The organism is Pseudomonas sp. HD6515 (assembly GCF_024971855.1).
Lineage (GTDB): Bacteria > Pseudomonadota > Gammaproteobacteria > Pseudomonadales > Pseudomonadaceae > Aquipseudomonas > Aquipseudomonas alloputida.
On record NZ_CP079827.1, the window covers coordinates 4,652,050 to 4,767,392 of the forward strand.

Here is a 115,343-nt window from a genome sequence, read left to right on the forward strand (position 1 = left end):
GCCTGCACAGCCTGCGCCGTGACATCCTGCGCCTGCGCCGCTACGTGGCACCCCTGGTTGAAGTGAGCGAAGAACTGCAGCGCCTGAGCTTCCCGTTCATCGACAAGAACATGCGCCCGTACTTTCGTGATGTGCAAATTCACGTGACACGGCAGATGGAAGACTTGGCCGGCATCCGCGACATTGCCAGCCAGACGATCGAGATCGGCATGCTGCTGGAATCGTCACGGCAAAGCATCGTGCAGCGCAAATTCGCGGCCTGGGCGGCGATTCTGGCATTCCCTACGGCCATTGCCGGGGTTTACGGGATGAACTTCCAGAACATGCCGGAGCTGAGCTGGCACTACGGTTACTTCGCGGTATTGGGGGTGATTGTGACGGGGTGTGCCGGGTTGTATGCCAGCTTCAAGAAATCGGGTTGGCTTTGATGGCCTCTTCGCGGGCGCGCCCGCTCCCTCAGGTGGCTCACAATTTTCAGCATTGTGCGCAACCTGTGGGAGCGGGCGTGCCCGCGAAGGGTTGCCACCGATTAAGCGGCGCTGTCGCTGGCCTTTGATGGCTGCTGGATGAACCGCAACATCCACTCCCCTACCAAATCACCCTGGTGCTCGGTGGCCAGGCTGGCAACGGCCTTGTGGTACACCTCGTCACCCAGGTATTCCTGGCGCGCATCGAGCAGTGCGCGGGAGTAGTCATGCACGAATTCCGGGTGACCCTGGAAGCACAGCACCTGGTCGCGAATGTGGTACGCCGCATTCGGGCAGAAATCGCTGGAGGCAATCACCGTAGCGCCTTCCGGCAGTTCGGTCACCTGGTCCTGGTGACTGATCAGCAAGGTCAGCTCCGACACCTCCGGGTCCATCCAGGGCGCATGCGCCGCCAACGAGTAGCGATGAATACCCACGCCCCAGCCTTGCTCAGCCCGCTCGGCCTTGCCACCCAGGGTCAAGGCCAGCAACTGGTGGCCAAAACACACGCCCAGCAGCTTTTCACCGCGCTCGTACAGCTTGAGCAGGTAGGCCTTTAGCGTCTGGATCCACGGGTCGGTACCGAACGAATCGGCCTTGCTGCCCGTCACAAGGTAGGCATCGAACTTTTCACTGTCGGCGGGATAGTCGCCGTGCATCACGTTGTACACACAAAATTCGGCGGCAATCGGCTGACGCGAGAAGAGCTGCTCGAACATCCTGCCGTAGCCCTGATATTGCGCCGTCAACTCCGGTCGCAGGACATCGGTTTCAAGGATGCAGATGCGTAACGACATAGGGGTAGTCCTGAACGACATGGGTGGGAATCTGCTGTAGAGACTGCCGCGAAAGGCACGTACAAGCAAGTAGGCTGCACTGACGAACGGTCACATTTCGTCGGCGCCTGCCGGGTACTTGCGCCACTGTCTAGATAGAGCGTGTCAGCTAGATAGCACTTAGCCTCATAGCCAGAGGAATGGTTTTAGTGCACGGTTAGAACAAAGGGTTCTCAAATATGGATAACGCACACCCTACTGTTGAAGGTATATCCACTTTCAAGCGGCAAGCAGTCCGGCGCCATTCAACGCCGCTGTGATCGACCCGAAGCGCGACAAGGAAGCCAACGGGTATTCAGGAATAACAACAAGAAGGCGGTCCGCCATGTTCAGACAATCGAAAATTCGCCAAGCTGGGCTCATTTTATTTGCCACCACGTTGCTGTTGATCTTGCCGAACCTGACACGTTTGTTTGGCTGACTGCGGCGGTGGCGCCAACGGGCAACGCACAGGTAACCTGCTGGCCTTGATGGTCGGAGATCGCCTATGCGCCACTGCCTTGCCCTGCTAGCGTTGCTCCTGAGCCTGCAATTGTCGGCGGCGCAACTGCACCTTGAACTGGGCGCGACACCGCGCCAGTGGAGCAGCGCCGAACTGCTTGGCCACCCTGAGGCCCAGGACATCAGCATCGAACAGGACGTATCCTACAAACGCCCCATGCACTATCGGGCGGTGCCACTGGTCACGCTGCTGAAAGGCGTGACTGCCAGCGATCACCTGCAGGCCGTGGCGCTGGATGGTTTTGCCGCCGAAATGCCCGCTGCGCCCTTGCTGCAGCAAGGGCCGGCACGGGCCTGGCTGGCCGTGGAAGACCCCGACACGCCGTGGCCGTCACTGGGTCCAGGCAAGCCAAGTGCCGGGCCGTTCTACCTGGTGTGGACTGCGCCGCAGGCCAGCGGCATCCGCCCTGAGCAGTGGCCATTCCAGATCGCCACCCTTCGCAAGCTGGCCCCGGTGGACCAGCGGTTTCCTGCGCTGCTACCCGACCCGAAGCTGCCGGCCGACAGCCCGGTGCGCCAGGGCTTTGCCCTGTTCCAGCAGAATTGCCTGGTGTGCCACCGGTTGAACGGTGCGGGGGATGGGCAGGTGGGGCCGGACTTGAATGTACCGTATAACCCGACCGAGTATTTTCAGCCGGTTTATTTACGCAAGTTGATACGCGACCCGCAAAGCCTGCGGCGGTGGCCGCAGGCGAAGATGCCGGGGTTTGCCGAAAGTGTGTTGAGTGAACAGGAACTGGATGCGCTGCTGGCCTATTTGGGGCACATGGCAGCGCGTAAGCCTTGAGGGCCTCTTCGCGGGTAAACCCGCGCCTACACGGTGGTGGACACACACCGGGGGGTGAACACAGACCGTCGTAGGAGCGGGTTTACCCGCGAAAGGGCCGGTCCTGCTGGCCAATATCCCCGGCCGTTCTTCGTTGCCGCCGCCACCGTATTCGCGGGTGAACCCGCTCCTACAACGGCAGGGGGTGTCCACCCTCCATCACCGTGTAGGCGCGGGTTAACCCGCGAACGGGCCAACACAAAACTGTCAGGCCGTGAGCCGTTCGTGCTTGACGCCCCACCCTTCCACCTCACCCCCATACGGTGTCACCAACTGCTCGAAGGCCTCTTCAAAGTCGCCAATCCCGCCATGGGTGGCGTACATGACCTTGCTCAGTTCCAGGTGCCAGGCACCGTCGCCCAGCTCCTTCACCTGGGCATTGAGCGATTCCCCGCGAAACTGCCCGGCTGCACGACGGGCCCCTGCTTCGTCCGGGAATACGGCATAGAACTCGATGGGGTGGATCTGGGTGAAGTCGAAACCGCCTGCTTTCATCTGGCGCAGGACGTTGCTGCTGATATCGTCGTTCTGGCTGCTCATGAATCGTCCTCCTGAATAAAGCAATGGATAGACTTTCCGTGCACTACGCACCTGCCGGCAAAGGCCGTGCAGTTCGAGCTGATGCAAGACGCGAATTGTAGCGGCGCCAACCCGCAGAACAGGCAGGCCCTTCTCCAGCGTAGTGCCTGCCAAGGCACCACGCAAACGTGTGGTTCAGGGGACTTCGTGAATGCTGGTGATGGTCACACCACTATGCTCTTTGAGCCAGCGTGCGGTCGGGGAGATGATACGGTCCTGGAAGTCGTTGAGGTCCAGCTCGTCCATCACCGGAAACAGGTGTGAGCGGATGGCCCGCGCAACGTCTTCCTCGCTGGGGCAATGCTCGGCATGCAACAGCAATGTGGACGGTTCGCCCTTCTGGTCGGCAAAAATGACTTCCCACTCTTTCATTGAACGGACCCTCTCAGTCAACGAACACCAGGTGTGTGATGCCTGAATAACTGACCTTGGGGCGGGGATAATGTTCAGTCCGGGAAAAATGTGCGGGGCCCATTCGCGAGCTTGCCCGCTCGCACAGGGCCAGCACAAGGTTCTAACCCTTGTCGTGCCTGTGGGAGCGGGCAAGCCCGCGAATGGGCCGCAACGCGGCCCCGGTTTACTTCGGTGTGCCGTGCACCACGCCAGCGGTGTTATCCAGCAGGCTCTTGGTCGCCGTCTGGATATACGCTTCCAGCTTCTTGAGCATTTCCGGCTGGTCCGGGCTTTCGATCAGTTCGGCCTTGAACTCGCTGCCCAACTGGTAGCGGTACATCCGCGGGCTCATGTCTTTGGACTCGATCAGGATACGGTCACCCTGCACCAGCCCGACAATCTGCTCGCTGCCCGACGGCTTGATCATGCCCACGCCCTGGTCACCCTCGGGCAGGTTGAGCAGGTCACGCCCCCAGCACTGGTGGCGAGCCTTGCCACCCAGGCGGCCCATGATGGTCGGCACGATGTCGACCTGGGTACCCACAGTGTGGTTCACCGCACCGAACTTCTCCTGAATGCCCGGGGCAATCAGCAGCAGCGGCACGTTGAAGCGGCCCAGGTCCAGCTCGGTAACCTGCTGGTGGTTGCCAAAGCCATGGTCACCGACGATGACGAACAGGGTGTCCTTGAAGTAAGGCTCTTTACGCGCCTTCTCGAAGAACTGGCCCAGCGCCCAGTCCGAATAACGCATGGCGGTCAGGTGCTCGTCCAGACGGCCCTGGCCGGTCACTTTCTCTACCGGCAAATCCTTCGGCAGGGCATACGGCGTGTGGTTGGACAGCGTCTGCAGCAGCGCGTAGATCGGCTTCTTGCCATCATGCTTGGCCAGCTCTTCGTTGCCGCGGTCGAACATGTCCTGGTCGGACACACCCCAGGTCGGGTCGGAGAACACCGGGTTGACGAAGTCATTACGGCCGATGAAGGTGGTCATCCCCTGGTTGCCGAAGAACCCGGACTGGTTGTCCCAGGCAAAGTCGCCGTTGTAGACGTACACGTCGTCGTAGTCACGGGCGCTGAGCAGCGCCGGCAGGCCCGACAGCTTATGGCCGCCTTCCGGGGTCTGCATCAGGTATTCGAAACCTGGCAGGTTGGGGAAGCAGGCCATGGTGGCGAACATGCCCTGGTGGGTATGGGTGCCGTTGGAGAAGAAGCGGTCGAACAGCAGGCCTTCTTTGGCCAGCTTGTCGAAGTACGGGGTGATGTTGTTGGGGCTGCCAAGCGCGCCTACCGAGTGGCCGGCGAAGCTTTCCATCAGGATCACCACCACGTTCTTGATCGGCAGGGTACGGTCAGCCGGCGGCACAAAGTCGCGGCGGATAGCGGCTTCGTCGGCGTCGACCAGCGTGTCGTGGGCGGTCAGCAGTTGCTCACGCACACTTTGCGTGGCCACGTCCTGCTGCAGGACTGGCTTCCAGATGTTGGCACGGTCCTCGCCAAAACGGCTCTTGGCAGCGTCGATCAGGGTCAGGGTGCCGTTCAGGCCCAGCTGGTTGACGAAGTTGGAGTCCGTGGTGAAGGCATCACCCCAGCGCATCGGCGGGCCCTGGCGCAGGGTGCCACGGGCAGCGACCACGGCCACCAGCAAGATCACCATGAATACCGCCAGGCGCTTGTACCACGGGGCAACGCGGTACAGGCCTTCGGCACGGGTGGCGCGATCGATACCTTTGAACAGCAGGCTCAGCAGCCAGGTCCCGAAGGCCCAGGCCAGCAGGTAGCGGACCACCGGGAAACCGTACCAGAGCATGCTCATGACGGTTTTCGGGTCTTCCTTGATGTATTGGAAAACCAGGCCGTTGAGGCGCTGGTGGAACTCGCGGTAGAAGTCCATTTCCATCAGGCCGAGGAACATCACCACGCTCGAAGAGAGGGTCAGCCAGAAACGGAACACGCCACGCCGGGCCATGGCCCAGGGGCTGAGGATGGCCAGCAGCAGCGGAATACTGATGTAAACCACCACCCGCAGGTCGAAGCGCAAGCCGTTGAGGAAGCCTTCGGCGACCGTCGAATAAGGGGTATCGCCGACCATGTCGTTGTTGTAGGCCAGCAGCGCCAGGCGCACGAGGCTGAGCATCAGCATGATCACCAGGCCGCTGAGCAGCGTATAGGCCAGGTGGGATTTCAAGGTCGGCGAAAATGACGTTCGCGCGCCCTGTTGCTTCAAGGCGTCCGTGTTAGCCATGAATGGGAAGGTCCTAGGATTGCGGTTTGCGAAGAGGCGATGGCGCTAGGCCAACGCAGCATTATGCGGGTGCGGATTCTGTTTAAACCAATGTGAAAATTTTGTCACGGCCCTATTACTGGCTATGTCAGTAACGCGCCTAGAGCCGCACATTTCCCCGCGGCCCGGCAATCGCCCAGATCACCAGCCCCACCACCGGCAACAAGGCAATCAACAAGATCCACAACACCTTGATGCCCACCTCGCTGCCACTCTTGATCACGTTGAGAATGGCCCAGATATCCAGCGCCAGAATGATCAGCCCGACCAGGCTGTTGAAGGTAGATCCCATGTCTGAATTCCTGTCCAGAGGCTTTGCTGCACAGCATAGTCAGCTATCGCAGCAATAGAAGGGAATCCTTGGCGGATGTCGCAGGTCCCTCGGTAGACTGACTGCATTCACTGATTCGAGGTTCGCATGCCACCCACCCACAGCCAAAGCGCCGCCCCCTCTTCACTGCTGCAGGCCTGGCGCCAGCAGGTTACCGATACCCCCTGGCTCAGCGCCGGCCTGGGGCTGAGCCTGCTGGCGGTGTGCGTGCTGCTGGCCGCCAGCCTCTGGAACGCGGTGAACGGCGACCATGCCGACAACCTGCACCTGGCCATGCTGGGCGGGTTGTCCGGCTTTGGGGCCACCGCACTGGGCGCCGTGCTGGCAGTGGTGCTGCGCGATGTCAACGCGCGCACCCAGGACGTGATGCTGGGCTTTGCTGCCGGCATGATGCTGGCCGCCAGCTCGTTTTCGCTGATTTTGCCGGGCCTGGAGGCTGCCCGCGAGATCACGGGCAACGGCCCGGCCGCTGCGTTTACCGTGGTGCTGGGCATGGGCCTGGGTGTGCTGCTGATGCTGGGCCTGGACCGCTTCACCCCGCATGAACACGAAAGCACCGGCCCGTGCGGCCCCGAAGCCGAGCGCATCAGCCGGGTGTGGCTGTTTGTGCTGGCGATTACCCTGCACAACCTGCCTGAAGGCATGGCGATTGGCGTGAGCTTTGCCAATGGCGACATGAACATCGGCCTGCCGCTGACCAGTGCCATCGCCATCCAGGACATCCCCGAGGGGCTGGCCGTGGCACTGGCCTTGCGCGCCACGGGGCTTTCCAACCTGAAGGCCGCGTTGGTGGCGATAGGGTCGGGCCTGATGGAGCCGCTAGGGGCGGTGATCGGGCTGGGGATTTCTACCGGCTTTGCCCTCGCCTACCCGATCAGCATGGGGCTGGCGGCGGGGGCGATGATCTTTGTGGTCAGCCACGAGGTGATCCCCGAAACCCACCGCAACGGGCACCAGACAGCGGCGACCCTGGGGTTGATGGGTGGGTTTGCGGTGATGATGTTTCTCGACACTGCGCTGGGCTGAAGATTGATATTTCGTGAGCCGGCCTCTTCGCGGGCTCGCCCGCTCCCACAGGGATATCACAGCGCCTGATGCGGTGGAGTATCTGTGGGAGCGGCCTTGTGTCGCGAAAGGGCCGCGAAGCGGCCCCGGCATTATTTGCATCGACGCTGAAATCCCGGGGCTGCTGTGCAGCCCTTTCGCGACACAAGGCCACACACACGGATCGCGCCAGCTTTCAGAAATTGAGCAAGACAGTTGCTCTCGAAAGGACTGCGCCAGGCTTTAGATGTGTACGGCGACCTTCAGTGCTTCCAGCGCCGGCTCGACCTTGATGCCCAGCGCTGCCCCCAGCTCCATTACCCGCGCCAGGTCCTGCTGCCCCACCATGACCATCTGCAGTTCATCATCGAGCAACTGGCTGAAGTTGAGCAGCACATAACCCCCGGCCTCCTTGTTCAGCGCGCCCATCTGCACCTGGATACGGTTGAGCGCGGTCAGTGGCTCGGTACGGGCCAGTTGCTTGGGCTTGAGGGTAAACGGCACGCTGTTGTCGAACGAGTCGCTGATCTGCTGGAACAGCGCCTGGTAGCTGTCGGCCTGGAACACCACGGTATCCGGCAGGCTGCCCAGCACCACCCATTCGCCCAAAGGCATCGGGAAAGTGTCGTCGTAGTTGATGTCGGGGTTGGCGGCCAGGAAGGCGACAGGGTCGGCGTAGGCCTGGGCGGCCTCGTCGGCGATACGCTCGATATCTGCCTCACGCATGCAGCCGGCGCCAATGAGGCTGATGAATTCGAGCAACTGAGTTTTCATGAAAGGGGGCCTGCTACGGGTGAAAAGTCGCCAAGGATAGCCGCAAATGCCCCCAGGCGGTTAGCCGGCCAGCACTTGCAGGCGCGCGGCGGTGTCTGCTGCGCCCATGGTTTGCGCCGCCATCAGGGCGGTGATGCCGCGGGCGTCCTGGTGCGCCGGGTCGGCCCCCTGGGCCAGCAGATAGTCGAGGATTTCGCTGCGGTTGAACATCGCCGCCAACATCAGCGCGGTGCGACCGTCCTGCGCGGCGGCATCCACCGGCACGCCATGCTCCACCAGCAGGCGAATCATCGCCAGGTCCCCTTTGAATGCGGCACCGGCAATCGGCAGTTGGCCATTGTCGTTGGCAATCAGCGGATCGGCACCTTGCGCCAGCAGCACGCGCACCGCCTCGTGGTGGCCGTGGTAGCTGGCCAGCATCAGCAAGGTATCGCCCTTGTGATTACGCAGGTTGGCCGGCAGGCCGCTGGCAAGCAGGCGCCCGAGCATGTCGGCGTCGCCCTGGCGGGCACGTTCGAACACCTGCTCGGCGAACGCAGCGGTTTCGTCATCGGTCATGGTGGCGGGTGCGGCTTGGCTGGACATAGGGAACCTCCTGGCATAATTGATGGCCCAAGTGTTCGTCAGGCATGCCATTGCGGTCAAAGGTTCATATTCTATGAGGCCGATAGGCAAACCCTGACCCGTGCAAAATGCACTGTGCAAAATGCACGACCGTGCAGCCTGCACGATGCCGCTTCTGCAAATCACCCGTAACCGCCTGTATTTACTGGGTTTTTCGCCAAACAGGATTCTGGCACGGTCACTGCAACCATCAACTCATGTCTGCCACACAACAGCCAGGAGTTGATATGGACCTCATCCAGCAAAAGTTCGCCTCGGTATTTTCGGCCTATCAGGTAAATACCAAAGCCCGGCCCGATGGCGGTGTACTGCTTACCCTGCGCGCAGCGGATGGCAAGGTTACCCGCCGGGTGCTGACCTACGGGCAATTGCACAGTGCCGAACAGCTGTCCTGGGCGATCAGTGCCATCCGTCGTGACCTGGCTGAAGAGGCCAGTGAGTTGCCGGTCATCTCGATGCTGCAGAGCCAGCAGCGGTTTGCCCTGCCGACCTATCGTTGAGATTTGTGTCGCCTGAACTGGCCTCTTCGCGGGTGAACCCGCTCCTACATGGACTGCGCGATGCCTTAGGGCGGCGCAAACCGCTGTAGGAGCGGGTTAACCCGCGAAGGGGCCGGCAATGCCATTACAACTCGTCGATCCCCAGAAACGCCCGCGCCGTCACATCCCCGGTAAACCGCGCCTGCATGCCCTGCTCGCTGCCATACAAGCGCAACGCCAGGCAAAACGGTGTATCACCCAGCTCAACCCAGCGCCGCGTCCCGGCCGGCACCAGCAGCTGGTCACCCTTCTCGCACAGCACCGAATACACCCAGTCCCCCAGCCGCAGGCCAACCTGCGCCCGCCCGCTGACCACGGCGAACAGCTCGTCGGCATCATGTACATGCTCATCACGCACATCGACCTGTGCCGGGTCTTCACCGTCGCGGTTGAGCAGCGCGAAGGCCTTGCTACCATGCGCCGTCATCAACTCATCCAGATACACGCGGCAAACCTCCAGCACCTCGTCCTGGGCCGTGCCCGGGCGCACCCGCAGGCCAGGTTCGGCATGCACAAAGCGCACGCCCTGTTCGGCCAACGTAGCGGCGATGTCGTCGTGGTGAGTCAGCACCTTGTTCGGCAGTGCCGGGCTGGCGGGGTGGAAAACGCTGAGAATGCTCATCAGGGGCGGGTCCTGGTCGGTTGCGAACAAAGGGCAATGATAACGGCTGCGGCCAAGGCTGCGGCACTGGCCATACCAAAGGTGAAGGTGGGGCCCAGCAGCTTCCAGCTGTAGCCTGAGTACAGCGCCCCCAGCGCACCGCCGGTACCCGACAGCGCTGCGTAAAGCGCCTGGCCCTGGCCCTGCTGGCGGGCACCGAAGCTGGCCTGGACGAACGCGATGCTGGCGGCATGGAAGCAGCCGAAGGTGGCCGCGTGCAGCAACTGGGCGAAGATCAGTACTGCCGGCTCCTGGGCCAGGTTGCCCAGCAGCAGCCAGCGCAATGCCGCCAGCAGGAAGCTGACCAACAGCACGCGCTGCACGCTGAAACGGGCGAACAGGCGGCTCATGACCATGAACATCAGCACCTCGGCCACCACCCCAAGCGCCCATAACAGGCCGATGGCACCGCGCGTGTAGCCCAAGTGCTCCAGGTGCAGGGTAAGGAAGGTGTAGTACGGCCCGTGGCTGAGCTGCATCAGGGCCACGCACGCGTAGAACGCGATCACCCCCGGGGCACGCAACTGCTGCAGGAAGCCCTCCGTGCCGCTGCGCCCACCCTGTTCCACCGGCTGGGCATTGGGCACCCACAGGCTGGCGGCAACGATGCCGGCCATGATCGTGACCAGCGCCACCGGGTAGATGTCCAGGCTCAACCACTCGAACAAGCGGCCCAGGCCAACCACGGTGAGGATGAAACCGATCGAACCCCACAGACGTACCTGGCTGTAGCGCGACGTTTGCCCGTGCAGGTGGGCCAAGGTGATGACCTCGAACTGCGGCAGCACCGCATGCCAGAAGAACGCGTGCAGGGCCATGACCAGCGCCAGCCAGGCGTAGCTTTTGCCGAAGAAGATCAGGGCGAAGGTGGCCAGGGTGCACAGCGCGCCAAGGCGGACGATCAACAAGCGCTGGCCCGTGCGATCGCCCAGCCAGCCCCACAGGTTGGGGGCCACGCAGCGCATCAGCATGGGGATGGCCACCAGCTCGCCGATGCGCGCCGGGGAGAAGCCCAGGTGGTCGAAGTACAGCGCCAGGAACGGTGCGGTGGAACCCAGCAGGGCGAAATAGAACAGGTAGAAGCTGGACAGGCGCCAGTAGGGGATGGGTTGCATGGGGTGGCCTTGTGGGGACCTGGGCCGGCCTCTTCGCGGGTGAACCCGCGCCTACGCGGATTTCACCCTGTCACTGCACCTGAGGGCAGTGATATCCCAATGTAGGCGCGGGTTTACCCGCGAAGAGGCCGGTGCAGGTGGATCAGCGCTGGCCCAGCACCGGGGTATTCACTTGCACATCGGCATTCTGCGCACGGTGGCGCAGCAGGTGGTCCATCAGCGCAATGGCCATCATCGCCTCGGCAATCGGCGTGGCACGGATACCCACGCACGGGTCATGGCGGCCCTTGGTGATGACGTCCACCGGGTTGCCATCGACATCGATCGAGCGGCCCGGGGTGGTGATGCTGGAAGTGGGCTTCAGTGCCAGGTGGGCAACGATCGGCTGACCGGAGGAAATACCGCCCAGAATGCCGCCCGCGTTGTTGCTGAGGAAGCCTTCCGGGGTCAGTTCGTCCCGGTGCTCGGTGCCGCGCTGGGCCACACTGGCGAAGCCGGCGCCGATTTCCACGCCCTTGACCGCGTTGATGCTCATCAGCGCATGGGCCAGCTCTGCATCCAGGCGATCGAAGATCGGTTCGCCCAGCCCGGGCATCACGCCTTCTGCGACCACGGTGATCTTGGCGCCCACCGAATCCTGGTCTCGGCGCAGCTGGTCCATGTAGGCCTCCAGCTCAGGTACTTTGTCCGGATCAGGGCTGAAGAAGGCGTTCTGCTCCACCGACTCCCAGGTCTTGAACGGGATTTCGATCGGGCCCAGCTGGCTCATGTAGCCACGCACGGTGATGCCCTGGGTGGCCAGGAACTTCTTGGCGATAGCGCCGGCGGCCACGCGCATGGCGGTTTCGCGGGCCGAGCTGCGGCCGCCGCCGCGGTAGTCGCGGATACCGTACTTGTGGTGGTAGGTGTAGTCGGCGTGGGCCGGGCGGAACAGGTCCTTGATGGCCGAGTAGTCCTTGGACTTCTGGTCGGTGTTGCGGATCAGCAGGCCGATCGAGCAGCCGGTGGTGCGGCCTTCGAACACGCCGGAAAGGATTTCTACCTCGTCGGCTTCCTGGCGCTGGGTGGTGTGCCGGCTGGTGCCGGGCTTGCGCCGGTCAAGGTCGTGCTGCAGGTCGGCGAGGGAAATTTCCAGGCCCGGAGGGCATCCATCGACAATGGCGACCAACGCCGGGCCATGGCTCTCGCCAGCGGTGGTGACAGTGAACAGCTTGCCGTAGGTATTGCCGGACATGGACGCTCCGCGAGTTCTGCCTGAAATGGACGAAAGCAGCAGTATACAGATGGTTGGGTGGCCTGTGCTGGCCTCTTCGCGGGTAAACCCGCTCCTACACGGTCACCACCAGGTTCCAATGGTGTGCAGCCCCCCGTAGGAGCGGGTTCACCCGCGAAGAGGCCGAACCTGCCATGCACACCCGAGAACCTTCCCGCAAACATTGGGTCAAACCCACATCTCCCCATGTAGTACCGCATGATGTCGCGCCTCGTCGCCTTGCTCTTCCTGCTGTGCACCGGCCTGGCCCAGGCCGCCGCCCCCACTGTACTGCAACGCCCGATCGACCTGGACACCGGCCAGGGCGTGCTGCACGGCAGCCTGCTGCTGCCGCAACAGGACACCCCGCCGCCAGTGGTGCTGATCATCGCCGGCTCCGGCCCCACCGACCGCGACGGTAACAACCCGGCGTCGGGCCGGGTCGACAACCTGAAGCGCCTGGCCCTGCTGCTGGCCAACGAACACATTGCCAGCGTGCGTTACGACAAACGCGGGGTGGCCGCCAGCCAGCCGGCCACGCCTGACGAGCGTGACCTCAGCGTGGAGCGCTACGTGGCCGATGTGGTCGCCTGGAGCCGCAAGCTCAAAGCCGACCCGCGCTTCGGCCCGCTGATCCTGATTGGCCACAGCGAAGGCGCACTGATTGCCAGCCTGGCCGCCGAGCAGGCGGGCGCCAGCGCAGTCATCACCCTGGCCGGCAGCGGCCGGCCGCTGGCCGAGGTGCTGCACGAACAACTGGCCCAGCGCCTGCCGCCCGCGCAACTGGCCGGTGGCAGTGCCCTGCTCGACCGCCTGCAGGCCGGGCAGACCAGCCTGGATGTGCCTGCGCCGTTGCGCCAGGTGTTTCGCCCCAGCGTGCAGCCGTACCTGATTTCGCTGTTCCAGCAAAACCCGGCAGCCGCCTTTGCCCGCCTGCCCATGCCCGCGCTGATCGTGCAGGGGCGCAACGACGTGCAGGTGGACGTGGCCGACGCCCAACGGCTGAAAGCGGCCAAGCCAGATGCACAACTGGTCCTGATTGATGGCATGAACCACATGCTGCGCATCAGCCCCAAGGGCATGAGCCAGCAGCGCGACAGCTACCTCAACCCCGAGCTGCCGCTGGCGCGTGAGCTGGGCGAGCGAATTGTGACGTTCATCCAGCATTTGCCTTCGGCGTAAGTCAAACAGGCTCAGGTCTCAGCCATGCCTGCCGATACAGCAGGCATAGCTGAGGACAAGCCCTGATGACCACCTCCCCCACCGCCGTCGAGCCGGCCGAAGAACCCCAGGAAATCCCCGCCCTGCCCTGGGCCGAGCTGACCGCCGAACATTTCCAGCTGCTGCGCCTGGCAGCACTGCCTACCGACCGCAGCACCGGCGCGCGGCCGCTGCGTTTTGTGCAGTTCGGCTATGCAGAGCGCCATGACAAGGCACACAGCCTGCTGCGCATGGAAATCCAGCTGCCTGGGCAAAAAGTGCACAAAGAGCAGAACCGCCTGGACATCCGCGTCGACCATGCCGAGCGCCTGGTGCGTATTGGCAATGAACATGGCCTGCAACTGGAACCGGTGAACCGTGGCATCGGCCGTTTCATGCTGGCCCAGGCCGCGCAGTGGTTGCAGCGCAGGTGGTCGCACTACCGGGTTGAAGGCATGGCGCTGCCGAGCAAGGATGCCCTGAACGAGGACTCACGCCTGCGCCGTGACCACTGCTTGCGCGGGGTGGGTATCGAGGTGCAGTACGAGGACAGCCAGCACCTGAAGGGCCGTACCGCGGATATGACGGTGGGCCAGCTCAAGGCCGCCTGGAGCAACGAGCGCCTGCAGCGGGTGGAGATTCTGGATGCCGCCAACCTGCTGCAGCAGGCGGACCAGCAACTGCAGGAAAAGGAAGGGCAACTGCGCGAGCGGGATGAGCGCGTGGCCAAATACCAGCGCGAAGACGGCGGATTGCGTTTCACCATTACCTGCCTGGTGGCGTTTGCCGTGTTCCAGGCAGGGCTGTTGATCTGGATTGCAACCCGCTAAGACCGCATCAGCCGGTGGAGATTGGGGCCGCTTCGCGGCCCATCGCGACACAAGGCCGCTCCCACAGATTGATCGCGCACCTTGTGGAGCCTTCTGGCGCGATGGGCTGCAAAGCAGCCCCAAATAGCCTAAACGCGGGCCTTGAACAATTCCTGATGCTGGCGGCACTGCTCGGCGGTGAGCATGAACACCCCGTGCCCGCCACGCTCGAATTCCAGCCAGGCAAAGTCCACCTCGGGGTACAACGCCTCGACATGCACCTGGCTGTTGCCCACTTCAACAATCAGCAAACCCTTCTCGGTCAGGTGGTCAGCCGCTTCGGCCAGCATCCGCCGTACCAGGTCCAGGCCGTCGCTGCCGCAGGCCAGGCCCAGCTCGGGCTCATGGTGGTACTCGGCCGGCATGTCGTCGAAGTCTTCGGCATCGACATACGGCGGGTTGGACAGGATCAGGTCGAAACGCTGCCCCGGCAAACCGCCAAAGCCATCGCCCTGCACGGTGTACACGCGCCCGTCCAGGCCATGGCGCTCGATGTTCTGGTTGGCCACCTCAAGGGCCTGGAACGACAGGTCGGCCAACACCACCTCGGCCTCGGGGAACACGTCAGCGGCGACGATGCCGATGCAACCCGACCCCGTGCACAGGTCCAGAATGCGCGCCGGCTCGCTGGCCAGCCACGGCTCAAAACGTTTTTCGATCAGCTGGCCAATGGGCGAACGCGGCACCAGCACCCGTTCGTCGACGATGAACGACATGCCGCAGAACCAGGCCTCGCCCAGCAGGTAGGCGGCCGGTACACGCTCTTCGATACGGCGCTTGAGCAGGTGCTGAAGGCGTACTCGCTCGTCGTCCTCGAGCATGCAGTCCAGGTAGCTGTCGGCCACCTCCCATGGCAGGTGCACCGCACCCAGCACCAGCAGGCGGGCTTCGTCCCAGGCGTTGTCGGCACCGTGACCGAAGAACAGGTCATGCTCGTGGAAGCGGCTGACCGCCCAGCGGATGTAGTCGCGCAGCGTGCGCAGACGGGATGTGATCACGGGGTACTCCTATTTTCAGACCGGACAAAAGTCTAACAGCCCCACCCGCACATTTGTTCCTTTGCCTTGCCCAAAGGCTAGCCACAGGCCAGTAACCATGCCGCTTGCGTTGTCAACCATTCCCATTGGCGCCAAGGCAGGGGAGAATAGGTATACAAAAGCCCTATCCAAGGAGCCCTTGATGTCCGTTCCAACCACGATGTTTCGCCTCACTGGCCGCGACTATCCGCCGGCCAAGCTGAGCCACGCCAGCCTGATCATCATCGATGCACAAAAGGAGTACCTCAGTGGTCCCCTGAAGCTGTCAGGCATGGACGAGGCCGTGGCCAACATCGCCAGGTTGCTCGACGCCGCCCGTAAAAGCGGCCGTCCGATCATCCATGTTCGCCACCTGGGCACTGTTGGTGGCCGCTTCGACCCCCAGGGGCCGGCTGGCCAGTTCATTCCGGGGCTGGAGCCGCTGGAAGGTGAAATCGTCATCGAAAAACGCATGCCCAACGCGTTCAAGAACACCAAGCTGCACGAAACTTTGCAGGAGCTGGGCCACCTGGACCTGATCGTCTGTGGTTTCATGAGCCATTCCAGCGTCAGCACCACCGTTCGCCGCGCCAAGGACTATGGTTATCGGTGCACCCTGGTAGAAGACGCGTCGGCCACCCGCGACCTGGCATTCAAGGACGGCGTCATTCCGGCCGCGCAGATTCACCAGTGCGAAATGGCCGTGATGGCTGACAACTTCGCTTGCGTCGCACCCACCGCGAGCCTGATCTGAGCGGCTTGCAGGACCGCCCGGCAGCCGGGCGGAACCCGATGGGCAGCAGCAGGTCGAATTCCGGATATCCACCGAGGAGAGCGGAATGAAGCTTAAAGGCAGTTTCGACGCCAAGCGCCTGCGCCCGCGCGAGCCGCGTAACTGGGGCGCCCGCCTGGCGGCCGGTCTGTCGGCCCTGCTGGCGACGCTGGGCGTATTGCTGGCCATGGCCGGCGTCGCCGGCCTGCTGGGCAACTACCCTGCCCTGCAGGAACTCAACGCCAACAAACCGTTGTCCAGCATCCTCACCGTGGCTGGCTTGTTGCTGCTGTGGCTGGGCGTGCGTTTCTGGCGGCGCAGCCGTATCCGCTTGCGCCGCGGGCGGGAGCTTAACCTGTCGCCGCACCTGATGAAGAAGCACGATTGAGACGCTGCTAACGCGGTCCTTGTGGGAGCGGCCTTGTGTCGCGAAAGGGCCGCAAAGCGGCCCCGGCAATTCATGCAGTGAACTGAAACCCTCGGGGGCGCTGCGCACCCCTTTCGCGACGCAAGGCCGCTCCCACCCCGATCGCACCGGCCTCAAGCCATGCGCAATCCCTGCAGGAGCGGGTTTACCCGCGAAGAGGCCCGCACAGGCTGCCCCGGCAATTCATGCAGTGAACTGAAACCCTCGGGGGCGCTGCGCACCCCTTTCGCGACGCAAGGCAGTTGCCCCCCGATCGCACCGGCCACAAGCCATGTGCAATCCCTGTAGGAGATCACCCAGCCCTTCCGGGCTGCGCTGTCGCGCAGCAAACATGAGGTGTACGGCTTCAGTTCCGCAGCGACGCTGACATTTTGAAAAAGAAAAGGCGGTTGGCCCGGTAGGGCCAGCCGCCTTTTGCTTTGTTAGGGTTCGTGTGCGCGGGACAGAGATCGTAGCCAGCACTGGTGTGTGTCCGCACACCCGCGTAGGAGAGTGATCCGCACGGTATCGGCGTGAAGTCCCTGTAGGCATCAGCTGATTCAGCTGTGACCACGTATGAGAGAGTGAACCCTTTCGCCACCGTGTGCCCCGCGCGCCCTTTATCCTGCGAGGATTCATCATGGCGCGCAAGCCTTCCAAGCAACGCTTTACCGTCGTCCATCCCGATTGCGCGGCGATCGATGTCGGTGGTCGAGAACATTTCGTGGCGGTCGATCCCCGGCACGAAAATCCCGTCCAGTCGTTCACGTCCTTTACTGACGACCTACTCAAGATGGCTAACTGGCTTGAAAGCCTGGGGATCAAGGTCGTTGCCATGGAATCCACGGGGGTTTATTGGATTCCAATTTACGAGATTCTCAGCGAGCGCGGTTTTGAGGTTTATCTCGTCAATGCCAGAGCAACTCGGCAAATCACGGGCCGTAAATCAGATGTGTTGGATTGCCAGTGGATTTGGCAGCTGATGACTCATGGACTGCTCAGAGGCGCATTCCGCCCCGATGATCTGACCTGCTGCGTCCGGTCATTGGTCAGGCAGCGTGCTTCCAAAGTGAAAGACCAGGCGCAGACGCTGAACCGTATGCAAAAGGCCATGAGCCAAATGAACATCCAGCTGGCCAATGTCATCAGTGATATTTCCGGTGTAACTGGCATGAAGATTTTGCGAGCCATCTGCGCAGGTGAACGGGACCCAGTGCAACTGGCTGAACTGACCGACCGCCGCATCAAGGCAGGCAAGGAGGCTGTCGCTCGGAGTCTTCATGGCAATTGGCGGCGCGAGCATTTGCATGCGCTAACTCAGGAATTGGCTGCCTATGACTTCCTGGAGCAGCAAATTGCTGATTGTGACGACGCCATAAAAGCCGCGTTAGAGCAGTTGCCGGTGCTGCAAAACAAGCCAGAGCCATCCAATAAGCCTTTACGGAGCCCACACCGAAACGGTGTCCAACAGACTGAATTGCATCAGACATTGTGGAAAGTTCTTGGCGTGGACCTAACCGCAATTCCAACCATTGGGGTGGACACTGCATTAGTGCTGGCAGGGGAGATCGGTACAGATCTATCACGCTTCCCGTCCTCACAGCACTTCTGCTCTTGGTTGGGACTGGCTCCCCCTACCCGAATTTCCGGCGGTCATCGACTGGCAGGTGGCGGGCCCAAAATAGTCAATCGAGCAGCTCAAGCACTCAAGCAGGCCGCATCCAATGCCCGTAACGACAAGGGTTTCATTGGTGCATCACACCGAGCCAGACTGACTCGAATGGATACCAGCTGCGCCATCAAGGCCACTGCGCATCAGTTGGCACGTCTGGTGTACAACCTGTTAACCAAGAAGCAGGCTTATGTTGAACAAGGTCTTGAGGAGTTCGAAACCAGAAGCCAAGACCGGCAGGTCCGGGCTTTGCTTCGCAAAGCCCGGAAACTGGGGTATCAACTGGTGGCCGCTTGAGTGTTTAGAAAACAATGGGTTGCATTTTGTTTGATGAGAGCGGGTTTACCCGCGAAGAGGCCCGCACAGGCTGCACACGGCCCCACAGTCGCGTAAACTACGTCGCCTACGTGGAGGCATCATGCAAGACGACGATTTTTCCCTGTTCAACGCCGAAGTGCGCGGCGTAAAGCCGATCAGCCACGACCGTGCCGACGTCGGCAAGCCCAAGGCCGACCGCCAGAAGCTGGCCGGCCTGCGCCAGGCGGCGACCGTGCGCAGTGACAAGGCCTTGGTCATCGATGGCATGTCCGACCAGTTCGTCATCGACGTAGGCGCCGAAGACGAGCTGATGTGGCGCCGCGATGGCGTGCAGGAAGGCCAACTGCGCAAGCTGAAGCTGGGGCAGATTCCATTCGAGGGCAGCCTCGACCTGCACGGCATGACGGTGGAAAAGGCCCGCGAAACCTTGTGGGACTTCATCGCCGAAGCCACCAAACTGGAGGTGCGCTGCGTGCGAGTGACCCACGGCAAGGCCGCACGCCTGGACGGCAAGCGCCCGATGATCAAGAGCCACGTCAACACCTGGCTGCGCCAGCACCCGCAAGTGCTCGGTTTTGCCTCGTGCAGTGCCCGCCACGGCGGCACTGGCGCGGTGTATGTGATGCTGAAGCGAACCATGCTCGAAGGCCGCGACGAGTAACGCCGCGCTTGCAGCGCCGCCCTCACCGCCGTACCCTTCGTTTTTGCGATTTTTTCCCACAGGTAGATCCATGTCCCTGGAACAGAACTACACCGAGATCCTCAGCCAGATTGGCGAGGACGTCTCCCGTGAGGGCCTGCTCGACACGCCCAAGCGGGCCGCAAAGGCGATGAAGTACCTTTGCCGCGGTTATGAGCAAACACTGGAAGAAGTCACCAACAACGCTTTGTTCAGCTCTGACAACAGCGAAATGGTGCTGGTCCGGGACATCGAGCTGTATTCGATGTGCGAACACCACATGCTGCCGTTCATTGGCAAGGCACACGTTGCCTACCTGCCGAAGGGCAAGGTACTGGGCCTGTCCAAGGTGGCACGTATCGTCGACATGTACGCCCGCCGCCTGCAGATCCAGGAAAACCTCAGCCGCCAGATCGCCGAAGCCGTGCAGCAGGTAACCGGTGCCGCGGGCGTGGCCGTGGTGGTCGAAGCCAAGCACATGTGCATGATGATGCGCGGTGTCGAAAAGCAGAATTCGACCATGATCACCTCGGTGATGCTGGGTGAGTTCCGCGATAACGCCGCCACCCGTAGCGAGTTCCTCAGCCTGATCAAGTGATTGGTTGCTGACCCCAAGCCGACCCTTCAGGGTCGGCTTTTGCATTTCAGGAGTTGTCCATGATCGTCAAAGCCCTGCGGGTTGGCCTCGGCCAGCTCATTGTGTTCGGTGACTGGATCAGCCGCCCGGCCAAGCGCAAGCGCGACGCGGCCGCCCAGGCCCGCATCGAGCAAGCGGCCAAGGGGCTGGCGCTGTACCAGTTCCACGCCTGCCCGTTCTGCGTCAAAACCCGCCGCACCCTGCACCGCTTGAACGTGCCGGTGGCGCTGCGCGACGCCAAGAACGACCCGGTGCACCGCCAGGCCCTGCAAGAAGGTGGCGGCCGGGTGAAAGTGCCATGCCTGCGCATTGAAGAAGCCGGCAAGGTGACTTGGATGTATGAGTCCAAGGCGATCATCGCTTACCTGGATGAGCGGTTTGCTTCGGCCTAAAAGCGCTGCAAGTCGGAGCGGCCTTGTGTCGCGAAAGGGGCGCGAAGCGCCCCCAGGATTACAGCATCGCGGCACAAATTGCTGGGGCCGCGTTGCGACCCTTTCGCGACACAAGGCCTGTGCCAGGCTTTAGATATGGACGGCGACCTTCAGTGCTTCCAGCGCCGGCTCGACCTGGATGCCCAGCGCTGCCCCCAGCTCCATTACCCGGGGTTGATGGGCGGGTTTGCGGTGATGATGTTTCTCGATACCGCGCTAGGCTGAGGCTGAACACCGGCCTGTGGGAGCGGCCTTGTGTCGCGAAAGGGCCGCGAAGCGGCCCCGGCATTATTTGCATCGACGCTGAAACCCCGGGGCTGCTGTGCAGCCCTTTCGCGACACAAGGCCGCTCCCACAATCGGGCCAGCTTTCAGAAATTGAGCAAGACAGTTGCTCCCACAATGAACCGTATCGGCGTTTAGCCCACCATCGGCACATGCCGCGGGTGGCTGCTGACCCGCTCCAGCCAGGCCCTTACCGCCGGGTACTCCGCCAGGTCGAAGCCGCCCTGCTGCGCCACATGGGTGTAGGCATACAACGCCACATCGGCAATCGAGTAGTGCTCACCCACCAGGTAAGGCGTCATCTGCAACTGTCGCTCCATCACCTTCAGCGCCTTGTAGCCGCCCTTGTGCAATTTGCGGTACTCGTCCAGGCGCTCGTCCGGCAGCCCCAGGTAGAACTGGATGAACCGCGCCACGGCAATGTACGGCTCATGGCTGTACTGCTCGAAAAACTGCCACTGCAGCACCTGGGTACGCAGGCGCGGCTCGCTGGGCAGGAACTCGCTGCCATCGGCCAGGAAGTTGAGAATGGCGTTGGACTCCCACAGGTAGCTACCGTCTTCCAGTTCCAGCACCGGTACCTTGCCATTAGGGTTCATCGCCAGAAACTCGGGCGTTTCGGTCTCGCCCTTGAGGATGTCCACCGGGTGCCATTCATAGGGCCGGCCCAGCAGGCTCAACATGAGCTTGACCTTGTAACAGTTACCCGACTGGTAGTCGCCATAGACCTTGTACATCGACCCTCCCTGCAAAGCAGTTTCGCAATTGCGCCCAATATTTGGCGACTGTACGGCTAAAAGCAATGGCCGCTGTATGGCAAGGATCAACCTTGCTCGCTGTAGTCTGAAAAAACTGCTTACACCTTTACAAGGACTTTGTTCATGACCGATGCCACTTCCGCACGCCTGCGGCCCCTGGCAGACACCTCCCCCTCGGCGGTGGTCGCCGGCTTCATTGCCATGCTCACCGGCTATACCAGTTCGCTGGTGCTGATGTTCCAGGCCGGCCAGGCGGCCGGGCTGACCACCGCGCAGATCTCGTCATGGATCTGGGCGCTGTCGATCGGCATGGCGGTATGCAGCATCGGCCTGTCGCTACGCTACCGCACACCGGTCACCGTCGCCTGGTCCACCCCCGGCGCGGCGCTGCTGATCACCAGCCTGGGTGGGGTCAGCTATGGCGAGGCCATTGGCGCCTACATTACCTGTGCCTTGCTGGTGCTGGTGTGCGGCCTGACCGGCAGCTTCGAGCGCCTGGTCAAACGCATCCCGGCCTCGCTGGCCTCGGCGCTGCTGGCGGGCATCCTGTTCAAGATCGGCAGCGAAATCTTCGTGGCCGCCCAGCACCGCACGTTGCTGGTGCTGGGCATGTTCTTCAGCTATCTGCTGGTCAAGCGCCTGTCGCCGCGTTATTGCGTGCTGGCCGCGCTGTTGGTGGGCACGGCATTGTCCGGCGCGTTGGGCCTGCTGGACTTCAGCGGCTTCCACCTGGAAGTGGCCAAGCCGGTGTGGACCACCCCAAGCTTCTCGCTGGCGGCAACCATCAGCATCGGCATTCCGCTGTTCGTGGTGGCCATGACCTCACAGAACATGCCAGGCGTGGCCGTCCTGCGTGCCGACGGCTACCAGGTACCGGCCTCGCCGCTGATTTCGGCCACCGGCTTTGCCTCGCTGCTGCTGGCGCCGTTCGGCTCGCATGGGGTCAACCTGGCGGCGATCAGCGCGGCGATTTGCACCGGGCCGCATGCCCATGAAGACCCGGCCAAACGCTACACCGCGGCGGTGTGGTGCGGGATTTTCTACGGCATTGCCGGGGTGTTCGGCGCCACCTTGGCGGCACTGTTCGCGGCATTGCCGAAAGAACTGGTGCTGTCGATTGCGGCACTGGCCCTGTTTGGTTCGATCATGAACGGTTTGACCGTGGCCATGAGCGAGGCGCGTGAGCGGGAGGCCGCGGTGATCACCTTCATGGTGACCGCTTCGGGGCTGACCTTGTTCTCGATTGGTTCGGCGTTCTGGGGGATTGTGGCGGGGGTATTGGCTTTGGTGATTCTTAACCCGCGCAGGGGGTGAGGGTATTTGTTGCCTGTGGTGGCCTCTTCGCGGGTAAACCCGCTCCTACGACGGGAAATCACACAACCCGCGAATGGGCCGCCACAGGCAACGAGATTACAACCTGAAATGCCCCACCATGCCCTTCAAATCGGTGCCCAGCTGCGCCAGCTCGACACTGGACCGGGCATTGTCCTGCATCGCCAACGCCGCCTGGTCCGCACTGCCACGAATCTGCGTGACACTGCGGCTGATCTCTTCCGCCACCGAACTCTGCTGCTCGGCGGCTGCGGCAATCTGCTGGTTCATCTGCTGAATCAATGACACCGCTGCGGCAATGCTGCCCAGCGCACTTTCGGTCTGCAGTGCATCGGCCACGGCCAGCCGCACCAGCTCGGTACTGCCGCGGATCTGCGTCACTGACTGTTGGGCATTGCCGCGCAGGCTGGCCACCAAGGTCTCTATCTGCTCGGTGGATTGCCGGGTACGCCGCGCCAGGGCGCGCACTTCATCGGCCACCACGGCAAAGCCGCGCCCCTGCTCGCCGGCGCGGGCAGCCTCGATGGCAGCATTAAGCGCCAGCAGGTTGGTTTGCTCGGCCACGCTCTTGATCACTTCCAGCACATCACCAATGGTGTGGATTTCGGCACTGAGGCTGTCGATGCCGGCGCTGGCAGCTTCTGCCGCCGACGCCAGCTGCTCGATGCGCTGCATGCTCTGGCGCACCACCTGCTGGCCGGTGTCGACCTTCTCGTCCGCCGCCTGGGCCGCCTGCGCCGCCTCCTCGGCATTGCGCGCCACATCGTGCACCGTGGCAGTCATCTGCTGCATGGCGGTCGCCACCTGCTCGGTTTCCTCCTTCTGGCTGCCCACCTCGCGGTTGGTCTGCTCAGTCACCGTCGACAACGCCTGGGCACTGCCGGCCAATTGTTCGATGCCCTGCTGCAAGCCGCTGACAATGCCCGAGAGCCCCGCCGCCATCTGCTGCATGGCCTGCATCAGTTGCCCCACCTCATCCCGGCGCGGCGCCTGGGCGTCGAAGCCCAGCTCACCCGCCGCAATGCGCTGGGCACGGGCAATCACATGCTTCAACGGGCCGACCACAGCCCGGGTAATCAGCCAGGCCGCCAACACGCCTACAAGCAGCGCCAGCGCCGTGGCCAGGCCGATGGCCAAGGCATTACGCTGCAGCTCGCCTTGCAGGGCCTGCTCCTGCCCAAGATAGGCCTGGTCGACACGCCCGGTAACCCGCTCGGCGCTGGCTTGCAACTGCGCCTTTAGCCCCTGCTCGCGGGTCAGCTGGTCGGTGTATTCGTTGAGTTTTTCCGAGAAACTGCCAATGTGCCCCGCCACTTCGCCCAACACACTCTGGTAACCGGCATCGCCAACCGCGCCTTGCAACTGGCTGACCAGGCCAGCGGCCTCCACCGTCTGGGCAATACGCTCCTGGCTCACACCCTCCTCGCCCTTGCGGCTTTTTTCCAGGCGTACCCGTGCTTCGTCCATGGCCTGCAGCATCAGCCGGGACACCTGGGCCACCTGCGCGGCTTGCTCAAGAAACTCCCCACCCTGCTGGCCCTGGGACTGCTTGAGGGTGTACACGCCGTCATCGGCCAGGCCGGCCTGCAGCACATCAAGGTTGTTGGACACGTTGGACACCGACCAGCTGGCCATGTCCAGCGCCAGCTCCTTGGCTTGCACGGCCTCGACAAAGGCTTCGAAGGCCTGGCCATAGGCCGCAAGATCGGTTTGCGCCGCCGCCAGCGCCGGCAGGCCTCGGGCGCGTTCCACCAAGCCCTGCAGGCCGCCACGCAAGGCGTCGGCCTGCTGCATGTCGGAGCGCAGGGCAAACGCCTGCTCATGCTCGCGCAAGCGCAGCAAGTCGGTATTGAACTGGGCCAGCTGACGCAAGCTGTCGAAGCGCTGGCCAACGCTGTGCAACGCCGCGACGCCGATAGCCGCCACCGCCAGTGTCAGCAGCAGCACCAAGGCAAAGCCCAGGCCAAGTTTGCGGGCCATGCCCAGGTTGGCCAGCACACCGTGCTTGCTCGCGCCCATCGCCGATCCCCTTTCAGCCAGTGAGGTTATCCCGAAGGCTAAGGGTGGCAACGTTATCTGCCAATGAACAAGGGGCTGGCGTCAGAATAGTGTCAAATAGCTATGTCTTGTCGTTTTTGGCTGCAAAAGGGTCGCTTTCAGTGCCAGCGGTAAAAGATATCACTAGGCCATCAATGATAGCCCGTCCCTCAACCTGCGACGGCACCTGCCCATATTAAATCGACGCAAGTAAAACATTCATTTATTCCAATCCACACTTTATCGAACACTATTGACGCCATTAAATTTGCGCCAAAAGTGGGGTATTGAAATTTTTTTAAACACCCCTGCACACAATAAAAACGTCGCTATCGTGATCGGTAACTGGCCCGTTCTCCGGACCTGCAGTGCACCCTGGAGTTTGCAATGAAAACAGCCATGTTTACTGCTGTGGTCACCCCGTTGCTGCTGTTTACTGTGCCAACCGTTGGCTATGCCGAAACTTCCACCGCCCCGTTGTTCACCCTTGGCTTACAAGGGAGCTACACCCAACTGGAACTCAACGGCCGTAATAATGAAACCGAAGATATGCCCGAAGGTGGCTTATTCATCAACTTCGGCAACAAGATGACGGCCACGCAAGGCCTTGTCTACCAGGCCGAGGCCAGTGGCATGTACTCGAAACAGCATGACCAGAAGCTCAAGGACGGCCAGGCCGACCTGGACCTGGGCTGGCGCTTGGCACTGGCCGAACGGCATTCAGTCGACCTGCTGCTGGGCGCCGGCTACAAGTGGAACCGGTTGGAACCCAATACCAGTCGCCATGATGTCGACCTTACCAACCGCACGCCGTTCGCCAAGCTGGTAGCGGGTTACAATTACCGCTTCAATAATGCCACCTTGCGTTTCGAAGCGGGCATACGCCAGGTTATCAATGGCGATTCGCAATTGAAAATACATGGCATCAGCAACGAAGAGGTTGATTTGAAAGATACCACCAACCCCTTTGCCGAACTTAGTGTGCTGTTCAACCAACACGGTACTGTGCCGGTATACGCTTCGCTTTACTTCAGCCGCTACAACTATGAACTGGATGGGCAGTTCCGGATGACCGACTCGGACGAACAAACCCGTGACGAGTATGGCCTGAAGATAGGTGCCAGCTTTTAGCCGAGTGGCCAGCTGACTGCCCGGCTTGCTCAAGAGAGGCCTGGGTACGCGCAGCCTGCCCATGCGCGACATGGTGGGTTTGGCCTGGGGTTGGTGAGCGCACGCGCAGGTGCGGGCTTGCCCACGCAGCAGCCCGCACGGTAACGACTCAGATCGCCGTAGCCCCACCATCCACCGTCAGGCAATGCCCGGTGGTAAACGCTGCGCCGTCGCTGCATAGGTACAGCACAGCGCTGGCGATTTCCTCAACCTTGCCAATGCGCCCCACCGGGTGCATGGCTGCGGCGAACTCGGCCTTGCGCGGGTCGGCCTGGTAGGCGCGGCGGAACATGTCGGTGTCGATCACAGCCGGGCACACGGCGTTCACGCGTATGCCCTTCTTGGCGTACTCGATGGCCGCCGACTTGGTCAGGCCGATGACCGCATGCTTGCTGGCGCTGTAGATGCTCATCTTTGGCGCCGCCCCAAGCCCCGCCACCGACGCGGTATTGACGATGGCCCCACCGCCCTGGGCCAGCAACAAGGGCAACTGATACTTCATGCACAACCACACGCCCTTCACGTTCACGCCCATGATCGCATCGAACTCCGCTTCACTGCCTTCGGCCAGGCGGTGTTGCTCAATCTCGATCCCCGCGTTGTTGAAGGCGTAGTCCAGCCGGCCGTAGGCGGCCATCAGGCGCTCATGCAACTGGCGCACCTCGGCGTCGCGGGTCACGTCGCAAGCAATGAACAGCGCTTCGCCGCCTGCCGCGTGGATCTGCGCCACGGTGGCCTCGCCGCCGACCGGGTCGAGGTCGGCCACTACCACTTTCATGCCCTCGTGGGCGAACGCCAGGGCGGTTGCCCGGCCGATACCGGCACCCGCACCGGTCACCAGGGCTACCTGGCCAGAAAAGGTCATGCTCATCGCGTGCTCCTGTGAGGGGTTGGGTGGGGTTCAGAGCATAGTCAGCCGCCGCTCGGCCGGGCAGCATCATCACAGCAACGGTTGGGCTACCATGCTTGTCAGTGATTTTAAGGAACCGCCTTCATCAACAAGGTAGATTGAACGCCTTACGCCCTCCACAGCCCACAAGGACCCGCCATGACCCAGACCAACCGCCGCTTCCTGCTTGCCAAACGCCCGGTCGGCGCCGTGCGCCGTGACGACTTCAGCTTCGAGACCGTACCCGCCGAGCAACCCGGCGAAGGCCAGGTACTGGTGCGCAACCTGTACCTGTCGCTGGACCCGGCCATGCGCGGCTGGATGAATGAAGGCAAGTCCTACATCCCGCCCGTGGCCCTGGGCCAGGTAATGCGTGCGCTGGGTGTAGGTGAAGTGGTTGCCTCCAATCACCCCGGCTACCAGCCCGGCGACCACGTGAGCGGCGCCCTCGGTGTGCAGGACTACTTCACCGGCGAGCCCCAGGGCCTGCACAAGATCGACCCCAAGCTGGCCCCCCTGCCCCGTTACCTGTCAGCCTTGGGCATGACCGGCATGACCGCCTACTTCGCCCTGCTGGAGGTTGGCCAACCCAAAGCTGGCGACACCGTGGTCATTTCCGGCGCGGCCGGTGCGGTGGGCAGCATTGTCGGGCAGATTGCCAAGATCAAGGGCTGCCGCGTGGTCGGCATTGCCGGCGGTGCCGAAAAGTGCCAGTACCTGAAGGACGAACTGGGCTTTGACGGCGTGATCGACTACAAGGCCGAAGACGTGCTGGCCGGCATGAAGCGCGAATGCCCCAAAGGCGTGGACGTGTACTTCGACAACGTGGGCGGCGACATCCTCGATGCCGTGCTGACGCGCATCAACTTCAAGGCACGCATCGTGATTTGCGGCGCGATCAGCCAGTACAACAACAAAGAAGCGGTAAAAGGCCCGGCCAACTACCTGTCGCTGCTGGTCAACCGCGCGCGCATGGAAGGCTTTGTGGTGATGGATTACAGCAAAGACTACGGCAAAGCCGCGCTGGAGATTGCCGGCTGGCTGGCCAGCGGGCAGGTGAAGAGCAAAGAGGACGTGGTGGAAGGGCTGGAAACCTTCCCGGAGACCTTGTTGAAGCTGTTCAGCGGGGAGAATTTTGGCAAGTTGGTGTTGAAGGTTTAAACGCCCCTGCACGGCACCGATGGCCCGGCACACGCCCTTGTAATCGGGTTCACCCGCGAAAGGGCCGGGCCTGCCGGCCAATTTCCACCGGCCGTCCACCGTTGCCCCCGCCACCGTATTCGCGGGTAAACCCGCTCCTACACGGGGGGCGCAGCCGCATCAATGGTTCGACACAGGCCTCGGTGGCCCGAAAGGGCCAGGCCTGCCGGCCAATTTCCACCGGCCATCCACCGTTGCCGCCGCATTCGCGGACACACACACATCGCTGGCTCAGCATAGCCCGTCGTAGGAGCGGGTTCACCCGCGAAAGGGCCAGCCCTGCCGACCAATTTCCACCGGCCGTTCACCGTTGCCGCCGCTACCGTATTCGCGGGTAAACCCGCTCCTACGCACGGATCGGGGGTGCAGCCACATCAGGGGTTTGACACAGGCATCGGTGGTGGGCCCACATCGGTGGTTCGGCGCAGGCCCTTGCTGGACAACCGCAGGTTAATTACCCACGAATCTCCGCCACCACCGCTGCCAACGCTTGCGCAGGGTCTGCAGCCTGGCTGATCGGCCGGCCAATCACCAGGTAGTCCGAACCGGCATCCAGTGCCTGACGCGGGGTGAGGATGCGGCGCTGGTCATCCTGCGCGCTGCCCGCCGGGCGAATGCCCGGGGTCACCAATTGCAACGATGGGTGCGCCGCCTTCAGTGCCGGGGCCTCGAGCGCCGAGCACACCAAACCGTCCATACCCGCTTTTTCCGCCAGCGCCGCCAAACGCAGCACTTGCTCTTGGGGGTCGACATCCAGGCCAATGCCGGCCAGGTCTTCACGCTCCATGCTGGTCAGCACGGTCACGCCAATCAGCAACGGCTGCGGGCCGCTGCGCTTGGCCAGCTCTTCACGGCAGGCCACCATCATGCGCAGGCCACCGGAGCAATGCACGTTGACCATCCACACGCCCATCTCGGCGGCGGCCTTTACCGCCATGGCGGTGGTGTTGGGAATGTCGTGGAACTTGAGGTCCAGGAACACTTCGAAGCCCTTGTCACACAGGGTTTCGACAATGCCCGAAGCGCTGCTGGTGAACAGCTCCTTGCCAACCTTCACCCGGCACAGCGCAGGGTCAAGCTGGTCAGCCAGCTTCAGGGCGGCCTCACGGGTAGGGAAATCCAGGGCGACGATCAGGGGCGTCTGGCAGGCGGACATGGGCAGGGTCTCTTGGCAAGTCGAAAACGGCGCGCATTGTAAACGAAGTGACGCAGGCTTTGGGGCCCGCAGGTCACGGAATTGGCCCTGCACGGCCTGGCACCTATAATTGAACCAACGGAACGGGCAATTGCTCAAAACTTATGTAACCGTTGCCCATGGCCCGATCTAAGGAGAACGACAATGCCCTGGTATGCCTGGCTGATACTCATCATAGCCCTCGGCTCGATTGTCGGCGGGTTGATGATGCTACGCGACACGGCCAAAAAACTGCCGCTGACCGAAGAGCAACTGCGCAAGGTACATGAGCGCAATGCCGAGGCGGATGCCAAGGACGCACAAGACCGCTAAAACGCCCAGCCCTTCAGGCGCTGCGCCTGCGGGAGCGCGCCATTCCCGGCACGTAAAGGCCGGGCCAGGGCATCACCCCGGCCCCTGCCCGCTTACTCCACCATCACCTTGTCCCGGTTGCGCTCCAGCAACGCATTGCCTATGCCCTTTATTTCCAGCAACTCATCCACTGAAGCAAACGGCCCATTGGCCTCGCGGTAGGCCACGATAGCCTCCGCCTTGGCCTTGCCAATGCCGTTCAGCTCCTTTTGCAGGGTGAGTGCATCTGCCGTGTTCAAGTCCAGCCTCGGCGCCTGCTGTGCCTGGGCCTGGGCCACCACCGGCACCGGTTCGGCCACTGCCATGGTGCTGGCCGGGGCGGCGCTAAGGGAGAACGACAAACTGGTGAACAGCGGCAGCAGCAGGTACGACAGAACGTTATTGCGCATGGTCAACACTCCTTGGGTTGGTCATTTTCCAGCAACCGTTTTCCTTCGGCTGCGCAACCAACCCTAGCGGCTAACCCGGCCGCACAATACCCAACCACCCCGGCGAATGGTTACCGAATCGGTCAGCAAAACGCTCAACTTCGCTCACCCACCAACAGTGGCCGTTTCCTCCTCGCTCGGCCCCGGCCCTTGATGCACAAGAACCCGGCCCTGTGCCTGTAGCCAAATCCCGGTTGGTTCGACACCCACTGCCCACCAATGCCCGGCCATTCTCCTACAACGCACGCCGAACAAGGCTCACCCCGTAAAGCAGCCGGCGGTTGCGGCTTCAAGCGCATCTGGAACATGGCGACGCTAACGCCCCGTTCAACACCCCCGATCGATGTACAGGGCTTCCCCCGCGAATGCGGTGGCGGTTCGCGGGTAAACCCCGCCGACAACGGTCGGCAATAACGGCGAAGCTACTTGCCTTGGGGTGCACACCCAGCACGTCAGACTTTCCTGAAACCCTGCCCCACCTCTTCAGCTCGACAACCAAGCGAACTATCCTACGCGCCAGTCAGAAGCAGCTGAATTGTCGGGGAAATGCCCCAGGGATAACTTCACCCGGTCGCCATGTTGGTGACCGGGTGTGAGAACCTGATGCGAGTTACCTGGCTTGCCTGTCATGGCAGTCGTACGCGGGCAGACTTCGGTCTGGCCGAGCCTTGTAGCTCCCTCGGTTTCTCACCCCGTGTACGACTGCCGCCCTGGTCCGTGAGAAAGATCTGCGTGGCAGTTCCACTTACCAGGAGCAACTACCATGAAGAACAACAACCAATCCCCCCTCCTCACCGCAGGCATCGAAACCTTCCTCGAAGCCGGCAACCCCACCCTGGACCTGCTCCGCGTCCAACCCGGCATCCCCGTCGATGACGCCTATGAACACGTCTCCGTCCTGCTGGGCTACTGCAAGCACCTGGTACGCGAAGGTGACATGGAAGACGACCACAAGATGCTGGGCGCAGCGGACTACCTGCTGGCCACCGCAAAAGCCCTGATGAACGACATCGAGATTGCGAAAAACAGGCAGCACTGAAGGGAATGACGCGAGACCAGGCGAGGCTATGCCTCGCTTGCAGTCAGAAGAAATGGGCTTCATCAGCCCAGACATGGCGAGGGCAAACCACTGCAGTGGCCAAGCCCCCGCCCTGTGGGAGCGGGCGCGCCCGCGAACACCGGCACCGCCGGAGCCATCCCCCCCAATGCCTACAAGATCACAGCCCCCACCCGCCGCTCAAATCTCCCTGCGCGGATAAACACTGATAAATGCCGAAATGGCAATCGCGTCCCCATCATCCACCTTCACCCGCGGGCTCTGCCCCGAGCGCTTGATGTCAGACGCAAACTCAGCGGTCTTGAATGCCTGCTCAAGCTCGTCACCGCCCACCCCGGCATAAACGACCACCTGGGTACCGGTATTGTGCTTCTGCAGGGGCAACTGCTTGATCTGAACCTGCACACCCGCCCTGGTCAGCGCAACGGCAATTTCCTTGGCAAAGCGCACAGCTTCCTTGTCATCTTTGTGGATATTCAGCAACACCACCGGCGCCAGCGTCTTAGCCTTCAGCTCGCCCGCCAATGCCTTGAACGCATCATGCGCCTGCGGCGTCAGCGCTCTGGGCTTCAGGCTGGCTTCCAGCTTCAACCGCTCGGCCCGCTCGCGCTCAAGTTCGGCCCTGAGCGCATCGTTCTGCTCCATGAGCTGCTCGATCTCCAGCCTGGCCTGCACGTCCGACTCCTGGACGACAGTAACCACCTGCGCCCCCCGGGAAACGGGCACTTCGGCTTGCTGGTTTTTTACATCCGAGGTCATATGGGCAATGATCATCGCACTGGCGGCGATCAGCGCTGCGATTACCGCAGTGGCAGAGGCTATGGCATGGATAAGGCTGGCTGCGTCTGCTGAAATATCAGGCATAAACAACTTCTTGAAGTTAGGGATGTTCATCGTTTCACGGTCAGGCAGGCGTGCCGGGCAGATGCCACGGAACGGGTACAAGTCGAGCCAGAAGGCTAGCGAGGTCTGGCAGAGTGCCATAATTTTGCGGATTTTGCTGTAAACACATAGGTTTCGCGGCCAATGTCGCAGGTCTGTTTGCGGTTGGCATTACGCTTCATGAAGCTACCTCCGACTCCTGAAGGCGCCGCTCCCCCTCAAGCATTGCTGCAAAAATCTGCAGGTCGGATGCCCTTTTTGGTCGCAAACCTTACAGTCAGCGGCTGACCATCGAAACCGCATGCCTTGACTGCATAGTGTGAACCCATTCACTTCCAAAAAAATCCGTCCAGCGTAGGCTGTGAAGCAACATCAGTAACAAAAATCTGTCGGCACAAGCCTTCACAAAAAAATAGCAATGTGCCGCTATCGCTCTACTGCCATTCGTCTCGAATGTGGCTTAAGGATTAGAACTTTCGGTTGCATTTGCGGCGCCTCGCTTGACGCTTACGCCCTCCCGCGCTTACCCTTCCGCCCCTTAGAACAGGGAAGTGTCCGGAAGATCCGTCTGAAATCGCCTCAGGGCGAGCCTTTCCTAAAGATGAATTCCGGCGTGCCTAGGCGCGCTGCATTGCTTTGCGGTCGCCATCTTGAAAGCTCGTTCCTCTCTCCAGATCCAAAAATCTGTCATCTTCGCGCTGGTTTTGCGCGAAGCCAGAGCGCGCGTCGGCGCTAGCCGCTTTGGAGCTGTTTGGGTGCTACTCGAGCCTATCGCTCACTTGCTAGTGTTCTCATTGCTCTTCGCGATGTTACGTGGCCGCACTCTCTCCGGCGTTGAGTATCCGGTTTTCGTGCTTGTCGGTATGGCGCCATTTTTGCTCTATCGCAACACAGCACTGCGCCTCATGGACAGTCTCCGGGAAAACCGCTCACTGTTCGGCTACAAGCAAATCAAGCCTCTAGACACCTACGTGGCTCGCGTCATCGTTGAAACCTGCATAGCAGCCACGGTCTACGCCATTTTGGTATTCGGTTTCGCATGGTTCGGCTTTGATATGTCAATCCACAGTCCGCTGCAGTGGGTTACCACCCTCTTCTTGGGTCTGCTGTTTGCCTTTGGCTTGGGAATGCTCCTAGCTCTGATCACACACGCACTACCCAGCCTTAAGATTGTCGTGCGAATGGCATTCTTCCCGCTGTACTTCATCTCTGGTGTGCTGATACCTGCCTACTACTTGCCGCAAGCCATGATGCCGGTTCTATTGCTGAACCCATTCCTGCACATTCTTGAGCTGATTCGCGCTGAGGTACTGCCTCATTACGTACCAGTAGATGGTGTATCAGAGACGTATGTCATCACTTTCACCGTGGTATTGCTCTTCCTATCCTTGGGCACCTATCGCGCTCGCAGGATGCACCTGATTTCCACCAAGAACGGTTAAGTACAGGCCAAACGTGTTCGAGCTCAGAAACGTAACCAAGTCTTACCTTACGCCCAATGGTCGACGGTATGTATTCCGCAATCTCTCATTAGCCATCCCACCAGGTAAAAACATAGGGCTAATTGGGCGGAACGGCGCGGGCAAGTCCACTCTGATGCGCCTGCTCGGAGGAGCGGATGTACCCGACTCTGGAACCATCGCTACCGACCGAAGTATCTCTTGGCCAGTGGGCTTGACCGGAGGCTTCCAAGGAAGCATGACCGGCCGCGACAACATCAAATTTGTCTGCCGCGTCTATGGCGCTACTGGGGACTCCATGCGCCAGAAGATTCGCTACGTCCAAGAGTTCGCCGAAATCGGGGATTGGATTGACGAGCCAATCAAAACTTACTCCTCTGGTATGCGCTCGCGCGTAGCCTTCGGATTGAGCATGGCTTTTGATTTCGATTACTACCTGATTGACGAAGTCATGTCGGTGGGTGACGCCCAGTTCAAACGTAAATGCGCCGACGTTTTCCAAGAAAAGCTGAAAACCTCCAACATCGTACTGGTTTCACATTCCATGCCCGAAATCGAAAAACTGTGCGATGTGGTCCTTTTGGTGAGGAATGGCGGCATTCAGGTTTTTGACGACGTATCTGAAGGCATCAAGGCCTACAACAGCTGAACAACCACATCCCACATTAGGCAACACCGTTCGACTTCAAGGATGCATCCAACTATGAGCAGTACGGGTAATAAAAAGGGCTGGCGCCTGGCAATCGCCATGGTGGTTTTACCAATGATCTTGGCAGGGGTTTACTACGGCTTTTTTGCCGTTGATCGTTTTGTCAGTTCCGCCCAAGTCGTCGTCCGCCAAGACGGTGGTAACCAAGGTGCCCAGATGCCGGGCCTTGCCACGTTGCTAACCGGTACCAACCCGGCCTCTCGGGAAGAAACCCTTTACTTGCGCGAATACATCACATCGATGGACATGATGCTGCTGCTTGAAGACAAGGTGCAGTGGATTGAACAATTCGCAGCCCAGCGGAGCGACGCGTTCTTCTGGTTGAACAAGGACGCACCGCGCGAAGACCTGTTGAAGTACTACCAGCGCATGGTTTCGGCCCACTACGACGAAACCACCGGTTTGCTGCGTGTTGAGGTTCAGGCATTCACCCCTGAACTGTCCGAGAAAATGCTGCGTGTCATCCTTCAGGCCAGCGAACACTTCGTCAACGAGGTCAGCCACAACATTGCCCGCGAGCAGATGAAATTTGCTCAAGGCGAGCTGGAGAACGCGCGCGTTAACTACGCCAAGCGCAAGACACAGCTGCTGAACTTCCAAAATGAAAACAAGGTACTGGACGGCGGCAACTCTGCACAAAGCCGCGCCACCATCATTGCGGACCTGGAAGGCCAGTACACCAAGGAACAGGCCGTTCTGACCGAGATGTCGTTCAAGCTGCGCGCTGACGCTCCGCAAGTCCGCCAGCAGAAGCAGAAGGTTGAAGCCATTGTCCGTCAATTGGCCAAAGAGAAGCGCTTGCTGGTTTCGTCCCCCCAGGGCTCGCAGCTTAACGTGGTTGCTTCACGCTTCCAGCAACTGACCTTGGACGCCGGCATCGCCGAGGAAACCTACAAGACCGCTGTTGCCGCGCTCGATAATGCCCGCGTAGAAGCAAGCAAGAAGATTCGCACCTTGGTAACCGTAGTCAGCCCTAACACCCCACAGCTCGCACTTTACCCAGAGCGCTGGTACAACTTGGCAACCATTTTGCTTGGCCTACTGATGCTGTACGGCATCACCCGCTTCATTCTGGCTTCGATCGAGGATCATCGTGATTAAATCCCTGGCTGTCTCCAAGACATTCAATTTGAAACTGGCAGCTTTGGCGCTGGCTACGTTGGGGCTGGCTGGCTGCGGTGGCACCATGTCTGGTGCCGGGCCATACAAGGGCACGATTGAGAGCAAGAACGAGACTTACAACCTCGTGGATATTAATGCCAGTACGATCGGTCCTTATCTGGCGGATGCACCGCGCGCCTCCCTCGCGACTGTGACAAAGCCACAGTCACCAGAGGTACGCCTCGCGCCTGGCGATACCTTGAATGTGCTGATTGCAGATACCGCTCCAGCAGAATCTGCACTGTTTGCTCCCTTGGCAAGCGGCGGCACCCAACTGAAATCGCGTATTGACGCCCAAGGCATGCTGTCCTTGCCATATGTGGGTCGCCAATTTGTAGCAGGCATGACCCTTAACCAGGTCGAAACAATGATTCGCCGTCAGTTGAAAGGCATTACAACTGACGTTCAAACCCATGTTGAACTGGTTGGCGATTTGTCGGGCTCGGTTTTGGTTGCAGGCGCAGTGAAAACTCCAGGACGCTTCAGCACCCTGCAAGGTCCCCTGACACTACTGGATGCGGTTAACCAGGCCGGCGGCCCAGTTCTCGAGCCACACTTAGTTAATGTGACCGTACGCACTGGCACGCAGGTGCAGCAGTTCAACTATGAAGATGTCCTTGCCGGCAACAACATGGTGCTGAGACCTAACTCGGAAGTAGTGCTAGATCGTGCACGTCAGCGTTTTGTAGCAATGGGAGCCGTAGGCGAACCCGGCTTGAAGGATCTGCCTAGTCAGAATACAAGTTTGCTTGATGCGCTTGGTAGTGTAGGCGGCTTGCGTGAGTCAAACGCAAACCCAGAGGGTGTTTTTGTTTTCCGCATGGGTGCTGGAAACAGTAAGCCGACCGTGCTTCGTCTGAACATGCGCGATCCTGCAGCCCTTTTCTATGCGCGACAAATCGCGGTAAAACCTGATGATACAATCTATGTAACAAACGCTGCAGTCTATGAATGGCAAAAGGTCATCAGCCCTATTGTCCAAACAATGCTGCTCGGCCGTGCAGTTGGCGCAGCCAATTAACTCCATAACTCAAAATATTTGGGAGCCATTATGCGCATTGCATTCTCAAGAATTTCTGGCACTAGCACGCCGCCCAAGCAGGCGCTGCCATTCCAGACAGGTGTCCCACTGTCTGCTGGCAACACACTTAGAGAACACTTGAAGTTCTCAGAATTAGTTGGAAACAACGGGAATATGATTCATCGTTCCGCGATGATTCAAATGCTGGACTTTAACCGAAATGAATCGAGCCAAATTGATCTTTTCCGATTCATTAAAGCGTACGGCTCTCCAGAACAAGCCGCCAAAGCGTTGAATGAAAGCTTCGACGGCTTGATGTTGACAATGTCCAACATCTTAAGGGATGACGCTACTGAGCCTGGTATCGCACAGCTTATCGACAACTTGACCATCAAGGTATGGTGCGTCGGGATTGGCCTTCAAGACACCCTCCCACTCGGCGATGAATCGTCAGTTGATAGCAGTATCTTAAATCTTCTGAAATCGCTTGACAAAAAAGCAGAGTTGTTTGGCGTGCGCGGCGAGAACAGTCTCGAATGGGTACGTAGTGTTGGCATCAAAAATGCTGCAGCTATCGGCTGCCCAAGCATGTTCGCCTATCCCAAGAACGTGCTCTCGATTAAGCCGCCAAAGGATCTCAAAAAGATTCTTACAGCTGGCCATCTCGCACTCAGTAACTACAAAAAGAGCCGCGGCCATAAGCTCATGCAAGCCTTCGACAAGCATAGCGCTGACTATGTATTCCAAGGCGAGCTAAAGCAATTTGCTGATATCCTTGATACCCCAGATTCATTCAACGAAGCGCTTCAGCAACCTAACGCTCAAATGTTGAATGATTTAATTGAGCAAAAAACCGGTCGTAAATCTCCATTTGAGAAGTTTTTCTCCTTTGTTGATTGCGGTTCATGGCGCCAAGCTTGTAGCCAATATGACGTGTATGTTGGCGAGCGCATCCACGGCGGTGTTGCAGCAATCCAAGCAGGTGTTCCAGCTTTGATTTGCTTCGCCGACGCACGAATTGAAGAGCTTACAGGATTCCACGGCATTACCTCCTGCTCTTTGGACTATCTGGCAAGTGTAGGTGTTGAAGCCGCCGTTGAAGAAAAGCTGACGGAGCATTCCATCAGCGTCTTCCACGAGATCTACCAGCACCGCCTTAAGAACTTTGAGAAAGCCATCAAAGATAGCGATCTCAAACTCACTAATCGAATCTCCCAAAGCGTATAAACTGTCCAAATGAATATCGCAGCTGAGCAAAACAGTCCAACTCTGACAGTGATAATCCCGCTACGTCTGACTGAACAGCGCATGGATTTGCTGGACCGGATCAACTACTACAAACTCGACACCGAGCTACCTGCTGGCGTTGACTTTATAGTCATCGACGACGGATCTCCTGATAAGCTCTACCAGGAGATAGAAAAGCGGGCGAGTGAAATCACTACTGTCTACCGGACTGGTGCGAAGCCTTTCCAAGACTTTAGCCTAGCTAGAGCTCGGAACTACGCAGCTCAGCGAGCGAAAGGACAGTTCCTGATGTTCTTGGATGCCGACCTGATTCCGTATCCAGGCTTCTTTAAGGACATCCTGCGCGAGATTCAAGTTACTGACCTTCAAAGCCAAGTTGATCAATTCCTCATGCTCCCAGTCATTTACTTGACGGAGCTTGGATTTGACAAAATGCAAAATATGCATCCTGAACTTTGGCGTCCATATTTCATCAACTCTATGCTGAAAGATAACAGCAGCGAGATTGAGAAGTTCTCTTCAGGCACATCTGTAGTTGTACTCGACAGACACTACTACCTGTCGCGCGGCGGCCAAGATGAGCAATTCGAAGGCTGGGGCTTTGAAGACTACGAATTTGCAACACGACTAATCCGAAAAGTTCGTAAATTCCCACTTCCAAGTAACTGGCTTTCGATGGCCGGTAACTTCATGAAGATCTGTAAGTACGACGGATGGAAAGCCACCTATCGTCTTTACGGGGACTGGATGGCCTCCAAAGGCATCTATATGTTCCATTCGCCCCACCCGATTGAGGCGAAATACCATCGCCGCAAAGATATCAATCTGCGCTACCTGCAGCACCGCATGGCAGAATTCGTTAAAACCGGATTGGAGCATGATCCGCTGCCTGGTTTCGAACACGGGAAAACTCTTTTACTGCAAAAAAACCCCTTCACGTGCCAACGTGAGTTTGCACCCTACCTAGGCAAAATCGTCCAAGTTTCGAAAGACGACTTCGAAACTGCCGACGACTTTGGCGACTACGTTCTAGAAAACGATATTGACCGTATTGTATTCGGTAATCCTTATGGTCATGAGAAACTCACCTCGTTCTACAACTGGTGCCGAGAAAACGATTTCCCGATCATTGTTGCTGAGCGTGGCGCTTTGCCAGGAGCCGTATACCATGACCGCAATGGCTTCCTTAATGATAGTTGCAGCTATGACGAGGTGCTCTGGAACGTACCTCTGAGCCAAGCTGACCACGATAAGACTATCGCGTATATCGAAGAAGTCAAAGAAGGCAAAGACAATCTCGAAAAACAGTCTGACCGGATTGATACATTCGTTCTACGCCAGAAACTTGGCATCACCGCAAAAACCAAAGTTCTTTTCGTACCGTTCCAGCAACCCAACGACACGGTAATACGTAACTTCTCGGGTCCAATCGAAAGTTATGAAAACTTCCATGCGAAAATTTGCTCGCTTGTTGAAGAACTTGGGCCAGAGTGGAAAATCCTTTACAAGAAACACCCTGTAGAAGATGCCCTACCTGAGATCCCTGGCGCAATTGCCGTGCATGACATAAACATGCATGACCTTATGGATATTTGCCACGCAGTCGCGCTAATCAACTCGGGCACCGGCATATATGCCATGATGTATGGTAAGCCACTATATGTATTCGGGGACTCTTGGTATGCCAACGAAGGTCTTTGCGTAGCCGTTAAAGATCCTGAGCAAGCCGCAACACTTATAAAAAGCGGCTTTGAGATTGATTACGAAAAGGTATTGCGTTTCATCAAGTACCTACGCTTCGACTTCTACTCATTTGGCCAAATGGTAACGCGTCGCGTGCGCTACGAGGACGGAACCCCAATCACCGCGACAACCGAGATCAATTACTATGAACTCCGTGGCTTCGGTGATAATACCCGCAAGCTGCAGAAAACTTTCTCGGTCATACCTACCACCAGCCCAATATTTGATAGATATAAGGGCGGATCAGGACAAGTTATTCACGGAACTTCAGCGCCGGCAGCAATTAAGTCAGCACCAGCGGCCATCAGCAAACCTGAACAACCTAAAACTGCTGTGGCAGCGGTGCAGGCTTCGGTAGCTAAACCAGCTCCAGCTCCAGCTCCAGCTCCAGCTCCAGCTCCAGCTCCAGCTCCAGCTCCAGCTCCAGCTCCAGCTCCAGTGGCAGCGCCTGTTAATATGCCAGCCGCTGCAAATGGAGATAACGGCCTGGACAATGACAGTGACTCACTTGGCTACAACGATCACGTTCGACTTGGTGTAGAGCATTATCTACGTGGCGATTTTGTTGAAGCAGCAGTGCAGTTCGATAGAGCAGTTGAACTAAACCCTGCTCATATCAAAACGCTGCGGACTGCCGCTGAAGCTCATATCTCTGCTGGCTCGAAAGACTCTGCGATAATTTACCTGACTGCTGCATGTAAATTAGCACCGGACAACAAAAATCTGGCTAAACGCCTTCGCTCGCTGACCGCTCCGGCTTGGCGGAGAGCGCTGACCTCCAGTGCACCATTCCCTGTAACCATGTAAGTCCTACCAGGCCCCCTCTGATAAAGAGGGGGTCTGGTGTCACATCACGCTCTTTAAAATTTCAGCCCAGATGTTCCCTATCCCAGGTCACACCTGAACGAACAATTCTGGCTGGATTTCCAGCAATTTCCTCATTGCCCTGCTGGAAGTTACTCGAAACTACTGATCGCGTCCCTACGATTGAGTTGGGCACTACTCAAGCACCTTTCAATATCGAAACTTGCGCCGCGAACCAGATATTATCACCAATTACCACATTGGCAGGCGGGTTAACCCCCTCCTTTTAAGTCAAATATAGAGTAACTAACGACACTTCTAATCTTAATACCATATCCACCCCACAAGTTTGACCCCCTTAACACACTCAATCAGATATAACCATATCGAGCAAGCCACTCTAAGGCCACTCCAAAGCACGAAAAACCATATTAAAGGTGTTTATATGAGAAAAATCTTAGTCACCGGCGGCGCTGGCTACATTGGCTCCCACACGTGTGTAGAACTCTTGAACTCCGGCCATGAAGTCGTAATTTTTGACAACTTCTGCAACAGCTCCCCCGTCGCAATTGAACGAATCACTGAAATAACGAAAAAACCAGTAACACATGTATATGGTAATATCCTTGACCAACAAGCAATCGAGGAAACCTTAACTAAATATCAGTGCGACACTGTCATACATTTTGCTGGCCTGAAGTCTGTTGGTGAATCGACTCAAAACCCACTCTCCTACTACGAGAACAACGTCGCCGGCACTGTAAAACTACTTCAAGCAATGGCCAAATGCAATGTAAAAAATCTTGTATTTAGCTCTTCAGCCACTGTATACGGGGAGCCTCAATTCCTTCCACTCACAGAGGACCACCCTCTTTCTACTACAAACCCGTATGGCAGCTCAAAGCTCATTATTGAAAACATCTTAAGAGATTTGTATGCTTCCGATGAAAGCTGGAGCATAACGATACTTCGATACTTCAACCCAGTTGGCGCACATTCAAGCGGCCGTATTGGTGAAGACCCAAGGGGCACGCCGAACAACCTGATGCCTTATGTCGCTCAAGTTGCCGTAGGAAAACTTGAAAAGCTTACGGTTTTCGGTAACGACTATGAAACCAAAGACGGCACCGGCGTAAGGGATTACATTCATGTAACCGATCTGGCACTTGGACACCTGAGGTCCATAGAACAAATTGGTGCCTCCCAATGCCTGGAAATTAATCTCGGAACGGGCGTGGGCTATAGCGTTCTAGAAATTGTGGAGGCCTTCAAAGCTGCGTCTAACAAAGACATTCCTTATCAGTTTGCCTCTCGGCGAGCAGGCGATGTAGCAAGCTGCTTTGCGGCCCCTAAGCTAGCGAAAGATATCCTCGGCTGGGAAGCCAAATTAGGAATAGAGCAGATGTGTCAAGACCACTGGAATTGGCAGTATAGCAATCCGAAGGGCTACAGCTTAAACTAGCGGTAAAGCACACTGTTCTACTCTCACATTATTAGGGAAAGAAATTTCAAATGATCAAAATTAGCGATAAAATCAGCTGCTCTAACGATGCACCTTTTGTATTGTTTGGAGGCATAAACGTTCTCGAGTCCGAGGACTTGGCCCTGACCGCTTGCGCAGAGTACGTAAGAGTCACTGAAAAACTTGGTATTCCATATGTTTTCAAGGCCAGCTTTGATAAAGCAAATCGCTCGTCTATCCACTCTTATCGCGGTCCAGGCATGGATGAAGGCCTCCGAATTTTTGAGAAAGTGAAGGCCGAGTTCGGTGTACCGATCATTACCGACATTCATGAGATCTACCAAGCGGATCCCGTAGCTGAAGTTGTGGATGTACTTCAGCTGCCTGCTTTCCTTGCCCGCCAAACAGACCTTGTGGTTGCAATGGCAAAAACTGGGAAACCAGTGAATATCAAAAAACCTCAGTTCTTGAGCCCCTCGCAGATGCGCAACATTGTCGAGAAGTTCCAGGAGGCAGGTAACGACCAATTGATCCTGTGTGATCGTGGGACCTGCATGGGCTATGACAACTTGGTAGTAGATATGCTCGGCTTCGGAGTAATGAAGCGTAGCTGCAACAATCTTCCGATTATTTTTGACGTCACTCACGCTCTGCAAAATCGTGATCCATCCGGTGCCGCCTCCGGCGGTAGACGTGAGCAAGTAGTGGATTTGGCACGCGCAGGGATGGGCGTGGGCTTGGCAGGCCTTTTCCTTGAGGCGCATCCAAATCCTGCCGTAGCTAAATGCGACGGCCCGAGCGCGCTGCCTCTTGATAAATTGGAGCCTTTCTTGGCGCAGATAAAAGCTCTGGATGATTTGGTTAAATCTTTTGAGCCATTGACGATTTCGTAACCAAGCTTTTCGCAACAAGGACGGTAATGATGGCAACTACTGAGCAGCGTGTTGCAATTGTAATTCCAGCTCGCTATGGTTCCACCCGACTGCCAGGTAAACCATTGGCTGATATAGCTGGTAAACCGATGGTGCAACACGTCTACGAGCGTGCCCTGCAGGTTAGAAATGCCCAAATTGTTGTCATTGCAACTGACGACGAGAGGGTGGCCAATACCGTTCGGGGTTTTGGCGGAGAGTGCGTGATGACCTCGCAAGATCACCCTTCCGGCACTGACCGCCTAGCAGAAGTAATGTCAAAAATCGATGCCGATATCTATATAAATCTGCAGGGTGATGAACCATTAGTTCGACCAACCGATATTGAACTATTAGTACGCGGTATGCTTGATGATGTCAATGTTAACATTGGCACTCTCTGCCACACCATTGATGCACAAGAAGCAGACAAGCCGAACACAGTCAAAGTCGTGTTGGACAATAATGGCAACGCACTTTATTTCAGCCGTTCACCTATCCCATACCCTCGCGATAATGTGGCAATGAGCTATCTGAAGCATGTAGGCGTTTATGGGTACCGTCAACAAATATTAATCGACTACTCTAAACTCCCAACGCCAATGATTGAGGATGCGGAAAAGTTAGAGCAACTTCGCTTACTGGCGGCCGGATACTGTATTCGCGCTTATCTCGTTGAACCCACGGGCCCAGGGGTAGATACACCTGAATGTTTAGAACGGGTACGCGCCCTAATGACCGGCCAATCATTCACGCCGCAGCCAGCACTAGAGCATATTAAGTTAGTAATAACTGATGTTGACGGTGTCCTAACAGATGGTGGAATTTACTACGACTCCACCGGCGAGTGCCTTAAGCGCTTTCATGTACGCGATGGCATGGGCATGCGCTTACTGGAAGAAAATGGTGTTCGTGTCGCCGTATTGTCAGGGCGGGACTCTGCGACATTACGCAAGCGCGTAACTGATTTAGGTATTACTCTTTGTCAGTTTGGCGTTAAAGACAAAGCATCTGCTTGCCTTGAATTGATGAGTGCAGCCGGTGCAACAGTCGAGCAGACGGCTTGTATTGGCGATGACTGTATTGATCTACCTGCCTTTTCCGCTTGCGGAATGTCTTTTGCGGTAGCTGACGCCCCTGAGTACGTGAAGGCTTCTGCAACCCGGATACTTTCAGCAACCGGTGGGACTGGTGCTTTCCGCGAGGTCGCGGACGCTATTCTTATGGCACAGGGTAAAGGTGCAGTTCTTGGCAGCGCTGCAGAGTACGCCAAGGTCATGGCAAGAATGGCTCAATAAAAACTCAAGGGCAATAAGAGTCATCTTATTGCCCTTATCAGTATATAAGCACCCAGTTAACACCACTGGAGCATATGCAGTTTTATTCGCCACCACACGCTTCAAAACTGTTATTTGCAATTATATTCCCTGAAGTTTGAACACCAGTAAGACGCGCCTTCATCGTTTCTGGCTGGGAAACCCACTTTTGTGTTTTAATATCCGAATAATTTCCAGTAATAATATTATCATCCCCCTCCACCTTTATCGGAAGCTTATTGCGACAAAACTCATTACCCTGAATGGCATTATGATTAGCATAATCTGCAAAATATTTACCCTCAGAATCTAGAGGCCTATCGCCACAATCACTTTTCTTCTGATTTCTACTTTGCCTAGATGCAACCCAGATACCAACCTTCTCATCATAAAATTTATTGTTTTTAATGATATTATCATTGCTAGACTGCCAACGAATAACAGAACGCCCCTGACTAAACCTTTCACCACAGTTCTTATACAAGAATATCCCACCCGCCGAATTACCAATAAATTTATTTCCCTCAATCAGATTTCGCGCAGAAGAATCTATTGCTAAACCTTCTCTTTGGCCGGTCTTCGGCCCATTCCACGCTCCGTTATTCCTGATAATATTCCCTATTAATTTATTATCCCTTGAACTATGTTCAAGATAAATCCCTACACCTTTCGTGTCTAATATTTTTGAACCCGACAAAGTCACGTCCGTTACATAGCTGTGCAGAAAAACGCCGACCCCACCTGATCGCTCAACCACTAGATTTTTCAGTGTTATCCTTGTTGGACTTATCGAGTAATTCAGATCTCTATCACTCGATCTTCTCGCATCTGGCACTCCCGACGTGACCAATACGCCTTGAGCCAAAAAATCCCTCACATTACAATTAGACACAGACACATCACTTAGCGGACGCCCTTTACTATTAATAAGAACGCCATACTTTTTCTCTCCTTGTCCATCTAGGGTAGCTCCATTGCAATCAACCTCAACATTTGACTTATTAATAGTGATGGTTTGATTGTAAACACAACTACCGTCCAACCTGACATTTCCGGAAAGCACTCCATTATTGGGTAGCTCGCACAACTTACCCGACTCTTCAGCCCAGACAGATTGACATCCTTGTGATAAAGCGGTCACCACCCCCACAAGGAGAAACTTACTTACAATCTTACAACTATTCATTCCAACCTCCTCTCCAATTGCAGTCTAGGCACTTTATTCCAGCGACATGAGTGTAGACCGTAAACCACGCCAAATATTCAGATGAATAAATTTTCAGCTAGCCGCTCCGTCAGCACGCGCTGCAGCTCCACGCTCAACCAGATCACACCGCCAAGAGTGGGTTGATCATGAATCAAGCGCCGGCGGTTCGTGGACGGTGGTACAGGACTGACGACAGCTGTTGAAGTTAGAAGTAGGATGCTCAGTTCGATCAGAAGGTCGTCGCCATCAGGACTGATCGCTATGACAGAAAAACCCTCCAAAGGGGGTGAAATTTATTAATGTTGTGCACCAGCATGCCGGTTTGTATATGTGTTCATCGCACTAACTTTAACTATCAAACTGACCTTATTGTTGCTGTCTATCCCGCAACTTCCAGAATAACAAAAAAGCCGGTATGCTCTGCATACCGGCTTCTCTAAAAGGAACGAGGGAAACCTTAGTCAAAAATCTCCACAACACCCACAACAGCGCCTTCAGCGTCAGTTACAGCCAACGCCCGAATCTTATTGTCCAGCATGTAGGCCTCAGCCTCAGAAAGCTGAGAATCTTCGCGAATAGTGTGTGGGCTAGCGGTCATGAACTGCTCGACCGAGGCTTGAATAACGCTCTCGTCTTCCAGCAGCGCCCGACGCAGGTCGCCGTCCGTAACGATACCGACCAGCTTGTCGTTATCCATCACCACCGTCATGCCCAAGCGACTACGAGTCATGACCAGCAAGCAATCATGGAAGCTGGTAGACGGTGAAACAACAGGTGCCGGCGAGTGCATGACGTCACAAACACGGGTCAGCAGCTTGCGACCCAGGCTGCCACCGGGGTGGTAGCGAGCGAAGTCCATTGGCTTGAACTGGATAGCCTCAATCAGCGCCACTGCCAGTGCATCACCCATGGCCATAGTCGCCAGCGTCGAAGTGGTGGGGGCCAGATTGTTCGGGCAGACTTCACGCTCGACCGAAATGTCGAGCCAGATGTCTGCATGCTTGGCCAGCGTAGATTTGCCGTTCCCAGTCATGGCGATGATCTTGTTACCGAAAGACTTCAGGCTAGGAATCAGCTTGATCAGCTCTTCGGTTTCGCCGCTGTAGCTGATCAGGATCAGCACATCGATTGGCTTGAGCATGCCCAGGTCGCCGTGGAAGGCTTCGGCCGGGTGCAGGAAAAAGCTGGGGGTGCCAGTGGATGCGAAGGTGGCGACCATCTTCTGGCCGATCAGGCCAGATTTACCCATGCCGCACACCACGGTGCGCCCCTGGCAACCAAGGATGAGTTCAACGGCGCTCTGGAACTCGCCATCCAGGCGGTCGGCCAACTGAGTAACAGCTTGAGCTTGAGCGATAAGGGCTTCTTTGGCGATGCTGAGGTGATTCATTTTCGTCCCTGACGACAGCTGAATGTATACGAAGGCGCGAATGTTAAGGTTTTTACAGCTGGAAGCATAGTGCGGAAGCCCCAGTCTCAGGGCGATCTGACTGGCGGCGACGCTAGGAGAACAGAGAACTAAGCGCCGACTTTGCGCCGGTGATGGCATTGAGATATCAAATTTAATCTATTTCTTCATACCCCAGCCTCTGCTGGCTTTTACACTCGGCAACCAGTTAACTAACTTTGTAGGAGTGCCTTATACAAGGTGCCAACTCGGCCTGATTGCGCGTGAACGCCCTAGCCATTTGGCTCGTTCTGACGCCAATCATTAAGTGATTAGACGTGAAAAACGCATCTCTCGGACCATCAGTGAAGGCTTGTTGTCTATGTAGACACTTGGCCTGTTCGGCGCGCCACCAGATGAACACTGGTGTTGCTCCTCGTGCGTAACGACACCAAAAAAGCGGGAGGCATCGCTTGGCCTGCACAAGCCCCGATGCCAGCGGCAACCCTTGAACCATAAGGCGTTCAGCCCTCTCTTCCCTTCCAAATCAATATCTTGTTGTAACTTTTCGTTGTACACAGGCCGCTCATACAGCAGCATACCCCCCCTTTCTCAGCTTCAAATTGGACGTATGGCAGTGGCAACATGGATGTTATGAATCCCTCTACACGACGGCACCCAGCAGGCAAGAACCTCTATCGCTGGCACGCCGCCTCACTCGAGAGCCATCTCCAAGCCCTTGCCCCCCACTGGGGCCAGAAAACGCTGGAGATCACTACCGAAGTCCTGGGTGCAAATGCATCCTTCGTTAACTATGTGCGCCACCATCGGCTGAAGGATCCGTGCACCGGGCAACCCGTCGAAATAGTGGAAAAATCGATCCGCAAAATGGCGTTTATCAGCAGCCAGGAGGCACGCTTCCACCGCGCCGAAGGGATGTTGGCGGGAAGTACGCACTTTCACTACCCCGCCTGCATAGGCGTGATCGATACGCCTTGGGAAAGCTTGATATTTACCGAATTCGTCCGGGGTGTTCCCCCACGTATGCATGCGATCGCCAAACAGTTGGCGCTTGGCATTGCCGAGCTTGAAAGCCTGAGCCACGACTACCTCGAGTCCCAACCCTTCGCCAAAGCGCCCTTGTACTGGAGCATGGACTTCTTCAGGCCTTGGTTCCTGCTGCGCCCGCGATTCAATTTTGCCCGCTGCCTCCCTGCGCTGGCGCAACTCGGTCTTGAAGACGAACGCTTTGCCGGGCTGGCTGAGCGCTTCAAGGCCTTTTTACCAGTGACCAGTGGCATGGCAGCCAAGGCTCGACGCAGCCCACGCTGCATCAGCCATATGGATTACCTGCGCAAAAACCTGTTCGTCGACAATGGTCAACTGCACCTGATCGACTGGAGCGAGGTAAAGGTTGGGCGAATAGGATTTGACGGCGGCGCCTACCTGGGCAGCCTGTTCCGGCGCAAGGACATGAAGGTATTCCTGGCAGCACAGGCCGAGTTCATCGAGACGTACCGAGCAGCGCTACTGGAGCGCTTCGATGTGGAACAGGCGCTAGGGAACTTGCGCTACGTGTTTCTCCTCACAGCGCTGTTCCATTGCTTGCGCCCAGAAACGGTCGCTGAGTACAAGGAGCGCGACCGGATGGGGTTATTGCTGGAGAAATACCACTATTTGCTGGGGATGCTGGAGCAGGAGTAGATGAGCTTTTGTACCCATGGGGAAAAAGCTTCGCGGGTAAACCCGCTCCTACAGGCGTGCGTTACGCTCCCAAGCGGCGTGGTACGCCGCGTTTTCGGGGAGTTTGCCGGGATAAGATGTCATCTTGATGCCATAGGTCATCATCTGCACATATCGTCTAATTTCTTTTCGCGTTTTTTGCCCAGCGGCACGCCTACAAATGTGAATTTGTATTAAGATTCGCCATCCTTTGTTTCCACCGGACCCGCAGGGCTATAAGCCCATGCCGCCCCTTTGCTGAATGGATGCCGCTCCACGTATATGGACGACGCTTCGCCCCGCCCTCGCCTGCTGATCCTGTCAAAAGGAGCTCAGCGCATCAGTACGTTGCCTGCATTGCTGCCCGAATTCGCGCTGCAAAGCGGTGCTGTGCGCGATGTCGAGCTCGCTGATTGGGTAATGGCCTGGGGCCGCAAGCCAAGCGCCATCAAGGCAATGGCCGAGGCGCACAAGGCTGGCAAGCCCGTTCTCACGCTAGAAGACGGCTTCATCCGTTCCGTGGGCCTGGGCGCCGACGAGCCGCCCCTGTCGCTGATCGTCGATGACGTGGGCGTCTACTACGACGCTTCCCAGCCGTCCCGCCTCGAACAGTTGATCGCCACGCCCCTCGACGCCGAGCAAACCCAACGTGCCCTGGCACTACGTAGCCTGTGGCAGCAGCAACGGGTGTCGAAGTACAACGACGCACGCATCGAACTGCCAGCGCTCCCGGCCGACTGCGTGCTGGTGGCCGACCAGACCTGTGGCGATGCCTCGTTGCAAGGTGCAGGGGCCAGCGACTTCCGGGCCATGCTGGAGGCGGCATTGGCCCGCTACCCGCATAGCACCATCGTGCTCAAGGTGCACCCCGACGTGGTGGCTGGGCGCAAAGCCGGGCACTTCGACCTGGCAGCGCTGGCCGGCAACCCGCGGGTACAGGTACTGGCCCACAACGTTCACCCGGCCGATTTGCTGCCACGCATGCGTGCAGTGTTCGTGATGACGTCGCAACTGGGCTTCGATGCCCTGCTTTGGGACGTACCGGTGCACACCTGGGGCATGCCGTTCTATGCCGGCTGGGGGCTGACCGACGACCGCGTGCCGGCACCTTCACGCCGCAAGCCTGTGCCGTTGGCGCAACTGATTCATGCCAGCCTGGTGGCCTACCCACGCTATGTCTGCCCAGAACGTGGTCAGCCGTGTACGCCAGAGGTGCTGATCAACTGGCTGGGCCTGCAACGGCGGCACCGCAGCGTATTGCCAAACACCGTACAGATGCTGGGTTTCAGCCGCTGGAAAGAACCGCTGGCAAACCTGTTTTTCAATGGCGCGGCCATTCGCTTCGTCAAGCCCGAGCAACCGCTGGCGCAAGACTTGCCCGTGGTGTCCTGGGGCTGCAAGCACGACACTCACCTTTGCGCCCACCCACTGCCCGTCAACCGGGTGGAAGACGGCTTTCTGCGCTCGGTCGGCCTGGGCGCCGGCAAGGCGCGACCGTTGTCGTGGGTGGTCGATGACCTGGGTATTTACTACGACGCCACCCGGCCTTCGCGCCTGGAGCGCATCCTGGCTGAAGAGCCCTTCGACCCGCAGTTGTTGGCCCGCGCGCATGCTTTGCGCCTGGCCATCTGCGCGGCGGGGCTGACCAAGTACAACTTGCCTGGCGCCAGCTGGCAGCGCCCCTCGCATGCGCAACGGGTGATCCTGGTGCCTGGCCAGGTGGAGGGCGATGCGTCCATCCGCTTTGGCGGCAACCGTATCCGCAGCAACCTGCAACTGCTGCGCGCCGTGCGTGAGCAAAACCCTGATGCGTGGGTGTTGTACAAACCCCACCCAGAGGTATTGGCCGGCACGCGCGCCCGCGGTGACGACGAAGCGCAAACCGTGCACTGGTGCGATGAAGTGATCGGCGATACGCCACTGCAGCAATTGCTGGAAGTGGTCGACGAATTGCATGTGCTGACCTCGCAGTCGGGCTTCGAGGCCCTGCTACGCGGTGTGCCGGTGACGACCTATGGCCAGCCGTTCTACGCCGGCTGGGGGCTGACCCGCGACATGGACCTTCAAGCACCGGTGCAGGCACGGCGCAGCCGACAACTGACGCTGGACCAGTTGGTAGCGGGCACGCTGCTGCTCTACCCCACTTACGTAAGCCTGGTGACCAACCGCTTCACCACCGCCGAACGAACCTTATACGAACTACAAAATTGGCACGCCTTACCGCAGCCTGGAGCTCCCTCCCGATGGCAGGACTTGAAACGACGCTTGAGCAGTTTGTTGGGCATGAAGCGCCCGACCAACTGAATGCAAGGGCGACGCGTGGTCCGCTGCTGCGTATCCCGTCACACAATTTTCTGCTGCTTCAGGGTGTCAGTTCGCCCTTCTTCAGCCGCCTTGCCAAAGGGCTGCGGGATATCGGCCAGCGAGTGCACAGTGTGCGCTTCAACGTCGGTGACGCCCTGTATGGCCCCGGCGGCGCGCAGCTGACCTGCCCGCACGCCCCGGAAGACATGGAGGCCTGGTATTCACAGGTGTTCCGCCAACTGGATATCACCGACCTGGTGCTGTTCGGCGACTGCCGCCCGGTACACCGCCCAGCCGTGACCCTGGCGCGGCTGTCGGGTATTCGCGTGCACGTGTTCGAGGAAGGCTACTTTCGGCCCTATTGGGTGACGCTGGAGCGCGACGGGGTCAACAACAACTCGCGTTTGCCACGTGACCCGCAGTGGTACCGCGATGTGGGCAAGTACATTCCGCGCTATAAGAATGGCAACCCGTTCAAGCTGTCGTTCGCCGCACGTGCCACGCACGATGTGCTGTACCATGCCGGCGGCGCGCTGAACCGGCTGTGCTTCCCGCGCTACCGCACCCATGCCCCGTTCAACGCCGCCATGGAGTACGCCGGGTTTATCCGCCAGGGCATGCGCCTGCTGCGCGCCCGTGTGCATGACGACGCGCTGGTGGCCGAAGTGGCCCGCCAGCGGCACCCCACGTTTTTGCTGCCCTTGCAGCTGGACAGCGATGCGCAAATCCGCGACCACTCGCCGTTCCAGAACATGACCCAGGTGATCGAGCATGTGATCGACTCGTTCTCGCTCAACGCGCCCTTCGATGCGCGCCTGCTGGTGAAAAACCACCCGTTGACGCCTGGGCTGGTCAACTACCGCAAGGTCACCGAGCAGTTGGCGCGCAAGTACGACGTGGCCGAGCGTGTCGATTTCATGGAAAGCGGGCACATGCCTACGCTGCTCTCGCACATCACCGGCATGATCACCGTCAACAGTACCGCGGGGGCTTCTGCATTGCTGCACCACCGCCCTACCTGCACGCTGGCCGAGCCGATCTACGCGATGCCGGGGCTAACCCATCAGGGCGGCCTGGATGATTTCTGGCAGCAGCCCGAAGCGCCCGACAACACGCTGTTTCAACGCTTCCGCAACACGGTCATCCACACCACCCAGGTCAACGGCGGCTTCTACACCGCCTGCGGCATGGACATGGCCGTGGCCAACTGCCTGGAAGTGCTGATGGCGAAAACCTCAAGAATCGAAAAATACCTATGAGTTCGCATGCCTCACCCCGCTGCATCCTCATCACCGGCGCCACAGGCGGTATCGGTGGCGCGCTGGCGCCTGCCTACGCCGCCCCGGGGGTGACGCTGATCCTGCAAGGCCGGCGCCAGGACCGCCTGGCCGAAATGGCCGAACAATGCCGCGCCCTGGGTGCCCAGGTGCTGCTGGAAGCCCTCGACGTGCGCGACCTGGACGCCCTGCGGGCCATGGTGCGCCGGGTAAGCGAGCAGCATCAGCCCGACCTGGTGCTGGTCGGCGCAGGGCTTAACACCGCCGTGGGCGCCAATGGCGAAGCGGAAGACTGGGACGACAGCCGCGCCCTGATGGAAGTGAACGTGATGGCCGCCCTGGCCACCGTCGAGGCCGCCCTGCCCGCCATGCGCAGCCGTGGCGACGGGCAGATCGCCCTGTTCAGCTCGCTGGCGGGCTGGCGTGGCTTGCCGGTCACACCGACCTACAGCGCCAGCAAGGCCGCTATCCGTGTGTACGGCGAGGCCATCCGCGACTGGCTGGCGCCGGAAGGGGTGAAAGTGAATGTGATTGTGCCGGGGTATGTGGAGTCGAAGATGTGCTTCGAAATGCCCGGGCCTAAACCTTTTCTGTGGACCGCCGACAAAGCGGCCAGGCGTATCAAGCGCGGGCTGGCGGCGAACCAGGCGCGTATCAGCTTTCCGTTCCCGCTCAACCTGGGCACCTGGCTGCTGGGGCTTATCCCGCAGTGGCTTTCTTCGATGATCCTGCGTGGGTTGAAGTACAGTGATTGATGTTTCCATGTTGCCGGTCGCTTTGATCGGCCTGGGCTTGACCGTCGCGGTCGAGCGCCTGCTGGTTCCCCGCCCTGCCCTGCGTCGCCCGGCCGATTGCTGGCTGCTGCACGCGGGGCTGTGGTGTGTGGCCTTCGGGCTGTTGTATGCCCTGACGGCGCGGCCGTTGTTCAGTGGCGTGAATGTGTTGCTGCTGTGGCTGCTGATCGTGCTGGTCAGCAACGCCAAGTATCACTCGCTGCGCGAGCCGTTTGTGTGTGCAGATTTCGAGTATTTCAGCGATGCAGTGAAGTTCCCGCGGTTGTACTTGCCGTTCTTTGGCTTTGGCAAGGCCGCGCTGCTGGCGGTGGGCTTTCTGGTTTACCTGTGGGCGGGGTTGAGCTTTGAGGTGGCGGGCGCGCGGCTTGAGGCGTTGCTGCCGTTGGCGCTGGGCCTGGGCTTGCTGCGCCTGGGGCATCGGCCTGTGAAGCCGAGCTTTGATGCCGAGCAGGATGTGCGTGGCTGGGGGTTGGCGGCCAGCTTGTGGCGGTACTTCTGGGCGGCGCGGGCGCCGGTGGACCGGGACGGGCTGGGCTCGCCGTTTGCTGGTGTAAGTGTGCCGGCCTCTGGGCAGCCTGCATCGCAGGCGACAGCGGCCCAGGCCGGGGCGCTGCCGGACTTGGTCTCGGTGCAGAGCGAGTCGTTCTTCGATGTGCGTGGGCTGTGGCCTGGCGTGCGCCCGCAAGTGCTCGACCAGTACGACCTGTTGGCCAGCCAGGCGCTGGCCCGGGGCAAACTGCAAGTGGCAGCCTGGGGCGCCAATACGGTGCGTACCGAGTTCGCCTACCTGACCGGCATCCCTGCCGACCGCTTGGGCGTGCACCGCTTCAACCCGTACCGGGTGCTGGCCCGCCAAGGCCTGCCCAGTATCGCCTCCAGGCTCAAGGCGCAGGGGTACCGGACCATTTGCATCCACCCGTACGACGGTGGTTTCTATGGCCGCAACAAGGTATTGCCGGCATTGGGCTTTGATGAATTCATCGATGTGAAGGCGTTCAACGCTTCGCAAAAGGCCGGGCCGTTCATTGGTGATTGCGCCGTGGCAGACAAAATCCGCGCGCTGCTGCAGGCGCCAGGCCGGACACAGCCGCTGTTTATCCATGCGGTCACCATGGAAAACCATGGCCCGTTGCACCTGGAAAGCGTAGCCGCGCACGAGCTGCCGGCCTGGTTCGACCGCCCGCTGCAACCGGGCATGAAAGACCTGGCGCCGTATGTGCGGCACATTGGCAACGCCGACCGCATGCTGGGCATGCTGCGCGACACCTTGCTGGCCCAGCCGAACGAGGCGCTGCTGTGCTTCTTTGGTGACCATGTGCCGATCCTGCCCGAGGTGTACCAGGCTGTTGGTGCGCCCGCAGGTGATACCGACTACCTGGTGTGGTCCAACCGCCGCCAGCCTGGCTGCGGGGCCAGGCCCATGCCGGTGCAGCAGTTGTCCAGCACATTGCTGGCCCATGCCCTGGCGCCGGCAACCTGCCAGGACACGCCTGTGGCCAGTGCCGGGGTAGCCTGACAACGTGGTGCGTATCGTTTTGGGATCGGACCTGTCGCCGGAGCGTGCCGCAGACCCTGCCTTGGCCCGCTTGCTGACCGAGGGGCGGGGGTCGCTGGCGTTCCTGATTGGCAATACGGCCTGCCGCTATCGCTTGCTGGGGTCGGCTATCCACTGGGACCGTGTGCTGCTGGCTTTCGACGGCGAGCAGGCACTGGGCTTTGCCGCATTCAAGCATGGCCGGCGCGGGCCGTTTGCCTGGCACTGGCGGCCGTTCGTGCGTGAGTTTGGCCTGTTGAGCGGCTGGGTGCGGTTTATTGGGTTCTGCCTGAGCGAACTGCGCGAATGGCGCTACCCGTTCTTGCTGTACGGGCTGCGGGTCAGCAAGGCCGCACGCCAGCACGGCGTAGGCTCGGCGCTGGTGCAGGCGTGCTGCGCGCACGCCGCCGGCCAGGGCTTTACCCAGGTAGAGCTGGAGGTGCCGCTGAGCAATCATCGGGCGCAGCACCTGTACCTGCATAATGGCTTTGCCCTGCGCCGCAAGCGCTGGGTGCCGTTCCCGCCGGTGCGCAACATGTGGCGGGCCGTGTAATGCACAACACGCCTCCCTTTTTACCCCACCCGCCCGAAGGTTACTCGCCACCCGATGCCCTGGTAGACGGCACCGGCTGGGTCGGCATCATGTCGCAATGGGTGGCCTGGAAAGTCCTGCACCTGCCGCAGTTCCTCGGCCCGGAAGGCCCGCCCTTCTGGCTGTGGCGCCGTGGCCGCAAGGCGCCCAAGGGGCTCAAGGCCATTGCCGGTATCGGCTACAAGCAGTCGTCGGCCCATGCCCGGGTGCTGTGCCAGCGCTGGGGGCTGCCCTACATTGCGCTGGAAGACGGCTTTTTGCGTTCTTCTTCGCTGGGCATTGAGGGCGATACGCCGATGTCCATGGTGGTCGACCCGGTGGGCATCCACTACCTGGCCGACCGCCCTTCGCTGCTGGAAAACATCCTGCAGCAGCCCGAGGCGCTCAGCGCATACGAACTCAATTGCGCCCGCGAACTGATTGCCTTGATGCGCAGCAGCGGCATCGGCAAGTACAACAACGCCCAGGACCTGCCCGACGACGACCCGCTGGGCCGCGAGCGGCCGCTGGTGCTGGTGGTGGACCAGACTGCCGGGGATTATTCGATCCCGGGCGGCGGGCTATGCGAAGCCGACTATGTGCGAATGCTGGATGAGGCCCTGGCAGAAAACCCGGATGCCGACGTGCGCGTGCGCATTCACCCGGACTGCCTGGGCGGGCAAAAGCCCAGTTGCCTGCTGGATGCCGCGCGGGCCCGTGGGGTAACGCTGGAGGCGCGGCCGGTAGCCTGGGCGTCACTGGCCCGGCGTGCCCGGCGCGTGTACGTGGGCACCAGCCAAGCCGGGCTGGAGGCGTTGATCCAGGGCGTGCCGGTCACCTGCTTCGGGCTGCCGTTCTATGCGGGCTGGGGGCTGACCGATGACCGCATGGCCATTGCTCGCCGGCAGGCACGGCCAGACCTTGTGCAACTGGTGGCGGCGGCCTATGTGCGTTACTGCCGTTATGTCGACCCATTGAGCGGCCAGTTGACCGATGCCTTGACCGTTGCCCGCCAATTGGCCAGCAAGAAAGCCCGCGATGCTGCGTTTGCCGGCCCTACCACGGTGCTGGGCGTAAAGCGGCACAAGCAGCACAACATCCGGCGTTTTTTCGCAAGCCGTTGGGGGCAGCTGCGCTTCAGCGTGGACAGCCCGCACCTGATAAGCCAGGTAGCGGCCGAACAGGGTCGGCTGCTGGTATGGGCTGCGCGCGAGCCGGCCGGCCTGGCCGAACGTGCGCGCCAGGCGGGGGTACCAGTGTGGCGGGTCGAGGATGGTTTCTTGCGCTCCACGGGGTTGGGGGCGACCAACAGCCCGGCGCTGTCACTGGTGCTGGACCGGGGTGGCATTCATTACGATGCACAGTCTGCCAGCGACCTGGAGCAGCTGTTGCAGCATGGCGAATTCGACGCCCCATGCCTGGCCGAAGCGGCGCGCTTGCGGGCGCAGATCGTTGCCAGCGGCACCAGCAAGTTCAACCTGCGCAGCAATGTGCGCCCGGCGCTGCTGGGGCAGCCGGGGCAGCGGCGGGTACTGGTGGTGGGCCAGGTCGAGGATGATGCCTCGGCGCTGTGCAGCGGTGGCGGTGCCGGGTGCAACCTGCGCCTGCTGCAACAGGTGCGCGCGCGGCTGCCAGATGCCTGGATTTTGTACAAGCCGCACCCCGACGTGGAAGCCGGCAAGCGCCGCGGGCACATCGCCCCGGCACAGCTGGTGGGGCTGGCCGATCAGGTACTGGCGGGTGTGGACATCGCCAGCCTGTATGGCCAGGTCGATGCGCTGCATACGCTCAGTTCCACCGCTGGTTTCGAGGCCTTGCTGCGCGGGCTGCCGGTGGTCACCTATGGCACGCCGTTCTATGCCGGCTGGGGCCTGACCGAGGACCATCAGCCCTTGCTCCGCCGCACCCGGCGTTTAACCCTGGACCAGTTGGTAGCCGGCGCCTTGTTGCGCTATGCGCGCTATGCCGACGTCCAGCAAGACCTGCCCTGCGATGCCTGGCACGCCCTCGCCTGCCTCAGCGCGCCCCACCCGGCGCCGGTAGCCTATCGACGAGTGGCGCCGTTGCTCAACTATACCCGGACCATGCTCGGCTGTGGCCGGCCATTGGCCCCATCAAAGGACTAGATCATGCCTGTTTCGATCAAGGACATCGGCCGTTACGCGGCACTCCCCTGGCATTGCCTGCAGTTGGCTACCCATGCCAAGTCGTTCGAGAACAACCCGGTGCTGGGCAGTGCCCGGCTCAATGCCTTGGGCCTGCATGTGCAGCGTCGTCAGCTGGCGATGGCCATGGCAGGTTACCGTCGCAATGCGCTGGCCTCGCGGCTGGATGCCGGTGAGCGCGCGCATTTTGAGCAGAACGGTTTTTTCATTCGTGAAAACGCCCTGCCTGCCGAGCAGTTTGCGGCCTTGCGCGCCGAGCTGGGTGCATTGCGCAGCACCGGCTGGGAAATGCGCCAGGGCCGCGCGGTTACCCGCCGGGTCAGCCTTGACCAGGACGTGCTGGCGCAAAACCCGGCCAGTGCGGCGTTTGTGGCGGACCGTGGGGTGCGCGACCTGATTGCGTATGCGTCGTCCAATACCGGTGGCATTACCTACCAGTTGCAGTCGATCGTGATCGACGCCGCCAATGCCGATCAGGACCCGCAGACCCGCCTGCATGCCGACACCTTCCACCCCACGGCGAAGGCGTGGTTGTTCCTGGACGATGTGGCGGATGACCAAGGGCCGTTCAGTTATGTGCCGGGGTCGCACCGCCTGACGCCGGAGCGTTTGGCCTGGGAGTACCGTCAAAGCCTGGGGGCGGCGCGCTCCGGCGAGCAGATGCACCGTGAGGGTTCGTTCCGCATCGACGAGCCCGAGCTGGCGGCCCTCGGCTTGCCGCCGCCCCGTCGCTTTGCGGTGCCAGCCAACACCCTGGTGGTGGCGGACACGTCTGGTTTCCATGCCCGTTGTGCAAGCCATCAGGCCAGCCACCGCGTCGAGATTTATGCCAGCCTGCGGCGTAACCCGTTCATCCCATGGCGCGGGGCGCACCTGTTTGCATTGCCATGGATTGCCAACCACCACATGCGTTGGGATATCCGGTTGAAGCGGTTGATGGGGTTTGGCAAGAAGAGCCATTGGCGGTTTGTGGAGCAGTTGAATGCGTACGAGGCACCGCATATCTGACCCACGCCCAGTCCCCGGCCCGGTGGCTGGACGCAGGCCGTCGTGTAGGAGCGGGTTTACCCGCGAAAGGGCCGGGCCTGCTGGCCAATGTCCCTGGCCGGTCACCGTTGCTGCCGCCACCGTATTCGCGGGTAAACCCGCTCCTACGCCGATCGGGGGGTGGGCACAGATCGGGGGTTGGGCGCAGACCGTCGTGTAGGAGCGGGTTTACCCGCGAAAGGGCCGGGCCTGCTGGCCAATATCCCTGGCCGGTCACCGTTGCTGCCGCCACCGTATTCGCGGGTAAACCCGCTCCTACACCTGATCGGGGGTGGGCACAGATCGGGGGTTGGACACAGACCGTCGTGTAGGAGCGGGTTTACCCGCGAAAGGGCCGGGCCTGCTGGCCAATATCCCTGGCCAATCACCGTCCCCCCCTTGGTCGGTGGGCACATTCTGCAATGGTTGAATCGCTGCTGGCGCCTGGAGGGCGTCTACGCTGGCTCGAACGTAAGTGATCCATGAACACCACATTCAAAGCCGACAGTTGATCCCTGAAGCTGTGCTCCCGATTTCTCTCTGGAGCCAGCACGTCATGATGCGACCCGACACCAAAGTCGAAAAGGTATACCTTTACCCCAAACCGGTAGACTTCCGAAAAACCATCGACGGTCTGGCCGCCCTGGTCGAACTAGATATCAAGGTGGCCGTGTTCGACCCTGTGCTGTTCGTTTTTCTTAATCGGCACCGTGATCGAGTGAAAATCCTTTATTGGGAGCGCAACGGCTTCTGCCTTTGGCTCAAGCGTCTCGAATCCGAACGTTTTAAAACATCTCCCGATATCACCGACGACGCCATCGTGCTGACGGTTCAGGAGCTGAACTGGCTACTCGACGGCTTTGATCTGTGGCGCAACCGTCCACATCAGGTTTTGACCCCGCGATACGTGGCTTGATTGGGTATAATCCGCGGCATGATTTCCATGCCCGACACCCTTCCCGATGACCCGGCTGTGCTCAAGCAATTAATTGCTCAGATGCAGTCCAAGGTCGTTCATCTTGAAGAGCAGAATGCAATGCTGCGCCAGCGCTTGTTTGGTCGCAAGTCAGAACAAACGACTGATCCGGCAACACCGCAATTAGCATTGTTCAACGAAGCCGAAAGCGTCGCTGAACCGGTTGCCGAAGACGTTGATGAAGAAGCCGTCGCGCCGACTAAGCGCCGTGGTAAACGCAAGCCGCTGCCTGCGGATTTGCCACGCATCGAAGTTATCCACGAACTCCCCGAGCACGAACTGACCTGCACCTGTGGCTGCCGCAAACACACCATCGGTGAAGAAGTCAGCGAGCAGCTCGAAATCGTGCCGATGCAGATCCGCGTGATCAAACACATTCGCAAGGTTTACGGTTGCCGCGGTTGTGAAACCGCCCCGGTCACCGCCGACAAGCCGGCGCAACTGATCGAAAAGAGTATGGCCAGCCCCAGTGTTTTAGCGATGCTGCTGACCACCAAATACGTTGATGGCCTGCCACTGCACCGCTTCGAAAAAGTGCTGAGCCGTCATGGTATCGACATCTCGCGTCAAACCCTGGCCCGCTGGGTGATCCAGTGCGGCGAACATCTGCAACCGCTGCTCAATCTGATGCGTGATCGGCTACTGGAAAGTCGCGTGATCCACTGCGACGAAACCCGCGTGCAGGTGCTGAAAGAACCGGATCGAGAGGCGACCAGCCGATCCTGGATGTGGGTGCAAACCGGCGGCCCACCCGGCAAACCAGTGATCCTGTTCGACTACTCGACCAGCCGTGCGCAGGAAGTGCCTTCGCGTCTGCTGGAAAGTTATTGCGGCTATTTGATGACCGACGATTACGCCGGTTACAACGCCGTGGCCGTACAACCAGGTATCGAGCGTATGGGCTGCTGGGCGCATGCTCGACGCAAGTTTGTTGAAGCGCAGAAAGTGCAGCCGAAAGGCAAGACTGGGCGGGCCGATATCGCGCTGAACTTGATCAACAAGTTGTACGGAATCGAGCGTGACCTGAAAGACGCCAGCGACGAGCAGCGCCACCAAGGTCGTCAGCAAGACAGCCTGCCGATCCTTGCGCAACTGCACGGCTGGCTGGAGAAAACCCAGCCGCAAGTGACCGCGCAAAACGCACTGGGCAAAGCCGTCGGTTATTTGGCCAGCAACTGGAACAAACTCAAACGTTATGTCGAGGCGGGTCACCTGCCGATCGACAACAATCCGGCAGAAAGAGCGATAAGGCCTTTTGTCATTGGGCGCAAGGCCTGGCTGTTTAGCGACACGCCCAAGGGCGCCGTTGCCAGCGCTCAAATCTATAGCCTAGTCGAGACCGCCAAGGCCAACAGTCAGGAGCCCTATGCGTGGCTGCGCCACGTGCTGGAGCGACTGCCGCATGCGCAGTCGGTGGCGGACTATGAAGCGCTGCTGCCGTGGAACTGCTCGCGAGAGTTACCACGTCAAGCCTGAACCTATCCCAGGGTGGGTCATGCCTAGGCTCTCTTGGGATGTCCTTTGTTGTACCGCCAAATACGCCAAACACGTAATAGACTCGGGACATTTTTTGGGGCTGTCTCCCCTGGAAAACTAGAAAGTCCTGAGCCCGATACAAAAAAAGTCCTCCCCCCGGTACAGGACCAAAGGGGCTCAAATGAGCACAGAAAGAACAGAATCCTGCATTTCCGTGGCATTAAATGGCAATTCTGTGGCAATTCTGTGGCACAGAAATGGTGCTAAATAGTCCGATTCCATTCAGTCGGTATAAGAGTGCCAAGGCCAGGCCATTTCAGTGGCACAGAATCGCCAGGTAATGGCTATTCAATGGTGCAAAATTTGGGTTCCGCGCCTAGCAGCCTCTGGCCTCTGGTGAGTTACGGGTAGAAAACCTTGGCATGGAGGATCGACTGACAGTAATGCTGCGCAGGTTTCACCCTCAGTTGGGGAAGGTTATCGACGAAAAGCACGGGTCAAATACCGCGAGATTGATGTCCGACTTGACCAGAGCAGGTAGGCCGTCGATGGATTTTCAGAAGTCGACGGTTTGGGCTAGAGATTTTTGACTTTTGCATCGCGGTCGCATCATGGCGGATGGCCGCCAGCAAGAAATCGGGAGCACAGCATCCGGGATTAGCTAAACGATTTGAATGTTGGGTTAATGGAGCGGTTACGCTCGAACTATCGAAGCCTCAAGGATGACCCCATGCACTACGCCCACGCCCACCATCTGCGCCGCCATCGGGTTTCACACCCCGGCAGGCTGTATATGCTGACCACAGTCACCCACCAGCGCCGCCCCCTGTTTCACAACTTCAACCTGGCCAGGCTGGTGGTCAATCACCTGCGCCAGGCAGACCGGGAAAACAGCTGCGTCACGCTGGCCTGGGTTGTGATGCCCGACCATGTGCATTGGCTGATAGAACTGAAACAGGTGACGATGGCCACGTTGATGCGCCGCTTCAAATCAAGGTCCAGCCATGCCTTGCACAAGGCTGGTGTAACAGCCACCCCGATCTGGCAGGCCGGCTACTGCGATCGCGCCATGCGCAAGGATGATGACCTGCTCATCACCGCTCGGTACATCATTGCCAACCCGGTCAGGGCCGGCATGGCACCCAATGTCGGCGAATACCCACACTGGGATGCCATCTGGCTGTAAGCGTGGCCCTCACCCCAGCCGCGCCATCTCCTGCGCCACCACCGCAACGGTATGCCTGATCTGCTCTTCCGTATGCTCGCACGACACAAAAAACCGCACCCGCGCCGAATGCTCTGGCACCGCCGGGTACAAAATCGGCTGGGCATTGATGCCACGCTCGAACAGGGCGCTGGACAAACGGCCGGCCTTGAACGAACTGCCGGTAATCACCGGGATCACCGCCAACCCGGTACTGGTCGCCGTGTCCAACCCTGCTTCACGCGCCAGGCGCAGGAACAGCTCCCCGCGCGCCTGCACTTGCGCTACCCGCTCGCTGTCTGCAGCCAGCAGCTTCAACGCTGCCAACGCTGAGGCCGTGACCGCCGGCGGCATGCCAACACTGTACAAGAAGCCCGGCGCCAGAAACTTCAGGTGCTCGATCAGTGCCGTGCGACCCGCAATGTACCCACCGCAACTGGCCAGGGTCTTGCTCAAGGTCCCCATCCAGATGTCGACGTCATCGCCAGCCAACCCAAAATGCTCACGAATACCTTTGCCCGTCGCCCCCATCACCCCCAGTGAATGGGCTTCATCCACCATCAGGAAAACCTTGTGCTTATGCTTGAGCTCGACGAACCGGGGTAGCTCGGGGTAGTCGCCGTCCATGCTGTAGATGCCTTCCACCACCACCAGCACCCGCTCGAAGTGCTGGCGTTGCTCGCCCAGCAGGCGGTCCAGCGCCTGCCAGTCGTTGTGGGCAAAACTCAGACGGCGGGCACCCGACAGCTGGATACCCTGCAACACGCTGTTGTGAATCAGCTCGTCATGCACCACCAGGTCGCGTGGCCCGAACAGGTAGCCGATGGTGGTGACGTTGGTGGCATGGCCGCTGACCATCACCACCGCATCGTCCACCTCGTACAGGCGGGCCAGTTCGCGCTCGAGCTCGCGGTGCAGCGGGCGGTCGCCAGAAACGGGGCGGCTGGCCGACACCGAGGTGCCGTAGCGGTCGATCGCCGCCTTGGCCGCTTCGGCCACGGTCGGGTGGCCGGAGTAACCCAGGTAGTTGTAACTGGCAAAGTTGAGGTACTCGCGCTCGCCAATCTGCGTCTGGGCACCGGCGGTGCCCTGGTGCATACGGAAGAACGGGTTGCTCACGCCCAGCTGCATGGCACTCTGCTGGATTACCCGCAGTTGCTGGTACCCCGGGTGCTGATCAAAGCGATAGTGCGCTTCGGGCACCTTCAGGGCAGCCTGCTGTACCTGCTCCAGGGTGGCGCCCTGCTCGCCCTCGGCAGCCACATGGCGGCGCCGGGCGAGGGCTTGCTGGATCAGGCGTTGCTTGGCATCACCACCAAGGCCGGTCGGGGTTCTGGCTGTCATCTGGCACTCTTAATCAATCAATCGGTTGGGTGCCGCGTTGCTGTCGGCCAAGGCTGCGTTCAACTGCGCCAACTCTTCGGCACTGTGCTCGCTGCCATGGCGGGCAAGCACATTCTGCGCCAGTTGCTCTTCGCCGCTGCTCGCTTCACCGCGCAGCAGCTCCAGCAAGCGTGCGGCAAGCTTGTCGATGCTGGAGCTGTCGCTCAGTTCCATCACCGGCAGGCGAATACCGAAACGCTCTTCCAGCGCCACCACCAACTCAACGCTCATCAACGAATCGAGCCCCATTTCCTGCAGCGGGCGCTGGGCATCCAGGCGTGCTGGCGGCAGGCGCAAAATCTCGCACACCTCGTGCTTGAGCATGTCTACGAAGCGTTCGAGCAGTTCGCCATCGTCAAGCTCCTCCAGCATGCGCTGGATGTCCTCACCGCCACCTTCATCCTCATGGTCGCCGCCATAGGCACGGGCCAGTTCGCTGAAGCGCGGTGTAGTGGCGCTCGGCAGGAAGCGCGCCAGGGCCTTGAAGTCCAGCTCCAGCACGCCATGGCCGTTATCACCCTGCAACAGCATGGCCTCGAGCTGTGCCAAGGCTGCCTCAGCCCGCAGCGCCGAGCCCCCCATGCGGCTCTGCAGGGCGTCCTTGATCTGGCTGTTGCGCGCCAGGAAACCGACATCGTCGATGGCGCCCCACAGCACGGCGGTGGCTGCCTGGCCCTGAGCACGACGGTGCCGCGCAAGGGCTTCGAGCCAGTGGTTGGCCGCCACGTAGTTGGCCTGGCCGGGGTTGCCGAACAAGGTGGTGGCCGAGGAGAACATCACGAAGAAGTCCAGCGCCAGGCCCTGGGTCAGCTCGTGCAGGTACTGCGCGCCCTTGGCCTTGGGCTCCAGCACGCGACGCAACTGGTCGCCGTCAAGGTTGCGGATCAGGCTGTCGTCAATCACCGTCGCAGCGTGCACCAGGCCACGCAGTGGCCATGGGCTGGCGGCAATGCGATCAAACACCCCGCGCAGTTGCTCACGGTCGGTGATGTCGCACGCCACGGCCTGCACATCGATACCTTGGGCGTGCCACAACGCCAGCTGCGGTTGGGCCTCTTCACTGGCCGGGCCACGACGGCCCAGCAACACCAGGTGACGGGCACCTTTGTCGATCAGCCACTGCGCAGTACGCAAGCCAAAGCCACCCAGGCCGCCCGTGACCAGGTAGCTGGCATCGGCGGCAAGCTGCAGTGCCCGCACCGGCCGCACGCGGGTGTCGACGGTTTGCTGGATCGGGTTGGCGTACGTCACCACGACCTTGCCAATCTGCCGCGCCTGCTGCATGTATCGGTAGGCCTCGACCACCTGGTTGGCGTCGAACTCGCGGAACGGCAACGGGTGCAGGATGCCCTGCTCGAACAGTTCCATCATTTCGGCGAACAGGCGGCGGGTGAGCGCGGGGCGCTCGCTCATCAGTTGGTCAGCGTCGATACCGAAATAGCTGATGTTGTTGCGGAACGGGCGCAAGCCAATACGGGTGTTCTGGTAGAAGTCGCGCTTGCCCAACTCCAGGAAGCGACCAAACGGCTTCAGCACCTGCAGGTTGCGGTTGATGGCCTCACCGGCCAGCGAATTGAGCACCACGTCCACGCCACGCCCACCGGTGGCTGCCAGCACCTGGTCGGCATACGCCAGCGAACGGGAGTCGTAGATGTGGCTGACGCCCAACAGGCGCAGGAAGTCGCGCTTCTCGTCGCTGCCTGCGGTGGCGTGAATTTCTGCGCCCAGCCATTTGGCGATCTGGATGGCAGCAATGCCCACGCCACCGGCAGCGCCGTGGATCAGCACCTTCTCGCCCGGCTCCAGGCGCGCCAGGTGATGCAGCGCGTAGTACACGGTGAAGAAGGTACTCGGAATGGTCGCCGCTGCTTCGAACGACATCCCTTCGGGGATGCGTGCAACGGCGTTGGCGTTGGTGACCAGGCGGTTGGCGAAGCTGCAGGGGCCAAAGCCCACCACACGGTCACCCGGGGCGAAGTCGCCCACTGCCTCGGCGCCTTTGCCTTGCACCACACCGGCAAATTCGAAGCCCAAGGTAGGGCCGGAGAAGCCGTTTTCGATGGCTTCATCCGACAGCAGGCCGAGGGCGAACATCACGTCACGGAAGTTAAGGCCCGTCGCACGCACCTGAATGTCCAGCTCATCCGCCGCCGGTTGACGCGGCTCACGCACTTCCCAGCGCAGGTTGCGCAACTGGCCCGGCAGGTCGAAGCCCAGGCACACCCACTGCGCATCGCCCACTGCGCGGCGCGGCTGATCGGCCAGCACGCGCAGGCGCGGCACGTAGCGACGGCCTTCGGCGTCCAGGGCCAGCTCGGTTTCGCTGTCGGCGTGCAGCAACGCAGGTACCGCCAGCTCGACCGCTGCCGCGTGGGCCAGATCGAGCAGGCGAATACGACAGTGCGGGGATTCGTTGGCCAGGGTACGGCCAAAGCCCCACAAGGCGGCGTCGCCGATGGCCGCAACGTCAGTGGCGGTGTCGACGCTGTACAGGTGCTCGGCAGCGCCACGGCTGAACAGCCAGCACTGCGGGGCGATCGTCAGCGACTCACAGGCCTGTACCAGCGCGGCCGCTTGCATGCAGCGCTCGGCCTGGCCATCGAGGCCTGTGCCGCTGTCGAAACCAGCCAGGTGCAGCACATGCTCAGGGGGCTGCGCAAAGGCGCCAAGCTGGGCCGCCAGCGCCTGGGCGTCACCCGGCTGCAACAGGTCAACCTGCTGGCCCTGGGCGCGCAGTTGCTGTGCCAGGCGCAGGGCTGCGCCCTGCCCTGCTTCGGCGAGTACGGCCCAGCGCTGCACGGCCACGGGTGCAGCAGTGTCAGCACCGGCGGGCTTGTCCGCCAGCAACAGGTAGCTACCACAGGCGTTACCCGGCAACGCCTCCAGCGTGCGCAGCGCGGTCAGGCCATGTCGCTGCAGCTCATGGCTCCAGAACGCCGGGCCTTGCTGGCGCGACAACGCCTGCTGCGGGCCGGCCAGCCACCAATCTGGCTGGGCACCGAAGACGAAATCGGCCCAGCGCGCCGGGTACTGCCCAAGCAGCGCCAACTGGCCGTGCGGATTGAGCCGGCCACTGGCCAGGCGCAGGGCGTCACCCACCGTACCAAGGGGGCCGAAGTCGGTAGGCACCAGGACCCAGTCGAACGTACCGGCGTCGGCCAGTTGCTCCAGGCCAAGTACCTCCAACGCCGGGCAATCGTCACGCAGGCGCTGCTCAAGCTCGGGCTCGGCGACGCAGTAGGCATAATCGAGGCGATCGAAATCCAGACCGGCGTACAACAGCTCGGCAAACGAAGCGCCACCGAAGCCGAATTCCAGCACCCGCAGGCGCTGGCCGGGCGGCAGCTGCGCCAGGCGCGCGGCCAAGGTCTGGCCAATGCCGCTGAGCAGGTGCTGCTGCCCTGCCGCACCCAGCACCAGGCGCGCCAGGCTGGCGCCGCTGGTTTCGCGCGGCTGCAGGGTGTCGAAGGCCTGGCTGCCATCCAGCAACGCCGACAGATGACGGCCGATACGGCCCACGGAATGGATAATCTGGAAGTACTCGGGGTAGCTTCTGAACAGCTCTTGCCAGATAGCCTGCGATGTCGGGCGCTCGCCCTGGTCGACCAATTGCCAGCCACCGTCAGCGCTACGCTGCAGGCTGCCGTCGTGCTCGGCATGGCGCAACAGCATCGCCAGGAAGTCGCCCTGGCCCTGCGACCACTGCGCGACCTGCTCGGCACTGATGCGGCCGCCGGCCTGTTCCACCGCATCGAGGACAAAGCTGCTGCACAGCACATCCAGCAGTGGCTCCACTTCATTCAGGTAACGCACCTGTGCCGGCTCGTCGGCCAGGCACTGCAAGGCCTCGGCCAGCGGCGAGCAGGCCACGGCGTTACGCTGCACAGGCACAACTGCGCCTGGCGCGGCCTGCCCCACATGGCCCATACGCTTGATATCGCCACTGCGGTCGTACTGCAGGCGCACGGCACGCATGCGCGCATCCTTGATTGCAAGCACGGCAGCGCCGCTGGCATCGAACAGGGTGAAGTCGACCAGCAGCGAATGCGCGGTGCGCTTGCGCTGGCGCACCTCGGCCAGCACCGGCACACCGCCGGCATTGGTAAAAGCAATGCGCCCAAGCTTGACGGGGATGAACGCCAGGCCATCGTCATGCCCCTGGCGGCTGGCCAGCAGCTCGGTAATCAGCTGGAAGGCACCATCCAGCAGCGCCGGGTGCAGGTGCAGGCTTGCCAGTTCGTGTTCGATGGCAGCAGGCACGACCAACTGAGCCAGCACGCGCTCCCCTTCCACCCAGGCTGCGGCCACCGTCTGGTAAGCGGGGCCGTAGTTCAGGCCAACCGCGCAGGTCATTGCCAGGTGCTGCTCGCCGGTGAAGTCTGCCGGGCGGGCTGGCAACGCCGGTGCCCGGGTGTCCAGCAGCACACCGCGCGCTTCGCCCGGCAAGCGTGCGACCACGTGCTGTACCCAGTCTTCGCGTTGCATCACCGTGCGCGAGCTGATGCGCAATGTGCCATCGGCCTCTTCCACCTGCACGCGCACTTTCTTGCTGACCTCGCTGCTCAGCAGCAGAGGGTTGTGGATTTCCAGCTCTTCGATATCGACGAACTCGCCCGGCTGGTGCAGTTGCGCCACCGCCAGGGCCAGCTCGGTAAAGCCTGCACCCGGGAACAGTACCGACTCACCCACCTTGTGATCGGCCAGGGTCGGGTACTGCTGGGTATCCAGGCGGTTTTCCCAGGTCAGCGCCTGGTCCGTTACCGGGTAACCCAGCAACGGGTGCACGCGCTCGTGGCTCAGCGGGCCATAGGCCTCGGCAGTGACCGGCAAGCTGAAGTGATCGCGCTGCCAGGCGTAGTTAGGCAGGCGCAGCGGGCGCCCCGCCACCGGGAAGCGTGCCTGCCACTGTGGCTCCACGGCGGCAATCTGCAGGCGGGCTACGGTACGTTCCAGCAGCAGCGGACTGTGGTCGTTGCGCTTGAGGGTGCCAATCACCTGCCCCGGTTGTTCGCACTCGGCCAGCACATCGTTGACGTAGCTGCGCAGAATCGCATGCGGGCCCACTTCGAGGAACAGGTTAAGGCCATTGCGCACCAAGGCAGCCAGCGCGCCCTGGAACAGCACCGGGAAGCGAATGTTCTGCCACCAGTACTGGCTGTCCAGGCGTTCGCCGTTCAACTGGCCACCGACGACAGTGGAGTAGAACGGGATCTTCGTAGCCTGCGGGCGGATATGCGCGAGGTCGTCGATAACCGCTTGCTTGATCGGGTCCATGGCCGGCGAGTGGAAGGCGTAGTCCAGGTCCAGGCGACGGGCGAATACCTGGCGCTCTTCCAGGGCCGCTTCCAACAGTGCCAGGGCGTCGACCTCACCGGCCACAGTGGCGCCGCGGGCGCTGTTCTCGCCCGCCACCACCAGGCGGCCATCCAGTTTCAGTTCGGCAATCAGTTGCGCCGTGGCCTCACCCGAGAGGCCGACCGCCGTCATCTTCCCGGTACCACGGGTCAGGCCCTGCAGGCGGCTGCGGTGGTAGATGACCTGGGTGGCGTCCTCCAGGCTCAACGCGCCGCTGGCCCAGGCCGCGGCCACTTCACCCACACTGTGGCCAATCACCGCCACCGGGTGGATGCCTTCGGCAGCCAGCACTTGGGTAACCGCCACTTGCAGGGCAAACAGCGCAGGCTGGGCGATTTCGGTACGTGCATAGCGGCCTTCGCCGTTGTCACCCAGCAGCTCGGCGCGCAGCGAGTAGCCCGCCAAGGGCTGGAACAACGCGTCAACTTCATCCACGGCGGCGGCGAACAGCGGCTGGTCGAGCATCGCCCGGCCCATGCCCTGCCATTGCGAGCCGTTGCCGGAATAGACAAATACCGGTGCCGAGGCGCCGTCCAGGGCCTGGCCGGCCTCCAGCACTGCGCTCAGTTCGCTGAGGGTCGGGTCCTGGGCATAGTCGTCCAGCGCCTGGGCAGCTTCGGCTGCAGTGTCGCAAACCAGCAGCAGGCGATGGCTGTGCGCATCGCGACGGAACATCGCCTGGTAGGCCACATCGTAATAGTCGGCCTGCGGCTGCCCGGCCAGGTAGGCGGCAAAGCGCTCTGCGGTTGCGCGCAGGCCTTCTTCGCTCTTGGCACTGAGCAGTAACGGCACGCGCCGGGCGCTGGCCGCTTGCGGTGCCGGCGCCTGTGGCTCGGGGCTTTGCAGGATGACATGGGCGTTGGCGCCGCCAAAGCCGAACGAGTTCACCCCCACGGTCAACTGGCCATCGGCCTTCAGCGGCAGGGGCTCGGTGACCACCTGCAGGTTGAGGTCGGCGAACGCGATGTTCGGGTTGAGCGCCTGCACGCCAATGGTAGCGGGCACGGTACGCTCGGCCAGGCAGTTCAGTGCCTTCATCAGGCCAGCCACGCCAGAGGCGGCTTCAAGGTGCCCGAGGTTGCTTTTCACCGAGCCGATTGGCAGCGGGTTGCCGGCGCCGCGCGCCTGGCCCAGCGCCTCGCCGATGGCGCGGGTTTCGATCGGGTCTCCCACAGCGGTACCGGTGCCGTGGGCCTCCAGGTAGTCCAACTGCTCGGGGGCGATGCCGGCCTGGGTGTAGGCGCGCTTGAGCAACGCCGCCTGGGCCTCGGCATTGGGCAGGGTCAGGCTGGACTTGCGCCCGTCGGTGTTCACCGCACTGGCCGCCACCACCGCCAAAATGGTGTTTCCGTCGGCCACTGCCTGGTCATAGTCCTTGAGCAGGAACAACCCGCCGCCTTCGGAGCGGGCGTAACCGTCGCCGTTTTCGTCGAACGACTGGCAGCGCCCGGTGCGCGACAGCATGGTCGCCTTGGCGAAGATCATGAACCCGAATGGGTGCATGTGCAGGCTGATACCGCCCGTCACGGCTTGGTCGACATCACCGCTGAGGATGGCCTGGCACGCCTGGTGGAAGGCCACCAGCGACGACGAGCAGGCGGTGTCGATGGCCATGCTTGGGCCACGCAGGTCGTAGAAAAACGACAGGCGGTTGGCCGCGATACTCATGGTGTTGCCGGTCGCCGTGGCGCCATCGATGGCCGACAGGTCCTCGAGCAGGCGGTAGGACTGCTCGACACCGGCGATGCCCAGGTACACGCCACAGTTGCTGCCACGCAGGCTGGACGGCTTGACCCCGGCGTTTTCGAAGGTTTCCCAGCACATTTCCAGCAGCATGCGCTGCTGCGGGTCCATCATCGCGGCTTCACGCGGCGAGATGCTGAAGAAGCCAGCGTCGAAAGCGCTGATATCACCCAGGGTGCCTGAGGCGAAGGTGTAGCTGGTTGCAGGGCTGGCCTTGTCCGGGTGCAGGAACTCGCGTTTGTTCCAACGCGACGGGTCAACCTGGGTCACCAGGTCGCGGCCCTCCATCAGGTTTTGCCAGAAGCCCGCATTGGAAGAGCCAGGAAAACGGTACGCACAACCGACGATTGCAACCTTTCTACGCTTGATCAAAACCTATTCCTTCAAATCTCATCGGGCACCGTCCCATCCGTCGGACAGCCGGCATGCCTGGCCCGGCCACGAAACTGGCCAGTCGTTATATGTCACTGATGATTGTCTGGGTACCTGAAACTGCCATGCACGCAGGGGGCGCAAGACTCATGGTCTGGGACTCGCGTGGGATTGTTCAGATTTGTGTAGGCGGATGATACGCGGGTTGCCGGGGTGGGAAAACCCTGGGGTGAGGGATGGTTCACGGCGTGGGAGCGGGTTTACCCGCGAATACGGTGGTGGCTGCGACGGTGAATGGCTGATGGGAATTGGCCAGCAGGCCCGGCCCATCCGCGGGTTGAACCGGCTCTGGAATGCTCAATGCTCCAGACGCCGCTGCTGGTAGATCCAGTCGACGATCTCGCCCTCCGGCGCATAGCCGATGACCGTTTCCCGCAGTAATTGGCGCACTCGCACGAAGTCGTCGGCTGCGGCTGCTCTCAACAGCTGACTCAACGCATCTTTCAATGCATCCCAAGCCAGGAAATCTTCATCCGCGCTCATGATCATCGGGTGGCTCGTGGCGATCACATTGTCACCAATCAGCAACTCCTCGTAGAGCTTCTCGCCCGGGCGCAAACCGGTAAACTCAATGGCGATGTCACCCTTCGGGTTGCGCTCGCAACGCACGCTGAATCCAGACAGGTGAATCATCTTTTCGGCCAACTCAACAATTTTCACCGGCTCGCCCATGTCCAGCACGAACACGTCCCCCCCCTTACCCATGGAGCCAGCCTGGATCACCAACTGCGCGGCCTCGGGAATGGTCATGAAGTAACGGGTGATCTTCGGATGGGTGACGGTCAGTGGACCACCCGCCTTGATCTGTTTGTGGAACAGCGGAATTACCGAGCCCGAAGAGCCCAGCACATTACCGAAGCGCACCATGGTGAAGCGGGTCTTGTTGACCTGCGAAACATTCCCGGCATCGCCAAACAGCACAGGGGCCAATTCGCGGCTCAAGGCCTGGAGAGTCATTTCGGCCAAGCGCTTCGTACTGCCCATGATGTTAGTCGGGCGCACCGCCTTGTCGGTGGAAATCAGCACAAAGTTGGCAACCCCGGCCTGCAGGGCAGCCTGGGCCGTATACAAGGTGCCGATCACGTTGTTGCTCAGGCCTTCGGCAATATTGTGCTCGACCATCGGCACATGCTTGTAGGCCGCTGCATGATAGACGGTATCAACCTGCCAGGTTTTCATGATATCGAACATCTGCGGCTGGTTGCGAACAGAACCCAAGACCGGGATCAGGCTGACCGACAACGATTCCCGGGCAATACGCTGCTCCAGCTCCGAGAGGATGCTGTAAAGGTTGAACTCACTGTGATCGAACAGCAGCAACGTCCTGGGGTCAAGCCCGACAATCTGCCGGCATAACTCAGAACCAATCGACCCACCCGCTCCCGTCACCAGCACCACTTGCTTCTTGACGCAGCGCTGCAGCAGTTCACTTTGAGCCGGAACGGCATCTCGACCTAGCAGGTCAGCGATATCCACATCCTGAATATCGTCCACCTTGACTCGCCCGCTCGCCAGATCGGCAAATGCTGGCACACTGCGAACATGCAACGGGAAAGGCTCAAGAAAACTCAGAATTTCCTTTCGCCGCACGCGCGATGCCGAAGGCAGTGCCAGCAGAATCTCCTGCACCCCTGTCTCATCGATCAGTTGCTGCAGGCGCCCCGGCTTGTACACCTGCAAGCCGGAAATGACTCGCCCAGCAATATCAGCATCATCATCGATGAATGCCACCGGTCGCATCGTGCGCCCCATGCGCAAGGCTGCCAGCAATTGGTTGCCGGCAGTACCGGCGCCATAGATGGCAACCTTGATCAACCCATCGTCTCGCCCGGAAAACGGTGCTGCATGCATCCCAGCGAACCAATCACCCAGAAAATAGTGGCGCATCATCAAACGGAGCCCGCCGATAATCACCAGGCTCAGCCACCAGTAATTGAAGATGATCGACCGTGGCACTACGGCCTGGTGATTGCTGTACCAAAACACCACGAACGATAGAATCAGCGAAGACAAGCTGACAGCCTTGATGATCACGATCAATGCGTCATTGCCAAAGTAGCGCATTACCGCGCGATACATGCCGAATCGAGTAAACAACGGAATCGCTATGACAGGGGCGCATATAAACAGCCAGAAGTGGTCCGAGACAGGCGCGAAGAGGTTTTCGATACCCAGGCGCACGACAAATGACAGCCACAACGCCACCCAGATGAGCAACACATCTGTAAACACCTGAATCAGTCTTTTCTGTCTCCTCGGCCTGCCCAGCAAGAAGACTCGCATCTTGTCCAGCCACATAGCGCTCATCTCCCCCCGTTGTCTCCCGATAAAATGCCGAACTCCAGCGCGTCGCTGTTCCTTTATTGAAGCATTTTCCTGCATACCTCATCACTCATTCATACGAATGCTGGTCTCTCGCGCCCCTGCATGAAACCTGAACGCCAGCACAACCAACGGCGCGTAGGCCAGCGAAAGGCCTACCCCACCGTCCAAGTGGTGATAGCTCACAGCCAAGGCAATGGGCAGCAACCATCCAAGGTTGATTGCCAGCACGCCAAGGGTGACTGGCAGGTGCCGACCAAAATACCGTGATGCGTACTGGTAGGCATGGCTACGATGAGCCTCGTAGACCTTCTCGCCCCTGCACAGACGACGCATCAAGGTTACCGTTGCATCCACAATGAAGACCCCCAGGAGGATAAGCCATGACCAGAAGAGTTCCCCTCCAAGGCCGGCAGCGGTCATGGAAAACACCCCAAGAACCAGCCCCAAGAAGCCACTACCCGCGTCACCCATGAAAATCCTGGCAGGCGGAAAATTCCATAACAGGAAGCCTGCCGCCGACAACGCAAGCAACAAGGGGGCCCATACCGCTGAGAAATGCCCGGCCAGGCCATACAGCAGGCAGGCCCCCAGACACGCACAGAGCGCTTCGACGCCGGCAATCCCATCGATGCCATCCATGAAGTTGTAGAGGTTGAGCATCCACACCAGATACAGAAGACCTATGCCACTCCCGACCCAGCCCAACGTCAAATGGATACCGAATACGGTCAGGGTCGGCCACCCTCCGAGCCAGAACAGGGCCCAGGCAGCAGCAGCAAAATGCCCGAGCAGACGCCATCGAGCGGCGATATGCCCATGATCATCCATGAAGCCGATGGTTGCGACCATCCCGCCTGCACCAACAAGTGCGACGCAATCTGCCGTCGAGATACCCTTGAGTCCCCACAGAACCAACAACGCGGCAAGGAAGGACAACACAATCGCCAACCCGCCACCACGTGGCGTTGGCCTGCTGTGCGAGCTACGCGCATTTGGAATGTCCAGCAGGCTGCGGGATAGCGCATACCAGCGCAGGACGGCCGTCAATACGAAGGAGACTGCCAAAACGCCGATGGCAAGCCCGATAAAGATCATCATTGATGTGTTTCTCGAAATGATTTTGCGACAAGCTTCAGGCCTTGATCCAGGCTGAGAGGCGGCTCCCAACCGAGAAGCTCGCGATTTTTCTCTATATCGACCTGCAGGGAACACAGTACACGCTGCGCCACACTGCCCTGCCCGATCAGCATAGCCACTGCCCGCATCCAGCTGGCCGGCACCGGCACCAGCCTGGCAGGTTTGCCCAGCGCGCACGCAAGCTTGCGCAGCAATTGAGTGGTCGAGACATCTTCACCATCACTGGCGAGGAACGTCTCGCCAGCAGCGAGTGGATGCTCGATGCAAACCATGATCAGATCGACAAGATTGAACAGGGATACCAGACTGCGACGGTTGTCGATGGCTCCGAACGGCAGCGGAACGCCTCGACACAGCCATTTCATCATGCTCAGAAAGTTGGCCTTCACGCCTGGGCCATAGACCAGTACCGGCCGAATGATAACCAACTCCATGCCCGTCTCGAGCGCAACTCGCCGCAACCCCTCTTCCGCCTCAAGCTTGGAAAGACCATAGGCATCGACAGGTGCCGGCAGATCGCAGGCTCGATAGGGAGCCCCTGCAGCCGTAACTTCCCCGTTGACCTTGATCGAACTGATAAAGACGAAACGCTTCACACCAGCTTGCGCAGCCTGGCGCGCCAGATTAAGACTACCGTCGACATTGACTTTGCGAAACGCCAGCAGCGCATCGGCTTCGGCCTCCCGCATTACATGCACTCTTGCAGCCGCATGGACAACGTAATTTACCCCTGCCAAAGCCGCACACCAGTCAGTTGCACCATCAATGTTACCCACTACAATCGGCTCTGCACCTACACAGGTAACACCAGGCCTCCTTACAGCCGCACGGACTTGACCGATTTGACGCTCCGTCAATTTTTTAATTAAAGCAGCGCCAATAAAGCCGTTGCCCCCTGTAACGAGAACTGATTTTCGCCCCATTAAGCCAACTCTTAATAATAGTGCTTGCAACCCTTCTAAAAAGAGAACCTTCAAAACACTGAAAAACCTAGCCGACTGTTATACGCATCATCTCAAACGCTCAATTCATACCGTTGCTTCATTGCCGGAAACAAGCAGGACGCACTACCGACGCCACACCACTGCGACAACCTAAACCCAAAGCGAAGCCACGCACCCTATCACACTCAGCCCTCATGGTGTGGAGCCCTGAGGCCCAATGAGCAAGCAGCTCGAAAACACGCCCATTGGCAGCCAAGAGCTCAGTAGGCAAAGGAGGCCAGAAGCCTTGACAGGCGTGCCCCCTCTTAAAGACTAGACTCGCCCATCGCATCCGAAGTAAAGTAACGACCTTTTGATCACAAGTCCCTGCACTTACAATTCGAACAACAGTGCAAAACGAAAGCTGGCGCCGCACAGCAGTGCGCCTGATTCCTATTTTTAACCAACTACCCGGTTCGGCACTGCGTCACCGCTAGAAGACAATGTAGCAAATGGAGCTTTTATCATCTGCGACCTTACAGAAAAAGCCCGAGGCCTTCGTAAGAAAATTCAACAATATAGCCGCCGAAACTTACCTGCCTACGGCCATTTCGTCGTGTAGCATGGCTGACCAGGCAACAGTTGTTTATTCTCTATCAACCCCGAGTGGTAGTAATGGGTGCGTCGCAGCCTGGCCTGCCACTGTCGGCGCCGCCCGTCAGCTACACGATTTGCTCAGCATCCTATAAGCCCAAGGCAAATACATGCAAGCTAGGCGACGCGCCCCGAAGGTCAGACAAAACCCGCCTAAGCGACTGACAGCACTCTCGAAAGGATTGACACAATGACGATTCTCGTTACAGGTAGCGCCGGATTCATCGGTGCCAACTTTGTCCTCGACTGGCTGGATAGCCGCGACGAACGGGTGGTCAGCCTGGACAAGCTGACTTACGCCGGCAACCGCCAGAACCTTGCCAGCCTTGACGGCGATGTACGCCACACCTTCGTCCATGGCGATATCGGTGACAGCGAACTGGCCGCGCGCCTGCTCAATGAGCACCGCCCTCGTGCCGTACTGAACTTTGCCGCCGAATCGCACGTTGACCGCTCGATACACGGGCCGGAAGACTTCATTCAAACCAACATTGTCGGTACTTTCCGACTGCTGGAGTCCGTTCGCACCTACTGGAATGGCCTGAAGGACGAAGAAAAGCATGGTTTCCGCTTCCTTCACGTATCCACCGACGAAGTCTACGGCTCACTGTCAGCCTCTGACCCAGCCTTCAGTGAAAACAACCAATACAAGCCAAACAGCCCATACTCCGCATCGAAGGCCGCCTCGGACCACTTGGTACGGGCCTACCACCACACTTACGGGATCCCGGTACTCACCACCAATTGCTCCAACAACTACGGCCCCTACCACTTCCCGGAGAAGCTGATTCCACTGGTGATCCACAACGCACTGGCGGGCAAGCCATTGCCGATCTATGGCGACGGACAGCAGATTCGAGACTGGCTCTACGTCAAGGACCACTGCACAGCCATTCGCTGCGTTCTGGAGGGTGGCAAGCTCGGTGAAACCTACAATGTCGGTGGCTGGAACGAAAAGGCCAATATCGACGTCGTGCAAACCTTGTGCGATATCCTCGATCAAGAGCAGCCACGCAAGGACGGCCTCAGCTATCGCGAGCAGATCACCTACGTCAAGGATCGGCCGGGCCATGACCGCCGCTACGCGATCGACGCGACCCGGCTTGAACGCGAACTCGGCTGGCGCCCTGCGGAAACCTTCGAAACAGGCATCCGCAAGACCGTCAAGTGGTATCTGGAAAACCAGCAATGGGTAAGCAACGTCACCAGCGGTGCCTATCGTGAGTGGGTGGGTAAGCAATACCTATGAAACATGTACTCTTATTAGGTGCCAACGGGCAAGTCGGCTGGGAACTGCAGCGCGCCTTGGCGCCGCTGTGCACGCTGACCGTATGTAACAGGCAAGATGCCGACCTGACCAACCCGGCCGTACTGGAAAGCCTGATCGAACGCATCCTCCCGGACGTGATTGTGAATGCAGGCGCTTACACTGCAGTCGACAAAGCCGAGAGCGATGTCGCCAATGCCCGCCGGGTCAATGCCGACGCCGTTGCGACACTTGCCCGAGCGGCCTCGAAGGCCGGCGCCTGGCTCGTTCATTACTCCACTGACTATGTTTTCAACGGCCAAGGCAGTGAGCCTTTTGTCGAGTCATCGCCGACCGGCCCACTTGGGGTCTACGGGAAAACCAAGCTCGAGGGAGAAGACGCCATTCGCCAGAGTGGCTGCCGCCACCTGATCCTGCGCACCAGCTGGGTCTATGCGGCCCGTGGGTATAACTTCCCCAAAACCATGCTGCGCTTGGCCAAGGAACGCGAAACACTGAATGTAGTGGCAGACCAGGTCGGCGCCCCCACCAGTGCCGAGCTGATCGCCGACGTCACTGCGCTCATGCTGCAACGCCTGGCACAGGACGCCGAGCTGGCCAGCACGGCCAGCGGCACCTACCACTTGGTGGCCAGCGGCTACACCAGCTGGCATGGGTTCGCTCAGTTCATTTTCCACGAAGCGATCAAGGCAGGCGCTACATTGGCGGCCACGCCAGAGCGCGTCACTCCCATATCGAGCGCGCAATATCCAACACCCGCCCGACGGCCACTCAATTCTCGCCTGGCCAATGGCAAGCTCCAGCAAACATTTGGTCTGGTACTCCCGCACTGGGAGTACCATGCACGACGCATGGTCAACGAATTGGTAGAGCAGGGAACCGTATGAAACGCAAGGGAATCATTCTGGCCGGAGGCTCCGGCACCCGACTGCACCCGGCAACGCTGGCCATCTCCAAGCAGTTGCTGCCTGTCTATGACAAGCCGATGATCTATTACCCACTGAGCACCCTCATGCTCGCGGGCATTCAGGACATCTTGGTGATCTCTACCCCCCAGGACACACCACGCTTCCAGCAACTGCTGGGGGACGGCAGCAACTGGGGCCTGAACCTGCAATATGCTGTCCAGCCCTCCCCTGACGGGCTGGCCCAGGCATTCCTGATTGGCGAGCAATTCATCGGCAACGACCCTGTAGCCCTGGTGCTGGGTGACAACCTCTTCCACGGCCACGACCTCCAGGAGTTACTGCTCAACGCCATGCAGCGGGATACCGGGGCAAGCGTATTCGCCTATCACGTGAACGACCCCGAGCGCTACGGCGTGGTTGAGTTCGATGCGCATAACAAGGCCATCAGCCTGGAAGAAAAGCCAGCGCATCCCAAATCAAACTATGCCGTGACGGGCCTGTATTTCTATGACAACCAGGTCATCGACATCGCCAAAAGCATCACCCCCTCCGCTCGAGGCGAGCTGGAAATCACCGACGTCAACAAGACCTACCTCGAACAGGGCAACCTCTGTGTCGAGATCATGGGGCGCGGCTACGCTTGGCTCGATACTGGCACACACGACTCGCTGCTCGAAGCCAGCAGCTTTATCGCCACTCTGGAAAACCGCCAGGGCCTGAAGGTGGCATGCCCGGAAGAAATTGCTTTCCGCCAGAAATGGATTGACGCTGAACAACTCAAGAAACTGGCAGCGCCGCTGGCCAAGAACGGCTACGGCCAATACCTGCAACGCCTGCTGGTGGAGAAGATCTACTGATGAACGTTACTCGCCTTCAGATTCCAGACGTAGTGTTGCTGGAGCCGAAAGTTTTTGGCGATGACCGGGGCTTTTTCTTCGAAAGCTTCAATCACGACACATTCGAGAACGCCATCGACCGGCAAGTGAGGTTCGTCCAGGACAATCACTCGCGCTCGCTCAAGGGTGTGTTGCGCGGCCTGCACTACCAAATCCAGAACCCGCAAGGGAAACTGGTACGCGTGGTTAGCGGCGAGGTGTTCGACGTCGCGGTCGACCTGCGTCGCTCCTCGCCAACCTTCGGCCAGTGGGTCGGCGCAGTGCTCAACGCCGAAAACAAACGCCAGCTGTGGGTACCGGAAGGCTTTGGCCATGGTTTCCTGGTGCTGTCGGAATCGGCCGAATTCCTTTACAAGACCACCGACTACTACGCACCGAAGTTCGAGCGCTGCATCCGCTGGGATGACCCACAGCTCGGCATCGCCTGGCCTCTGCAGACCCCTCCACTGTTGTCGCACAAGGATGCCGAAGGCTTGCTGCTGAAGGGTGCGGAGGTGTTCGCCTGATGCGCACGCCACCCACCTCCCCCATTGCCCTCGCGTCGAGCTTCTGGTGCAATCGCAGTCTTATCCTGGCCCTGACCAAACGCGAAGTCATCGGGCGTTACAAGGGCTCGCTGCTCGGCATCCTGTGGTCACTGTTCAACCCGATCCTGATGCTGACGGTCTACACCTTCTTCTTCAGTGTCGTGTTCAAGGCTCGCTGGCCGGGCGGCACAGACTCCAAGACCGAGTTCGCCTTGATCCTGTTCTCGGGGTTACTGGTCTTCAACTTCTTTTCAGAGTGTCTGGGGCGGGCGCCCTTGATGATCGTGGGCAACCCCAATTACGTGAAGAAAGTGGTCTTCCCGCTCGAGACGCTCTCTTTCGTGCTGGTCGGGGCTGCAGGTTTCCACTTCCTTGCCAGCCTGCTGGTATGGCTACTGTTCTACATTGTCTTCTTTGGCGCGCCAGCCATTCAAGTACTGTACCTGCCTCTGGTGCTGGTACCACTGTTGCTGCTGACGCTGGGCTTCATCTGGATCCTTGCATCGCTCGGTGTCTACCTGCGCGATGTCGCCCAGGTCGTCACGGCCGTCATTCCAGCCCTCATGCTGCTGTCACCTGTGTTCTTCCCGATCAGTGCGCTGCCTGAAAGCCTGCACCTGGCCTTCCAGCTCAACCCCCTGACATTCCTCATAGAACAAGCCCGCGGCGTTCTCATCTGGCAACAGTCAATCAGCTGGGACCATTGGGCAATCCAGACTGCCTTCTCCGCCATCTTCGCCTGGGCCGGCTATGCCTGGTTCCAGAAAACCAGAAAAGGATTTGCCGATGTCCTCTGATGATTACTCGATCAAGGTCGACGGGCTCGGTAAGCGTTACGAAATCTACGCTTCACCACGCGACAGACTCAAACAGATTGTCGTTCCCCCGCTGCAGCGGATGGTAGGCCAGCAGCCCTCCACCTATTTCAAAGAGCACTGGGCGCTGCATGATATTTCCTTCGAGATCAAGAAAGGCGAATCCTTCGGCATCGTGGGCCGTAACGGCAGCGGCAAGAGCACCCTCCTGCAACTGATTACCGGCACGCTGGCACCGACAGTGGGCAGCGTGACTACCCATGGTCGGGTCGCAGCACTGCTGGAACTCGGATCGGGCTTCAACCCAGACTTCAGCGGCCGCGAGAACGTCTATCTCAACGCCATGCTGTTGGGCATGAGCCGTGAGGAAGTGGACAATCGGTTCGATCAAATCGCAGCCTTCGCCGACATCGGCGAGTACCTTGAACAGCCTGTAAAAACCTATTCCAGCGGGATGCTCGTGCGCCTTGCGTTCGCAGTACAGGTGCAGATCGACCCGGACATCCTGATTGTGGATGAGGCGCTGGCGGTCGGTGACGCACTGTTCCAGAAGCGCTGTTTCTCTCGCATCGAGAGGCTTCTGTCCGACGGCGTCACCTTGCTGTTCGTGTCACACGATCAGGAGTCCGTGCGTACCCTGACTCACCGCGCGATTCTGCTCAAAAGCGGACGGGAAGTTATCCAGGGAACCTCTTCGCAAGTATTGCTGGGTTACCGCAAACTGCTACACGAGGAAGAGTCCGCCTACTTCGCGAGCCTCATCCCGGCCCCGGAAGCAAAGACGCACACATCGCCTGTGGCCTCGGCCGAAAAAACCAAGGCAGGCGCTGCCGAGGCTGTCGGCGCCCCGGCAGTCGCTGGGCGCTCGGATAATATTTCGTTCGGTGATGGCGGCATCCAGGTGGTTTCCGTCAGCACTTACGACAAGGCCGGCGAACCTTGTGCAGTGTTCTACCCAGGCGACCACATTGGGATAAAGGTGACCTGCAAATCGTCTATCACCACCGACCGGATCAACGTTTCCATTCGTCTGCGCAACCGCGAAGGCATCAAGATCTACTCATGGGGGACGTTGAACCAGGACATCCAGATCCTGTCAGGTCTGCGCACGGGCGAACTGTTCTGGGAGCGTGAAATCCGCGCCAGCGAGGAGTTTGACGTCTGGCTCAGCTGCGACTCGATCATGGGGCCCAACCTGTATGAAATCCAGGCTGGTATCACGTATGAAGAAACCCCGGACTATATGGGGCAACGCATGCTGCACTGGAAGGACGAAGCGGCGTTCTTCCAGACATTGATGCGTCAGGATGAATATTTCTTTGGCGGGCTTTCCGACCTGCGGATGAGGGCTACATGGTAATGGAGCAACAAGCACAATCCTCCGCCCGGCACACCGACGATGGCGCTGCGCTGCTGCTCGACGGCACATCGCGACGTCAACTGGCGCACCTCATCGAAACCACCTGTGGCAACAACAAGACCTTGCTGCTGGACCGTGAAAGCCGCGAGCTTCTTGGCGAACTCTGGTCCAAAGGCATGGAAGCCCATGCCCTGCAGCCGGCCGAAAGCTCAAACTTGTCGAGTCTGCCCTTTGCAGACGACCAGTTCACCACCGTGGTCAGCGTTGACGACCTTGGCAAACTTGCCGACGGCCAGTTGACTGAGGCGCTCCGGGAAATTCGCCGAATCACCTCCCGCTACATTTTCCTCAGCCTGCCAGCGGCCACTGAGCCGGGTAGCGCGCTGCCTTCCCGCGCCTGGTGGGAAGCACGCTGTTACGAGGCAGGGCTGCGCAAGCACCCGCTGTACTATGTCGCCAACCCTTACGAGGCACTCAATAACGACGGTGCCCGCGTATTCGTCCTGCTCGAGAAAGTACCAGAACAGGCACTGCAGCACTTCGACCTCACCGTTCTGGAGGAAGAACGCCTCCTGCATACCGACATGCTGCGCGAAACCGGCAGACGTAGCGACGCCCACTGCATTCGCTACCACAAGGCAGCGGAACTCATCCGCCCGGGCGACTATGTGCTCGATGTCGCCTGCGGCCTGGGCTATGGCAGCCACATGCTGTATGCCAATTCCGATGCGGCCGCGATACTTGGCGTCGACCTCAGCGACTTTGGCATCGGCTATGCCAATGCGCACTATGGCCGACCCGGCAAGGTCAATTTCCGCGTGGGCGACGCCCAAACGCTGGACAGCATCCCCAGTAATAGCATCGACTTCATCACGGCCTTCGAGACCATCGAGCACGTTCCCGAGCCGATTGCCTATCTGAAAGCGCTGAAACGTGTGCTTCGCCCTTCCGGCCGCATCCTGATCTGCGCGCCGAACAACTGGGCAGATGAAACCGGAGAAGATCCCAATCCTCACCACCTGCATGTCTACACCTGGGATCGCCTGGTGGCGGAAGTCGGCGCGCATTTCATGCTGGAAAAAGGCATGCTGCAGACTGCCGGCGGGGCGATGCGCTGCCACTTTTCGCCACGCAGCTGGGTGCAGGTCAGCCCTGAACAGCCATTACCCGTAGATGGCGAATGGATCATCCTGCTCGGCATGGCAGACCCAATCACCCATGAGGATGTGCCTTATACCGAAAACTTCTGGAAGTCACCGGACAGCCCAGACTTCCACGTTGCGGCGTTCGCGCGCGATTATCAGAATCCATGGCTCGTGCGTTCGATGGTGACCCGAGGCATGCGCGCCGACTCAGCACCGCTGCTGGCAAACCTGCAGGACCGGGTTCTGGAACAGAGCGAGGCCGGGTCTGTCGACCATGGCGCGGCACTGTGCGGTCGCATTTACGGAATGCTAGAAGCTGGCCTGTCAGACGCTACGCTGCGCGCCTCCCTCCTCGAACAGGCACGCGACTACTGCGCCCAGCCGAACCCGAGCCCTCAACAATTGAGGTGGCAGGTTTCGCTCCTGTACGCCTGCGCGGAACTGGCACTTGGCGAAGGCCGTCAGGCAGAAGCAATCGCCTATTACGAAGCCTGCGCCAGCAGGGATGTGATGCCGTACAGCCCACTGCTGGGTAACAAGACGCTGGATGCCTACCACCGCCTGGCCACACTCGCCATCGGCCGGCACGACTACGCCCGCGCCCGCGCGTACTTGCAGCAAGCCACGGCGCAAGCCGTACGCCTCGCCTCCGGGCCTTGGCTGAACATCATCGGCGACACCAATGCGCCGTTGCCTTTCGGCTTTTCCGAGATGTCACAGCTCATGGACAAGGCGTCCAGGGCCAGTTACATGCTGCATGCTCTGGACGATATTGAAGCGAAGCCTGGTCGACACGCCCAGGAAAGCCAAGGTTTCCATGAGCGTCAGATCACGGCCAGAAACGAAAGGGTCCAGCATCTCGAGAATGCACTTGCATCGCTGGCCCCTCAGCTGGGCGAGAAGGATACCGAAATAGCAAGACTCCATGGCGAAGTGAAGCACCTTCATGAGAACTCTCTACAACTCGCTGCGGAGGTGCAAAGGCAGCATGACAATGCCCAGCGATTCGCCGCAGAGCTGCAACGCCTTCACGCCGGAGCAAAGGGCAATCATCAGGTACTAATGCCCGCCCTCACACGTACATTGAAAAAGCTGCTTCGCCGCGCGCTGAAAAGGATCAAACCATGACTAACCCTACTAAAACCGGCATCGTCATCGTCTCCTTCAATGCTGCGGATGCGCTCAAGGCAACCCTGGCCAGCGTCCGGCGCGCGCGCAACTCGACACATTACAAGCTGATCCTCGTCGACAACGCATCCGAGACAGGCGAACAAGCGCGCATCAGAGAAGTCATGCAAGCCCATCAGGCCGAGATGGGTGAAGACTGGATCTACATTGAGCAAGCGGAAAACCTCGGTTTCTCCGGCGGCAACAACGTCGGCATCGCGGCCTTCATGGAAGACCCGGAAATTGGCGATATCTGCCTGCTCAACAGCGACGTGATCGTCACCGATCATTGGCTCGACCGTATGCTGGCGTACGACAAAGACATGATCAGCTCGGCCACCAACCGGGCCGACGGTGAACAGTGCATCCCTGTCGACTACGCCGCAGAGCTCAAGGAGTTCCTGAGCACCGACGGTTTGCAGATTCCAGAAGCACCCTATCTGCGTGTCCAGGACTTTGCCGAGCGCTGGCATAGCCAGTGGCAGGGCAACCTGGTCGAAGCGGATGTGACGTTCTTCTGCGTGCTGTTCAAGCGTCGAGTCGTGGAGCGCATCGGCTTGCTCGATGACACCTTCTTCCCTGGCGGCTTCGAAGACGACGACTACTGCCTGCGCGCCCGCGCTGCAGGCTTCTCGATCTACCTGGCGCGTGATGTCTACATCCACCACTGGGGGTCTGCATCCTTCGGCAAGCTTCAGTACGAGTACTTCAGCGCCCGCGCCAGCAAGAACATGGCGTACCTCGAACAGAAGCACGACATTCGCTGGCAGCGTCGGTCGGAAAAACCCATCATTTCCTACGCCAGCGATCTGGCGTTCGTTCTGGAGAATGGTGCTGCAAGTGCCAGCCAACAGCGCTTCCTGGAGCTGCATGTCAAGAGCATCACCCGCCAGATCAAGCACTTCGAACAGGAGTTCACCAACCTTTCGGGCTCCTTGCGCAACTGCCAGGTCCCCGTTCCCGAGCAACTGGCTCAACAGGTCGAGCAAGCCAAGGGCTTTGGCGACCTGTTGCAGCAATGGTCACAAATAGTCAGCCAGGCATCAGATACGCTCAAGCCTGATCATGCCAGGCATGTCGATGCCCGCACATTGCTCGGCGAACTGCATAGCATCGCGACAGGCATCCATGACCGTGTGGACTGCAACTTTGCGGTCTACAGCTTCCTGTCGAGCCTACCAACATCAGCCGAATCGCCTGCCCACGCACCGACAGCCTATGCACCTTCCGGCAGCGCAGCAGGCGGCAAACTGGCCAGGATCAGGGCGATGGCCACGAAGGCCATGGCATTCATCTGGAAGTTCGACGGCATCGTTTTCTTCGGCGGCTATTTCTACCCCGAACGCCAGAGCGATGGTTACTTCCAGCGCATTCAGATCGTCGACCGCCTGTTCGCCAATCACTGGCGCGTCTACGTCGAATCGGAAGAACTGCGTGGCCGCAGCACCTGGTTCGACCGCCCCGAGCCCAACGTGATCGTGCTTCGGGTAACCGGCAGCCCCCTGCACAAATGGGCTGTGCGCGTGTTCGCCGGGCTGGCTGCGCTGCGCTGCCAACGCATCTACTTCCACAGTGTGCTACGCATGCAGGACAATCGCTTCGGCCTCTTGATGCACGTACCGTTCATCCGCAAGGCAATCGACATTCACGGCGTGGTACCTGAAGAGTTCCGCATGCACAACGACTTCTACAGCGCCGTGATGTTCGACCAGCATGAACGCCTGGCCGTGAAGAAAGCAGGCCTGGCTATCGTGGTCACCAACGCCATGCGCCTGTACCTGCAACAGAAGTTCCGCACGACACTGCAGGCCAAGACCCTCGAATTCCCGATGTTCCCCAGTTTCGCGCCCCACGTCGACAGCCGTCCGCTGGAAGCGGGTAAACCAGTCATCGTCTACGCCGGCGGACTGCACAAGTGGCAACAGGCCCCCAAGATGATCGATGCCATCGTCAAGACTGCCGACCACTTCCAGCACCGGTTCTACTGCCCGGAGCCGGACACGGTCAAGGCCATGCTGCCGAATGACCTTCTGCCTCGCGTCGTCGTCGAGAAGAAGACCCATGCGGAACTGATGAAGCTCTACACCGAGTGCCATTACGGCTTCATTCTGCGCGAGGACAATATCGTCAACCGTGTAGCCTGCCCCACCAAGCTCGTTGAGTACCTGGCCATGGGTATCATCCCGATTGTCGACTGCGAAGACATCGGCGACTTTAAGGCGCTTGGGATGAAATACGTTACGATTGACGACGTGCTTTGCACACGACTGCCCAATGAGCAGGTACGGGCACAGATGGCTGCCGACAACCTGCACATCTACGACAAGCTCAAATCGATTCGAAATGAAGGTGCGCAGGGTATCTACAACTATTTCGTTTCCCCGCACGCCACACGTGACTGGACAGCCAGCACGCTGCAGTTCGCCCGTCGAGTACTGGCGCCCAATACCTTGGCGGGCAAGGTTGCACGCAAGGCTTGGCGGCACGTTGCACCTCTCGTGCGCAAACCGACAGTTGCAGTTGCGCCTCACCCCAGCGAAGCCATCATAGCCGGCGAATGTGACATCCTCGTGCAGGTGGAGAACTTCGAAGCCGGCGGCCTCGAGAACGTCGTCATCGACCTGAACAAGACCCTCGCCGATGCCGGCTACCGAGTCACCCTGCTTGTGCTGGGTAACGAAGGTCCGGCGGTACAGGAAGCACGCAACCGAGGCCTGGATGTACTGTGCCAGCGCTATGCACCCGCGACGCACACCAGCACGGCCGAGCAACTGAACCCGAAGATCGTGATCGGCCACTACTGCAGTCTGGGCATTGAGCACTTCCACGCTCGCGGCATCCCATACGTGCAGGTCATCCACAACATCTACATGTGGTTCGATGACGCGGCGCGCAAGCAGTTCGCGCAAGACGCCGAACTGACCCACACCCTTGTGGCCGTGTCCCGGCAAGTCCGTCAGTACAGCGTCGCCCGTCTGGGCGTGCCGGCCGAGAAATGCGTGGTCATTGCCAATGGCATCGACGTCGATCGCTTCAAGCGCTTCGATGCGGCGGAAACAAGGGCGCGCCATCGCAAACACTTCGGCTTCACCGACGAGCAACTCGTCTTCATCGAAGTCGGCGCGATCAACCATCAGAAAAACCATATCGCAACGCTCAGGGCGTTCCGTCAGGTCGTCGAGCGCCACCCGCAAGCACGACTGCTCATTCTCGGCCCGGTGTATGAAGCGCCGTTACTCAAGGAAATGGAAGACTACATCGCTGCACACGGTTTAAACGACAAGGCCATTTACGGAGGTTCGGTGCCCGCCATCCAGGAGTACCTGACACTGGCGGATGCTTTCGTTGCCGGTACCTTCTTCGAGGGTTGCCAGCTTTCGCTGCTCGAGGCGCTGGTGGCCAATCTGCCTGTCGTCACCAGCAACGTCGGCCATGCGTCAGCCTTCGAGCACAATCCTGGCGTAAAACTGGTTACGGCGCCTATCGAAATGGCCAGCTATGACGGTGCCATCTGGCAGATGAAGTCAGGTGCCGATTTCGACGATCGCCTGGCCCAGGCCATGATTGAATGCTGCAATGCCCCGGTCAAGCCGGACCTGAGTGAAGAAGAACTGGCCATTCTCGACCGGCGCAATTCCTATCAACAGTACGTTCAACTGGTGGCCAAGATTCTTCTGCCCCTGCCTGACATGAGCACAAGCGCATCCGCGGACACCGTGCCCCTGGCGGATCCGAAGTGAAGATCAGCGCCTCCCTCTACGCTGTCGCCAAGCGTGCATTCTGGGCCATGCCGGCGCCTCTGCGCGATCGTCTGCATGGCGCCAGGCATAACCTGGTGCGCTGGCTACGCGTTGGCCTGCCTTTTACCAGAGGCCGGGCCAATGGCCCGGCCTGGGCCCACTTCCAGGCCACGGTTCTCGGTGAACAGGCATTCAGGCAGGTCTTCATCTTCGAGACCAACCTGGACTGGAACATTACCCTTTACCAGCGTCCACACCACATGGCGCTGGCCTTGGGGCGCTTGAACTGTCTTGTCCTGTACAAGACCTCGGGTGATGGTGTTTCGGGCTTCCAGCAGGTTGCCAAGAATGTCTGGCTGACCGATGTCGATCAACTGCCGATTGAAGGTGCCGTAAGCTGCTTCTACAGCACGTCGATCTTCGCCACAGACAAAGACTTGCTCAAGGCAGGCAAGCTTGGGCTGACCAGTTACGAATATATCGATCACATCGATGCTGCTATCTCGGGAGGCCAGGCAAGCCTGGGTCGGCTTCAGGCGCTGAAACGGCAAGCCTTTGCATCGTCCGACCTGATTGTTTCGTCTGCTGCACTACTGCAAAGCGAAGCCCTGCAGATGTGTGGTGCTGAGCGGTGCGTGTCTATCCCCAATGGCGTGGACCTAGAGCATTACCGCAACGCGTCACACCGCAGCCGCACCCTTGAAAAGACTTTCGTCGACTTCCGTGAACGTTACCCCGAGGTCGTCGGCTACTTTGGAGCCATCGCCCCCTGGCTGTGGTACGAGCTGATCGAGGACCTGGCCAAGCGCATGACTGATAAGGGCTTCGTTTTCATCGGCCCGGACTATAGCGGGTGCGTTCCTCGACTGCCCCAACGTGACAATGTGCTTTACCTTGGCCCGGTGGACTACCAGGCGCTTCCGGGTTATGCCGCTCAATTTGACGTCTGCTTCATTCCCTTCGTCAAAGGCGAAATCGCACGCTCGACTTCACCGCTCAAGCTGTTCGAGTATTTCGCACTAGAGAAGCCTGTCGTGGTTACCAGCGACATGCTCGAATGCACGGCCTTCGAGGAGGTGTTGGCAGGTGGCGATGCACAAACCGTGGCCAACGCTATCGACACTGCGCTTGCACTACACCAGAACCCCGACTTCAGGAAGCGTTTGAGAGCATTAGCCAATGCCAACAGCTGGGATGTGCGTGCAGAAACCTATATCAAAAGCATTGAAAACCTGAAAAATCGATAATCAGGTCAAGTTAGAGGCCAGCATGAAAAAAAGAAAGATTCTTTGCGTCGTCGGCACACGCCCTGAAGCAATCAAAATGGCACCCGTGATTCAGACTTTGAAGAACGAACCTTGGGCAGAAGTTCGTGTGCTCGCCACGGCACAGCATCGCCGGATCCTTGATCAGGTACTGGAATTCTTCGAAATCACGCCCGATATCGACCTGGACATCATGCGCCCAAACCAGGCCCTGACTACCTTGACTGCCCGCTTGATGCTGGACCTCGACGATGTCCTACTGACGGAAAAGCCGGATGCAGTACTCGTGCAAGGTGATACCACCACGGTCATGACTGCAGCGCTCGCCTGCTTCTACCATCGAATCCCGGTCGGCCACGTAGAGGCAGGGTTGCGCACCTGGGACATGCACAACCCTTTCCCTGAGGAAGCCAACCGGGTGATTACCGGCAAGCTCGCCCGCTGGCACTTCGCGCCAACCGAAGGCTCGCGCCAGAACCTGCTGAAGGAAGGCATCCCTGACGATGACATCTTGGTCACCGGCAATACCGTAATCGATGCCTTGCTGACGGCTGTAGACAAGCCACTTGAGCTAGGTATCGAACTAGACACGACGAAGCGCTTGGTCATGGTGACCTCGCACCGTCGCGAAAACTTTGGTAAACCCTTCCGCAACATCTGCCGCGCCCTGCAGCACCTTGCGCAGGCGAATCCGAATGTACAGTTCCTGTATCCGGTTCACCCAAACCCGAACGTCAAGGACGTAGCTTACGAGTTCCTGGGCAACGTACCAAACTTCATCCTGTGCGAGCCACTGGACTATGCGCCGTTCGTCGCAGCCATGAAGCAGTCGCACCTCATTTTGACCGACTCTGGAGGCGTCCAGGAAGAAGCTCCGGCCCTGGGCAAGCCCGTATTGGTACTGCGCGACGAAACCGAGCGTCCAGAAGCCGTGGATCAGGGCGTGGTCAAACTGGTAGGCCCCAATTATCAGAAAATCGTCGATGAGGCCCAGCGCCTGCTGGACGATGACAACGCCTATCGTGAAATGGCACGCGGTGTGTCTCCGTATGGTGACGGTCATGCCTCCGAACGCATTGCTAAAGTCCTGCGGGAGCATTTTGCCTGATGCGTCTCGTGTACCTGTCCCCCGTCCCATGGTCCAGCTTTGCCCAGCGACCGCAAAAATTCGTTGAATGGTTCAACCTGCGCACGGGCGGGCAGGTACTCTGGATTGATCCCTACCCCACTCGCCTGCCGCAATTGGCAGACTTCAAACGTTCAGGCACCAGCTCACCCGGCGAGGCTCAGGAGCATTACCCGTGGTTGCAACTGCTTCGACCACGCTCACTGCCAATCGAACCTCTGCCATTGATTGGGCGGACCAATCACCTGTTCTGGGAATCGATCAAAAAGCGTGTCCGGGATTTTATTCAGGGCGATGATGCCCTGATTGTCGCGGGCAAACCGAGCTTGCTGGCCATTTCGCTGATCAACCACTTCGATTCTATCCCGTCGGTCTACGACGCCATGGACGAATTCCCGGCGTTTTACAAGGGGCTATCCTCTTTCTCGATGGCCGCGCGTGAACGTGAGTTGGTCAACACTGTCGACTATCTGTGGGTAACCAGTAGCCGGCTCAAAGAGCGCTGGTGCGAATACCGCGATGATGTGCGATTTATCCCCAACGGACTTGATACTCGCTTTTTCGCCAATATCCACAGCAAACCTCTCTCAACAGGCCCAAAGATTTTTGGCTATGTAGGTACCATTGCGACCTGGTTCGACTGGAAGTGGATCATTGCCTTGGCTAATGCCAGACAGGACGATATCGTCCAACTCATTGGCCCGAATTTCCACCCCACTAGTTTGCCGCTACCGCGCAACATCCAATTGCTGCCAGCCTGCGCCCATGACGAAGCGATGCAAGCTATGCGCCGCTTCGATGTGGGCCTAATCCCGTTCCTGCGTAACCCGCTTACCGCTTCGGTTGACCCGATAAAGTTCTATGAGTATCGAGCTTCTGGTCTTCCGGTCATTTCCACTGCCTTTGGTGAGATGAACTTCAGGCGTCATGAACAGGGTACATACATCAGCGAGTCGTTGGATGACATTGCCGAACTCGCCGGCAACGCCCTCGCGCACAGCGACACGTCGGCTTTCTCGACTCAGTTCATACACGATCACTCATGGCATGCTCGCTTCGACAGCACCGGAATTCTTACTCAACATGGAGCCTTGGCAACGCCATGATCGCCGTATCGATCATTAGTCACGCGCACGGCAAGATGGTTGAAACTCTCGTTGCCTCCCTGTTGCGCTGCCCAGAAGTGACTCAACTGCTGATCACACTGAATATTCCCGAGGCCTTATCACTGCCTGTAGATTCACGCGTGGTGGTGATCAACAATACCCGACCACTCGGCTTTGGCGCGAATCACAATGCCGCATTCCAGCAATGCGATCAGCCCTACTTCTGCCCCCTCAACCCCGACATCATCTTGCTGGAAAACCCGTTCCCGCTTCTGCTTGAGCAACTTCAGCTCAACGGGGCAAGCCTGATTGCACCATTGGTGATATCGCCCAAAGGCCAAGTTGAGGACAGTGCCAGGTACTTTCCGCGCCTACGGGAATTGCTCCTACGGCCGCTGGGCGTCAAGAGCCATCGCTACTCGTTAAAGCTTGGAGAAGGGACAGTGTTACCGGACTGGGTCGCGGGCATGTTTATGCTTTTCAAATCTGGCGACTACGCGTCAATCAGAGGCTTCGACGAGTCGTATTTCCTGTACTACGAAGATGTCGATATCTGCGTACGTCTTTGGAAAGCGGATCACAAGGTCGCCCTGTGCAGCGACGCCCAGGTCATACACGACGCCCAACGCGCCAGCCACAGGAACTTGCGATTCCTGAAATGGCACTTAACCAGCATGCTGCGATACTACATGAGTCACGCGGGACGTCTGCCACGTTAAACATGACAACACGCGAGCGCACCTTGCAAGAGTGTGCGCTCGCCCATCCTCAGCACCTGCAGAAACAAGGTCAGAGTGGAAGTACTACTTATAACCTTGGGGGTTCTTGCTTTGCCAACCCCAGGAGTCTTTGCACATGTCATTCAGATCGAACTTGGCATGCCAGCCCAGTTCTTTTTCTGCCAGCGCAGGGTTCGCGTAACAGGCGGGAATATCACCGGGACGACGAGCGCAGACCTCATAAGGAATGCTCTGCCCAGAGGCGGCCTGGAATGCCCTGACTACCTCCAGCACACTGTATCCCTTCCCGGTCCCCAGGTTGATGGCCCTGAATGCCGGGCGCTTGCTCGTCTGTAGTGCTCGCACATGGCCAGAGCCAAGATCGACGACATGAATGTAATCTCGCACACCGGTGCCATCCGCCGTATCGTAATCGCCCCCCCACACACTCAACCTCTCGCGCCGCCGCACAGCGACCTGCGTCACGAATGGCATCAGATTGTTGGGTATTCCATGGGGATCTTCGCCAATCAATCCACTGGGATGAGCGCCTACCGGATTGAAGTAACGGAGCACGGTGATGCACCACTGCGGATCAGCAGCATGGACATCAGCCAGGATTTGCTCCGCCATCAGCTTACTACGCCCGTAGGGGTTGGCTGCCGACAGGGGATGGGATTCATCCAGAGGTAGATACTGCGGGTCACCGTAAACGGTCGCGGAGGAACTGAAGACCAGATGCTTGACCTCGAGTTCTTGCATGACCTGCAGCAGTATCATGGTGCCAGAGACATTATTGTCGTAGTAAGCCAATGGGATCTGGGTGGACTCACCCACCGCCTTCAAACCTGCCAAGTGGATAACAGCGCTACAACCATGCGCCTCCATTACAGCACGCAAACGTTCGGCGTTTCGAACGTCACCCTCTTCGAATATGACCGCACGACCCGATATGGTTTCGATTCTTTCCACAACCCCACGGCTACTGTTTGAAAGGTTGTCGTAAATGACAACTTCATAGCCAGCCGCCAACAACTCCACACATGTATGCGAGCCAATATAGCCCGCCCCCCCCCGTCAGCAATATCTTTTCCATATGCAATCGTTGTTCTAATCGAGACGCCCCGCTTACGGGGCACATGCAAGGATTCTAGCACGGCCCACCTTGCAGCCCTCTCATCTCTACAACCTGATTTCGGCCAGCAAGCCCCTCCTTCAAGCGACATAGTCGATGTCGCCGTCAACGCCCGACGACTGACCTCCACTCAGGGAATGCTTACACTGAACGCCTTGTCCAACAGACTACAGCGACTGACCAAGGCTCGCGCCAGTGCCTGCTTCACCTGCGCCTCACCATGTACGAGAACAACCTTGCGGGCAGGGAGTCCAGTGCATAGCGCGAAACGTACCAAGTCTGCCTGGTCCGCATGCCCGGAGTAGCCGCGCATCGATATGACTTTTGCCCGCACCTCATGCATTCGGCCATCCATGTCCAATTGCACAAAGCCCTCCGCCCCCTCACTCGCCTGAATAACTGCCCCCGGAGTCCCCTTGGCCTGATACCCCACAAACATAACCTCATGCCGTGGATCCCCCAGCATAGCCTTGAGATAGTTGACAATCCGCCCACCCGTACACATGCCGTTGCCGGCAATCACGATAGCCGGCCGCCAGGTACTCTTGAGGTAGTTCACCACCTGCTGGTGCTTCGCGTGGCTATCCACGCTAACCAGTTGACTGAAACGGAGCGGGTCACGCCCTTCAACAAAGCGCGCCCTGGCTTCGGCATTCCAATAGTCATGCAGCTCCCGGTAAACGGCAGTGATGCGCTGGGCCAGGGGTGAGTCGAGGATAATTGGCAGTTGCGACCAGTCGAGAGGGTCGCCATCGGCTATCTGGTCTGGGTCTGCTCTGTTCAGCAAGGCTTTGCGGTGCAGAATGTCTTCCAACTCGTACAGCAGCTCCTGGGTACGACCAAGACTGAATGCGGGAATCAGGAGGGTGCCCTTGTCGGCGAGGGCTCGGTCGATGGCGTCTTCCAGCCGCTGACGGCGGTCGCCTGCCTGTGGGTGCAGGCGGTCGCCGTAAGTGCTTTCCAGCACCAGCACATCGGCACGCTCCGGAGGTTGCACCGGGCGCAGCAGCGGGTTGCCACAAGCGCCCAGGTCACCAGAAAACACATACCGGGTGTTGGTGTGCTCATGCTGCATATCACACTCGACATAAGCGGAACCCAGCAAATGCCCTGCACGCTGCAGGCGAATACGGCAGGCAAGACCAGGGTACTCAACCACCGTGTGCCACTGCTCAAAGGGCAGCGGCACGATAAGGTCACGGATGAAGTCGAGATAGCGCGCCACCTGCGCAGGCTCGCTGCTGATGCTCAGCTTGTAGGCGTCTTCCAGTACCAGCGGCAGCAGCCGAGCCGAGGGCTCGCTGCACAGGATAGGGCCACGGTAACCCGCTGCCAGCAGCGCAGGGATGCGCCCAACATGGTCGAGGTGGACATGGGTGATGACCAGAGCCTGAATACCCTGGATATCAAAACCGAGGGGGGCGGATGCTGCACCGGGCGGCGCATCACTTCCCTGTTCCAGCCCGCAGTCGACCAGCAAACTGGTGGATGGGCCGAGGTGCAGCTGGTGACAGGACCCGGTGACACCCCGGGTACCACCGTGATGGGAAAGGCTGGGATATTCCATGCTGCGCACACTCGCCTGGACCGAAAATGAAGTGGGCTATTACTCCATGACAGCCGACGCATGCATAGGTGAACCTTTCTTTAATAGGTATAGGAAATTTCCTTAGTTGCCGTTCAGTGCCGCCTGACGGGCAGAAGCCCTGATCTTGCGCTTGCTACGCTGCACGCCGTAAGCCCCCAGCAATGGCCCGACCGCCAGGCCAATGACCAAGGCAGCCAATACCAGAACAGCAACCGGCATGGCTGGCGTAGCCCAACCGAACAGGACCAATGACACGGCTTGCTGGTTCTCCAGCACGAAGAACAGCACCACAGCCGCCAACAGCAGCACGAACACTGCCGCCAGGGCGCGCTTGAGGTTACGCATCAGAATTCTCTCCTTGGTAGATCAGGCTTCAGCCTCGTCTTCTTCATTGACCCGATCACGCAGCTCTTTGCCGGGTTTGAAGTGCGGCACGAACTTGCCTTCGAGGCTGACCGACTGGCCGGTCTTCGGGTTACGGCCCACGCGGGGGGCGCGATAGTGCAGCGAGAAGCTGCCAAAACCGCGGATCTCGATGCGATCGCCGGTAGCCAGGCATTGCGACATCTGCTCAAGCATGGTCTTGATGGCCAGCTCCACATCCTTGGACGAGAGCAGCCCCTGATGGGTGACAATACGTTCGATCAGCTCCGACTTCGTCATATTTTTCCCTTCGTTATCAAGCAGCTAGATCATTGCTTAACCAGTTTGTAGCACGCTGGGAAGGATTTGAACAGGGTGGATCTTGACTTAATAAAAAAATTCAAGATTGAAGTAATTCAAGAATGGTCTACCACTCAGGCAGGCCAGCGCTGCCTGATTCGCGGGCAAGCCCGCTCCTACAACGGGGCGTGTCAGCCTGAGGCGAGTGTGATCCAGTACCATCGATGTAGGAGCGGGTTTACCCGCGAACACCGGCGAAGCCGGTGCCATCCACCGCGCCGCCTGATTCGCGGGCAAGCCCGCTACTGCAACGGGGTGCGTCGGCCTGAGGCGAGTGCGATCCAGCGCCATCGGTGTAGGAGCGGGTTTACCCGCGAACACCGGCGAAGCCGGTGCCATCCGCCGCGCCGCCTGGTTGCGGAGCATAAAAAAAGGGCGACCCGAGGGTCGCCCTTTTTACCGATCAAACAGAACTCAGTTCTGCTTGGCCATTGCTTCGCGCAGCAGCGCAGCCATGGTGGTGTCGGCAGCAGCTTCCGGAGCGTTTTTCAGGCTCTGGATAGCTTCGCGCTCTTCAGCGTCGTCTTTCGATTTGATCGACAGGCTGATAACGCGGGACTTGCGGTCAACGCTGATGATCTTGGCTTCGATCTCTTCGCCTTCCTTCAGAACGTTACGCGCGTCTTCAACGCGGTCACGGCTGATTTCGGAAGCTTTCAGAGTGGCTTCGATGTCGTCGGCCAGGGTGACGATGGCGCCTTTGGCGTCAACTTCTTTCACGATGCCCTTGACGATAGCGCCCTTGTCATTGACAGCAACGAAGTTGGAGAACGGATCGTCTTCCAGCTGCTTGATGCCCAGGGAGATGCGCTCGCGCTCTGGGTCAACCGACAGGATGACAGTTTCCAGCTCGTCGCCCTTCTTGAAACGACGCACGGCTTCTTCGCCGGTTTCGTTCCAGGAGATGTCGGACAGGTGAACCAGGCCGTCGATGCCGCCGTCCAGACCAATGAAGATACCGAAGTCGGTGATCGACTTGATGGTACCGGTGATCTTGTCACCCTTGTTGAACTGGCCGGAGAAGTCTTCCCATGGGTTGGACTTGCACTGCTTGATGCCCAGGGAGATGCGACGACGCTCTTCGTCGATGTCCAGAACCATGACTTCCACTTCGTCGCCAACCTGAACGACTTTCGACGGGTGGATGTTCTTGTTGGTCCAGTCCATTTCGGAAACGTGTACCAGACCTTCAACGCCTTCTTCCAGCTCAGCGAAGCAGCCGTAGTCGGTCAGGTTGGTAACGCGAGCCTGTACGCGAGTACCTTCTGGGTAACGGGCAGTGATAGCTACCCACGGATCTTCGCCCATCTGCTTCAGACCCAGCGAAACGCGGTTGCGCTCACGGTCGAACTTCAGAACGCGTACGTCGACTTCGTCGCCAACGTTAACGATTTCCGATGGGTGCTTGATGCGCTTCCAAGCCATGTCGGTGATGTGCAGCAGGCCGTCGATACCGCCCAGGTCCACGAATGCGCCGTAGTCGGTGAGGTTCTTGACGATACCTTTGACTTGCTGGCCTTCCTGCAGGGTTTCCAGCAGGGCTTCGCGCTCGGCGCTGTTCTCGGCTTCCAGCACGCTGCGACGGGAAACGACAACGTTGTTGCGCTTCTGGTCCAGCTTGATGACCTTGAATTCCAGCTCTTTGCCTTCCAGGTGGGTGGTGTCGCGCACTGGGCGGACATCAACCAGGGAGCCCGGCAGGAACGCACGGATGCCGTTAACGTCGACAGTGAAGCCGCCCTTAACCTTACCGTTGATAACGCCCTTGACCACTTCTTCGGCGGCGAAAGCTGCTTCCAGAACAATCCAGCACTCGGCGCGCTTGGCTTTTTCACGGGACAGCTTGGTTTCGCCAAAGCCGTCTTCGACCGCGTCCAGCGCAACGTGAACTTCGTCACCGACCTTGATGGTCAGCTCGCCAGCTTCGTTGTAGAACTGCTCGAGCGGGATGACGCCCTCGGACTTCAGGCCAGCGTGTACGGTAACCCAGTCGCCGTCGATGTCGACAACGATACCGGTGATGATCGCACCCGGCTGAAGATTGAGGGTTTTCAGGCTTTCTTCAAAGAGTTCTGCAAAGCTTTCGCTCATTTTAATTCCTGTAGATTCGGGCGAAACAGACGCCCATAACCACATTCCAGACAATGTGGGTTCGTTTTAAGTAAAGGAAAGCCGGCAGGACGTTGACTGGTGCCCCTGCCTGCTTTCCTGGCTATCAGATAAGGTCGCGCTGGGCGATCTCGCTTCTGATACGTTGCAACACCTGCTCGATGGACAACTCGGTAGAGTCCAACTGAATGGCATCGGCCGCTGGCTTCAGCGGGGCCACTGCACGTTGGGTGTCACGTTCATCACGCGCACGAATCTCATCCAGCAGACTCGACAGACTAACATCTTCACCCTTGCCCTTCAACTGCAGGTAGCGGCGACGTGCGCGCTCCTCCGCGCTGGCGGTGAGGAAGACCTTCAATGGCGCATCCGGGAACACCACGGTACCCATGTCGCGACCGTCAGCAATCAGCCCCGGCACTTCGCGGAACTCACGCTGACGCACCAGCAGCGCATCACGCACTGCCGGCAACGAGGCCACCATCGATGCACCAGCACCGACGGTTTCGGTACGGATGACGTTGCTGACGTCCTCACCCTCAAGGATGATCTGTTGCAGCTTACCGGGCTCGGCAGCAATGAACTGCACATCCAGATGGGCGGCAAGTTTGGTCAGCAGCTCTTCGTTGGTCAGGTCGACGCCATGGTTGCTGGCATTGAATGCCAGCAAGCGATACAGCGCGCCGGAGTCCAGCAGCTTCCAGCCCAGCTCGCGGGCAATCAGCCCAGCGACCGTGCCCTTGCCCGAGCCGCTTGGCCCGTCGATGGTGATAACCGGTGCCATTGAATTCACGACTTGCCCTCTTCTGCCACGCGAATCCCCACTTCGGCGCACAGCGCCAGGAAGTTGGGGAACGAGGTGGCGACGTTGGCGCAGTCGTGAATGCGAATCGGCGCACTGGCGCGCAGCGAAGCCACACTGAAGGCCATGGCGATGCGGTGGTCACCATGCCCATGCACTTCGCCGCCGCCCAACTGGCCGCCGTCGATGATGATGCCGTCCGGGGTCGGCTCGCACTTGATGCCCAAGGTGGTGAGGCCATCGGCCATCACCTGGATGCGATCGGACTCCTTCACCCGCAGCTCCTCGGCGCCACGCAGCACGGTACGCCCTTCAGCGCAGGCAGCGGCCACGAACAATACCGGGAATTCGTCGATGGCCAGCGGCACCAACGCTTCAGGAATGTCGATACCCTTCAACTTGGCACCGCGCACACGCAGGTCGGCCACGGGTTCGCCGCCCACTTCACGCTGGTTTTCCAGGGTGATGTCGCCGCCCATCAGGCGCAGGATGTCGATCACGCCGGTACGGGTCGGGTTGATGCCGACATGCTCCAGCACCAGCTCGGAGCCTTCAGCGATAGAGGCTGCGACCAGGAAGAACGCGGCCGAGGAAATGTCAGCCGGCACTTCGATCCGGGTAGCGGTCAGCTTGCCACCGGACTGCAGCGAGGCCACCGGGCCATTGCTGTCGACCGAGTAGCCAAAACCGCGCAGCATGCGCTCGGTGTGGTCACGGGTAGGTGCAGGCTCAGTGACAGTGGTCTTGCCTTCGGCGTACAGGCCGGCCAGCAGCAGGCAGGATTTGACCTGGGCGCTAGCCATTGGCAGCGTGTAGGTCAGCCCTTTGAGCTTGTGGCCACCGCGGATGGTCAGCGGCGGGCGGCCGTCCGGGCCGGTCTCGACCACAGCACCCATTTCGCGCAGCGGGTTGGCCACACGGTTCATCGGGCGCTTGGACAGCGAGGCGTCGCCCGTCATGGTGACATCGAACGACTGACCGGCCAACAGGCCCGACAGCAGGCGCATCGAAGTACCGGAGTTACCTACGTACAGCGGCCCAGGTGGCGGCTTGAGGCCATGCAGGCCCACGCCGTGAATGGTCACACGACCGTGGTTGGGGCCTTCGATGACCACACCCATGTCACGGAATGCCTGCAGGGTTGCCAGCGCATCTTCGCCTTCGAGGAAGCCTTCGACCTCGGTAGTACCTTCGGCCAGCGAGCCGAGCATGATCGAGCGATGGGAAATCGACTTGTCGCCCGGTACACGGATCCGCCCGTTCAGGCGGCCACCCGGTTGGGCCTGGAAAATCAGATCGTTGGCGTTCATAGCGTCCACATAGGCCCGGCGGGCCAGGATTTTACTGAAATGCTCGCGGGCAACCCGTGCGCGGGTGAATACACCCAGCAGTTGGTGCCCATCCCCTTCAGCGATCGCGTCGCGCAGGGCGTCGAGATCGCTGCGATATGTATCAAGCGTGTGCAGGACAGCGTCGTGGTTGGCGAGGAAGATGTCATGCCACATGGTCGGATCGCTGCCGGCGATTCTTGTGAAATCGCGGAATCCACCCGCAGCGTACCGGAAGATCTCGAGGTTTTCATTGCGTTTGGCCAGTGAGTCGACCAGGCCAAAGGCCAGCAGATGTGGCAGATGGCTGGTGGCGGCCAGTACTTCGTCATGGCGTTCGACCGACATGTGCTCCACATCGGCATCCAGCGCACGCCACAGGCGGTCAACCAGGGCCAGCGCGGCGGGGTCGGTTTCGGCCAGCGGCGTGAGGATGACCTTGTGCCGGCGGAACAAGGTGGCATTGGAGGCTTCTACCCCGCTCTGCTCGGAACCGGCAATGGGGTGGCCCGGGACGAAGCGCGGCAGGCGATCACCGAAGACGGCACGCGCTTCCCGCACGACGTTGCCCTTGGCGCTGCCGACGTCGGTGATGATTGCATCACCCAGGTCGAGCTGGGCCAGGCGCGCGAGGACTTTTTCCATGGCCAGGATCGGTACGGCCAGCTGAATGACATCGGCGCCCACGCAAGCGGCGGCGAGGTCTTCTTCGCAGCGGTCGACCACGCCCAGGGCCACGGCCTGCTTGCGCGAGGGGGCGTCCAGGTCGACACCGACCACTTCGCGGCACAGGCCGCTTTCACGCAGGCCCTTGGCGAACGAGCCGCCGATCAGGCCCAGGCCGACCACGACCAGGCGGTCGATGATAGGTGCGGGTTTGGTTTTTGCTGCATTTACCACTGGTGCGAACCCTGTTCTGAAATCTGGACAGCCGGTAAGAGCCATTGGGGCTGCTTTCCAGCCCATCGCGACGCAAGGCCGCTCCCACAATGCGCTACACCTGTGAGAGCGGCCTTGTGTCGCAATGGGGCGCGAAGCGGCCCCAACAACCTCAGATCAAAGCACCGCCTTCGGATACGAGCCCAGCACCTTCAGCGCCACAGCCTCCTGGCTGATCTGCTCGAGCACCGCCTTGATCAGCGGGTCGCGGTGGTGACCGACGAAATCGATGAAGAACACGTAGGTCCACTTGCCGCTGCGCGACGGGCGGGTCTCGATGCGGGTCAGGTCGATGCCGTTCTGATAGAACGGCACCAGCAACTCATGCAACGCACCTGGCTTGTTGCTCATCGAAACGATGATCGAGGTCTTGTCGTCGCCGGTCGGCGGTACTTCCTGGTTACCGATCATCAGGAAGCGCGTGGAGTTGTCCGGGCGGTCTTCGATCTTCTCTGCCAGACGGGTCAGGCCGTACAGGTTGGCCGCCATATCGCCGGCGATCGCCGCCGAATTCCACTCACCCTTGACCCGCTTGGCCGCTTCGGCATTGCTCGATACGGCCACGCGCTCCACGTTCGGGTAGTGCGCGTCCAGCCACTTTCGGCACTGGGCCAGCGACTGGGCGTGGGAGTAGATGCGGGTGATGCTGTCGGTCTTGGTGTTCTCGCCCACCAGCAGGTGGTGGTGGATACGCAGCTCGACTTCACCGCAAATCACCATGTCATGCTCGAGGAAGCTGTCCAGGGTGTGGCTGACCGCACCTTCAGTGGAGTTTTCCACCGGCACCACACCGAAGTTGACGGCACCGGCCGCCACTTCACGGAACACTTCGTCGATGGCCGCCATCGGCCGACTGATCACCGCGTGGCCGAAGTGCTTCATGGCCGCCGCCTGGGTGAAGGTGCCTTCAGGGCCGAGGTAGGCGATTTTCAGCGGCTCTTCCAGGGCCAGGCACGACGACATGATTTCGCGGAACAGCCGCGCCATCTCTTCGTTGCCCAGCGGGCCCTTGTTGCGCTCCATCACGCGCTTGAGCACCGCAGCTTCACGCTCGGGACGGTAGAACACCGGCTTCTCGCCTTCCTTCAGCGAGGCTGTCTTGACCCGGGCTACTTCTTCGGCGCAGCGGGCGCGGTCGCTGATCAGCTCGAGGATTTTCTCGTCGAGGCTGTCGATGCGCACGCGCAGCGCCTTGAGCTCCTGTTCGGACATGTCAGCCATGCTCCTTCTCGAATTCAGCCATGTAGCCTACCAGCGCTTCTACCGCTTCCAGGCCCAGGGCGTTGTAGATGGAGGCGCGCATGCCGCCCACCGAACGGTGGCCCTTGAGGTTGAGCAGGCCACGCGCGTCGGCGCCAGCGAGGAAGGCCTTGTCCAGGCGCTCGTCAGCCAGGCGGAACGGCACGTTCATCCACGAACGGGCGTTGACGCTGATCGGGTTGGTGTAGAACTCGCTGCGGTCGATGAACCCGTAAAGGCGGTCTTTCTTGGCACGGTTGCGCTGCTCCATGGCCTCAACACCGCCCTGCTCTTTCAGCCACTCGAAGACCAGGCCAGAGAGGTACCAGGAGTAGGTGGCCGGGGTGTTGTACATCGACCCGTTGTCAGCCGAAACCTTGTAGTCGAGCATGGTCGGGCAGCTGCTGCGGGCATGACCCAACAGGTCTTCGCGCACGATCACGACCACCAGGCCGCTTGGGCCGATATTCTTCTGCGCGCCGGCGTAGATCAGGCCGAACTGCGACACATCGATCGGGCGCGAGAGGATGTCGGACGACATATCGACCACCAACGGCACGTCACCGGTTTGCGGCACCCAGTCAAACTGCAGGCCACCGATGGTCTCGTTGGACGCATAGTGCACGTAGGCAGCGTTTTTGGTCAGGTTCCACTCGTTCTGGCCGGGGATGGCCAGGTAGTCGTAAGGCTTGGCAGTGGCGGCGACGTTGACGTTGCCGAAACGGCGCGCTTCCTCGATGGCCTTTTTCGACCAGATACCGGTTTCGATGTAATCGGCCGTGCCGTTTTCCGGCAGCAGGTTCAGCGGGATTTCAGCGAACTGCTGGCTGGCGCCCCCTTGCAGGAACAGCACCTTGTAATTGGAGGGGACGGACAGCAGGTCACGCAGGTCCTGCTCGGCCTTTTCGGCGATGGCCACGTAATCGTCGCTGCGATGGCTCATTTCCATCACCGACAACCCCTTGCCACGCCAGTCCAGCATCTCGGCCTGTGCGCGCTGCAGGACAGCGTCAGGAAGCGCGGCAGGGCCTGCGCAGAAGTTAAAGGCTCGTTTGCTCACATCCACTCTCGCTCTGCCAAATAGAACAAAATCGTAATTCGGTGGCCACATTCCATGCAGGATCGGTGGCGCCTGCATCGCGGGCAAGCCCGCTCCTACACAGTCAAACGGGGCGACCTTGGTCGCCCCGCTCGGGTTTACGCTCGCTTACTCTTGCGGGGCCTCGTCGGCACCCGCAGCTTCTTCATTTTCATTGTCTGGCGCTGCAGCCTCGACACCCTCCTCGTCCGTCTCGATCACTTCATCGAGCTCGTCCTCGGATGGCTCCTGGATACGCTCCAGGCCCACCAGTGTCTCATCGGCCGCCAGCTTGATCAGCGTAACACCCTGGGTGTTGCGGCTCAGGCTGGACACCTCGCCAACCCGGGTGCGAACCAGCGTGCCCTGGTCGGAAATCAGCATGATCTCCTCGCCTTCCTGCACCTGGATAGCCCCAATCAGCAGGCCGTTGCGCCCTTTGGTACCCATGGCGATCACACCCTGGCCACCACGGCCGCGACGCGGGAACTTGGACAGCGGGGTGCGCTTGCCAAAGCCACGCTCGGAGGCGGTGAGGATCTGCGAGCCGGACTCCGGGATCAGCATCGAGATGATCCGCTGGCCTTTGCCCAGTTTCATGCCGCGTACACCACGGGCGTTGCGACCCATTTCACGCACGACGCTCTCGGCAAAGCGAATGACCTTGCCAGCGTCGGAGAACATCATGACTTCCTTGGCGCCATCGGTGATGGCCGCGGCAATCAGAGTGTCGCCTTCCTTCAGCTTCAGGGCGATCAGGCCGTTGGAGCGCGGACGGGCGAACTGCACCAGCGGGGTCTTCTTGACGGTACCGGACGCGGTCGCCATGAAGATGTACGCGCCGGTCGGCTCTGCAACCCACTCCGGGGTGTCGCCGTCTTCTTCGTCGACTTCCTCGGCCTCCACCAGCTCACCCTCGAGCACGGTGTCATCAGCCTCGTCCAGTTCTTCGTCGAGGTCGGCGTTCTGCTGCAGCGCTTCGAGGTCGATCTGCAGCATGGCGGTGATGCGCTCACCCTCCTCCAGCGGCAGCAGGTTGACCAGCGGACGACCGCGAGCAGCGCGGGACGCTTCGGGGATTTCGTAGGTCTTCTTCCAGTACACCTTGCCCTTGCTGGAGAACAGCAACAGGGTGGCATGGCTGTTGGCGACCAGCAGGTGCTCGATGTAGTCCTCGTCCTTCACGCCGGTCGCCGACTTGCCTTTGCCGCCGCGGCGCTGGGCCTGGTAGGCGGACAATGGCTGGGTCTTGGCATAACCACCATGGGAGATGGTGACCACGCGCTCTTCTTCCGGGATCATGTCGCCGTAGTTGAGGTCGTGGCTGGCATTGAGGATTTCGGTGCGGCGCACATCGCCGTACTCGGCACGGATGGCCTCCAGCTCCTCGCGAATCACTTCCATCAGGCGCTCGGCGCTGCTGAGGATGCGGATCAACTCGCCGATCTGCTCGAGGATTTCCTGGTACTCGGCCAGCAGTTTCTCGTGCTCCAGGCCGGTCAGGCGGTGCAGGCGCAGGTCGAGAATGGCCTGGGCCTGTTCCGGCGACAGGAAGTACTTGCCGTCATGCAGGCCGTACTGCTCCGGCAGGTCCTCAGGGCGGCAGGCGTCGGCGCCGGCGCGCTCGACCATGACCTGCACGGCACTGGATTCCCACGGTGTCGAAACCAGGGCTTCCTTGGCTTCGGACGGCGTCGGCGAGGCCTTGATCAGGGCAATGACCGGGTCGATGTTGGACAGCGCGACCGCCTGGCCTTCAAGGATATGGCCGCGTTCACGGGCCTTGCGCAGCTCGAATACAGTACGGCGGGTCACCACTTCACGGCGGTGGCGGACGAACGCTTCGAGCAGGTCCTTGAGGTTGAGCAGGCGTGGACGGCCGTCGACCAGGGCCACCACGTTGATGCCGAATACGCTCTGCAGCTGGGTTTGCTGGTAGAGGTTGTTGAGCACCACCTCCGGCACCTCACCGCGACGCAGCTCGATGACGATGCGCATGCCGTCCTTGTCGGACTCGTCGCGCAGCTCGGTGATGCCTTCGATTTTCTTCTCTTTGACCAGCTCGGCGATCTTTTCGATCAGGCGCGCCTTGTTCAGCTGGTACGGCAGCTCGGTGATCACGATCTGCTGGCGGCCGCCAACCTTGTCGATGTCTTCGATCTCGGAGCGGGCGCGCATGTAGATGCGGCCACGGCCGGTGCGATAGGCCTCGATGATGCCCTGGCGACCGTTGATGATGCCGGCAGTCGGGAAGTCCGGGCCAGGGATGAACTGCATCAGCTCATCGATGGTGACTTCCGGGTTGTCGATGAGCGCCAGGCAGCCATCGATGACCTCGCCGAGGTTATGCGGCGGGATATTGGTCGCCATGCCCACGGCAATACCGCTGGAACCGTTGACCAGCAGGTTGGGAATACGCGTCGGCATGACCGCCGGGATCTGCTCGGTGCCGTCGTAGTTGGGCACCCAGTCGACGGTTTCCTTGTGCAGGTCGGCCAGCAGCTCGTGGGCCAGTTTGGTCATGCGCACTTCGGTGTATCGCATGGCGGCAGCGTTGTCGCCGTCCACCGAACCGAAGTTGCCCTGGCCGTCGACCAGCAGGTAGCGCAACGAGAACGGCTGGGCCATACGCACGATGGTGTCGTAGACCGCAATGTCGCCGTGCGGGTGGTACTTACCGATCACGTCACCGACCACACGGGCGGATTTCTTGTACGGCTTGTTCCAGTCGTTGCCCAGTTCGCTCATCGCATAGAGAACGCGGCGATGCACGGGCTTCAAGCCGTCACGCGCATCGGGCAGCGCTCGCCCGACAATCACGCTCATCGCGTAGTCGAGGTAAGACTGTCTCAGTTCGTCTTCGATATTGACCGGGAGGATTTCTTTGGCCAGTTCGCCCATGAGAAGCCTGATTCCTTTTTCTGGTGAAACTTCGCAGCTCCATCAAGGGCCGAACGAAGCTCGCCGCCGCAGCGCATAAGGGTGCGACGACTTACGACAAATCAATGAGTTGTGCCATGGATCTGCGCAATGAAGGCCGCCACTTTGGGCGGTCTTGGAAACTGCCGGATATTATCACAAAGGCGGGGGCGGTGGGGAGATCTGTACGGCAGTGCACGGTCATTGTGGGAGCGGCCTTGTGTCGCGATAGGGCTGCACAGCAGCCCCGGCAATTTTTGCTTCTTCGCCGACATCCCGGGGCCGCTTTGCGGCCCTATCGCGACGCAAGGCCGCTCCCACAAAGTACGCGTTCTACCGGGGTATCAGTGCAGGCGCTTGCGGCAAATCAACTGGGCCAGTTTGGCGGTATCCGGGCGCTCGACAACACCCCGTTCGGTCACGATAACGTCAATCAGGTCGGCCGGGGTCACGTCGAACACCGGGTTGAATACCTGCACATCCCGTACCGCCGGGGCACCGCCAAAGTCCAGCCACTCGTCGGCGTCACGCTCTTCCAGGGGAATATCCTCGCCGGTTGCCAGGTTCAGGTCGATGCTGGTGCTCGGCGCCACCACCATGAAGCGCACACCATGGTGCATGGCGCTGACCGCCAACTGGTAGGTGCCGATCTTGCTGGCCACGTCGCCATTGGCAGCGATGCAGTCCGCGCCCACCACCACCCAGGTGATGCCCTTGGTCTTCATCAGATGCGCCAGCGCCGAGTCGGCGCACAGGGTCACCGGAATTCCCTCGTTGGCCAGCTCCCAGGCCGTCAGGCGCGAGCCCTGCAGCCAAGGGCGAGTCTCACCGGCATAAACCCGCTCGACCATGCCTTCCAGGTAGCCGGCACGGATCACCCCCAGTGCGGTGCCAAAGCCGCCACTGGCAAGGGCGCCGGCGTTGCCGAAGGTGAGCAGGGCCTGGGCATTGCCCTGATGACGACGGATCAGCTCGATACCCTGCTGGGCCATGGTCAGGTTGGCCTCACGGTCGCTTTCGTGAATGGCCACCGCTTCGGCCTCCAGCGCCGCCAGAACGTCTTCTTCCGGACGCAGGCGCAGCAGACGCTCGCGCATGCGGTTAAGCGCCCAGAACAAGTTGGCGGCGGTAGGACGCGCTTCGGCGAGGGTGAGAAAGTCGTCTTCCAGTTCCATTTCCCAATCGCCGCCTTCGGCCAGCCGCTCTTCAAGGGCCAGTACCAGGCCGTAAGCTGCGGCAATACCGATCGCCGAGGCGCCGCGCACTGCCATGTCACGGATGGCTGCGGCCACCTGCGCAACATTGTCGCAGGCCAGCCAACGCTCCTCCGACGGCAGCAGGCGCTGGTCGAGCAGGTGCAAGGCGCCGCCCTGCCAGCGGATCGCGGTCACCTTCTCCGCCGCCAAAAGTCGCTCGCGCATCGCCTCTCCCCGTCATTCGGATATCAAAAACCGGCGATTATAGCGACCCTCGCGGCCAAGCGCTCGGGTATACTCCGGCGCAATTTTGCGAAGTTTCAGAGGACTGTTCAATGAGCAACGTCGACCGCGCCGAAATCGCCAAGTTCGAAGCGCTGGCCCACCGCTGGTGGGACCGCGAAAGCGAGTTCAAGCCGCTGCACGAAATCAACCCGCTGCGCGTCAACTGGATCGACGAGCGCGTCAGCCTGGCCGGCAAGAAAGTGCTGGACGTGGGTTGCGGTGGCGGCATCCTCAGCGAAGCCATGGCCCTGCGCGGCGCCACGGTCACCGGTATCGACATGGGCGAGGCGCCACTGGCGGTGGCTCAGCTGCACCAGCTGGAGTCCGGCGTGCAGGTGGAATACCGGCAGATCACCGCCGAAGCCCTGGCCGAGGAAATGCCCGAACAGTTCGACGTGGTCACCTGCCTGGAAATGCTCGAGCACGTGCCCGACCCGTCTTCGGTGATCCGCGCCTGCTACCGCATGGTCAAGCCGGGCGGCCAGGTGTTCTTCTCCACCATCAACCGCAACCCCAAGGCCTACCTGCTGGCCATCGTCGGCGCCGAGTACATCCTGAAGATGCTGCCGCGCGGCACCCATGACTTCAAGAAATTCATCCGCCCGTCCGAGCTGGGCGCCTGGAGCCGCGATGCAGGCCTGCAGGTGAAGGACATCATCGGCCTCACCTACAACCCGCTGACCAAGCACTACAAGCTCAACAGCGACGTCGACGTCAACTACATGATCCAGACCCTGCGCGAGGAATAAGCATGCGTTTGCGAGCAGTACTCTTCGACATGGACGGCACCTTGCTGGACACGGCGCCGGACTTCATCGCCATTTGCCAGGCCATGCTCGCCGACCGCGGGCTGCCGGCCGTTGACGACAACCTGATCCGTGGCGTGATCTCGGGTGGCGCCCGCGCCATGGTCGCCACTGCGTTCGCCATGGACCCGGAGGCTGACGGCTTCGAGGCCCTGCGCCTGGAATTCCTCGAGCGTTACCAGCGCGACTGCGCGGTGCACAGCAAGCTGTTCGAGGGCATGGCCGAGCTGCTAGCCGACATCGAGAAAGGCAACCTGCTGTGGGGCGTCGTCACCAACAAGCCGGTGCGCTTCGCCGAGCCGATCATGCAGCAGCTGGGCCTGGCCGAGCGTTCGGCGTTGCTGATCTGCCCGGACCACGTGAAAAACAGCAAACCCGACCCCGAGCCGCTGATCCTGGCCTGCAAGACGCTGAACCTGGACCCGGCGAGTGTGCTGTTCGTCGGCGACGACCTGCGCGACATCGAGTCTGGCCGCGACGCAGGTACCCGCACGGCGGCGGTGCGCTACGGCTATATTCATCCAGAGGACAACCCCAACAACTGGGGTGCCGACGTGGTGGTGGACCACCCACTGGAACTGCGCAAAGTGATCGACAGCGCGCTGTGCGGCTGCTGAACCCAGACCGATGACCGGGCACCGTCTCTTTGTAGGAGCGGGTTCACCCGCGAATGCGCCAGCCCAGACAACACTGGCGCCTGATCGGACGCATTCGCGGGTAAACCCGCTCCTACAATAGGCCCGGCCGCCCACACGAACTCGAAGGACAGAACCATGTTCGACTACACCGCCCGCCCCGACCTGCTGCAAGGCCGGGTCATCCTGGTTACCGGTGCCGGCCGTGGCATTGGTGCCGCGGCTGCCAAGGCTTATGCCGCACTGGGTGCCACCGTGCTGCTGCTGGGCAAGACCGAGGCCAACCTGAACGAGGTCTACGACCAGATCGAAGCCGCCGGCCACCCGCAGCCGGTGGTCATCCCGTTCAACCTGGAAACCGCCCTGCCACACCAGTACGACGAGCTGGCGGCCATGATCGAAGGCCAGTTCGGCCGCCTCGATGGCCTGCTCAACAATGCGTCGATCATCGGCCCGCGCACGCCGCTGGAGCAGTTGTCGGGCGACAACTTCATGCGCGTGATGCACATCAACGTCAATGCCACCTTCATGCTCACCAGCACCCTGCTGCCGCTGCTGAAGCTGTCGGAGGACGCTTCGGTGGTGTTCACCAGCAGCAGCGTCGGGCGCAAGGGCCGGGCTTACTGGGGCGCCTATGGCGTGTCGAAGTTCGCCACCGAAGGCCTGATGCAGACCTTGGCCGATGAACTGGAAGGCGTGGCGCCGGTGCGCGCCAACAGCATCAACCCAGGCGCCACGCGCACGGCAATGCGGGCCCAGGCCTACCCTGGCGAGAACCCGCAGAACAACCCGCTGCCCGAAGAGATCATGCCGGTGTACCTGTACCTGATGGGGCCAGACAGCACAGGGGTGAACGGGCAGGCGTTCAACGCCCAATGATGTTTTGCCTGTACCGGCCCTTTCGCGGGTGAACCCGCCCTACAGGGGATCGCATAACCCGGTAGGAGCGGGTTCACCCGCGAAGAGGCCGGTGCAAGCGAACGATCAGCCCGCAGCCAACGCCGGTCGCATACGGCCTTGCTGGCGCCCTTCCAGCTGCATGCAGCGTTCCAGGAACAGGAACATGCAGTCGTAGCTCTTGCAAATGGCCCTGCGCAGTTCGTTGCGCAACCCCAGGGTGGGGTTCTCACCGGCCAGGGTACAGATGATTTCCAGCGCCTCCCACGGGTGCGCATCGTCATACTGGGCATGCATCTTCAGCCACTTCATCGCCCGCTTGCGCCCTTCTTCAGGGAACCCCTGCGCATAGGTATCAGTCGAGCACACCACCGCCGACCATTCACCGGTCGCGCCTTCGATGGCGTAGTTGGTCGCCGCCATGGAAATGGCCAGGTTCTCGGTGGCGCACACCCGCCAGCACCAGTCGTTCAGGCCGTTCAGCTCGGGCGGCACCTCTTGCGCCTGCAACTCGTGCAGGTGCACACCGTGCGCCTGGCACCAGTTCACCCAGTAGTCGGCATGGTTGAGCTCGACGCGGATGTTGCGCATCAGCCAGCGCCGCGCCATGTCCTCGCCCTGATGCCGGCCATAGCGGGTCTTGGTCAGGTTATGCGCCATGTACAACGAAAACTGCTCCACCACCGGCCAGCCACCGATCAGGTACTGACGGATGGTCGATTGCTTCAGCTGGCCATCGCGCAGACGTGCATAAAACTCATGCTCAACCACCCGGCGCTTGCTCTCGCGGCAGTCTTCAATCAGTTGCTGGGCCCATTGGGGGTAACTGGCGGGGTCCATCAAAGGCCCGATACGAACGAATGCGTCAATCACTTTCAGCTCCTTGATCCTTGTGATTTCCAACTAGCGAAACGTGCCAGGTGCTCGCTGCAACAGAGGCCGGGCGGCGATCCGTTGGCGCTGCAGACTGTCACAGGTGAACACCTGGGGGCGTTCGATCAGGTAGCCCTGGGCGTAATCCACGCCTATTTCCTGCAAGGCCTGCTCGATCAAGGGTGTTTCGACGAACTCGGCGATCGTGCGCTTACCCATCACATGGCCGATATGGTTGATGACCTCGACCATGGCCCGGTTGACCGGGTCGTCGAGCATGTCCTTGACGAAACTGCCGTCAATCTTCAGGTAGTCCACGGGCAAATGCTTGAGATAGGCAAACGAGGACATGCCGGCGCAAAAATCATCCAGCGAGAAACGGCAACCCAGCCCTTTCAACTCATTGATGAAGCGAATGGCGCTGCCCAGGTTGGCAATGGCGCTGGTTTCGGTAATTTCGAAACAGATCATTCGCGGCGGAATGGCGTATTCGACGAACAACCGCTGGAGGTATTCAAGGAACTTGTCGTCGCCAATGCTGGACCCTGACAGGTTGATGGCACAAGTCGACAACGGCCCTTCACGCCCTTCTTCCAGGCACTGGCGTATGACCATGAACACATTGCGTACCACCCAGCGGTCCAGCGCGGTCATCAGGCCGTAGCGCTCGGCCGCCGGGATGAAGCTGCTGGGCAGGATGGTGCGGCCGCTTTCGTCGTGCAGGCGCAACAGAATCTCGATATGGCCCGGGCCCTCGAAGGTTTTGAGCGGGGCGATTTCCTGGGCGTAGAGGCAAAAGCGGTTTTCTTCCAGGGCCACATGCAGGCGCTGGATCCAGGCCATTTCGCCAAAACGCATGGACAGTTCGCTGTCGTCGGCGTGGTACACCTGTACACGGTTTCGGCCCTTTTCCTTGGCCATGTAGCAGGCCATGTCGGCGGCGCGCAGCGAAGCCTCCAGGGTACCGGGGGCCTGGGCCATGTGCACCAGGCCAATGCTGACCGTGGTCACGAACGGCCGCCCTTTCCATACGAAGTGCAGGCTCTGCACCATCTGGCGCAATTGTTCGCCAATGCGCTCGGCCTGGTCGGGCGGGCAGTTTTCCAGCAGCACGCCAAACTCATCGCCGCCCAGCCGCGCCAGCGTATCGCCCTCACGCAGGCCGGACTGCAGCACCGCGCAGATATGCCGCAGCAACTCATCGCCGGCAGCGTGGCCACAGGTGTCGTTGACCAGCTTGAACTGGTCGAGGTCGAGGAACATCAGCGAATGCCGCCCGGCCTGGCGCGCCAGGTCGTTGAGCGCCTGTTCCAGGCGGTACTCGAACTCGCGGCGGTTGGCCAGCCCGGTCAGGGCGTCGTGGGTTGCCTGCCAGGACAGATTGGCGATGTACTGGCGTTCCTGGGTCATATCGTGCAGCACCAGCACGATGCCACTGACCTGGCCATCATTGACGATCGGCGAGCCTACCAGGTTGATCGACACGGTACTGCCGTCCAGGCGCTGGATCAGCCGGGCATGCTCGGAGCCGCCCTTGAGGCTGCCGCTGAGCACCTGTTCGACCAAACTGCGACCGTCCTCCTCGGCGTGTTCATCCACCAGGCTGAACAGCGCCGACAGCGGCAGGCCCTGGGCCTGCCCGGATTGCCAGTGGGTCAATTGCTCGGCGGCCGGGTTCATGTAGCCGATACTGCCTTCGACATCGGTGGTGATCACCGCATCCCCGATGGCCTGCAGGGTAATCTGCGCACGCTCTTTTTCTTCCTGCAGGGCGCTGGCAAAGGCTTGGCGCTGGGCCAACAGCTTGCTGGAGCGGCGCCAGGCAATGGCGATCAGGAACATCGCGGTCAGCAGGTTGGTGATCAGCAGCACCCGTAGCAACATGCGCGAGCCTTCGCCCAAGGCATCACTGAACGCCTTGGCCGCCGGGGTCACGCCTTCGTTGATGGCGACAATGCGGGCCTTCCAGTCGCTGACGGTGTCGGCATCCACCGGGCCATCGGCAAAACGCTGGCGCATTTCACCGGCCAGTACATCCAGCTTGGCCAGATAGTCGTCACCGATGTCCCAGTAATCGATGGCTGTCTGCATATAGCTGACATGGCGAAAGTTGCGGTAGAACCAGATGATCCGCTCGACATCGTCAGGGTGGTTGCCACCGTGCAGAACCGCCTGTCGCGCGGCGTCCAGATCAGGGCTGGGGTGGTCGAGCACTTCGCGCAGACGATGGTCACCCTGCGGTACGGTAATGGCCTGGCGATAGCGTTGGTAGGTGCTGTCGCCCTGCGTCTCGCCGTACAGACTGAGGTAATAGATGGCATCTTTCTGCGCCTTGGACCACAGGCTTTCGCCCGCGACATAGGCGCGCACGGCCGAGAGCGTATAAAGGCTAAGGCTGCCCAACGCCACCTGAAGGACCACGACGGCGATGAAAGGCCATGTGATGCCGAGCAACTTTGGCGCTTCGAGTGTGCGATTTCCCTTCATGGAGTCCCTGTCACAGAGCAGATAAGGCGTAAATCGACCCAGACAAGCACAGCGTAGGCCATTTGCCATCGCTGTGAAGGGGATTTTTATGACAAGGAATCGGGGAATTTGTACAGCGTATGCGCTGGCCATTGTAGGAGCGGGTTTACCCGCGAAGAAGACACCGCGGTGGATGGCACGGGCTTCGCCCGTGTTCGCGGGCAAGCCCGCTCCCACAGGGATCGCACCAGCTTTTAGAAATTGAGCAAGACAGTTGCTCCCATAAGCCCGGTGAAGGCAGCCAGATAGTCAGCTCTGCTGCAGATGCCCATAAAGCTTGGCGTATAACCCACCCTCGGCAATCAGCTGCTGATGGTCGCCGTCTTCGGCCACGTGCCCGCCATCGAACACCAGTACCCGGTCGGCCTGTTTCACCGCCGACAAGCGATGGGCGATGATCAGCGTGGTGCGGCCGCTGAGAAAGCACGCCAAGGCCTGATGCAGGTTGTACTCGGTGGCGGCATCCAGGGCTGAGGTGGCCTCGTCGAGGATCACTACCTTGGGCTCAGCCAGTACCATGCGGGCAATGGCCAGGCGCTGGCGCTGGCCACCGGACAAGCGCACGCCTGAACGCCCCACCACACTGTCCAGGCCTTGCGGCAAGGCGGCGATGGTGGCATCCAGCTGAGCGATGCGCAGCGCCTGCCAGCACGCATCATCGCTGCAGTCGCGGCCCATGGTCAGGTTGGCACGCACGCTGTCGTTGAACAGCGACGGGTGCTGCAACACCACCGCGACATTCTCGCGCAGGGTTTCCAGGCCGATTTCCTGCAGGCTGGCCCCGCCAAAGCGGATGGTCCCGGCCTGGGCGCTGTATAGGCCCAGCAGTAGCTGCACCAGCGTGCTCTTGCCGCCGCCGCTGGCACCGACAATCGCCACCTTCTCACCCGCGGCGATAGACAGGTCGAGGTGGTCGAGCACCGGCTCGTCGGCATAGGCAAAGCGCAGGTCGCGCACGTCAATGCCCACCGTTTCGCGGCCGGCGAACGGGTCGCTGGCGGCCGGGTATTGCGGCTCGTCGGCACGCGCCAGCAGCTCGTTGAGGCGACTCAGCGCACCGCCGGCGGCGTAGTAGGCATATTGCAGATTAAGCAGTTGCTCCACCGGACCGATCATGAACCACAGGTAGCTGAACACCGCCAGCATCTGGCCGATCGACAGGTCGGAAAACAGCACGGTCAGCATGGCCGCCGCGCGGAAGATGTCGATGCCGAACTGGAACAGCAGGCCACTGGCACGGCCACTGGCATCGCTTTTCCATTGTGAGTCCACCGCGTAATCGCGCACTTCGCGGGCACGCAGGCCCAGGCGGCCAAGGAAGTAGCCCTGGCGGTTGCCAGCGCGGATTTCCTGAATGGCATCGAGGGTTTCCGCCAGCGCCTGGGTAAAGCGCGCGGTGCTGTCGTTTTCAAGCTTTTTCAGGTGTTTGACGCGCTTGCCCAACTGCACGGTGAAGTAGATCACCAGCGGGTTGAACAGCAAGATCAGCAAGGCCAGCTGCCAGTGCATCCAGATCAGGATCGCCGCCGTGCCGGTCAGTGTCAGCATGGCCACCAGGAAGCGGCTGAGGGTTTCGCCAACGAACTTGTCGAGGGTGTCCAGGTCGGTGACCAGGTGGGTGGTTACCGTGCCGCTGCCCAGGCTTTCGTACTCTTTCAGCGAAATACGCTTGAGGCGCTCGATCAGGCGGATGCGCAGGCGGTAGACGATGTCCTTGGCCAGCCCGGCGAACAGCTTGGACTGGATCACGTTGAACGCCAGTGCAGCCAGGCGCAGGCACAGGGTGAGCGCCAGCATCAGGCCGATGTAGCCGGCTGCTACCTGCCAGCTGGACGGCAGCAGATGGTTCATCCACTTCAGCGCGGCATCGCCATGGCCGAGCAGTACTTCGTCCACCAACAGCGGCAGCAGCAGCGGAATGGGCACACTGCAACACGCCGCCAGTAACGCAATGAGGTTGGCGGACCAGAGGTTTTTCTTGTGATGCAGGGCCAGGCGGCGGATTTCCGCCCAGCTCAGTCGATCGCCCGCAGTGTATGGCTTGCCCGGTACCGGGTCGGGTGACCCTGGTACATCAAGCACAGGCGGCCTGCTGCAGCCAGCGGCCGAGCAAGGGTTGCAGGCGCTCCAGCGGCTGGTAGCCGTTGGTCAGCAAGGCCAGTTGGCCATTGCGCTCGGCCAGCAAGGTCGGGAAACCGGCAATACCCAGGTCCTGGGCCCAGGCGAAGTCGGCCGCGGTGGCGGCGCGGGTATCGGCACGGGCGAAGGTTTCGGCGAACGCGGCACGGTCGAAGCCACTCTGGGAGGCCAGCTCGACCAGCTGCGGCGCGGTGGTCACATCGGTACCCTGCTCGTAGAACGAACGCTGGATCAACGCCAGCAGCGGCCAGACGCGCTCGGCATCCAGCTCGCGGGCCGCGACCAGGGCGCGACAGGCCGGCTCGGTGTCGTAGACGAAGCCGTCAGGCATGGCCCCCTCGAAGCGGAACGGCTGGCCGGTAGCATCAGCCACCGCCTGCCAGTGTTCCAGGATGTACTTGCGAGTGGAGCTGTCCAGGGCGCTGCCGCCCGTACGCAGCCCGCCCGTTACCAAGCGGGCAGGCACGCCTGCCTCACGCGCCTGGGCGATCAGGGCCGCGGCCACTGGCGCAAACCCCCAGCACCAGGAGCACATCGGGTCCATCACATAGATCAGGCGTGCAGACATGCTTCAAGCCTCGGCTTTGTAGTTGTAACCGATCGGGTGCGGCAGGTTGCGGGCCTTGGCCAGCTCGATCTGCTTCTGCCGGTCGATGGCACTGCGCCGGGTCTTCTCGCTCAGGCTGTCCCAGCAATGCGGGCAGCTGACACCTGGCGAATAGTGCTCGGACGCGCGTTCCTCTGCATTGATCGGATGGCGGCAGGCGTGGCACTGGTCGTACTCGCCTTCGCTCAGGTCATGGCGCACCGTAACCCGGTTGTCGAAGACGAAGCAGTCGCCGTCCCACA

At 60.1% G+C, this 115,343-nt stretch carries 93 protein-coding genes and 1 pseudogene (2 of these 94 only partly in view); 53 read left to right on the top strand and 41 right to left on the bottom strand.

The annotated features are described in order from the left end of the window. Positions 1-428, top strand: partial view of a magnesium and cobalt transport protein CorA gene (locus tag KW568_RS21625; protein WP_003252830.1) — the 3' end only. 544 nt of this gene lie to the left of the window's left edge; only the last 428 of its 972 coding nucleotides appear in the window; its start codon lies beyond the left edge, outside the window; its stop codon occupies positions 426-428. A 101-nt stretch (positions 429-529) separates the two neighbouring features. Here KW568_RS21625 and KW568_RS21630 read toward each other — a convergent pair whose 3' ends face one another. Next, positions 530-1,264, bottom strand: coding sequence for an amidotransferase (locus KW568_RS21630; RefSeq protein WP_003252828.1), 735 nt, complete (start codon positions 1,262-1,264; stop codon positions 530-532). Between the two features lie 526 nt (positions 1,265-1,790). Here KW568_RS21630 and KW568_RS21635 point away from each other — a divergent pair. After that, on the top strand, positions 1,791-2,591 hold the full coding sequence (locus KW568_RS21635; RefSeq protein ID WP_173880985.1) for a cytochrome c: 801 nt from the start codon (positions 1,791-1,793) through the stop codon (positions 2,589-2,591). A gap of 246 nt (positions 2,592-2,837) precedes the next feature. Here KW568_RS21635 and KW568_RS21640 read toward each other — a convergent pair whose 3' ends face one another. From KW568_RS21640 to KW568_RS21655, 4 genes are all read right to left on the bottom strand, one after another. After that, entirely contained in the window at positions 2,838-3,170 is a 333-nt protein-coding gene (locus KW568_RS21640) for a ribonuclease E inhibitor RraB (RefSeq protein ID WP_003252824.1), read from the bottom strand. A gap of 174 nt (positions 3,171-3,344) precedes the next feature. Beyond that, the gene (locus tag KW568_RS21645) at positions 3,345-3,581 is read right to left on the bottom strand and encodes a hypothetical protein (protein ID WP_003252823.1); all 237 of its coding nucleotides are present in this window, start codon (positions 3,579-3,581) and stop codon (positions 3,345-3,347) included. Between the two features lie 205 nt (positions 3,582-3,786). Then, positions 3,787-5,844 carry an LTA synthase family protein gene (locus KW568_RS21650; RefSeq protein ID WP_259536746.1) on the bottom strand — a complete coding sequence of 686 codons (2,058 nt, stop codon included), beginning with the start codon at positions 5,842-5,844 and terminating at the stop codon, positions 3,787-3,789. A 139-nt stretch (positions 5,845-5,983) separates the two neighbouring features. Continuing rightward, a complete protein-coding gene (locus tag KW568_RS21655; protein ID WP_003252818.1) occupies positions 5,984-6,175 on the bottom strand; it encodes a PLDc N-terminal domain-containing protein in 192 nt (63 codons plus the stop codon). Positions 6,176-6,301: 126 nt separating this feature from the next. Between KW568_RS21655 and KW568_RS21660 the strand changes: the two genes are divergently transcribed. Continuing rightward, entirely contained in the window at positions 6,302-7,240 is a 939-nt protein-coding gene (locus KW568_RS21660; protein WP_003252816.1) for a ZIP family metal transporter, read from the top strand. Between the two features lie 261 nt (positions 7,241-7,501). Here KW568_RS21660 and KW568_RS21665 read toward each other — a convergent pair whose 3' ends face one another. Both KW568_RS21665 and KW568_RS21670 read right to left on the bottom strand, forming a co-directional pair. Then, positions 7,502-8,032, bottom strand: coding sequence for a hypothetical protein (locus KW568_RS21665; RefSeq protein ID WP_004577082.1), 531 nt, complete (start codon positions 8,030-8,032; stop codon positions 7,502-7,504). Positions 8,033-8,092: 60 nt separating this feature from the next. After that, entirely contained in the window at positions 8,093-8,617 is a 525-nt protein-coding gene (locus KW568_RS21670; RefSeq protein WP_003252811.1) for an ankyrin repeat domain-containing protein, read from the bottom strand. A 266-nt stretch (positions 8,618-8,883) separates the two neighbouring features. On the opposite strand from KW568_RS21670, the gene KW568_RS21675 reads away from it, so the two are divergent. Continuing rightward, positions 8,884-9,156, top strand: coding sequence for a DUF3509 domain-containing protein (locus KW568_RS21675; RefSeq protein ID WP_003252809.1), 273 nt, complete (start codon positions 8,884-8,886; stop codon positions 9,154-9,156). Positions 9,157-9,280: 124 nt separating this feature from the next. Here KW568_RS21675 and KW568_RS21680 read toward each other — a convergent pair whose 3' ends face one another. The 3 genes from KW568_RS21680 to aroC all read right to left on the bottom strand — a co-directional run bounded on the left by KW568_RS21680 (position 9,281) and on the right by aroC (position 12,205). Then, entirely contained in the window at positions 9,281-9,817 is a 537-nt protein-coding gene (locus tag KW568_RS21680; RefSeq protein WP_003252807.1) for an oxidase, read from the bottom strand. Continuing rightward, positions 9,817-10,971, bottom strand: coding sequence for an MFS transporter (locus KW568_RS21685; RefSeq protein WP_012053343.1), 1,155 nt, complete (start codon positions 10,969-10,971; stop codon positions 9,817-9,819). The genes KW568_RS21680 and KW568_RS21685 overlap by 1 nt, the downstream gene beginning before the upstream one ends. A 142-nt stretch (positions 10,972-11,113) precedes the next feature. Next, a complete protein-coding gene (gene aroC, locus KW568_RS21690) occupies positions 11,114-12,205 on the bottom strand; it encodes a chorismate synthase (protein ID WP_003252803.1) in 1,092 nt (363 codons plus the stop codon). Between the two features lie 237 nt (positions 12,206-12,442). Here aroC and KW568_RS21695 point away from each other — a divergent pair, with 237 nt between their 5' ends. Both KW568_RS21695 and KW568_RS21700 read left to right on the top strand, forming a co-directional pair. Further along, positions 12,443-13,405: an alpha/beta hydrolase gene (locus tag KW568_RS21695; protein WP_238738905.1), complete on the top strand. Its 963-nt coding sequence runs from the start codon at positions 12,443-12,445 to the stop codon at positions 13,403-13,405. A 65-nt stretch (positions 13,406-13,470) separates the two neighbouring features. Beyond that, complete coding sequence (locus KW568_RS21700; protein ID WP_003252799.1) at positions 13,471-14,253, top strand: hypothetical protein; 783 nt, start codon at positions 13,471-13,473, stop codon at positions 14,251-14,253. A gap of 128 nt (positions 14,254-14,381) precedes the next feature. Here KW568_RS21700 and prmB read toward each other — a convergent pair whose 3' ends face one another. Beyond that, on the bottom strand, positions 14,382-15,290 hold the full coding sequence (prmB, locus tag KW568_RS21705) for a 50S ribosomal protein L3 N(5)-glutamine methyltransferase (protein ID WP_003252797.1): 909 nt from the start codon (positions 15,288-15,290) through the stop codon (positions 14,382-14,384). A 181-nt stretch (positions 15,291-15,471) separates the two neighbouring features. On the opposite strand from prmB, the gene KW568_RS21710 reads away from it, so the two are divergent. From KW568_RS21710 to KW568_RS21740, 7 genes are all read left to right on the top strand, one after another. Next, a complete protein-coding gene (locus KW568_RS21710; RefSeq protein ID WP_003252796.1) occupies positions 15,472-16,062 on the top strand; it encodes a cysteine hydrolase family protein in 591 nt (196 codons plus the stop codon). 85 nt (positions 16,063-16,147) lie between these two features. Next, entirely contained in the window at positions 16,148-16,468 is a 321-nt protein-coding gene (locus KW568_RS21715) for a hypothetical protein (protein WP_004577080.1), read from the top strand. A gap of 658 nt (positions 16,469-17,126) precedes the next feature. Beyond that, complete coding sequence (locus KW568_RS21720) at positions 17,127-18,455, top strand: IS110-like element ISPpu9 family transposase (RefSeq protein WP_004577239.1); 1,329 nt, start codon at positions 17,127-17,129, stop codon at positions 18,453-18,455. A gap of 121 nt (positions 18,456-18,576) precedes the next feature. After that, the gene (locus KW568_RS21725) at positions 18,577-19,137 is read left to right on the top strand and encodes a Smr/MutS family protein (RefSeq protein ID WP_259536754.1); all 561 of its coding nucleotides are present in this window, start codon (positions 18,577-18,579) and stop codon (positions 19,135-19,137) included. 70 nt (positions 19,138-19,207) lie between these two features. Then, entirely contained in the window at positions 19,208-19,753 is a 546-nt protein-coding gene (folE, locus tag KW568_RS21730; RefSeq protein ID WP_003252789.1) for a GTP cyclohydrolase I FolE, read from the top strand. A gap of 59 nt (positions 19,754-19,812) precedes the next feature. After that, the gene (locus KW568_RS21735) at positions 19,813-20,184 is read left to right on the top strand and encodes a glutaredoxin (RefSeq protein ID WP_004577078.1); all 372 of its coding nucleotides are present in this window, start codon (positions 19,813-19,815) and stop codon (positions 20,182-20,184) included. 135 nt (positions 20,185-20,319) lie between these two features. Further along, positions 20,320-20,448, top strand: coding sequence for a hypothetical protein (locus KW568_RS21740; protein ID WP_259536755.1), 129 nt, complete (start codon positions 20,320-20,322; stop codon positions 20,446-20,448). 193 nt (positions 20,449-20,641) lie between these two features. Here KW568_RS21740 and KW568_RS21745 read toward each other — a convergent pair whose 3' ends face one another. After that, positions 20,642-21,244, bottom strand: coding sequence for a glutathione S-transferase family protein (locus KW568_RS21745; RefSeq protein WP_003252786.1), 603 nt, complete (start codon positions 21,242-21,244; stop codon positions 20,642-20,644). A 144-nt stretch (positions 21,245-21,388) separates the two neighbouring features. Here KW568_RS21745 and KW568_RS21750 point away from each other — a divergent pair, with 144 nt between their 5' ends. Further along, a complete protein-coding gene (locus tag KW568_RS21750) occupies positions 21,389-22,579 on the top strand; it encodes a benzoate/H(+) symporter BenE family transporter (protein ID WP_003252785.1) in 1,191 nt (396 codons plus the stop codon). Positions 22,580-22,675: 96 nt separating this feature from the next. Here the strand turns inward: KW568_RS21750 and KW568_RS31220 are convergent, their stop codons facing one another. Both KW568_RS31220 and KW568_RS31225 read right to left on the bottom strand, forming a co-directional pair. After that, positions 22,676-23,557 carry a methyl-accepting chemotaxis protein gene (locus KW568_RS31220; RefSeq protein ID WP_370626784.1) on the bottom strand — a complete coding sequence of 294 codons (882 nt, stop codon included), beginning with the start codon at positions 23,555-23,557 and terminating at the stop codon, positions 22,676-22,678. Positions 23,558-23,584: 27 nt separating this feature from the next. Then, positions 23,585-24,616: pseudogene (locus tag KW568_RS31225) on the bottom strand (methyl-accepting chemotaxis protein); the annotation flags it as partial. A 405-nt stretch (positions 24,617-25,021) separates the two neighbouring features. Here KW568_RS31225 and KW568_RS21760 point away from each other — a divergent pair. Further along, a complete protein-coding gene (locus KW568_RS21760; protein ID WP_259536759.1) occupies positions 25,022-25,765 on the top strand; it encodes a hypothetical protein in 744 nt (247 codons plus the stop codon). Positions 25,766-25,913: 148 nt separating this feature from the next. On the opposite strand, the gene KW568_RS21765 is transcribed toward KW568_RS21760, so the two are convergent. After that, a complete protein-coding gene (locus KW568_RS21765; RefSeq protein ID WP_003252780.1) occupies positions 25,914-26,675 on the bottom strand; it encodes an SDR family oxidoreductase in 762 nt (253 codons plus the stop codon). 177 nt (positions 26,676-26,852) lie between these two features. Between KW568_RS21765 and KW568_RS21770 the strand changes: the two genes are divergently transcribed. Further along, complete coding sequence (locus KW568_RS21770; protein ID WP_259536764.1) at positions 26,853-27,854, top strand: NADP-dependent oxidoreductase; 1,002 nt, start codon at positions 26,853-26,855, stop codon at positions 27,852-27,854. Positions 27,855-28,347: 493 nt separating this feature from the next. Here KW568_RS21770 and pyrF read toward each other — a convergent pair whose 3' ends face one another. Then, a complete protein-coding gene (gene pyrF / locus KW568_RS21775) occupies positions 28,348-29,049 on the bottom strand; it encodes an orotidine-5'-phosphate decarboxylase (RefSeq protein WP_003252765.1) in 702 nt (233 codons plus the stop codon). 183 nt (positions 29,050-29,232) lie between these two features. On the opposite strand from pyrF, the gene KW568_RS21780 reads away from it, so the two are divergent. Next, a complete protein-coding gene (locus KW568_RS21780) occupies positions 29,233-29,400 on the top strand; it encodes a DUF2897 family protein (RefSeq protein ID WP_003252762.1) in 168 nt (55 codons plus the stop codon). 92 nt (positions 29,401-29,492) lie between these two features. On the opposite strand, the gene KW568_RS21785 is transcribed toward KW568_RS21780, so the two are convergent. Continuing rightward, complete coding sequence (locus KW568_RS21785) at positions 29,493-29,828, bottom strand: ComEA family DNA-binding protein (RefSeq protein ID WP_003252760.1); 336 nt, start codon at positions 29,826-29,828, stop codon at positions 29,493-29,495. 802 nt (positions 29,829-30,630) lie between these two features. Between KW568_RS21785 and KW568_RS21790 the strand changes: the two genes are divergently transcribed. Continuing rightward, positions 30,631-30,906 (top strand): DUF3077 domain-containing protein, encoded by a 276-nt coding sequence (locus KW568_RS21790; RefSeq protein WP_003252758.1) that lies wholly within the window; start codon positions 30,631-30,633, stop codon positions 30,904-30,906. Between the two features lie 198 nt (positions 30,907-31,104). On the opposite strand, the gene KW568_RS21795 is transcribed toward KW568_RS21790, so the two are convergent. Further along, positions 31,105-31,908, bottom strand: a complete 804-nt coding sequence (locus KW568_RS21795; RefSeq protein ID WP_259536768.1) for a hypothetical protein — start codon at positions 31,906-31,908, stop codon at positions 31,105-31,107. 548 nt (positions 31,909-32,456) lie between these two features. On the opposite strand from KW568_RS21795, the gene KW568_RS21800 reads away from it, so the two are divergent. From KW568_RS21800 to kdsB, 9 genes are all read left to right on the top strand, one after another. Then, on the top strand, positions 32,457-33,248 hold the full coding sequence (locus KW568_RS21800) for an ABC transporter permease (protein WP_190870079.1): 792 nt from the start codon (positions 32,457-32,459) through the stop codon (positions 33,246-33,248). Positions 33,249-33,261: 13 nt separating this feature from the next. Beyond that, a complete protein-coding gene (locus KW568_RS21805; protein WP_190870078.1) occupies positions 33,262-33,915 on the top strand; it encodes an ABC transporter ATP-binding protein in 654 nt (217 codons plus the stop codon). 54 nt (positions 33,916-33,969) lie between these two features. Next, on the top strand, positions 33,970-35,076 hold the full coding sequence (locus tag KW568_RS21810) for an ABC transporter permease (RefSeq protein ID WP_190870077.1): 1,107 nt from the start codon (positions 33,970-33,972) through the stop codon (positions 35,074-35,076). Continuing rightward, the gene (locus tag KW568_RS21815) at positions 35,069-36,157 is read left to right on the top strand and encodes a polysaccharide biosynthesis/export family protein (protein ID WP_259536769.1); all 1,089 of its coding nucleotides are present in this window, start codon (positions 35,069-35,071) and stop codon (positions 36,155-36,157) included. The genes KW568_RS21810 and KW568_RS21815 overlap by 8 nt, the downstream gene beginning before the upstream one ends. A 30-nt stretch (positions 36,158-36,187) precedes the next feature. Then, positions 36,188-37,384 carry a polysaccharide pyruvyl transferase family protein gene (locus KW568_RS21820; RefSeq protein ID WP_190870075.1) on the top strand — a complete coding sequence of 399 codons (1,197 nt, stop codon included), beginning with the start codon at positions 36,188-36,190 and terminating at the stop codon, positions 37,382-37,384. A gap of 9 nt (positions 37,385-37,393) precedes the next feature. Continuing rightward, positions 37,394-39,955, top strand: a complete 2,562-nt coding sequence (locus tag KW568_RS21825; RefSeq protein WP_259536772.1) for a glycosyltransferase — start codon at positions 37,394-37,396, stop codon at positions 39,953-39,955. A gap of 442 nt (positions 39,956-40,397) precedes the next feature. Beyond that, complete coding sequence (gene galE / locus KW568_RS21830; RefSeq protein ID WP_259536773.1) at positions 40,398-41,414, top strand: UDP-glucose 4-epimerase GalE; 1,017 nt, start codon at positions 40,398-40,400, stop codon at positions 41,412-41,414. Positions 41,415-41,464: 50 nt separating this feature from the next. Continuing rightward, positions 41,465-42,307 (top strand): 3-deoxy-8-phosphooctulonate synthase, encoded by an 843-nt coding sequence (kdsA, locus tag KW568_RS21835; RefSeq protein WP_259536774.1) that lies wholly within the window; start codon positions 41,465-41,467, stop codon positions 42,305-42,307. A 29-nt stretch (positions 42,308-42,336) separates the two neighbouring features. After that, positions 42,337-43,623: a 3-deoxy-manno-octulosonate cytidylyltransferase gene (gene kdsB / locus KW568_RS21840; RefSeq protein ID WP_259536775.1), complete on the top strand. Its 1,287-nt coding sequence runs from the start codon at positions 42,337-42,339 to the stop codon at positions 43,621-43,623. Between the two features lie 82 nt (positions 43,624-43,705). On the opposite strand, the gene KW568_RS21845 is transcribed toward kdsB, so the two are convergent. Then, positions 43,706-44,827, bottom strand: coding sequence for a right-handed parallel beta-helix repeat-containing protein (locus KW568_RS21845; protein WP_259536776.1), 1,122 nt, complete (start codon positions 44,825-44,827; stop codon positions 43,706-43,708). Between the two features lie 478 nt (positions 44,828-45,305). Next, positions 45,306-46,238: an SIS domain-containing protein gene (locus KW568_RS21850; RefSeq protein WP_098089219.1), complete on the bottom strand. Its 933-nt coding sequence runs from the start codon at positions 46,236-46,238 to the stop codon at positions 45,306-45,308. 885 nt (positions 46,239-47,123) lie between these two features. Here KW568_RS21850 and KW568_RS21855 point away from each other — a divergent pair. The 11 genes from KW568_RS21855 (at position 47,124) to KW568_RS21905 (ending at position 61,266) form a co-directional block, all read left to right on the top strand. After that, positions 47,124-47,939 carry a phosphotransferase gene (locus KW568_RS21855; RefSeq protein ID WP_259536777.1) on the top strand — a complete coding sequence of 272 codons (816 nt, stop codon included), beginning with the start codon at positions 47,124-47,126 and terminating at the stop codon, positions 47,937-47,939. A gap of 300 nt (positions 47,940-48,239) precedes the next feature. Further along, positions 48,240-50,261 carry a capsular polysaccharide biosynthesis protein gene (locus tag KW568_RS21860; protein WP_259536778.1) on the top strand — a complete coding sequence of 674 codons (2,022 nt, stop codon included), beginning with the start codon at positions 48,240-48,242 and terminating at the stop codon, positions 50,259-50,261. Beyond that, a complete protein-coding gene (locus KW568_RS21865) occupies positions 50,201-51,520 on the top strand; it encodes a capsule biosynthesis protein (RefSeq protein WP_259536780.1) in 1,320 nt (439 codons plus the stop codon). Before KW568_RS21860 ends, KW568_RS21865 begins: the two co-directional genes overlap by 61 nt. Next, positions 51,517-52,293 (top strand): SDR family oxidoreductase, encoded by a 777-nt coding sequence (locus KW568_RS21870; RefSeq protein ID WP_003252728.1) that lies wholly within the window; start codon positions 51,517-51,519, stop codon positions 52,291-52,293. The genes KW568_RS21865 and KW568_RS21870 overlap by 4 nt, the downstream gene beginning before the upstream one ends. 7 nt (positions 52,294-52,300) lie before the next feature. Continuing rightward, positions 52,301-53,848, top strand: coding sequence for an LTA synthase family protein (locus tag KW568_RS21875; RefSeq protein ID WP_259536783.1), 1,548 nt, complete (start codon positions 52,301-52,303; stop codon positions 53,846-53,848). Between the two features lie 4 nt (positions 53,849-53,852). After that, complete coding sequence (locus KW568_RS21880; RefSeq protein WP_012053362.1) at positions 53,853-54,419, top strand: N-acetyltransferase; 567 nt, start codon at positions 53,853-53,855, stop codon at positions 54,417-54,419. Beyond that, positions 54,419-56,563 carry a capsular polysaccharide biosynthesis protein gene (locus KW568_RS21885; protein ID WP_259536785.1) on the top strand — a complete coding sequence of 715 codons (2,145 nt, stop codon included), beginning with the start codon at positions 54,419-54,421 and terminating at the stop codon, positions 56,561-56,563. Before KW568_RS21880 ends, KW568_RS21885 begins: the two co-directional genes overlap by 1 nt. A gap of 3 nt (positions 56,564-56,566) precedes the next feature. Further along, positions 56,567-57,610: a phytanoyl-CoA dioxygenase family protein gene (locus KW568_RS21890; protein ID WP_004577660.1), complete on the top strand. Its 1,044-nt coding sequence runs from the start codon at positions 56,567-56,569 to the stop codon at positions 57,608-57,610. Between the two features lie 574 nt (positions 57,611-58,184). Further along, complete coding sequence (gene tnpB / locus KW568_RS21895) at positions 58,185-58,544, top strand: IS66 family insertion sequence element accessory protein TnpB (RefSeq protein WP_259536786.1); 360 nt, start codon at positions 58,185-58,187, stop codon at positions 58,542-58,544. A gap of 18 nt (positions 58,545-58,562) precedes the next feature. Further along, positions 58,563-60,080 carry an IS66 family transposase gene (gene tnpC / locus KW568_RS21900; protein ID WP_259538933.1) on the top strand — a complete coding sequence of 506 codons (1,518 nt, stop codon included), beginning with the start codon at positions 58,563-58,565 and terminating at the stop codon, positions 60,078-60,080. Between the two features lie 730 nt (positions 60,081-60,810). Next, positions 60,811-61,266 (top strand): REP-associated tyrosine transposase, encoded by a 456-nt coding sequence (locus tag KW568_RS21905; protein ID WP_259536787.1) that lies wholly within the window; start codon positions 60,811-60,813, stop codon positions 61,264-61,266. Positions 61,267-61,275: 9 nt separating this feature from the next. Here the strand turns inward: KW568_RS21905 and KW568_RS21910 are convergent, their stop codons facing one another. From KW568_RS21910 to KW568_RS21930, 5 genes are all read right to left on the bottom strand, one after another. Then, positions 61,276-62,628 carry an aminotransferase class I/II-fold pyridoxal phosphate-dependent enzyme gene (locus tag KW568_RS21910; protein WP_004577066.1) on the bottom strand — a complete coding sequence of 451 codons (1,353 nt, stop codon included), beginning with the start codon at positions 62,626-62,628 and terminating at the stop codon, positions 61,276-61,278. A 9-nt stretch (positions 62,629-62,637) separates the two neighbouring features. Further along, entirely contained in the window at positions 62,638-70,137 is a 7,500-nt protein-coding gene (locus KW568_RS21915) for a type I polyketide synthase (RefSeq protein ID WP_259536788.1), read from the bottom strand. A gap of 357 nt (positions 70,138-70,494) precedes the next feature. Beyond that, entirely contained in the window at positions 70,495-72,504 is a 2,010-nt protein-coding gene (locus tag KW568_RS21920) for a nucleoside-diphosphate sugar epimerase/dehydratase (protein ID WP_033725802.1), read from the bottom strand. Positions 72,505-72,585: 81 nt separating this feature from the next. Beyond that, entirely contained in the window at positions 72,586-73,620 is a 1,035-nt protein-coding gene (locus tag KW568_RS21925; protein ID WP_100773886.1) for a glycosyltransferase family 4 protein, read from the bottom strand. Beyond that, a complete protein-coding gene (locus KW568_RS21930; RefSeq protein ID WP_259538935.1) occupies positions 73,617-74,582 on the bottom strand; it encodes an SDR family oxidoreductase in 966 nt (321 codons plus the stop codon). The genes KW568_RS21925 and KW568_RS21930 overlap by 4 nt, the downstream gene beginning before the upstream one ends. A gap of 844 nt (positions 74,583-75,426) precedes the next feature. Here KW568_RS21930 and rfbB point away from each other — a divergent pair. From rfbB to KW568_RS21990, 12 genes are all read left to right on the top strand, one after another. After that, entirely contained in the window at positions 75,427-76,485 is a 1,059-nt protein-coding gene (rfbB, locus tag KW568_RS21935) for a dTDP-glucose 4,6-dehydratase (RefSeq protein WP_100773888.1), read from the top strand. Then, positions 76,482-77,390: a dTDP-4-dehydrorhamnose reductase gene (rfbD, locus tag KW568_RS21940; RefSeq protein ID WP_100773889.1), complete on the top strand. Its 909-nt coding sequence runs from the start codon at positions 76,482-76,484 to the stop codon at positions 77,388-77,390. Before rfbB ends, rfbD begins: the two co-directional genes overlap by 4 nt. Next, the gene (gene rfbA, locus KW568_RS21945; protein ID WP_003252702.1) at positions 77,387-78,268 is read left to right on the top strand and encodes a glucose-1-phosphate thymidylyltransferase RfbA; all 882 of its coding nucleotides are present in this window, start codon (positions 77,387-77,389) and stop codon (positions 78,266-78,268) included. The genes rfbD and rfbA overlap by 4 nt, the downstream gene beginning before the upstream one ends. Then, positions 78,268-78,813, top strand: a complete 546-nt coding sequence (gene rfbC, locus KW568_RS21950; protein WP_100773890.1) for a dTDP-4-dehydrorhamnose 3,5-epimerase — start codon at positions 78,268-78,270, stop codon at positions 78,811-78,813. The genes rfbA and rfbC overlap by 1 nt, the downstream gene beginning before the upstream one ends. Beyond that, positions 78,813-79,631, top strand: coding sequence for an ABC transporter permease (locus tag KW568_RS21955; protein WP_003252698.1), 819 nt, complete (start codon positions 78,813-78,815; stop codon positions 79,629-79,631). The genes rfbC and KW568_RS21955 overlap by 1 nt, the downstream gene beginning before the upstream one ends. Next, a complete protein-coding gene (locus KW568_RS21960; RefSeq protein ID WP_003252695.1) occupies positions 79,621-81,009 on the top strand; it encodes an ABC transporter ATP-binding protein in 1,389 nt (462 codons plus the stop codon). The genes KW568_RS21955 and KW568_RS21960 overlap by 11 nt, the downstream gene beginning before the upstream one ends. 122 nt (positions 81,010-81,131) lie before the next feature. Next, the gene (locus tag KW568_RS21965) at positions 81,132-83,282 is read left to right on the top strand and encodes a class I SAM-dependent methyltransferase (protein WP_259536791.1); all 2,151 of its coding nucleotides are present in this window, start codon (positions 81,132-81,134) and stop codon (positions 83,280-83,282) included. After that, positions 83,279-87,061, top strand: coding sequence for a glycosyltransferase (locus KW568_RS21970; protein WP_100773892.1), 3,783 nt, complete (start codon positions 83,279-83,281; stop codon positions 87,059-87,061). The genes KW568_RS21965 and KW568_RS21970 overlap by 4 nt, the downstream gene beginning before the upstream one ends. Further along, positions 87,058-88,308: a glycosyltransferase gene (locus KW568_RS21975; RefSeq protein ID WP_259536792.1), complete on the top strand. Its 1,251-nt coding sequence runs from the start codon at positions 87,058-87,060 to the stop codon at positions 88,306-88,308. Before KW568_RS21970 ends, KW568_RS21975 begins: the two co-directional genes overlap by 4 nt. A gap of 22 nt (positions 88,309-88,330) precedes the next feature. Beyond that, positions 88,331-89,434 carry a non-hydrolyzing UDP-N-acetylglucosamine 2-epimerase gene (gene wecB / locus KW568_RS21980; RefSeq protein ID WP_033725799.1) on the top strand — a complete coding sequence of 368 codons (1,104 nt, stop codon included), beginning with the start codon at positions 88,331-88,333 and terminating at the stop codon, positions 89,432-89,434. Further along, positions 89,434-90,558, top strand: coding sequence for a glycosyl transferase (locus tag KW568_RS21985; protein WP_100773894.1), 1,125 nt, complete (start codon positions 89,434-89,436; stop codon positions 90,556-90,558). Before wecB ends, KW568_RS21985 begins: the two co-directional genes overlap by 1 nt. Next, positions 90,555-91,277 carry a glycosyltransferase gene (locus KW568_RS21990; protein WP_003252683.1) on the top strand — a complete coding sequence of 241 codons (723 nt, stop codon included), beginning with the start codon at positions 90,555-90,557 and terminating at the stop codon, positions 91,275-91,277. Before KW568_RS21985 ends, KW568_RS21990 begins: the two co-directional genes overlap by 4 nt. A gap of 84 nt (positions 91,278-91,361) precedes the next feature. Here KW568_RS21990 and galE (KW568_RS21995) read toward each other — a convergent pair whose 3' ends face one another. The 11 genes from galE (KW568_RS21995) to mtnA all read right to left on the bottom strand — a co-directional run bounded on the left by galE (KW568_RS21995) (position 91,362) and on the right by mtnA (position 106,558). Further along, positions 91,362-92,318, bottom strand: a complete 957-nt coding sequence (galE, locus tag KW568_RS21995; protein ID WP_259536793.1) for a UDP-glucose 4-epimerase GalE — start codon at positions 92,316-92,318, stop codon at positions 91,362-91,364. A 224-nt stretch (positions 92,319-92,542) separates the two neighbouring features. After that, positions 92,543-93,979 (bottom strand): MBL fold metallo-hydrolase RNA specificity domain-containing protein, encoded by a 1,437-nt coding sequence (locus tag KW568_RS22000; protein WP_259536795.1) that lies wholly within the window; start codon positions 93,977-93,979, stop codon positions 92,543-92,545. 102 nt (positions 93,980-94,081) lie between these two features. Beyond that, on the bottom strand, positions 94,082-94,345 hold the full coding sequence (locus tag KW568_RS22005) for a lipopolysaccharide assembly protein LapA domain-containing protein (protein ID WP_003252676.1): 264 nt from the start codon (positions 94,343-94,345) through the stop codon (positions 94,082-94,084). A gap of 21 nt (positions 94,346-94,366) precedes the next feature. Then, complete coding sequence (ihfB, locus tag KW568_RS22010) at positions 94,367-94,663, bottom strand: integration host factor subunit beta (RefSeq protein ID WP_003252675.1); 297 nt, start codon at positions 94,661-94,663, stop codon at positions 94,367-94,369. 474 nt (positions 94,664-95,137) lie between these two features. Continuing rightward, positions 95,138-96,814 carry a 30S ribosomal protein S1 gene (rpsA, locus tag KW568_RS22015; RefSeq protein WP_003252673.1) on the bottom strand — a complete coding sequence of 559 codons (1,677 nt, stop codon included), beginning with the start codon at positions 96,812-96,814 and terminating at the stop codon, positions 95,138-95,140. 124 nt (positions 96,815-96,938) lie between these two features. Then, positions 96,939-97,616, bottom strand: coding sequence for a (d)CMP kinase (gene cmk / locus KW568_RS22020; RefSeq protein WP_003252672.1), 678 nt, complete (start codon positions 97,614-97,616; stop codon positions 96,939-96,941). 5 nt (positions 97,617-97,621) lie between these two features. Further along, positions 97,622-99,829 carry a bifunctional prephenate dehydrogenase/3-phosphoshikimate 1-carboxyvinyltransferase gene (locus KW568_RS22025; RefSeq protein WP_259538937.1) on the bottom strand — a complete coding sequence of 736 codons (2,208 nt, stop codon included), beginning with the start codon at positions 99,827-99,829 and terminating at the stop codon, positions 97,622-97,624. 189 nt (positions 99,830-100,018) lie between these two features. Continuing rightward, positions 100,019-101,113, bottom strand: a complete 1,095-nt coding sequence (gene pheA / locus KW568_RS22030; RefSeq protein ID WP_003252669.1) for a prephenate dehydratase — start codon at positions 101,111-101,113, stop codon at positions 100,019-100,021. A gap of 1 nt (position 101,114) precedes the next feature. Then, the gene (gene serC, locus KW568_RS22035) at positions 101,115-102,200 is read right to left on the bottom strand and encodes a 3-phosphoserine/phosphohydroxythreonine transaminase (RefSeq protein WP_010952806.1); all 1,086 of its coding nucleotides are present in this window, start codon (positions 102,198-102,200) and stop codon (positions 101,115-101,117) included. 147 nt (positions 102,201-102,347) lie between these two features. Continuing rightward, complete coding sequence (gene gyrA / locus KW568_RS22040) at positions 102,348-105,119, bottom strand: DNA gyrase subunit A (RefSeq protein WP_060538873.1); 2,772 nt, start codon at positions 105,117-105,119, stop codon at positions 102,348-102,350. Between the two features lie 362 nt (positions 105,120-105,481). Further along, positions 105,482-106,558: an S-methyl-5-thioribose-1-phosphate isomerase gene (gene mtnA / locus KW568_RS22045; protein WP_004575797.1), complete on the bottom strand. Its 1,077-nt coding sequence runs from the start codon at positions 106,556-106,558 to the stop codon at positions 105,482-105,484. A gap of 110 nt (positions 106,559-106,668) precedes the next feature. On the opposite strand from mtnA, the gene ubiG reads away from it, so the two are divergent. The 3 genes from ubiG to KW568_RS22060 all read left to right on the top strand — a co-directional run bounded on the left by ubiG (position 106,669) and on the right by KW568_RS22060 (position 108,938). After that, on the top strand, positions 106,669-107,367 hold the full coding sequence (gene ubiG, locus KW568_RS22050) for a bifunctional 2-polyprenyl-6-hydroxyphenol methylase/3-demethylubiquinol 3-O-methyltransferase UbiG (protein ID WP_003252662.1): 699 nt from the start codon (positions 106,669-106,671) through the stop codon (positions 107,365-107,367). A gap of 2 nt (positions 107,368-107,369) precedes the next feature. Further along, positions 107,370-108,041 carry an N-acetylmuramic acid 6-phosphate phosphatase MupP gene (gene mupP, locus KW568_RS22055; RefSeq protein WP_003252659.1) on the top strand — a complete coding sequence of 224 codons (672 nt, stop codon included), beginning with the start codon at positions 107,370-107,372 and terminating at the stop codon, positions 108,039-108,041. Between the two features lie 156 nt (positions 108,042-108,197). After that, the gene (locus KW568_RS22060) at positions 108,198-108,938 is read left to right on the top strand and encodes a YciK family oxidoreductase (RefSeq protein WP_003252656.1); all 741 of its coding nucleotides are present in this window, start codon (positions 108,198-108,200) and stop codon (positions 108,936-108,938) included. 105 nt (positions 108,939-109,043) lie between these two features. Here the strand turns inward: KW568_RS22060 and KW568_RS22065 are convergent, their stop codons facing one another. The 5 genes from KW568_RS22065 to KW568_RS22085 form a co-directional block, all read right to left on the bottom strand. Beyond that, positions 109,044-109,829, bottom strand: coding sequence for a TenA family transcriptional regulator (locus KW568_RS22065; protein ID WP_003252654.1), 786 nt, complete (start codon positions 109,827-109,829; stop codon positions 109,044-109,046). A 30-nt stretch (positions 109,830-109,859) separates the two neighbouring features. After that, entirely contained in the window at positions 109,860-112,316 is a 2,457-nt protein-coding gene (locus tag KW568_RS22070) for an EAL domain-containing protein (RefSeq protein WP_259536802.1), read from the bottom strand. Between the two features lie 288 nt (positions 112,317-112,604). Further along, a complete protein-coding gene (locus KW568_RS22075) occupies positions 112,605-114,437 on the bottom strand; it encodes an ABC transporter ATP-binding protein (RefSeq protein ID WP_060546287.1) in 1,833 nt (610 codons plus the stop codon). Continuing rightward, positions 114,430-115,062: a DsbA family protein gene (locus KW568_RS22080; RefSeq protein WP_003252648.1), complete on the bottom strand. Its 633-nt coding sequence runs from the start codon at positions 115,060-115,062 to the stop codon at positions 114,430-114,432. The genes KW568_RS22075 and KW568_RS22080 overlap by 8 nt, the downstream gene beginning before the upstream one ends. Positions 115,063-115,065: 3 nt before the next feature. Next, positions 115,066-115,343: the final stretch of a rhodanese-related sulfurtransferase gene (locus KW568_RS22085; protein ID WP_003252646.1), read on the bottom strand. Its footprint extends 655 nt past the window's final position; only the last 278 of its 933 coding nucleotides appear in the window; its start codon lies beyond the right edge, outside the window; the stop codon is at positions 115,066-115,068.

Bases quoted from the DNA above. Each gene is read 5' to 3' on its own strand.
- KW568_RS21630 (WP_003252828.1), bottom strand. From the start codon at position 1,264: ATGTCGTTACGCATCTGCATCCTTGAAACCGATGTCCTGCGACCGGAG.
- KW568_RS21635 (WP_173880985.1), top strand. From the start codon at position 1,791: ATGCGCCACTGCCTTGCCCTGCTAGCGTTGCTCCTGAGCCTGCAATTG.
- KW568_RS21640 (WP_003252824.1), bottom strand. From the start codon at position 3,170: ATGAGCAGCCAGAACGACGATATCAGCAGCAACGTCCTGCGCCAGATG.
- KW568_RS21645 (WP_003252823.1), bottom strand. From the start codon at position 3,581: ATGAAAGAGTGGGAAGTCATTTTTGCCGACCAGAAGGGCGAACCGTCC.
- KW568_RS21650 (WP_259536746.1), bottom strand. From the start codon at position 5,844: ATGGCTAACACGGACGCCTTGAAGCAACAGGGCGCGCGAACGTCATTT.
- KW568_RS21655 (WP_003252818.1), bottom strand. From the start codon at position 6,175: ATGGGATCTACCTTCAACAGCCTGGTCGGGCTGATCATTCTGGCGCTG.
- KW568_RS21660 (WP_003252816.1), top strand. From the start codon at position 6,302: ATGCCACCCACCCACAGCCAAAGCGCCGCCCCCTCTTCACTGCTGCAG.
- KW568_RS21665 (WP_004577082.1), bottom strand. From the start codon at position 8,032: ATGAAAACTCAGTTGCTCGAATTCATCAGCCTCATTGGCGCCGGCTGC.
- KW568_RS21670 (WP_003252811.1), bottom strand. From the start codon at position 8,617: ATGTCCAGCCAAGCCGCACCCGCCACCATGACCGATGACGAAACCGCT.
- KW568_RS21675 (WP_003252809.1), top strand. From the start codon at position 8,884: ATGGACCTCATCCAGCAAAAGTTCGCCTCGGTATTTTCGGCCTATCAG.
- KW568_RS21680 (WP_003252807.1), bottom strand. From the start codon at position 9,817: ATGAGCATTCTCAGCGTTTTCCACCCCGCCAGCCCGGCACTGCCGAAC.
- KW568_RS21685 (WP_012053343.1), bottom strand. From the start codon at position 10,971: ATGCAACCCATCCCCTACTGGCGCCTGTCCAGCTTCTACCTGTTCTAT.
- aroC (WP_003252803.1), bottom strand. From the start codon at position 12,205: ATGTCCGGCAATACCTACGGCAAGCTGTTCACTGTCACCACCGCTGGC.
- KW568_RS21695 (WP_238738905.1), top strand. From the start codon at position 12,443: ATGATGTCGCGCCTCGTCGCCTTGCTCTTCCTGCTGTGCACCGGCCTG.
- KW568_RS21700 (WP_003252799.1), top strand. From the start codon at position 13,471: ATGACCACCTCCCCCACCGCCGTCGAGCCGGCCGAAGAACCCCAGGAA.
- KW568_RS21710 (WP_003252796.1), top strand. From the start codon at position 15,472: ATGTCCGTTCCAACCACGATGTTTCGCCTCACTGGCCGCGACTATCCG.
- KW568_RS21715 (WP_004577080.1), top strand. From the start codon at position 16,148: ATGAAGCTTAAAGGCAGTTTCGACGCCAAGCGCCTGCGCCCGCGCGAG.
- KW568_RS21720 (WP_004577239.1), top strand. From the start codon at position 17,127: ATGGCGCGCAAGCCTTCCAAGCAACGCTTTACCGTCGTCCATCCCGAT.
- KW568_RS21725 (WP_259536754.1), top strand. From the start codon at position 18,577: ATGCAAGACGACGATTTTTCCCTGTTCAACGCCGAAGTGCGCGGCGTA.
- folE (WP_003252789.1), top strand. From the start codon at position 19,208: ATGTCCCTGGAACAGAACTACACCGAGATCCTCAGCCAGATTGGCGAG.
- KW568_RS21735 (WP_004577078.1), top strand. From the start codon at position 19,813: ATGATCGTCAAAGCCCTGCGGGTTGGCCTCGGCCAGCTCATTGTGTTC.
- KW568_RS21740 (WP_259536755.1), top strand. From the start codon at position 20,320: ATGGACGGCGACCTTCAGTGCTTCCAGCGCCGGCTCGACCTGGATGCC.
- KW568_RS21745 (WP_003252786.1), bottom strand. From the start codon at position 21,244: ATGTACAAGGTCTATGGCGACTACCAGTCGGGTAACTGTTACAAGGTC.
- KW568_RS21750 (WP_003252785.1), top strand. From the start codon at position 21,389: ATGACCGATGCCACTTCCGCACGCCTGCGGCCCCTGGCAGACACCTCC.
- KW568_RS31220 (WP_370626784.1), bottom strand. From the start codon at position 23,557: ATGCAGGCCATGCAGCAGATGGCGGCGGGGCTCTCGGGCATTGTCAGC.
- KW568_RS21760 (WP_259536759.1), top strand. From the start codon at position 25,022: ATGAAAACAGCCATGTTTACTGCTGTGGTCACCCCGTTGCTGCTGTTT.
- KW568_RS21765 (WP_003252780.1), bottom strand. From the start codon at position 26,675: ATGAGCATGACCTTTTCTGGCCAGGTAGCCCTGGTGACCGGTGCGGGT.
- KW568_RS21770 (WP_259536764.1), top strand. From the start codon at position 26,853: ATGACCCAGACCAACCGCCGCTTCCTGCTTGCCAAACGCCCGGTCGGC.
- pyrF (WP_003252765.1), bottom strand. From the start codon at position 29,049: ATGTCCGCCTGCCAGACGCCCCTGATCGTCGCCCTGGATTTCCCTACC.
- KW568_RS21780 (WP_003252762.1), top strand. From the start codon at position 29,233: ATGCCCTGGTATGCCTGGCTGATACTCATCATAGCCCTCGGCTCGATT.
- KW568_RS21785 (WP_003252760.1), bottom strand. From the start codon at position 29,828: ATGCGCAATAACGTTCTGTCGTACCTGCTGCTGCCGCTGTTCACCAGT.
- KW568_RS21790 (WP_003252758.1), top strand. From the start codon at position 30,631: ATGAAGAACAACAACCAATCCCCCCTCCTCACCGCAGGCATCGAAACC.
- KW568_RS21795 (WP_259536768.1), bottom strand. From the start codon at position 31,908: ATGGCACTCTGCCAGACCTCGCTAGCCTTCTGGCTCGACTTGTACCCG.
- KW568_RS21810 (WP_190870077.1), top strand. From the start codon at position 33,970: ATGAGCAGTACGGGTAATAAAAAGGGCTGGCGCCTGGCAATCGCCATG.
- KW568_RS21820 (WP_190870075.1), top strand. From the start codon at position 36,188: ATGCGCATTGCATTCTCAAGAATTTCTGGCACTAGCACGCCGCCCAAG.
- KW568_RS21825 (WP_259536772.1), top strand. From the start codon at position 37,394: ATGAATATCGCAGCTGAGCAAAACAGTCCAACTCTGACAGTGATAATC.
- galE (WP_259536773.1), top strand. From the start codon at position 40,398: ATGAGAAAAATCTTAGTCACCGGCGGCGCTGGCTACATTGGCTCCCAC.
- kdsA (WP_259536774.1), top strand. From the start codon at position 41,465: ATGATCAAAATTAGCGATAAAATCAGCTGCTCTAACGATGCACCTTTT.
- kdsB (WP_259536775.1), top strand. From the start codon at position 42,337: ATGGCAACTACTGAGCAGCGTGTTGCAATTGTAATTCCAGCTCGCTAT.
- KW568_RS21845 (WP_259536776.1), bottom strand. From the start codon at position 44,827: ATGAATAGTTGTAAGATTGTAAGTAAGTTTCTCCTTGTGGGGGTGGTG.
- KW568_RS21850 (WP_098089219.1), bottom strand. From the start codon at position 46,238: ATGAATCACCTCAGCATCGCCAAAGAAGCCCTTATCGCTCAAGCTCAA.
- KW568_RS21855 (WP_259536777.1), top strand. From the start codon at position 47,124: ATGGCGTTTATCAGCAGCCAGGAGGCACGCTTCCACCGCGCCGAAGGG.
- KW568_RS21860 (WP_259536778.1), top strand. From the start codon at position 48,240: ATGGACGACGCTTCGCCCCGCCCTCGCCTGCTGATCCTGTCAAAAGGA.
- KW568_RS21865 (WP_259536780.1), top strand. From the start codon at position 50,201: ATGGCAGGACTTGAAACGACGCTTGAGCAGTTTGTTGGGCATGAAGCG.
- KW568_RS21870 (WP_003252728.1), top strand. From the start codon at position 51,517: ATGAGTTCGCATGCCTCACCCCGCTGCATCCTCATCACCGGCGCCACA.
- KW568_RS21875 (WP_259536783.1), top strand. From the start codon at position 52,301: ATGTTGCCGGTCGCTTTGATCGGCCTGGGCTTGACCGTCGCGGTCGAG.
- KW568_RS21885 (WP_259536785.1), top strand. From the start codon at position 54,419: ATGCACAACACGCCTCCCTTTTTACCCCACCCGCCCGAAGGTTACTCG.
- KW568_RS21890 (WP_004577660.1), top strand. From the start codon at position 56,567: ATGCCTGTTTCGATCAAGGACATCGGCCGTTACGCGGCACTCCCCTGG.
- tnpB (WP_259536786.1), top strand. From the start codon at position 58,185: ATGATGCGACCCGACACCAAAGTCGAAAAGGTATACCTTTACCCCAAA.
- tnpC (WP_259538933.1), top strand. From the start codon at position 58,563: ATGATTTCCATGCCCGACACCCTTCCCGATGACCCGGCTGTGCTCAAG.
- KW568_RS21905 (WP_259536787.1), top strand. From the start codon at position 60,811: ATGCACTACGCCCACGCCCACCATCTGCGCCGCCATCGGGTTTCACAC.
- KW568_RS21910 (WP_004577066.1), bottom strand. From the start codon at position 62,628: ATGACAGCCAGAACCCCGACCGGCCTTGGTGGTGATGCCAAGCAACGC.
- KW568_RS21920 (WP_033725802.1), bottom strand. From the start codon at position 72,504: ATGAGCGCTATGTGGCTGGACAAGATGCGAGTCTTCTTGCTGGGCAGG.
- KW568_RS21925 (WP_100773886.1), bottom strand. From the start codon at position 73,620: ATGATGATCTTTATCGGGCTTGCCATCGGCGTTTTGGCAGTCTCCTTC.
- KW568_RS21930 (WP_259538935.1), bottom strand. From the start codon at position 74,582: ATGGGGCGAAAATCAGTTCTCGTTACAGGGGGCAACGGCTTTATTGGC.
- rfbB (WP_100773888.1), top strand. From the start codon at position 75,427: ATGACGATTCTCGTTACAGGTAGCGCCGGATTCATCGGTGCCAACTTT.
- rfbD (WP_100773889.1), top strand. From the start codon at position 76,482: ATGAAACATGTACTCTTATTAGGTGCCAACGGGCAAGTCGGCTGGGAA.
- rfbA (WP_003252702.1), top strand. From the start codon at position 77,387: ATGAAACGCAAGGGAATCATTCTGGCCGGAGGCTCCGGCACCCGACTG.
- rfbC (WP_100773890.1), top strand. From the start codon at position 78,268: ATGAACGTTACTCGCCTTCAGATTCCAGACGTAGTGTTGCTGGAGCCG.
- KW568_RS21955 (WP_003252698.1), top strand. From the start codon at position 78,813: ATGCGCACGCCACCCACCTCCCCCATTGCCCTCGCGTCGAGCTTCTGG.
- KW568_RS21960 (WP_003252695.1), top strand. From the start codon at position 79,621: ATGTCCTCTGATGATTACTCGATCAAGGTCGACGGGCTCGGTAAGCGT.
- KW568_RS21970 (WP_100773892.1), top strand. From the start codon at position 83,279: ATGACTAACCCTACTAAAACCGGCATCGTCATCGTCTCCTTCAATGCT.
- wecB (WP_033725799.1), top strand. From the start codon at position 88,331: ATGAAAAAAAGAAAGATTCTTTGCGTCGTCGGCACACGCCCTGAAGCA.
- KW568_RS21985 (WP_100773894.1), top strand. From the start codon at position 89,434: ATGCGTCTCGTGTACCTGTCCCCCGTCCCATGGTCCAGCTTTGCCCAG.
- KW568_RS21990 (WP_003252683.1), top strand. From the start codon at position 90,555: ATGATCGCCGTATCGATCATTAGTCACGCGCACGGCAAGATGGTTGAA.
- KW568_RS22000 (WP_259536795.1), bottom strand. From the start codon at position 93,979: ATGGAATATCCCAGCCTTTCCCATCACGGTGGTACCCGGGGTGTCACC.
- KW568_RS22005 (WP_003252676.1), bottom strand. From the start codon at position 94,345: ATGCGTAACCTCAAGCGCGCCCTGGCGGCAGTGTTCGTGCTGCTGTTG.
- ihfB (WP_003252675.1), bottom strand. From the start codon at position 94,663: ATGACGAAGTCGGAGCTGATCGAACGTATTGTCACCCATCAGGGGCTG.
- rpsA (WP_003252673.1), bottom strand. From the start codon at position 96,814: ATGAGCGAAAGCTTTGCAGAACTCTTTGAAGAAAGCCTGAAAACCCTC.
- cmk (WP_003252672.1), bottom strand. From the start codon at position 97,616: ATGGCACCGGTTATCACCATCGACGGGCCAAGCGGCTCGGGCAAGGGC.
- pheA (WP_003252669.1), bottom strand. From the start codon at position 101,113: ATGTCCGAACAGGAGCTCAAGGCGCTGCGCGTGCGCATCGACAGCCTC.
- gyrA (WP_060538873.1), bottom strand. From the start codon at position 105,119: ATGGGCGAACTGGCCAAAGAAATCCTCCCGGTCAATATCGAAGACGAA.
- mtnA (WP_004575797.1), bottom strand. From the start codon at position 106,558: ATGCGCGAGCGACTTTTGGCGGCGGAGAAGGTGACCGCGATCCGCTGG.
- ubiG (WP_003252662.1), top strand. From the start codon at position 106,669: ATGAGCAACGTCGACCGCGCCGAAATCGCCAAGTTCGAAGCGCTGGCC.
- mupP (WP_003252659.1), top strand. From the start codon at position 107,370: ATGCGTTTGCGAGCAGTACTCTTCGACATGGACGGCACCTTGCTGGAC.
- KW568_RS22060 (WP_003252656.1), top strand. From the start codon at position 108,198: ATGTTCGACTACACCGCCCGCCCCGACCTGCTGCAAGGCCGGGTCATC.
- KW568_RS22070 (WP_259536802.1), bottom strand. From the start codon at position 112,316: ATGAAGGGAAATCGCACACTCGAAGCGCCAAAGTTGCTCGGCATCACA.
- KW568_RS22080 (WP_003252648.1), bottom strand. From the start codon at position 115,062: ATGTCTGCACGCCTGATCTATGTGATGGACCCGATGTGCTCCTGGTGC.